74 protein-coding genes, 2 tRNA genes, 1 rRNA gene and 1 other RNA gene are annotated in these 105,727 nt (G+C 30.7%); 31 read left to right on the top strand and 47 right to left on the bottom strand.

Annotated features, from left to right (window positions below; all coding sequences use genetic code 11):
• The first annotated feature begins 149 nt into the window (after positions 1–149).
• The 8 genes from J3S90_RS15125 (at position 150) to J3S90_RS15090 (ending at position 7,144) form a co-directional block, all read left to right on the top strand.
• Entirely contained in the window at positions 150–761 is a 612-nt protein-coding gene (locus J3S90_RS15125; RefSeq protein ID WP_188051624.1) for a hypothetical protein, read from the top strand.
• A 174-nt stretch (positions 762–935) separates the two neighbouring features.
• Positions 936–1,475: a helix-turn-helix domain-containing protein gene (locus J3S90_RS15120; RefSeq protein WP_210646880.1), complete on the top strand. Its 540-nt coding sequence runs from the start codon at positions 936–938 to the stop codon at positions 1,473–1,475.
• A gap of 88 nt (positions 1,476–1,563) precedes the next feature.
• Complete coding sequence (locus J3S90_RS15115) at positions 1,564–2,478, top strand: hypothetical protein (protein ID WP_210646879.1); 915 nt, start codon at positions 1,564–1,566, stop codon at positions 2,476–2,478.
• A gap of 155 nt (positions 2,479–2,633) precedes the next feature.
• A complete protein-coding gene (locus J3S90_RS15110; RefSeq protein WP_210646878.1) occupies positions 2,634–3,425 on the top strand; it encodes a hypothetical protein in 792 nt (263 codons plus the stop codon).
• A 198-nt stretch (positions 3,426–3,623) separates the two neighbouring features.
• Positions 3,624–4,640, top strand: coding sequence for a serine hydrolase domain-containing protein (locus J3S90_RS15105; RefSeq protein ID WP_210646877.1), 1,017 nt, complete (start codon positions 3,624–3,626; stop codon positions 4,638–4,640).
• Positions 4,641–4,784: 144 nt separating this feature from the next.
• Positions 4,785–5,303: a GNAT family N-acetyltransferase gene (locus tag J3S90_RS15100; RefSeq protein WP_210646876.1), complete on the top strand. Its 519-nt coding sequence runs from the start codon at positions 4,785–4,787 to the stop codon at positions 5,301–5,303.
• Between the two features lie 159 nt (positions 5,304–5,462).
• Positions 5,463–6,116, top strand: coding sequence for a hypothetical protein (locus J3S90_RS15095; protein ID WP_210646875.1), 654 nt, complete (start codon positions 5,463–5,465; stop codon positions 6,114–6,116).
• A 155-nt stretch (positions 6,117–6,271) separates the two neighbouring features.
• The gene (locus tag J3S90_RS15090) at positions 6,272–7,144 is read left to right on the top strand and encodes a clan AA aspartic protease (protein ID WP_210646874.1); all 873 of its coding nucleotides are present in this window, start codon (positions 6,272–6,274) and stop codon (positions 7,142–7,144) included.
• A 179-nt stretch (positions 7,145–7,323) separates the two neighbouring features.
• Here J3S90_RS15090 and bcp read toward each other — a convergent pair whose 3' ends face one another.
• Positions 7,324–7,776 (bottom strand): thioredoxin-dependent thiol peroxidase, encoded by a 453-nt coding sequence (bcp, locus tag J3S90_RS15085; protein WP_210646873.1) that lies wholly within the window; start codon positions 7,774–7,776, stop codon positions 7,324–7,326.
• A 232-nt stretch (positions 7,777–8,008) separates the two neighbouring features.
• Between bcp and J3S90_RS15080 the strand changes: the two genes are divergently transcribed.
• Entirely contained in the window at positions 8,009–8,665 is a 657-nt protein-coding gene (locus J3S90_RS15080; RefSeq protein ID WP_210646872.1) for an endonuclease III domain-containing protein, read from the top strand.
• A gap of 66 nt (positions 8,666–8,731) precedes the next feature.
• On the opposite strand, the gene J3S90_RS15075 is transcribed toward J3S90_RS15080, so the two are convergent.
• Together J3S90_RS15075 and J3S90_RS15070 are read right to left on the bottom strand one after the other, a co-directional pair.
• Positions 8,732–8,875 (bottom strand): hypothetical protein, encoded by a 144-nt coding sequence (locus tag J3S90_RS15075; RefSeq protein WP_188051614.1) that lies wholly within the window; start codon positions 8,873–8,875, stop codon positions 8,732–8,734.
• A gap of 53 nt (positions 8,876–8,928) precedes the next feature.
• Positions 8,929–9,513, bottom strand: coding sequence for an RNA polymerase sigma factor (locus J3S90_RS15070; RefSeq protein WP_188051613.1), 585 nt, complete (start codon positions 9,511–9,513; stop codon positions 8,929–8,931).
• Positions 9,514–10,083: 570 nt separating this feature from the next.
• Here J3S90_RS15070 and uvrA point away from each other — a divergent pair.
• Positions 10,084–12,873: an excinuclease ABC subunit UvrA gene (uvrA, locus tag J3S90_RS15065; RefSeq protein ID WP_210646871.1), complete on the top strand. Its 2,790-nt coding sequence runs from the start codon at positions 10,084–10,086 to the stop codon at positions 12,871–12,873.
• Positions 12,874–12,928: 55 nt separating this feature from the next.
• Here uvrA and J3S90_RS15060 read toward each other — a convergent pair whose 3' ends face one another.
• The 8 genes from J3S90_RS15060 to J3S90_RS15025 form a co-directional block, all read right to left on the bottom strand.
• Entirely contained in the window at positions 12,929–13,726 is a 798-nt protein-coding gene (locus J3S90_RS15060) for a DUF3575 domain-containing protein (protein ID WP_210646870.1), read from the bottom strand.
• A 38-nt stretch (positions 13,727–13,764) separates the two neighbouring features.
• Positions 13,765–14,058 (bottom strand): hypothetical protein, encoded by a 294-nt coding sequence (locus tag J3S90_RS15055; protein WP_210646869.1) that lies wholly within the window; start codon positions 14,056–14,058, stop codon positions 13,765–13,767.
• A 129-nt stretch (positions 14,059–14,187) separates the two neighbouring features.
• The gene (locus J3S90_RS15050) at positions 14,188–15,648 is read right to left on the bottom strand and encodes a lipopolysaccharide biosynthesis protein (protein ID WP_188051609.1); all 1,461 of its coding nucleotides are present in this window, start codon (positions 15,646–15,648) and stop codon (positions 14,188–14,190) included.
• Between the two features lie 27 nt (positions 15,649–15,675).
• Entirely contained in the window at positions 15,676–16,968 is a 1,293-nt protein-coding gene (locus tag J3S90_RS15045; RefSeq protein ID WP_210646868.1) for a glycosyltransferase family 4 protein, read from the bottom strand.
• Between the two features lie 65 nt (positions 16,969–17,033).
• Complete coding sequence (locus J3S90_RS15040; RefSeq protein ID WP_210646867.1) at positions 17,034–17,492, bottom strand: hypothetical protein; 459 nt, start codon at positions 17,490–17,492, stop codon at positions 17,034–17,036.
• The gene (locus J3S90_RS15035) at positions 17,492–17,656 is read right to left on the bottom strand and encodes a hypothetical protein (protein ID WP_210646866.1); all 165 of its coding nucleotides are present in this window, start codon (positions 17,654–17,656) and stop codon (positions 17,492–17,494) included. The genes J3S90_RS15040 and J3S90_RS15035 overlap by 1 nt, the downstream gene beginning before the upstream one ends.
• Before the next feature lie 123 nt (positions 17,657–17,779).
• The gene (locus J3S90_RS15030) at positions 17,780–20,191 is read right to left on the bottom strand and encodes a YfhO family protein (protein ID WP_210646865.1); all 2,412 of its coding nucleotides are present in this window, start codon (positions 20,189–20,191) and stop codon (positions 17,780–17,782) included.
• A gap of 48 nt (positions 20,192–20,239) precedes the next feature.
• Positions 20,240–20,509, bottom strand: a complete 270-nt coding sequence (locus J3S90_RS15025; protein WP_188051606.1) for a DUF4834 family protein — start codon at positions 20,507–20,509, stop codon at positions 20,240–20,242.
• Positions 20,510–20,631: 122 nt separating this feature from the next.
• Between J3S90_RS15025 and J3S90_RS15020 the strand changes: the two genes are divergently transcribed.
• Entirely contained in the window at positions 20,632–21,588 is a 957-nt protein-coding gene (locus tag J3S90_RS15020) for a transporter (protein WP_236023982.1), read from the top strand.
• A gap of 19 nt (positions 21,589–21,607) precedes the next feature.
• A complete protein-coding gene (locus J3S90_RS15015) occupies positions 21,608–22,729 on the top strand; it encodes a GTP cyclohydrolase (protein WP_210646864.1) in 1,122 nt (373 codons plus the stop codon).
• Between the two features lie 72 nt (positions 22,730–22,801).
• Here the strand turns inward: J3S90_RS15015 and J3S90_RS15010 are convergent, their stop codons facing one another.
• Entirely contained in the window at positions 22,802–23,263 is a 462-nt protein-coding gene (locus tag J3S90_RS15010; protein WP_210646863.1) for a hypothetical protein, read from the bottom strand.
• Between the two features lie 151 nt (positions 23,264–23,414).
• A complete protein-coding gene (locus tag J3S90_RS15005; RefSeq protein ID WP_188051603.1) occupies positions 23,415–24,677 on the bottom strand; it encodes an aminotransferase class I/II-fold pyridoxal phosphate-dependent enzyme in 1,263 nt (420 codons plus the stop codon).
• A 495-nt stretch (positions 24,678–25,172) separates the two neighbouring features.
• Between J3S90_RS15005 and J3S90_RS15000 the strand changes: the two genes are divergently transcribed.
• The 7 genes from J3S90_RS15000 to J3S90_RS14970 all read left to right on the top strand — a co-directional run bounded on the left by J3S90_RS15000 (position 25,173) and on the right by J3S90_RS14970 (position 37,333).
• Entirely contained in the window at positions 25,173–25,958 is a 786-nt protein-coding gene (locus J3S90_RS15000) for an NYN domain-containing protein (protein ID WP_188051602.1), read from the top strand.
• 150 nt (positions 25,959–26,108) lie between these two features.
• The gene (locus J3S90_RS14995) at positions 26,109–27,617 is read left to right on the top strand and encodes an FMN-binding glutamate synthase family protein (RefSeq protein ID WP_210646862.1); all 1,509 of its coding nucleotides are present in this window, start codon (positions 26,109–26,111) and stop codon (positions 27,615–27,617) included.
• 100 nt (positions 27,618–27,717) lie between these two features.
• Complete coding sequence (locus J3S90_RS14990; RefSeq protein WP_210646861.1) at positions 27,718–29,046, top strand: aldehyde dehydrogenase; 1,329 nt, start codon at positions 27,718–27,720, stop codon at positions 29,044–29,046.
• A gap of 864 nt (positions 29,047–29,910) precedes the next feature.
• Complete coding sequence (locus J3S90_RS14985; protein ID WP_210646860.1) at positions 29,911–30,693, top strand: DUF2189 domain-containing protein; 783 nt, start codon at positions 29,911–29,913, stop codon at positions 30,691–30,693.
• 128 nt (positions 30,694–30,821) lie between these two features.
• Positions 30,822–34,832: a PAS domain S-box protein gene (locus J3S90_RS14980; protein WP_210646859.1), complete on the top strand. Its 4,011-nt coding sequence runs from the start codon at positions 30,822–30,824 to the stop codon at positions 34,830–34,832.
• A gap of 79 nt (positions 34,833–34,911) precedes the next feature.
• A complete protein-coding gene (gene ypfJ, locus J3S90_RS14975) occupies positions 34,912–35,775 on the top strand; it encodes a KPN_02809 family neutral zinc metallopeptidase (protein ID WP_210646858.1) in 864 nt (287 codons plus the stop codon).
• Positions 35,776–36,019: 244 nt separating this feature from the next.
• Positions 36,020–37,333 carry a DEAD/DEAH box helicase gene (locus J3S90_RS14970; protein ID WP_188051596.1) on the top strand — a complete coding sequence of 438 codons (1,314 nt, stop codon included), beginning with the start codon at positions 36,020–36,022 and terminating at the stop codon, positions 37,331–37,333.
• A 59-nt stretch (positions 37,334–37,392) separates the two neighbouring features.
• Here the strand turns inward: J3S90_RS14970 and J3S90_RS14965 are convergent, their stop codons facing one another.
• Positions 37,393–38,928, bottom strand: coding sequence for a YifB family Mg chelatase-like AAA ATPase (locus J3S90_RS14965; protein WP_210646857.1), 1,536 nt, complete (start codon positions 38,926–38,928; stop codon positions 37,393–37,395).
• A 272-nt stretch (positions 38,929–39,200) separates the two neighbouring features.
• On the opposite strand from J3S90_RS14965, the gene J3S90_RS14960 reads away from it, so the two are divergent.
• From J3S90_RS14960 to J3S90_RS14950, 3 genes are all read left to right on the top strand, one after another.
• Positions 39,201–42,191: an amidohydrolase family protein gene (locus J3S90_RS14960; RefSeq protein WP_210646856.1), complete on the top strand. Its 2,991-nt coding sequence runs from the start codon at positions 39,201–39,203 to the stop codon at positions 42,189–42,191.
• Between the two features lie 101 nt (positions 42,192–42,292).
• A complete protein-coding gene (locus tag J3S90_RS14955; protein WP_210646855.1) occupies positions 42,293–43,600 on the top strand; it encodes an amidohydrolase family protein in 1,308 nt (435 codons plus the stop codon).
• A 9-nt stretch (positions 43,601–43,609) separates the two neighbouring features.
• Entirely contained in the window at positions 43,610–43,987 is a 378-nt protein-coding gene (locus tag J3S90_RS14950; protein ID WP_210646854.1) for a PH domain-containing protein, read from the top strand.
• Between the two features lie 80 nt (positions 43,988–44,067).
• Here J3S90_RS14950 and J3S90_RS14945 read toward each other — a convergent pair whose 3' ends face one another.
• Positions 44,068–45,915: a CocE/NonD family hydrolase gene (locus J3S90_RS14945; protein ID WP_210646853.1), complete on the bottom strand. Its 1,848-nt coding sequence runs from the start codon at positions 45,913–45,915 to the stop codon at positions 44,068–44,070.
• A gap of 669 nt (positions 45,916–46,584) precedes the next feature.
• Here J3S90_RS14945 and J3S90_RS14940 point away from each other — a divergent pair.
• The 4 genes from J3S90_RS14940 to J3S90_RS14925 are packed head-to-tail and all read left to right on the top strand — an operon-like array spanning position 46,585 to position 50,382.
• The gene (locus tag J3S90_RS14940; protein WP_210646852.1) at positions 46,585–47,019 is read left to right on the top strand and encodes a GNAT family N-acetyltransferase; all 435 of its coding nucleotides are present in this window, start codon (positions 46,585–46,587) and stop codon (positions 47,017–47,019) included.
• A gap of 6 nt (positions 47,020–47,025) precedes the next feature.
• Complete coding sequence (locus J3S90_RS14935; protein ID WP_210646851.1) at positions 47,026–48,168, top strand: amidohydrolase; 1,143 nt, start codon at positions 47,026–47,028, stop codon at positions 48,166–48,168.
• A complete protein-coding gene (alr, locus tag J3S90_RS14930; RefSeq protein WP_210646850.1) occupies positions 48,158–49,309 on the top strand; it encodes an alanine racemase in 1,152 nt (383 codons plus the stop codon). Before J3S90_RS14935 ends, alr begins: the two co-directional genes overlap by 11 nt.
• Complete coding sequence (locus J3S90_RS14925) at positions 49,309–50,382, top strand: alanine/ornithine racemase family PLP-dependent enzyme (protein WP_188051587.1); 1,074 nt, start codon at positions 49,309–49,311, stop codon at positions 50,380–50,382. The genes alr and J3S90_RS14925 overlap by 1 nt, the downstream gene beginning before the upstream one ends.
• A 111-nt stretch (positions 50,383–50,493) precedes the next feature.
• Here J3S90_RS14925 and J3S90_RS14920 read toward each other — a convergent pair whose 3' ends face one another.
• The 5 genes from J3S90_RS14920 to J3S90_RS14900 all read right to left on the bottom strand — a co-directional run bounded on the left by J3S90_RS14920 (position 50,494) and on the right by J3S90_RS14900 (position 57,741).
• The gene (locus J3S90_RS14920; RefSeq protein ID WP_210646849.1) at positions 50,494–52,530 is read right to left on the bottom strand and encodes a protein-disulfide reductase DsbD family protein; all 2,037 of its coding nucleotides are present in this window, start codon (positions 52,528–52,530) and stop codon (positions 50,494–50,496) included.
• Positions 52,530–53,840, bottom strand: a complete 1,311-nt coding sequence (tilS, locus tag J3S90_RS14915) for a tRNA lysidine(34) synthetase TilS (protein ID WP_210646848.1) — start codon at positions 53,838–53,840, stop codon at positions 52,530–52,532. Before tilS ends, J3S90_RS14920 begins: the two co-directional genes overlap by 1 nt.
• A gap of 11 nt (positions 53,841–53,851) precedes the next feature.
• On the bottom strand, positions 53,852–55,153 hold the full coding sequence (locus J3S90_RS14910) for an anthranilate synthase component I family protein (protein WP_210646847.1): 1,302 nt from the start codon (positions 55,151–55,153) through the stop codon (positions 53,852–53,854).
• A 133-nt stretch (positions 55,154–55,286) separates the two neighbouring features.
• Entirely contained in the window at positions 55,287–56,285 is a 999-nt protein-coding gene (locus J3S90_RS14905) for an LLM class flavin-dependent oxidoreductase (protein ID WP_210646846.1), read from the bottom strand.
• A 253-nt stretch (positions 56,286–56,538) separates the two neighbouring features.
• Complete coding sequence (locus J3S90_RS14900) at positions 56,539–57,741, bottom strand: NAD(P)-dependent oxidoreductase (RefSeq protein WP_210646845.1); 1,203 nt, start codon at positions 57,739–57,741, stop codon at positions 56,539–56,541.
• 198 nt (positions 57,742–57,939) lie between these two features.
• On the opposite strand from J3S90_RS14900, the gene J3S90_RS14895 reads away from it, so the two are divergent.
• Entirely contained in the window at positions 57,940–59,190 is a 1,251-nt protein-coding gene (locus tag J3S90_RS14895; RefSeq protein ID WP_236023981.1) for a serine hydrolase domain-containing protein, read from the top strand.
• Between the two features lie 109 nt (positions 59,191–59,299).
• Positions 59,300–59,696: a transfer-messenger RNA gene (gene ssrA / locus J3S90_RS14890) on the top strand.
• Between the two features lie 1,269 nt (positions 59,697–60,965).
• Here the strand turns inward: ssrA and J3S90_RS14885 are convergent.
• From J3S90_RS14885 to J3S90_RS14820, 13 genes are all read right to left on the bottom strand, one after another.
• On the bottom strand, positions 60,966–65,657 hold the full coding sequence (locus tag J3S90_RS14885) for a hypothetical protein (protein WP_236023980.1): 4,692 nt from the start codon (positions 65,655–65,657) through the stop codon (positions 60,966–60,968).
• Between the two features lie 106 nt (positions 65,658–65,763).
• A complete protein-coding gene (locus J3S90_RS14880; RefSeq protein WP_210646844.1) occupies positions 65,764–68,223 on the bottom strand; it encodes a TonB-dependent receptor in 2,460 nt (819 codons plus the stop codon).
• Between the two features lie 14 nt (positions 68,224–68,237).
• Positions 68,238–69,581: a PKD domain-containing protein gene (locus J3S90_RS14875; RefSeq protein ID WP_210646843.1), complete on the bottom strand. Its 1,344-nt coding sequence runs from the start codon at positions 69,579–69,581 to the stop codon at positions 68,238–68,240.
• Positions 69,582–69,634: 53 nt separating this feature from the next.
• Positions 69,635–70,438 (bottom strand): hypothetical protein, encoded by an 804-nt coding sequence (locus J3S90_RS14870; protein ID WP_210646842.1) that lies wholly within the window; start codon positions 70,436–70,438, stop codon positions 69,635–69,637.
• 476 nt (positions 70,439–70,914) lie between these two features.
• Positions 70,915–71,361 (bottom strand): hypothetical protein, encoded by a 447-nt coding sequence (locus J3S90_RS14860; protein WP_210646841.1) that lies wholly within the window; start codon positions 71,359–71,361, stop codon positions 70,915–70,917.
• A 2-nt stretch (positions 71,362–71,363) separates the two neighbouring features.
• Positions 71,364–76,343: a DNA/RNA non-specific endonuclease gene (locus J3S90_RS14855; protein ID WP_210646840.1), complete on the bottom strand. Its 4,980-nt coding sequence runs from the start codon at positions 76,341–76,343 to the stop codon at positions 71,364–71,366.
• A gap of 1 nt (position 76,344) precedes the next feature.
• Positions 76,345–81,579, bottom strand: coding sequence for a T9SS type A sorting domain-containing protein (locus tag J3S90_RS14850; RefSeq protein WP_210646839.1), 5,235 nt, complete (start codon positions 81,577–81,579; stop codon positions 76,345–76,347).
• 4 nt (positions 81,580–81,583) lie between these two features.
• Complete coding sequence (locus J3S90_RS14845) at positions 81,584–83,626, bottom strand: fibronectin type III domain-containing protein (protein ID WP_210646838.1); 2,043 nt, start codon at positions 83,624–83,626, stop codon at positions 81,584–81,586.
• Between the two features lie 903 nt (positions 83,627–84,529).
• Positions 84,530–84,832: a thioredoxin gene (gene trxA, locus J3S90_RS14840; RefSeq protein ID WP_188051581.1), complete on the bottom strand. Its 303-nt coding sequence runs from the start codon at positions 84,830–84,832 to the stop codon at positions 84,530–84,532.
• Between the two features lie 232 nt (positions 84,833–85,064).
• Complete coding sequence (locus J3S90_RS14835; RefSeq protein ID WP_210646837.1) at positions 85,065–85,892, bottom strand: methyltransferase domain-containing protein; 828 nt, start codon at positions 85,890–85,892, stop codon at positions 85,065–85,067.
• A 216-nt stretch (positions 85,893–86,108) separates the two neighbouring features.
• On the bottom strand, positions 86,109–87,524 hold the full coding sequence (locus J3S90_RS14830; protein WP_210646836.1) for an MBL fold metallo-hydrolase: 1,416 nt from the start codon (positions 87,522–87,524) through the stop codon (positions 86,109–86,111).
• Between the two features lie 80 nt (positions 87,525–87,604).
• Entirely contained in the window at positions 87,605–88,393 is a 789-nt protein-coding gene (locus J3S90_RS14825) for a sulfite exporter TauE/SafE family protein (RefSeq protein ID WP_188051578.1), read from the bottom strand.
• A 49-nt stretch (positions 88,394–88,442) separates the two neighbouring features.
• On the bottom strand, positions 88,443–89,075 hold the full coding sequence (locus tag J3S90_RS14820; protein WP_188051577.1) for a Crp/Fnr family transcriptional regulator: 633 nt from the start codon (positions 89,073–89,075) through the stop codon (positions 88,443–88,445).
• 282 nt (positions 89,076–89,357) lie between these two features.
• Here J3S90_RS14820 and J3S90_RS14815 point away from each other — a divergent pair, with 282 nt between their 5' ends.
• A complete protein-coding gene (locus J3S90_RS14815; RefSeq protein ID WP_188051576.1) occupies positions 89,358–89,669 on the top strand; it encodes a rhodanese-like domain-containing protein in 312 nt (103 codons plus the stop codon).
• Positions 89,670–89,729: 60 nt separating this feature from the next.
• Entirely contained in the window at positions 89,730–91,310 is a 1,581-nt protein-coding gene (locus J3S90_RS14810; protein WP_210646835.1) for an NADP-dependent glyceraldehyde-3-phosphate dehydrogenase, read from the top strand.
• 373 nt (positions 91,311–91,683) lie between these two features.
• Here J3S90_RS14810 and J3S90_RS14805 read toward each other — a convergent pair whose 3' ends face one another.
• The 11 genes from J3S90_RS14805 to J3S90_RS14755 form a co-directional block, all read right to left on the bottom strand.
• Positions 91,684–92,247, bottom strand: coding sequence for a TlpA family protein disulfide reductase (locus J3S90_RS14805; RefSeq protein WP_236023979.1), 564 nt, complete (start codon positions 92,245–92,247; stop codon positions 91,684–91,686).
• A 391-nt stretch (positions 92,248–92,638) separates the two neighbouring features.
• Positions 92,639–93,022, bottom strand: a complete 384-nt coding sequence (locus J3S90_RS14800) for a hypothetical protein (protein ID WP_210646834.1) — start codon at positions 93,020–93,022, stop codon at positions 92,639–92,641.
• Between the two features lie 256 nt (positions 93,023–93,278).
• Positions 93,279–94,400: an ABC transporter permease gene (locus J3S90_RS14795; protein ID WP_210646833.1), complete on the bottom strand. Its 1,122-nt coding sequence runs from the start codon at positions 94,398–94,400 to the stop codon at positions 93,279–93,281.
• A 22-nt stretch (positions 94,401–94,422) separates the two neighbouring features.
• Entirely contained in the window at positions 94,423–95,526 is a 1,104-nt protein-coding gene (locus tag J3S90_RS14790; protein ID WP_210646832.1) for an ABC transporter permease, read from the bottom strand.
• Between the two features lie 152 nt (positions 95,527–95,678).
• Positions 95,679–96,413, bottom strand: coding sequence for an ABC transporter ATP-binding protein (locus J3S90_RS14785; protein ID WP_210646831.1), 735 nt, complete (start codon positions 96,411–96,413; stop codon positions 95,679–95,681).
• A 20-nt stretch (positions 96,414–96,433) separates the two neighbouring features.
• Positions 96,434–97,330, bottom strand: coding sequence for an ABC transporter ATP-binding protein (locus tag J3S90_RS14780; protein WP_210646830.1), 897 nt, complete (start codon positions 97,328–97,330; stop codon positions 96,434–96,436).
• Positions 97,330–97,695: a cupin domain-containing protein gene (locus J3S90_RS14775; protein ID WP_236023978.1), complete on the bottom strand. Its 366-nt coding sequence runs from the start codon at positions 97,693–97,695 to the stop codon at positions 97,330–97,332. Before J3S90_RS14775 ends, J3S90_RS14780 begins: the two co-directional genes overlap by 1 nt.
• A 25-nt stretch (positions 97,696–97,720) precedes the next feature.
• Positions 97,721–98,599: an HlyD family secretion protein gene (locus J3S90_RS14770; RefSeq protein ID WP_210646829.1), complete on the bottom strand. Its 879-nt coding sequence runs from the start codon at positions 98,597–98,599 to the stop codon at positions 97,721–97,723.
• Between the two features lie 26 nt (positions 98,600–98,625).
• Positions 98,626–99,876 carry a TolC family protein gene (locus J3S90_RS14765; RefSeq protein ID WP_210646828.1) on the bottom strand — a complete coding sequence of 417 codons (1,251 nt, stop codon included), beginning with the start codon at positions 99,874–99,876 and terminating at the stop codon, positions 98,626–98,628.
• Positions 99,877–99,879: 3 nt separating this feature from the next.
• Entirely contained in the window at positions 99,880–100,491 is a 612-nt protein-coding gene (locus J3S90_RS14760) for a TetR/AcrR family transcriptional regulator (RefSeq protein WP_210646827.1), read from the bottom strand.
• A gap of 227 nt (positions 100,492–100,718) precedes the next feature.
• Positions 100,719–102,185, bottom strand: a complete 1,467-nt coding sequence (locus tag J3S90_RS14755) for a glycoside hydrolase family 130 protein (RefSeq protein WP_210646826.1) — start codon at positions 102,183–102,185, stop codon at positions 100,719–100,721.
• A gap of 708 nt (positions 102,186–102,893) precedes the next feature.
• Here J3S90_RS14755 and J3S90_RS14750 point away from each other — a divergent pair.
• Positions 102,894–105,239: a glycosyltransferase gene (locus J3S90_RS14750; protein ID WP_210646825.1), complete on the top strand. Its 2,346-nt coding sequence runs from the start codon at positions 102,894–102,896 to the stop codon at positions 105,237–105,239.
• 142 nt (positions 105,240–105,381) lie between these two features.
• Here the strand turns inward: J3S90_RS14750 and J3S90_RS14745 are convergent.
• The 3 genes from J3S90_RS14745 to rrf form a co-directional block, all read right to left on the bottom strand.
• A tRNA-Leu gene (locus J3S90_RS14745) sits at positions 105,382–105,467 on the bottom strand.
• Positions 105,468–105,476: 9 nt separating this feature from the next.
• Positions 105,477–105,549 (bottom strand) — tRNA-Phe (locus J3S90_RS14740).
• Positions 105,550–105,612: 63 nt separating this feature from the next.
• Positions 105,613–105,722: ribosomal RNA gene (gene rrf, locus J3S90_RS14735) — 5S ribosomal RNA — on the bottom strand.
• Positions 105,723–105,727: the final 5 nt, after the last annotated feature.

Here is a 105,727-nt window from a genome sequence, read left to right as displayed (position 1 = left end):
CTCCTGTTAGTGTTCATATAAAGGCTAACATTCCATACAAATCCTATCGTAGGAATAAAGAAATTATTTATCTAAATTTGAATTGAAAACACAGTAAAAATGTGTCAACCTATTTCAGGACTTTACAAAAAAACAGAGAAATATTAAAAATGAAAAAATATATTTTAACAATATTCTTATTTAGCTTTTGCCTAATTTGGTCTCAAAAATCAAAATCTCTAAAAAATCAGAAAGTATATCTAAAAGAAGCACAAGAATCTCTTAATAAATCAGATAATGCGAGTGCAATAGGATTTTACATATATGTTTATGAACTAAATCCAAATAATGATTTAGGGAAAATTGCCAAAATAAAAACAGATTCTTTAAAATCGGTACCAAGAAAAAAGTATATAGAAAGTATTATTGGTAAATGGAATCTAAATAGAACTGGTTCAAATTGGGGGTTCGAAAACTATAAAGATTCATTAAATAATCAAATATTAATTATTGAAAAAAACAAACTTATCTTTTTCAATCAAAACAAATCTACAAAGGAATTAAAACTAGTAAAATCTGAAGATTTAATTTTTTTCACATCAGTAAATGAAGATAATTACTCAAATGAGTTATTATTTTCAGACAATGAAATTTGGAGTTTTAGCATAAATAAAAATAATTCTGAATTAAGACAATTTTATTCAGGACAAAAAACTGAAAACGGAAGAACTGAAATGGTTTGTGGAAATTCTGAATTATATTATACAAGATTAGAAGACTAATAAATGCATCGCCCAACAGCCGTTACAAGATATTTGGGCATTAGACTAAATTTAAAGATGGTTTTGTACTTGGAAAACTTGTGCATAATGGAAAAATCTCGCATCTTTAATCCCATATAACTTGTAGCGCCAAGACGTTAGCAGAAAGTTTACAAAATCGCAACAAATCGACAAATGAAGACAATTGTTCAACAATTAAGAAAAGAAAAAAACTTAACGCAAACTGAACTTGCTGAAAAAAGTGGGCTTTCGTTGCGAACAATCCAGCGAATTGAAGCTGGAAATATTCCAAAAGGATTTACATTAAAAACACTTGTAAAAACTTTTGAAATCGAGCCTGAAAAATTAATTTCTGCCAAAGAAATCACAAAAATAGACAGAGCAAAATTAATTAATCTTTCCTCTTTAATGGGACTTATAATACCATTTGGTGGTGTTATTTTTCCACTAATATTAACAAACAAAACCAGCGACCAAAAAAATAAAGAGCTTGGCAAAAACATCGTAAGTGTGCAAATTATATTAACCGTTTTGCTTTCGTTTTCGCTTATCATAAGTCCATTTATTCAAAAGGAATTATCGCTTAGTTTTCCACTTTTTTTAATCCCATTACTTACAATTATTTCTTTAAAATTAATGATCAACATCATAAATGGCATTAGTTTAAATAAAAACGAAGATTTAAATAAGATTTTGAAAATCAATTATTTATAAATTTTGTCGTGTAATTGACATAAAATTGGCATATCGTTTTTTCAAAAAATATGGTTTTATAAATAGACTTTTGTAGAAAAGTAATCTTATGAAAATTTTAAAGAAAATCGTGCTCGTTTTTTTGGTTGTTTTGGTTTTAGGTTTGCTCGGTGCCTATATTTATTTTGACCAAAAATTCACACCCGAAAAAAATTACCTAACTGTAGAAAACGAAAGTGGAAATATCCCTTTTACTTGGCTGGGTAATTATAAAAATGTGCTGTTACTTCCAATTCATTTCCCAAATGACACAGCAACTTATTATTTGCAATTTGACACAGGTTCACCATCAACTATTTTTTATTCAAAAGCAATTGATAAGCTAACGCAAATTAATGTAAATCAGGAACGAGCAAAAACAATATTTTACATTGGAAAATCCAAAATAATATCGGACAAGTTCCAAATTTTGAATATTGGTAATGATGATGATAAAAATGACACTTTAAAAATTATTGGAACAATTGGAGCAGATATTTTAGAAAATCGCAAAACCGTAATAAATTTCAAGGAAAATTACATTGCATTAAATCTATCAAATGAACCAACTCAATTTCAAGGAAAATTGTTTAATTTTAAATTCAAAAAAAGAAAAATTATATTTCGTGGTTTGTTAAATGGAACTGAAGAAAAATTTTTGTTTGACTCGGGAACAAGTGCATACGAATTGCTAACAAACAAAGAAATTTGGGAAAAGCTGAAACTTCCAAATTCAAAAATTAACATCGAAAAATCAAAATCTTGGGATAAAGTCTTGACAACTTACACCGCAAATTGCAACCAAAATATTCAATTTTGCGACAAAAAGATAAAATTAACCAATGTTACCTATGTAGAAGGATTTTCACAAACTCAATATTCGATGATGAAATTTTCGGGAATGACAGGAATGTTGGGCAACAAAATATTTTTAAATAATTGTTTGTATATTGACTGCATCGAAAACAAAATTGGAATAGAATAAAAAACCTCAGCTTACAGCAGTTTCAAGAGATTTGGGCATTTGGCTGAATTTAAAGATGTTTTTGTACTTGGAAAATTTGTGCATAATGGAAAAATCTCGAATCTTTAATCCCACTACTTCTTGTAGCGCCAAAACGTTGGCAAAAATTATAAAAGATGATCCAAGATAGAAAACATTTCAGAGGAATATTTATAATTTCAATTATTATTTTAATTGTAAATGATATATTTCTAAAAAGTTATTATTCTAATTTTTTTACTGGAAAATTATCAGATGTCGCAGGGCTTTTTGCATTTCCATACTTTTTGAGTTTATTGTTTCCCGAAAAAGTAAAACTTAACTATTTAGGAACTGCAATATTATTCATTTTGTGGAAATCCGAAATAATACAACCAATTCTTGTTTTTTTTCAATCTATCGGGATTGGGTTGAATAGAACAATTGATTATTCAGATTTAGTAACATTATTAATTTTACCAATTTCATATTTATATTGGAATTCCAATTTATATGATTACTTGACAAGTAAAATCAATTTTAAACCTATTATTCTTTCCGTATGTTCTTTTGCATTTATTGCAACATCATTGCCTAAAGCACACGGAGAAATAAAATTAAAATCAAATTTAGAAATTACCTTAAAATTAGAAAAACAAGAAGTAATAAATAAATTAAAATTGGAAAAAGTTTATGGCAGTGCTCAAGATTATAATTATGTTTTTGAACTTGAAAAATCAAAAAGTGAAATAACTTCTACAATAAAATTAAAAAAACTAGATAATGGATTGATTAGTATAAAATTGGATAGTATTTTAGAATCAGAAACAAGAGGAAGTCTTTTTTTTGGAGTAAGTAAAGATGATATAGAATATTTAGACAAACTTACAATAAGAGATTATGAAAAGATTTTTTTAGAAAAAGAAATTACAAAATTATATGAAAAATAACTTCTACCAACGGGCGTTTGGCGAGATTGGAGTTTTAGGCTTAATTTGAAGATGGTTTTGTAGTTGGAAAATTTGTGTTTAACGGAAAAATCTCGGATCTTTATTCACAAACCGCTTGTAGCTCAAAGATGTATTCAAGTTTTTAGAATGTATTCATATCAAATCCTCAAAATTCAAATAAAAAATATTTATAAAACTATGAAAAACAATAAAGGTTCCTTTTTAATTGTAATTCTCATTGTGCTGTTGATAAATAATTTATCGGCACAAAATAACAAAGTAAATCAAATTGATTCGATAATGAATAAGTATTATCAAAACGGAACTTTTAATGGAAATGTACTTATTTCAAAAAATAACAAATTAATATATAATAATTCATTCGGGTATAGTGATGAAACTAAAACAACAAAATTAACCACTGATTATAGATTTAATATTGGTTCAATAACAAAAGAATTTAGTGCTGTTGCTTTATTAAAGTTGCAGGAACAAGGAAAATTGACTTTGGACGATAAGGTTTCAAAATTTATTCCAGAATTACCAAAATGGTCAAATGAGGTTGCCATTAAGGACTTACTAAAATATACAAGTGGCATACCAGACGTAAATTGGAAAAAAATAAAAAACGACAAAGATCTTTTTGAAGATTTAAAAATAATCGACAGTCTTGACTTTATACCTGGAACAAATTACGATTACAATAACAATAATATCTTTTTACGGCACTTTATTGTGGAAAGAGTAAGTGGAATCTCTTATAAAGAATATGTAGAAAAATTCATATTCAAACCTTGTAAAATGATCTCCTCATTAATGACCCCTTTTGAAAATGAGCAAAATATTGCCAAGGGATTTAATAGTAGTCTAATAAGAGATAAAAAAGATTTACCAATTACAGGTGGAATTTATATAACTACAATTGATTTATTAAAATGGGCAAATTTACTACACTCTGGTAAAATAATAAATAAAAAATCTCTTTATGAAATTGGTCAACGTTTTAATTCAGAAGAAACACAATCAGCTTTAGGTAATGCAACATACAAAAATCAAAATTTAATTTTACATACCCATCACGGAAGAGTTGGAAATTATGAAGCATTATTGATTTCAGATATTGATGAAAAATTCACAATAGTTTTGCTTGACAATAATTATAAAGGCAAAATTTTTGAAATATCAGAAGCAATTATAACAATCTTAAAAAAATAAAAAAATAGCATATTAGAATGACTTTTTTATGAAAAATAAAATTTAACATAATTAAAGCAATTAATAAAGTTATTATTTAATAAGGTAAAAGTCTCTGATTAAACTCAACAATGCCAACATCATATTATAAATCATTCAAAAAAAATGCTTAAACTTTTAACTAAAAGATTAATTCTAATTCCTTTTACGATAGAAATATGTGAAACCATTTTGAAATTAGATTTTAAAAATTTAGACTCCCTAAAATTAAATAGAGCCTTGGGTTGGCCGGATGCAGAAGTTCTTGAAACTTTACCAAAAATCATAGAAAATTTATCAAAAGTAGAAAAACCTACGGGATTTGAATCTTGGATGATTATCAAAAAAGAAAATTATGAAATAATTGGAGATCTAGGATTTAAAGGCTTTAATCCTCACGATAATAATATAGACCTTGGCTATGGTATTATTGAGGAAGAACAAAAAAAAGGATACGCTCTTGAAGCAACAAATGAACTTATTGCTTGGGCTTTTTTAAATCCAATTGTAAAAGAAATTACTGCTAGATGTTTATTGGAAAATGAGGCGTCTATTCATTTACTAAAAAAATTAAATTTTAAAATAATAAAACAAGATAAAGAAATGATTTATTGGTGTTTGCCAAAATTTTCTTTTAACTTTTAAAATTAAATACTATCAACCTCAAAAAAAATAGTAATAACTATTTTAATCATTTTTTATCATAATACTAAATTTTTCTTACAATAATAAATTCCTTTAGATTATATTTGAATGAAAATCTCTGATTTTTAATCTATTAATCATTTTTTAAAAAGTAATAAAATGAAAAAAAATATTGGAATATTCATTGTTTCATTTCTTATTTTTTCCTGTAACAATTCTGCCAAAAAAGAGCAATCTGAGGGAAAGGTAATTGATAGCTTACCCAAAATAGAAAATAAATCAGATGCTAAAATTAAAACAAATGTTGATTTTAAAATTGATGACATTGCTGAATCTACTGCTGAACTTGGTGTTTTTCCCTATATAAATCCACCAGAAAATTATACTTATGGTTACGACAAAAATATTAATAAAAAAGACATACGAGATTTTGATAGAGAATATTTTGCAGTTGCGGGCAAATTAATTCCTGTTGATGGAAAAACTTTTAAATCGACTATAGAGAAAGATAGAAGTGATGGAAAAAGATTTAATAGTTTACTAGTTGGAAAAAACTTTGAAGAAGCAATTTTAGATTTAGGTGGTGTTAATGTTAATAACGTAACGGTTCCAAAATCAGAAATTGAAAGAATTGGCAACACAGAATTAATAGACAAACATTATGGTTTTTCTATAGATTATAACTTATTAGACGCAATCAAGACATATATAATTAAAACCAAAGACAAAGAAATTTGGATTCAATATTATCTATTAAATGATGAAAGTGGTGCTATTACAATTTTAGAAAAAAATACCAATAAAAAAACTTAAAATTTAAAAACAACACTTTTAGAAGATTGATAAATAAGAGAATAAATGTTTAGAATATTAAATATAAATTAGACAAATCACTAGATCTTTTTGATGGCGAAATAGCAGTATAATTACTTACAGCTGATAAAGAAATAAGACAAATAAATAAAAAGATGAAAACTACATTGTTTGTTATTCCACTACTGATATGTAACAGCATTTTTGGACAAAATTTACACACAAGTGATACCATTGCAATGGGTCTTAATGAGTATAACACCATTTTTATAAAAGCTATTTTTAACCATAAAGACACTTTAAATTTAAATTTTGATACTGGAACAACAGAACTCGTTTTAACAAATGATGTTCTGAATAATAAAGTGAAGACAAAACCAGCACTTTATAACACATTGTACGATTTACAAATAGGAAATACTACTTACAAAACTAAAGTTTATGATGCCGAATTAGCAGGACATGGAACTGAAGGAAGATTTGGCTGGGATTTTTTTAAAGGAAAAGTTGTTGAAATTAATTACGACAAAAAGTATTTGATTATACACTCTTTGATGCCATCTTATGCATTGTTGGATTCTAACTTCACTCAACTAAAAATGGAGTTTTACAAAACTTTATTTTTTGTGTCAAGTGAAATAAAGCAGAGTAAAAAAATGGTAAAAGACCTTTTTCTATTCGATACTGGATTTGAAAGAACGCTTATGTTAGACCATAATCTCTTGCAAGCAGCTCACTTTCCTAATACAAAAATGAGATTTATAAAAGAAATAGTAATGAAAGGCGCACAAGGAAACGAAATATCGGTAACTACTTCAAACCTGAATCGTTTTAAAATAGGAAAATACGAACTCAAAGATATTCCTGTTCAGATCACAACTGCACAAAAACCAGTCTGGGACAAAAATGTACACGTTTTAGGAAATGAAATTTTAAAACGGTTCACGATTTTACTTGATTTTCAAAATAACCTCGTATTGATGAAACCTAATGCTTTATTCAATGATCTGTATATTGACCAAAAATAAATCAAGTTGTATGATAAAGGAATTTGACCTTTTGTATTAATAGTGGTTTTAGAGTTTAATGAAAGTACTATTTTTAAGTTTTTAATTGTAATTAAAATACGTTTTAAATCTTAAAAAGTATTCAATTAATACAAACCTCGCTTGTTTTTTTTAAACGAGGTTTTACTAATTTCAGTTAATTAATCTAAAATTTGTGCTGCATGTTCTTTTGTCTTAACTTTTTCTATGACAGAATCAATAATTCCATTTTCATCAATAACAAAAGTGGTTCTGTGAATACCATCATATTCTTTGCCCATAAATTTTTTAGGACCCCAAACACCAAATGCTTCAATCAAAGACTTATCTTCGTCTGCTAAAAGAGGGAAAGGAAATTCATACTTCTCTTTAAATTTTAATTGCGCTTTTGAAGAATCGGCACTAACACCTAGTAATTCATAATTGTTTGCTTGAAAACGTTCGAAATTATCTCTTAAATCACATGCTTCGGCTGTACATCCTGGTGTGCTTGCTTTAGGATAAAAGAAAACTACTAATTTTTTTCCCGCATAATCCGATAATTTATGCAATTGACCATCTTGATCTAATCCGGAGAAATTAGGCGCTTTATCTCCTTTTTTTAATGTTGTCATATATTTTATTTTAAATTATTTATAAATTCTTTCTGTATTGAGTACTTGCCCCAGATGGCACTGAAAAGCCCGGATTGAAAAAAACTATTTTTTCTTGTTTATAAAGAGCGACCGGTAGGAAGCTCCTTTATAAATTTAGAAAAAAAGTTTTATGAAGGAGGACTTGTAAGGAACAGCTGGATTAGGCACATCGTAAAAATTACAGTATTTTTACAGTGCTAAAAATACAAAAATGAACAAACAGGAACGGGTAACTTTTGTTATAAATACGTTAAAAGAATTATATCCAACCATTCCGGTGCCACTTGATCATAAGGATCCTTATACGTTGTTGATTGCGGTTTTATTGTCAGCACAATGTACTGATGTTCGCGTCAATCAGATTACTCCATTGCTATTTGAAAAGGCAGATAATCCGTATGATATGATTAAAATGTCTGTAGAGGAAATTAAGGAAATTATTCGGCCTTGCGGTTTATCACCTATGAAATCTAAGGGAATTCATGGTTTATCTCACATTTTGATTGACAAGCATGATGGGAAAGTACCTCAAAGTTTTGAGTTTTTAGAAGAATTGCCAGCTGTTGGTCATAAAACGGCTAGTGTGGTGATGTCTCAAGCTTTTGGAGTACCTGCTTTTCCGGTTGATACACACATTCATCGATTGATGTATCGATGGAATTTGACTAATGGAAAAAATGTGGTTCAAACAGAAAAAGATGCCAAGCGAATCTTTCCAGAAGAAATATGGAATGATTTGCACTTGCAGATTATTTGGTATGGAAGAGAATATTCGCCCGCGCGTGGCTGGGATTTAGAGAAAGATATTATTACTAAAACCATTGGAAGAAAAACAGTTTTAGACCAATATTATAAAAAAAATAAATAAAAAAATCCCAATATTTAAACTTGAAAATATTGGGATTTTTTATCTAATTAATACGTAATTAAGTATTTAATTAGAAATAATTTCGAAACTTTTATTATCAATTTTTACTATGCTTAATGCTTTAGAATAGCTTAATAAAAAAGAAACTGTTTCTTCACTAGGTTTCATTACTTTTGAAACTAATGCTTTTTTTGAGTAAATTTTTGCCATATCGTAATCCCTATTTGCTTTTATATAACAACGCAGGTCACTAAAATATATTGTTAATTGGTCAAAATAATTTGGTGTTTATCAATCACTTTTCTCAAATTCATCAGTGCATAACGCATTCTTCCTAATGCAGTATTGATGCTAACTCCCGTAGATTCTGAAATTTCTTTGAAACTCATATCCTGATACATACGCATCACTAAAACCTCTTTCTGGTCAATAGGAAGTTCTTCTATTAGTTTTTTGAGATCAATTTCTACTTGATCGGCAATGATTTTGTTTTCGATATTCATAGCGTCATCAGACATAATAGAGAAAATAGAAAACTCTTCAGTTTCTCTATATAAAGGCATTTTTTTGTTTTTACGAAAATGATCTACTACTAAATTATGAGAAATACGCATTACCCAAGGTAAAAATTTACCTTCCTCATTATACGAGTTTGATTTTAAGGTTTTAATTACTTTGATGAAAGTATCTTGAAAAACATCGTTAGTAATGTCTTTATCTGCTATTTTAGAATAAATGAATCCGTAGATTTTTGACTGGTGCCTTTTTATTAGTGTAGCTAAGGCATCCTCATTACCTGCAACATATTCCTTAACTAATGTCGCGTCTGGAAGTTGTATATTAACCATAATAATACTTTTTAGTTTTTAATTAAAATTGGTAGATTGCTCTAAAAAGTAGTTTTTGATTATAGGCTTTGTTTATTTGGGTTATTGTGTGGTCAAATTTAACTAATTATTATTTGAAGAAGCAAGTAATGTTAAAAAAATTTAACATATTAAAATTATAATTTGTTACAATAGCTCTTACTCCTTTTCGACTGATCTAGGATTTTTTAATTTTTCAATGATACTGTAACTTAAGCTAAATTAGGCACATTAAAAAAAGGGCTAAAATAATTATTGATTATCAGAGAATTAAATTCAACCTTTATCTTAATTCAAGTTTACATTAAAAATATTTTAGCATCAAGAAAAGTAAAAAGCAGTTATCGGAATAAGAAAATGAAAGTTGTGGGTTTTAATGGTTTCTGTCTCGTTATTATTTTGAAAAAAAAATGAATTTATTTTTTTAATGGTAAATACAAATACCTCACACCAAAAAAGAGTATTTCCTCCCTACTTTAATCATTATTTGTGATTTGTTCATTCCTCTTTCTCTGTTTAAAATTGTTTACTTTTGTAAAAATTATCATTTTTATGCAAGTTGACCTTTCTAAATTAGATCCAAAGAAAAATATCATTATAAAAGGAGCACAAGTACATAACTTAAAAAATGTAGATGTTGCGATTCCTAGAAATAAATTAGTTGTTATTACTGGACTTTCAGGTTCGGGAAAATCAAGCTTGGCATTTGATACGCTTTATGCCGAAGGACAACGTCGCTATGTAGAAAGCTTATCTTCTTACGCGCGACAATTCTTGGGAAGATTAGACAAACCAAAGGTAGAATACATAAAAGGAATTGCTCCAGCTATTGCTATCGAACAGAAGGTAAATACAACCAATGCGCGTTCTACTGTAGGAACCTCTACAGAAATCTACGATTATATAAAACTACTTTTTGCTCGAATTGGAAGAACGTATTCCCCTGTTTCTGGTCGGGAAGTCAAAAAAAATACGGTAACAGATGTTGTTTCTGATGTAAAAACTTTTGAATTAGACAGCAAATGGTTACTCCTCGCTCCTATTCATTTAGAAGAAGGAAGAAAATTAGAAGACAAACTAAAAGTACTTTTGCAGCAAGGTTTTGCAAGAATTTTAGTAAATAACGAAATGGTTCGCTTAGATGATTTACCCGAATCATTACATAAAAAAGAAATACTTTTAATCATTGACAGAATTGTAGTTAAGGAAGAAGAAGAGTTTTATAATCGTCTTGCCGATGCCGTACAAACTGCTTTTTTTGAAGGCAAAGGAATTTGTTATTTACAGGAATTAAACGCTGATAAAAAATACTCCTATTCTAACAATTTTGAAATGGATGGCATTACTTTCTTGGAGCCAAATGTTCATTTATTCAGTTTTAATAATCCGTATGGAGCTTGTCCGGTTTGCGAAGGCTACGGAAATATTATAGGAATTGATGCCGAATTAGTAGTTCCTAATACTACTTTATCGGTTTTTGAAAATGCCATTTTTCCATGGCGTGGTGAAAGCATGAGTTGGTTTAGAGATGAATTGGTAAATAACGCTTATAAATTTGATTTTCCGATTCACAAACCTTTCTTTCAGTTATCTGAAGATCAAAAAGAATTAATTTGGACTGGAAATGAATATTTTCAAGGATTAAATGGCTTTTTTAAGGAATTAGAAGAAAAAAATTACAAAATACAAAATAGGGTAATGCTCTCTCGTTATCGCGGTAAAACCAGATGTTATTCTTGTAAAGGAAAGCGCTTGAGAGTGGAAGCATCCTATGTAAAAATCAATTCAAAAACAGTTTCAGATTTGGTAGACTTACCAATCAAGCATTTGGTTCGCTTTTTTGAAAGTATCGATTTAGATGTTTATGAAAAACAAATTGCCAAACGTTTATTGCTAGAAATAAACAATAGATTATCGTTTCTAACCGAAGTAGGATTGGATTATCTAACACTAAATAGAAATTCTGCAACGCTTTCTGGTGGAGAATCACAACGTATTAATCTAGCCACTTCATTAGGAAGTAGTTTGGTGGGTTCGATGTATATTCTAGACGAACCTAGCATTGGTTTACACCCAAAAGACACAGAGCGATTGATAAAAGTATTGCTTTCATTAAGAGACCTAGGAAATACTGTTATTGTGGTAGAACACGATGAAGACATTATGAAAGCAGCCGACATGATTATCGATATTGGTCCAGAAGCAGGAACTTTAGGAGGTAATCTTGTCGCTCAAGGCACATTTGAAGAAATTCTAAAATCGACTTCATTAACCGCAAAATATTTAAATGGAGACTTAGAAATTTCAGTTCCTAAAAAACGAAGATTATTTAAAAACTACATTGAAATAAAAGGAGCAAGAGAAAATAATCTTCAAAATATAGATGTAACTTTCCCTTTAGATGTTTTAACAGTAATTACTGGAGTTTCTGGAAGTGGAAAAAGTACCTTGATTAAGAAAATTTTGTTTCCAGCCATGCAGAAAAAGTTGGATAATATAGGCGAAAAGGCGGGCCAATTTACTGAAATAACTGGTTCTTTTTCTCAAATTAAACATATTGAATATGTAGATCAAAATCCTATTGGTCGCAGTTCACGCTCTAATCCGGTTACGTATATCAAAGCCTATGATGACATTAGAGAATTGTATGCAAGAGAAAAACTATCAAAAATAAGAGGATATCAGGCCAAACACTTTTCCTTTAATGTAGATGGTGGGCGTTGTGAAACTTGCAAAGGAGAAGGTTCTATAAACGTAGAAATGGTCTTTATGGCCGATGTACAATTGCCTTGTGAAACTTGCAACGGAAAAAGATTTAAAAAAGAAGTACTAGAAGTTAACTTTGAAGGCAAAAATATACACGATATTCTTACGATGACTGTTGATGATGCAATTGCTTTCTTTATCGCTAACAAGCAAGCTAAAATCATTCAGAAATTACAACCGCTGCAAGATGTTGGATTGGGATATGTACAATTAGGACAATCTTCCTCAACACTTTCTGGTGGTGAAGCACAGCGTATTAAACTAGCCTCTTTCTTAGTAAAAGGAGCCACCAAAGACAAAGCACTTTTTGTTTTTGATGAGCCTACAACTGGATTGCATTTTCATGACATCAAGAAATTACTAACCTCTTTTGATGCTTTACTAGAGAAAGGACATTCTATTATTGTTATTGAACATAACCTTGATCTTATAAAATGTGCCGACTGGCTGATTGATCTAGGACCTGAAGGAGGAGAAAATGGAGGTCAATTATTAGCAGTTGGAACTCCTGAAGAAGTTGCAAAAAATAAGAAGTCTGTTACTGGAGCCTACTTAAAAACAGTATTAAAGAAATAAAAAAAAGCCGATAAATACAAAATGATTTATCGGCTTTTTTTATGTTATGAATTAATTAGAATCTGTAACCTAAGCTTAAACCGCTTCGAACTCCGCCCCATGGTCCACTGATGTTAATTGTAGCCCCGTTTGCATTAGCTTTAGCTTTAATATCTCCTAAAGGAAGATCAATATCGTCAAGTTCTCTTTGAAGTTCTGATTGCTCATAAGGTGTCAATAATCTATCTGTTTTTCCAACAAAATCACCTTTTGAAGTACCGTAATGTGGTCCTACGATCCACCAGTCAAGAATAATGTGTTTTCCTAAATTAAATTGAGCTCCAAACTGCAATCCAAAAGTATTTGCAGTAAGTTTACCACCCATATCAATATCTTCTTTTTGAGTACTAAGATCACTATTATATTCAAAATTAATTCCTGAAATGTCATATTTTAAGTGTCTGTAAAAAGGAGCAATGTAAAATCCTTTTCCGTATCCTTGTCCTAGATAAAAACGAATTTCTGGTGTAATTGCTGAATATCCTAACTCTGTATTGTTAAGCATTCCTTGACCTTCACTGTTATTAGAAACTAGCTCGTTTAATTGTGATTTGAATGGTACAGCACCTTTATTTATAAAGCTATATCCAATTACAACTCCAATACGTTTAGTTAAACTTCTTTCGTACTGTAATTGAAAATTTTTGAATGCAAGACTAGTTAAACTAATTTTTACATTATTTTTTTTAGGCCCATCAATATCATCCTTAACAGATATTAAAGAAGTTGAAACAGCAGTTATTGAAGTAGTCTGCGAAAAAGCGATTGCAAAATTAAATAAAATTGCAATAATTGTAAGTAAAGTTTTTTTCATAAGTAAATGTTAAAAATATATAATTCGGCAAATATATATTAAAAACACTTCTCTTCAAAAGGATTTCCATCTTCATCAATTGCGATCAGAATTTTCTTGGCTTTAGAGGAAACTTGACTAATGTAAATCCAAGCAATAGACCATAATCCGAGCGTTGCACAGAACATAAAAAAATTAGAAATATGATCTACTTTTTTCTTATTCTTCATTAAAATTGCATACGGTAATTTATCATTCCTTTCTAATACTACAAATCCACTGTTCATTTTGTTTGTTAGAATAGATGAAAACTTTCTTAAATCTTCATCAATTTTACTTTTAGTCCTTTTCATATTCTAGCAGATATTTTTTGTCTTTTTTTCTTATTAAAGCTATTTCTAGCTCTTACAAATTTAAAGGCAAATTTAAAATCCTACAATACCCACTTTTAGTGATATTTGAGTTTTAAAAGGGATCAAAAACTATTTTATTTTTTTTAGAACGGAGTCAATAGCGTTATTAATTTCTTTAGAAACAACAAATTTATAATTAATGTAGACATAAAAAATAGTTACTAAAATTGATTTTAAACCTATTGAAATTATCGGATTAAAGGGAAATTCCCAGAAGTAAAACAATAAAAATAACAAAAAAGTAATTCCAAGAGAATGTAACGTTTGAACTGTAAAAGGAAACAAATGCAGTCGTTTAACCACAAAGAGCAACTTGGCTAAACTGTATAAAGTTATAGATAATAAAGTTGCAAAAGCACAACCCATAATACCATACATAGGAATAAATAACATATTTAAGCCAATTGCCACTGCCACTAAAAGAACTCCTAAAAATAATACTGCTCTGTAATATTTAGTATTAAAAATAATAGCATTATTATTTCCTAGAATCAGATCAAAGTATTTTGAAATACCAATCATAAATACTACTAAAATTCCACCACTATATTCCTTAGGAACCATTTCGTACAATTGATTTATATTGACAAATATCCCTAACATCACATAACCACCAACTACTTGCAGATTAATAGAGGTTTTTTTATACAGAACATTTAGCTCTTTAAACTTATTATCGTGCATTAATTTGGCTGTAATAGGATATACAATTTGATGCATCGCTCGACTCGGGACTGAAATTACTAACGCGATAAAAGTAGCGATTGAATAAAAAGCAATATTATCGATAATCATATATTGGTTGAGCATTATTTTGTCTCCATCCAATAACAAATTAGCGACACTTCCTGACAAAATAATATAAAAAGTATACGTCAATATATCTTTAGTATTTTTGGGGAGTGCCAATTGAAAAGTTGGTTTTTGAATTCGAAAAGCATATAACATAGTGACTACAAATGCCAAGAAATACAATCCAGCAGTTGCATAAACAAAACCTTCAACGCTCATCCAATCGAAATAAACGCCAATTAATAGAACTAAAGAAAATAGTCTTAAACCTACTTCTTTTATAAAATTACCAAAAACAGAGTGCATGTGAACTCTTGCCCAAGCATAAAATATTTCGAAATAGGCCATACATAAGCCAATAAAAGGAATCAACCAAACATAATTTTTGACAATTTCATTCTTTTTTGAAAGAAAGAACAATATTTCGTCATAAAAATAAAGTGCTGTTAAAACCATTGGTACTATCACCACTAATGGAAATAATACCGTAAAAGATAAAAACCTAGATTTTTCAGCATCGGTTTCATACTGAGAATAAAATTTAACTAAAGTATTTTGCATACCAATGGCAAACAAAGGCATGATCACATTAGCGCAAGAAGTAATATAATTTGTTAACCCATAAAATGTAGCACCCAAAAGTACCGGATATAAATAAAGCGTATTTATGGCTCCAATCCCAAAACCCAAATAAGTAATTATTGTATTCTTTAAAGATTGATTTAGTACGATTCCCATGAAAGGTTAAGGGTGTTAGGTTTGATATTAAAAAGGGGACTGAATCAAATGAGCCAGTTCTTTGGTTAAACTTTTTCTAGAATACTTTTGAAGTCCTACTCCATTTGATTGTAATTTCCCTTCTAAAAATTGATTATAAAAGTCTAAAATTACACTTTTTAACTTCATTTTTTCGGAATATTTCAAGAACACTCCTGTATTCGTATTGGTTATAATTTCTGCAAAATCAGAACCTTCAGGTCCAATAGCAATAATAGGTCTGTTAGAAACCATATATTCGAATAATTTGCCTGGAATAATACTTTTTGTATCCTCAGAGTCAATTTCTATCAACAATAAAACTTGCGATTTTCTTTGATGCGCTATGGCTTCTTTATGTGAAACGTATCCTAAATTATTTAAATAAAAATTTAAACCAAACTGAGTTATCGTTTCTAAAACCTCTTGGCTAACTGCACCAATTAATTTAATTTCTAAATGCGATTTGAAATCAGGTATTTCATGGACTAATTCTACTAAACTCTCCCATAAAATCAACGGATTTCGTTCCGATAGAAACGAACCAATATGAGCCAAACTGAATTTAGAATCTAAATTCTGTTTCTCCACTTGTTCGGCATCATAACCATTTGTAATCACTGTAATTGGTTTTGCGGTAATTGCCTCAAATTCGGTTTTAGTAGTCTTACTGGTTACTATAATCATATCGGCTGAATTCAGAACCTGGTGTTCTAAAAATTTATGCTTTTTTGCAGCAAAACTTGATAAACGCAACGATTTATGATAGCCAATAGTAGTCCATGGATCACGGAAATCAGCAAACCATTTTAGATCTAATTTCTGTTTTAATTCTAAACCAATAAGATGCAAACTATGCGGTGGCCCAGAAGTAATAATGGTATCAATATTATTTTGTACAATATATTTTTCTAAATAGGAAACAGAAGGTTTAACCCAAAACACACGGGCGTCTGGTATAAAAAGATTTCCTCGAATCCAAAGAAAGGTTTTGTCTAAAAAAGACTGTTTCTTTTGATTTGGAATAATGCCAGAGCTTATTTTTTTAGTTTTATTTTTGGAAAGAAATGAAGCCAGTTGATACGGTTCGAATATTTTATTTCTTAGAATAATTGCTTTATCTGAAACTTCCTTTACCAAATTTTCGTCCACAATAGGATAAGTTGGATTTTCTGGAATATAAACAATAGGCTGAATTCCAAAATCTGGTAAATATTTCACAAATTTCAACCAACGTTGTACGCCAGGTCCTCCCGCAGGTGGCCAATAATAGGTTATTATAAGGATTTTTTTATTTTCCAATTTAAATTTTAGTGCTCAAATTATGATTAATATTTTTTGATTGCAGGTTTTAAAATATTAATCTTTTAATTGCTATTTAATTTATCTAATTCTTCAATATCTAAAATGTCTTTCGGTCTATTTGATGCTTTTTTAGCAATAATTAAATTATCATAATCAATAAAAAAAACTGGTGTTTCTCCAATCAACACAACAGTTGCATTATCTAAAAGTGAATTAAATGATTTATCTTCCAAACCCTTTACAGCTGTCATAATATCTAATCTTAATCCATAATTCAAAGTAAAATCAGTCCATCCAGGAATGAATTGCATTGTTTCAATAGATTCAAAATCCCCTAAATTTATTGATTTTAAAGCATTTCTTAAATTAATACGATTTTCGATAGTGTCTTCTAAATAAATATCAATATCCCCTGTATTCCTATTATACCCATAGATGTTTACAGCAAAACCTCCAATAGTTATGTACTTAACTTTGTTTTTAAAAAAACTCTCCCAAATGGCAATTATTTGCTCATTCATTATTTTTTAGATTGTATTTTTTTTGCTGTTTTAAACATATATGAAACTTCAATTATTGCCATCAATCTTTCTAATCTTTCAAAATAAGAAAGTGCTTTCAATTCAGCTATTCTTTTAGCTTCTAACTCTTCTGGGACACCATAATTAAGTATTGCCGTTTTCATTATTGCTATTTTTTATTACAACAAATATACTAAATGATTGCTGATTGAAGATTAACGTCTCGAAGTTTCGGTATTGAATGCAGATTTAAAAAATCTTAAATCTGCAATCTTAAATCAAAAATCTTAAATCTGAACTCTTTTCTTTCTTTCAAAATAAACTCCTCCCACTAAAAGCAATAAGATTCCAAAACCACTAACTAAAGTAATTGTACTTCCTGTTTGTATGACTTGAGGTTCAAATTTGAATTCTATTGTATGTTTTCCTGCTGGAATTTGCAATCCTCTTAGAACGTAATCTACTCGAATATGTTCTGTTTTCTTTCCATCGATATACGCATTCCATCCTTTTTTATAATACATTTCAGAAAAAACAGCTAAACCTTCGTTCGAATTATCTGACTTATATATTAAATGGTTGGGCTTGTAAGAATTCAAAGTAATTCTTGCTAGGCTATCTTTGGCGAAAGCCTTACCATTAATTTTAAAATCTTTATCATTGATAACGGCCACATTCTTAGAATCTAAACTGTCCAACGCTTTCATCTCTTGATCTGGAGAAGAAACGATTTTTACTTGACTCACAAACCAAGCATTCCCATTTGCATCTGGATTTACTGTTGGAAATTCATTTCCTTCTTTATCTCTTTGGATAACATACTTAACGTTAAGCATGCTTAGAATTTCGATATTGTTTTTAGCGATTTGATAATCTACTAATTGTTGCATTCTTCGAGGTCTAACAGCACTATAACCACCGATAGATTTATGAAAATAGGAAGCTCTTGCGCCTAACAAATCAGCAACTTCAAAAACTCTGTAATTAGAAGTATCTTTCAAAATCTGTGCATCTGCTGGGGTTTCAGTAAATGGCATTGTTACTTCACTACCTCTAACAAAATCTTTTGCAGAGACGTATTTTTTGTCCACAAAAAACAAATCAGAAACCATAATTAAACCAATAATTATAATAGCGGTTTTTTGAGCCAGTTTGTCTTTCATTGCAAACCACAAAATTCCTCCTGTCAATACCATGAAGAATCCTGAACGCAATAAATCGGCACTGTATAAACTCATACGATCTAACTTAAGTGCCGCTACAAAATCAGGTCCGTAACTTTCTCTGTAAGCAGCATCACTGCCTCCAGAAAAACTAAACATACTTTTACTCAGGAATAGAATTATTATAATTCCTAAACCAAGAATTGCAGTTTCATATAGAGCTTTCCATTGTAGTTTTTTATCCAATTGAAAGTAGGATTGTAAACCCATGATAGCCAATACTGGAAAACACAACTCTAAAACAACTTGTATAGAAGAAACAGCCCTAAACTTATCATATAAAGGAATGTAATCTATAAAAAAGTTAGTCACAACAGGGAAGTTTTTCCCCCAAGAAAGAATTAATGCTACAATAGCTCCTGAAAGGAATACATATTTTATTTTACGTTGATCTATAAACAAAGCCAAAATCGCTAGAAAGAAAACTACAGCCCCAATATATGCGGGAGCTGCTACGATAGGCTGATCTCCCCAATAGGTTGGCATTCCCGATACAAAATCAGTTGCTTGCGCTTCAGGAACTCCTTGGCCAATCATAAATTCGTACATATGACTGTCCTTGCCTACCGCTTCATTATTAGAACCTCCAAATAATCGTGGGGCAATCAAATTGAAACTTTCCATAATCCCATAACTATACTCCGTAATATAGTCTCTACTCATTGAACTTGTTGTTTCGTTCTTTGAACCATTAGGATTAAAAGTCAATTCGCTTTTACCACGAATACTAAAATCGGTATATTCTGTTGTTGCTAATAAATTTGTAGCATTGGCGCCAATGGCAAAAATTCCAGCAATTGCTAATGTCCCCAAAGAATAAAGCATCGCTTTGTACTCTTTATCTTTTATTTGCTGATAGATGAAATAAGCGCAAAGTATCAATAAGAAAATTAGAAGGTAATACGTCATTTGAAAGTGATTCGCACTAATTTCTAATGCTGTCGCAAAAAGGGTAAGAAGACCTCCGAGAATATACTTTTTTTGAAAAACTAAAATAAAACCCGCAATAACAAGAGGCATGTAAGCAATAGCATGTGCCTTTGCATTATGCCCTACTCCGAGAATAATAATCATATAAGTGGATAATCCGAACGCTAAGGCTCCAAAAAAAGCTTTCAAAGGATCTACTTTAAGGACTAACATTAGTCCATAAAAACCTAAAAAATATAAAAATAAATAATCGGCAGGACGCGGCAAAAAACGCAATGCATCATCAATAGCACCTATGTAATCATGAGGATATTTAGCCCCCAATTGGTAGGTTGGCATACCGCCAAAAGCAGAGTTTGTCCAATAAGGTTCCGCATTATCAGTAGCTCTAAAGTCGTTTTGTTCTTTAGCCATTCCAGTATATTGCACAATATCTGATTGAGAAATTTGCTTTCCTTGCAATACAGGATAAAAATAGATTAAAGAAACCAATACAAAACCAAAAATGGCAAGTGCGTGCGGATAGAACTTATTTATTATTTTCAATTTAAAAAAAGTTTGAATTAAAGTATAGTAGGTATTAAAACGGCAAACTTAATCTATTTCTTCGTAATCAACATAATCTCCAACTTTTTTGGTCTCGCGTGGATTTTTACTAGAGTTGCTATTGTATAAGATTTCCTCCTTAGTTTGAGTTTTTTGCCAAGTATCTTGTTGTTGCTGTTGCATATTTTGTCCTGCTTTTTCTACCACTTTTTTAACTAATAAAGGCAAAAACAACTTTGCCAAAAAGCGGAAAATATAGTAGAAAGCGATCATATAAAAAATTGCTTTTATAAAACCAGTAAAAGAAGCTGTTTGCATAAATATATATTTTTTTTCAAAATTAATAAATCAAACGTTCAAAAGTAAGATATCATTCTTAAATAAATAATAAAATATAGTACATTTGAAAAGCATTGTTACTTTCTAATCTAAAAAACAATATGTCTAGAATTAAAATCACACTTTTGACTGCCTTTTTAATGTTTCCAATCCTACATTACGGGCAACATACGGATCAAATAAACTCTAATAGACCAGGTGAAACTATGTCTGCTTTTGCTGTTGGAAAATCAGTCATTCAAATAGAAACTGGAATTTACGGTATAAAACAAAATCATAGTCTTTTAAATTATGACGCCAATGGTTTCGGTTTAGACGCAACTTTAAGATGGGGTTTGTTCTTGGAAAATCTTGAATTGATTGCCGACATTCAATATCAAAATGAGAAATATACTTCTCTGTTTAAAAACACCAAGGTAGCCGATTTTAAACAAACTGTTCTGGGAGCCAAATATTTGATTTACGATCCTTTTAAGAATTATGAAAAAAAGGTTAATCTATACAGCTGGAAAGCAAATCACGGTTTCAACTGGCGCCAATTTGTGCCTGCATTCTCTATTTTTGCTGGTGCAAATGTAATCATGAAAGACAATCCTTACTCGTTTTCTCCCCAATCTAGTGTATCTCCAAAAATTATGTTAATTACTCAAAATCATTTTGGCGATGGTAAATGGGTTTTTGTAACCAATATTATTGGCGATTATATTACAACTGATTTTCCGAGTTATGGTTATGTGCTAACCCTTACTAGAGGATTTAATGACAACTGGTCTGGATTTATAGAAAATCAAGGTTTTAAGAGTGATTTTTATAGTGACGCAATCGTAAGAGGTGGCGCTGCTTATTTACTCAATAAAAACATGCAAATTGACGCATCAATTAGCTCGAGTCTAAAAAACACACCTTCTATACTTTATGGAGGCATTGGTCTTTCTTGGCGTTATGATGCAAAATACAAAGAAGTAAGAATGAAAATTGATACAGGAAATGCAGCCAATCCTGACATCAAAGGAGATAAAAAAGCAAAAAAAACACAAAAAAAAATAAAAAAAGGATAATCGAATTTTAAAAAATAGCATGATTACAATTGAAGAAGCAAAAACGAAGAAGGAATTAAAAGAATTCATAAAATTTCCCTTTACATTATATAAGAACAATAAAAATTTTGTTCCACCATTGATATTAGATGAGCTCGAGAGTTTTGATAAAATAACAAATCCCGCTTTTGAAACGGCAGAAGCCTATTTTTACGTTGCTAAAAAAAATAATGAAATAGTAGGAAGAATTACCGCCATCATTAACTGGAGTGAAGTAAATGATCAACAAAAAAAGAAGGTTCGTTTTGGTTGGTTTGATGTAATTGACGATATAGAAGTTACAAAAGCACTTTTAGAGAAGGTCTATGAACTAGGTCGAAAACACAAGTTGGATTACGTAGAAGGCCCAATGGGTTTTTCCAACCTTGACAAAGTAGGCGTATTAACAGAAGGATTTGATGAAGTAGGAACAATGATTACATGGTATAACAGTCCTTACTATGCTACACATTTTGAACAGTTGGGTTACGTTAAAGAAAAAGAATATATTGAAAGCAAGTTTCCTTTTGAAAACGTAAAACCTGAGTTTTTTGAAAAAGCGAATGATTTAGTAAAAAGAAGGTATCAGTTAAGACCTCTTAATTTTAAAACTACCAAAGAAGTAATGCCACTTGTGGACCAAATGTTCGATCTATTTAATAAATCTTACGCTTCTTTATCTACTTTTGTAGCTATTTCTGACACACAAAAAGAATATTTCAAGAAAAAATACATTAGCTTCATCAATCCTGAATTTATAAAATTTGTAATTGATAAAGACGATAACATTGTAGCATTCAGCATCGTTATGCCCTCTTTTACAGAAGCATTGCAAAAAGCAAATGGAAAGTTATTTCCATTTGGCTTTTTACATTTGTTAAGAGCGAAAAAACAAAGTAAAGATGTGCTTTTTTATCTTATAGGAGTACTTCCAGAATATCAAAATAAAGCAGTTACGGCTGTTATATTTAAAGAATACTACGAGACTTTTAAAGAAAAGGGAATCATTAATTGCTTTAGAACGCCTGAGTTAGCGGATAACGCTGCTAGTATTAATTTATGGAAACACTTTAACACAGTGGTACACAAAAGAAGATGTACCTACAAAAAAAGTTTAAACTAGATGATATAAAAAATCCCATTCACAAATAGTCAATGGGATTTTTTAATTATAAACTTTAAATTAAAAAAAAGACTACTTACACGCTGTTTTTGCCAATACTAATTTTCCATCAAACATTAATTTTTTCTTATCTTTAAATTTAACTTTTCCTTTATTATCATCAACGGTTTCACCAAAACCTTCAATATAATTATTACCTTCCTTTAAAAAAACAACTTCACGCACAGATAAAACACCTTCTGAGGTAAAAGTATAGTCTGCAAAAAGTGTATCTCCTTTTAACTGTCCAACAATCGAACCTTCATTTTTATCTTTTTCATAAAAATTATAAATTAAATTACCAGAAATCAGTTGATTGCCTTCAAAATTCAAATGCATTAAAACACTATCTTTTTTAATAACACCCAAGTAACATTCGGGAGTATTTACTTTTTTAATAGTATTTTTTTCTAGTTGGAGTTGATGGTCTTTACTTTCCTTTTTACACGAAATAAAGAAACTCATCAGTAGGGCGCTAAAGATTATTTTTTTCATATTTTTTATTTAGAGTTTAATAAAGATAGATAATTCAATATGGATTTTAACAAAAAAAATCCATTCTTTGAAGAATGGATTTTTTTTAAAATCTACAGCTTTAAAAATTTATTTTATAAAATTAATCTGCTTGGTATTTTACTAATAAAATTTAAGCGTCTAAATCTACTTTGGTTTTAGAAGCAATTTCTTTGTAAGTTCCGTTTTCTAATTTTTCACGAATGGCTTCAAAAGCAGTTAAAGTTTGATCAATATCTGCTAATGTATGCGGTGCAGTAGGAATTACTCTTAGTAAAATCATTCCTTTTGGAATTACAGGATAAATTACAATAGACAAGAAAATACCGTAGTTTTCTCTTAAATCATTTACCATAACCATCGCTTCGGGTACACTTCCTTCTAAATAAACAGGTGTTACACAAGTATTTGTATCTCCAATATTAAATCCTTTACTTCTTAATCCGCTTTGTAATGCATTAACATTTTCCCATAATTTATCTTTCAATCCTGGGTTATCACGCAACAATTGTAAACGTTTTAATGATCCAATAGTTTGAATCATTGGCAATGATTTTGCAAACATTTGAGAGCGCATGTTGTATTTTAAATAATCGATAATATCTTTATCAGCAGCTACAAACGCACCAATATTTGCCATCGATTTAGCAAAAGTAGAAAAATAAACATCGATATCATCCTGAACTCCTTGCTCCTCACCTGCTCCAGCACCAGTTTTACCTAAAGTACCAAAACCATGTGCATCATCAACTAGTAAACGGAAATTATATTTTTGCTTCATAGCAACAACTTCTTTCAATTTTCCTTGCTGACCACGCATTCCAAAAACACCTTCTGTGATGAATAAAATTCCTCCACCAGTTTCTTCAGCTAATTTTGTTGCGCGTTGCAGGTTTTTCTCCATACTTTCCACATCGTTGTGGCGGTACGTAAAACGTTTTCCCATGTGCAAACGAACTCCATCTATAATACAAGCATGAGCATCAACATCATAAACGATCACATCGTTTTTAGTAACTAAAGCATCAATTATTGACACCATTCCTTGGTATCCAAAATTCAATAAATAAGCGGATTCTTTCATTACGAAATCTGCCAATTCATTTTCTAACTGCTCGTGGTATTTAGTTTGTCCGCTCATCATACGAGCTCCCATTGGGTAAGCTGCACCATATTTAGCCGCTGCTTCAGTATCAACCTGACGCACTTCTGGGTGATTAGCAAGTCCTAAATAATCATTCAAACTCCAGTTCAAAATATCCTTTCCACCAAACTGCATTCTTGGACCTAGTTCTCCTTCTAATTTAGGAAAAACAAAATAACCTTCTGCTTGAGAAGCCCATTTTCCTAAAGGTCCTTTATTGTTTTGAATCCTTTCGAATAAATCTTTTACCATAATATATTAAGTAATAATTTTAATTTTAAGAAGTTGCAAAATTAATTATTTAAATCGTATAAAGGACTTGAAAATAAATTTATTTTTCGATGCTAAATTTAATCCTAAGCAACAGTAATATTCATGTAAACTATATCTTATAATCAAAATAAAAAATACTGCAAACGCTTTGATAATGGCATAAAATTAAATGGAATTTCTTTCTTTAATTTTAAAAAAAAATCCTGCAGTTTGTAAATTTAGAAGAAACAGAACATAAAAATGCACTTTAAATTTAAATTTTATCAAATTAATTTTTCTAAAAGAGCGCTAATCAGCAAAGTTTTATAAATTGTTAAATATCAAAAATCTTACTATTAAATTAAAAAAGAAAGTCAATTCAATCGAAAAATGTTTTAATAATTTGGTTAATAGAATTACTACTTAAAAAATAAAAATACCAATTAAAATATTTATTTTTACCCTAAATCTGAGAGTAAACCAACACGAATATAAATGTCACAAGATACAAAAGAATTAAAATTAGCTGTTTTGATTGATGCCGATAACGTTCCTTACAGCAATGTAAAAGGAATGATGGAAGAAATAGCTAAATTTGGAACACCAACTACTAAGCGTATTTATGCGGATTGGACTAAACCTAATGCAGGAGGGTGGAAAAGTGTTTTATTAGAACACGCTATTACTCCAATACAACAATATAGCTATACTGTAGGTAAAAATTCTTCTGATTCGGCAATGATTATTGATGCCATGGATTTATTATACTCTGATAAAGTAGATGGTTTTTGTATCGTATCAAGTGATTCTGACTTTACCAGATTAGCCATTCGTTTGAGAGAATCAGGAATGAAAGTAATTGGTATAGGAGAGCAAAAAACTCCGAATTCTTTTATTGTTGCTTGCGATCGATTTATTTACATCGAAGTTTTAGATGGAGCTATTAAGAAAAAAGCTAAAAAACCTACTGCAGATACTAAAAAACCAATTGGTAAACCAGTTGAAAAACCAGTCGAAAAATCATTAAATAAAGTAGACGTACACACTATAGAACTTATAGAAACTACAATCGAGGATATTTGTGATGATGATGGTTGGGCGTTTCTAGGAGATGTTGGAAACCTAATCGTAAAAAGAAAACCAGAATTTGACCCTAGAAATTATGGCTTTGCAAAATTAACTCCTATGTTGAAATCATTAACCGAAATCCTAGAAATAGATGAAAGAGATTCTGATAAAAAAGGAATTAAACATGTTTATGTTCGCCTGCGTTTCAGTTAATCTATTTTTTAAAACAGCATTATAAAAAGCTTCTTTCTAAACAGTAAGAGCTTTTTTTTTATAAAAGAATTAAATATTTATAAATAAAGTCTTTAAAATAAAAAAAGATTTAATTTTCTTAGTATTTTAGAGGATTAAACAAAAAATGAAATGAGAAATAAATTTTTTATTATAGGAATATCTATTTTAGTGCTAACTACATTTGTCTATATTTTATATGATGTTGGATTCGTTTTTATGGTTATTCTAACCTTAATATTGCTGGTAGGATACGCCAATACAATACAACAAAAACATGCTATTCTTAGAAATTTTCCGGTATTAGGTTATTTTAGATATTTATTTGAAATGATAGCTCCAGAAATTCAGCAGTATTTTATAGAACGTACTACTGATGGAAAACCTTTCTCTAGAAACCAACGTACAATTGTATATCAAAGAGCAAAAAACATTGACGCAACCACTCCTTTTGGAACACAATTAGACATTAACCAATCAAATTATGAAGGCATAAAACATTCTATATTTCCAACTGTTGTAAATGAAGAATTGCCTCGTGTTTTAGTTGGAGGTCCCGACTGTAAACAACCTTATTCTGCCTCTTTGTTGAATATTTCAGCAATGAGCTTTGGTTCATTGAGTGAAAATGCAATTGTTGCACTAAACAAAGGAGCTCGTAAAGGAAATTTTTATCACAATACAGGAGAAGGCGGATTAACTCAATTTCATCAGCAAGGTGGCGATGTTACATGGCAAATTGGTACAGGATATTTTGGATGCCGTAACGCAAACGGAGGTTTTGATAAAGATAAATTTACCGAAAAAGCTAATTTGCCTGAAGTAAAAATGATAGAAATAAAACTTTCTCAAGGTGCAAAACCTGGTCATGGAGGAGTTTTACCTGCATCAAAAAACACAGAGGAAATAGCAAAAATAAGAGGGGTAGAACCGCATACAACGATTCTTTCTCCACCAGGACATTCCGCATTTTCAGATACGAAAGGATTAATAGAATTTGTTGCTCAACTTCGCTTATTATCCAATGGAAAACCCATAGGTTTTAAATTATGCATTGGTAAAACGTCTGAATTTGAAGCCATTTGTCAAGAAATGATTACCCAAAACTGTTATCCTGATTTCATTACTGTTGATGGTGCCGAAGGAGGTACAGGTGCTGCTCCGCTTGAGTTTAGTGATGGCGTTGGAATGCCATTTGAACCGGCATTAATATTCGTTAATAAAACTTTAGTCTTTTTTGACATCAGAGATAAAATTAGGGTGATCTGTAGCGGAAAAATAATTTCAGGTTATTCCATACTTAGAGCTGTAGCTTTAGGAGCAGATATTTGCAATAGCGCCCGTGGTTTTATGTTTTCATTGGGATGTATACAGGCCTTGCGATGTAACACTAACACTTGTCCTACCGGAGTAGCAACACAAGATAGAATGCTTATGAAAGGATTGGTAGTAGCCGATAAATACGAGCGTGTTTACCATTTTCATAAAAACACCTTGCATGCAGCCAACGAACTTCTAGCGGCCGCTGGAAAAAATAGTTTTGCAGAAGTAGATATTAATATTTTTATGCGCGGTGATGAGTTTTCACACCTTTCTGACTTATATTTTCCTGACAATTTAAAAAGTGTAACTCGGTATTAAATTATTTAAATAGTTAATATAACTTATAAAAATATAATTTTAAAAATAGCTTGACTCACTAATTAGGAGTTCTTCTATTTAATTTAAACAAAATCTTGAAATGAATCATAAAACAGAAATAAACAACAGAAAAGAATCTTTAAAAAAATTATTGCACATCATAATAGAACAGGAAGATGCTATTATCAAAGCTTTGTATGATGATTTTAAAAAGCCCGCTTTTGAAGCGGTCTTAACCGAAACAAATTATGTAATTAGTGATTTAAAAGAGACTATTAAGAATATTGATTCATGGGCAAAACCCAAAAGAGTTTGGGGTTCTTTGCTGAACTTCCCTTCATCGGATTATATCTATAGTGAACCTTATGGAAATGTATTGATACTTTCTCCATGGAATTATCCTTTTCAATTGGCTCTATGTCCATTGGTGGCTGCAGTAGCTGCGGGAAACAAAGTGACACTAAAACCTTCTGAACTTACACCCAATACATCGGCAATTATATCTAAAATTATACGAGAAACATTTCCGGTACAAGAGGTAGTTGTAATAACTGGAGACGCAACGATTGCAGCAGAATTATTAAAAAAGCGTTGGGATTATATATTTTTTACGGGAAGTGTTGGTGTTGGCAAAATTGTTGCAAAAGCTGCTGCTGAAAACTTAACGCCAGTTACCTTAGAATTAGGAGGAAAAAGCCCTTGTATTATTGATGAAACTGCCAATTTAGAACTGAGCGCTAGAAGAATTGTTTGGGGAAAAATCATCAATGCAGGACAAACTTGTGTGGCTCCAGATTATATTTTAGTACATAAAAAAGTAAAGCAACCTTTTACAAAATTTTTAATTGAGGAGATTGAGAAAGCACTGGGCAAAAATCCAGAAGAATCTGCAGATTTTGCTAGAATAATTAATTTAAAGAACTGGCAGCGTCAATTAAATCTGATTGAAAATCAAAATATTATTTATGGAGGTCAATCAAATAAAGAGTCTCTTTACTTGGCTCCTACCCTTCTTGATCAACCGTCAATGGATAGTTTAGTAATGAAAGAAGAAATTTTTGGACCTGTGCTTCCTATTCTTTCCTACGAAACTAAAGAGGATATTGATAAAATTATAACTCAATTTGACAAACCGTTGTCTTTATATTTATTTTCTCAAAATAAATCTTTTACCGACGAAATTTTAAAAAAATACTCTTTTGGCGGTGGCTGTATCAATGACACAGTTATTCACTTGGTAAATCATAGACTCCCTTTTGGAGGTGTAGGAAATTCAGGTATGGGTGCATATCACGGAAAACTAAGTTTTGATATTTTTTCACATAAAAAAAGTGTTGTAAAACGAGGGACTTGGCTTGATGTGCCTTTGCGTTATGCTCCTTATAATGATAAGTTAAAAACCATTCGAAAAGTATTAAAATGGATTTAGACAAATTGATAAAAGCTATTTAAAGGACAAAATTAACTATTTCTGGCTAAATCAAATGTTTAATATTAAGACTTGGGTTTAAACAGTTTTATGTTGCTCAGTAATGCTAAATCAAAATTATATAACCAAAAAAAAGAATTGAAAAACACCCTCTTTTTTACTTTAAGCATACTGTCATTATTAATCATAATTGTAACATCTACAATTATGATTAATAGTAACGGCATGAACGATAGGCTGCAAGGTTGGGTAAATTTACTTTGGTTAACATTACCTATTTTGATACTAATAATTGACAGAATTTTTATAAAAAAATATGAAACAAAAAGAGTAAATAAGTTCCAATTCTTGGTGTTATTGTTCTTGATGCTAGTTTTTCTTATTAATTACGTCAGACTACAATTACAATCTTAAGTAGCAATATAAAACATAAATAAAATTGACGTTTTAAATTTGATTAAATTTTTAAAAATTAAAAATAGCTCATAAACTTCCTTGATTAAATAGCGATTATTTAAAAAAAACTTGGAATTAAACAGTAAAAATTCTCGATCTAAAGGTTCAAAAAACAAGAACTTTAAGTTTGGATGAATAAAAGGAATTTGATTTGTACTTTCATCTCTCTGGATTCTTTTTTAAATAAAATAGAGTGGTATAAATTAAAATACTATTTATAATAGGAGGAGAAATCTTAGTTTATGTGGAATGTTTTGATTCAATGAGAATTAAAAAAATATTACATTTGCCGATTACAACAAAAATGAATGTAATTTTAATTCCATAGAGAATTAAAATTATTTAAAATTAACGGAAGAAATTTCAGTATTATTATTAAAAAAACTAAAAACCAATAACAGAACCTTTATGAAAACCAACGTACAAAATCGCTTAGAACAAATTAGAAAGAATGGATACGAATTAGATTTTAGTAAAGTCTTTGAGCATACATTTGAGAATTATAAAAAAATTGCGTTGTATGGAGGTTTGATAATTTTTGTGGGTGTTATTTTATTTAGCATCATTACTTTTGCTACTCTTATAGGATTTTTTGGTGCTCCAGCAATTACAGAATATCTAAAACCTGAAAATTTAAATCTTGAAAATCTTAGCTTAAACACGCTACTCATTATATCAGGAATTAGCGTTTTAATTTCGGCTTTATTGAGTCCGCTTATTGCAGGTTTAATAAAAATGGCTTATTGTGCAGAGAATGATGAGGAATTTCATGTTTCAACGATGTTTGGATTCTATAAAGCTCCCTATTTTTCAGAATTGTTTATCGCTACATTTTTATTTTCATTAGTAAGCAATGCTATTGGAATAGTTACTATGTACTTCAAAATACCTTTTTTGAGTTCGATAATTTCAATACTTATTGCATTATTAACCATCATGATGATACCGCTTATTATTTTCGGAAAATTAAAAGCCATAGAAGCCATAAATGCTAGTTTTGTAATCGTATCCAAACAACCTTGGGTTTTACTTGGACTTCTGGTAGTGTGTTCTATTGGTGTACTGGTAGGATTTATAGGTTGCTGTGTTGGTATTTTCTTTACTTATCCAGTATTATCTTCTTTGTATTATGCAATTTACAGTGAAATAATAGGGTTTGAAACCGAAACTGAATTGCAAGAAAAAAGCTAAAAACAAATTTTAAAAAAGAATAAAGGTTGAAATACACCTTAACCTTTGTTCTTTTTTAAAATAATTTCTTAAATTGAAGGCTAAACTTATTTCAAAATTTAATTTTCACAACTCAGTAAATAAAATTTATGGTAATTAACTTTAGTCCTTTATACAGTACTACCAAAGAATTAATTTTATTTTTAATAGTAAACTCTGTTGTTATTACTACCTTATTCATGGTTTTAATTCCAATTTTAATTGTTTTTTTAATTTATAGAATAATTAAAATTAAAACAGGATTAAAAAGTAGTTTAATAGAAAAAAGTACCAAAACTATTACTGAGAAAAAAGAATATCAAGTTTATATCTTATTTTTGGGAGTTATTCTTCCAATTCTAGAAATTACTCTAGAATTTTTAAAAATCAGACCTCAAAGTTTATTAATTATTAATTGCAGTTTGGGAATCATACTACTCCTAATCTATTATGCTAGCACTAAATCTAACTACATATTTAGAAATATTAAAAATATATTTACAGTACTATTTTTAATTTATTTTGTTTCAATTGGCCGAAATATTATCAATTCTACATCTGATATAGTTCCAATTACCGCTTTTATTGCTACGTTCTACTTTTCTTATACCGTTTTAAAATCTGTAAAATTATATAGGGGTTTTGTAATTGCCGTTTTTATTTATTTTTGGATTCTGTTCGTTTTTGAATTAGTCCCATTAAAAACTGTTTTAGTTTTATTTATTGATTGTTTTGTAATTTTAATCATCAATTATGTTCAATATATATTGTGGTTAAACACCACTGTTAAATCAAATTTTAATGATTTAATCATAAACAAAGGCAATTCACTGATACTCGCAACCAATAAAAAAGGAGAAGTTGTATTTTGTAGTGAAAATGTAAAAACAATTTTGGGTTACGACGTGAATGATATGCTAGGATTAGGATATTGGGAAAAAGCAGAAAATACTAATTTTTACGACAAAAATTATAATATAAAATTTACAGAAGACAGAGTATTTATTAGAACAGTAAAATGTAGCAATGGCGATTATAAATACTTTCAATGGGATGAAAAAAAATTTTCTAATGATTTATTGATCGGTATTGGCCAAGATGTAACGAGTGAAATTCATATAAAAAATCAGTATAAAGATTTAATTGAGAATGCGATTGACATCATTTTTGAAGTAGATAAGAATGGCTATTTTACTTTTGTAAATGAATTTACGATCAAATCCTTAGGATACCAAAATGATGAAATCATAAACAAAAATTACACCTCTTTTATAAGACCTGATTATATTGTCGTTATCACCAACTTTTATCTTAAACCATTAGAAAGTGATCATTATTTTCCTATAATTGAGTTTCCAATATTAAAGAAAGATGGAACTGAACTGTGGATCTCTCAAAAAGTTATTATTCGAAAAAATGAATTTGGAAAAATAATTGCCTATTCTGGTATTTCTCGTGATGTTACCAAATTTAAAGACATTGATCGTGAAAATAGAATTCGCCAACAAAAGACCGAAGAATATAATGAAACAATAAAAAAACTAACAACCACAAATTTCAGTAATTATAAAAACCTAGACGTTAGTGTTATGGAAATTATTGAATCTGCTGCTAAAGTTACTCAGTGTAACCAAGTTAGTTATTGGAAACATACTAAAGAAACATTAACATGCGAAAATCAGTATAATTTAGAGACCGATAGCTATACAAAAGGATATGTTATAACAAAGGAAAATTATCCTATTTATTTTGAAGCAATTCAAAACAACACGCATATCAGTGCGTATGATGTTTCAGAAAAATTAGAGTTTTCTGAATTTAAAGAAAGCTATTTTGAACAATTTAACATTAAATCACAACTTGATATTCCAATTTTTATAAATGGAGAATTATCTGGAGTCATTTGCTTTGAAACCTCAGAAAATTATAAAAACTGGGACAATGATGATATTATTTTTGCTAGAACCATATCCGATTTAATCTCGTTAACCGTTATTTCTCAAAGTCGTTACGATGCCGAAAAGAAACTGGAATATAAAAGTGAACTTTTATCGGCAATGACACTCTGTACCGAGAAATTCTTGAATAGCAATGATATAAGTGCAATTTTTTCAGATGTTCTCATCATCATGGGAAAAGCAACCAAGTCACACAGAGCCTATTATTATGAAGATGATAATAACCAAAAGACAATAAGTCAAAAATACAGATGGATTATTCACAATAAAAAATTAACGGAAAATAATATTAATCTTCAACATATTCCTCACGCTTTTTTTGAGGAATTGCTTACTCCACTTTTAAATAATAAACCCTTTGAATCTAGGATTTCAGAAATTAAAAACGTTTCGTTAAGAAGTAAACTTGAAAGTTTAGATGTGGTGTCTGTAATATTATTTCCAATTATCATTAAAAATAAATTTCATGGCTTTTTAGGATTTGATAATACACAAGAAGAAAAACATTGGAACGAAGATGAAGTGAACATCTTGCAAACATTGGCTCGAAATATTGCCTCCTCTATTGAACGCATCACTAATGAAACAGCAATATATGAAAGTGAAGAGAAATTTAGACTTTTAGCGAATAATATACCTGGAACTGTTTATCTATCTAATTACGATGAAAACAATACCAAGATTTACATAAACGATAAAATTGAAAAATTGACCGGTTATCCTAAATCAAGTTTTATTGATAATGAATTATCATTCATTGATTTAATTCATCCTGAAGATAAATTAAACACAATAGCGGCTCAAAAAAGAGCGATTGACAGTAAAAGTCCTATTCACTTAACTTATCGAATTGTACATAAAGACAAACACATCATTTGGGTAGAGGAATTTGGGGATACTATTTATAAAGATGGTAAAATTGCTTTCTTAGAAGGTATATTTATCGACATTACGGAGCGAAAAAAAGCAGAAACAGTTGTTCAAGAAAAAGAATTAGCAGAAGCAGCCAATAAATCGAAATCAGAATTTCTAGCCAATATGAGCCATGAAATAAGAACTCCGTTAAACGGAATTATTGGTTTTACCGATTTGTTGATGAAAACGAATCTTGGAAAAATTCAAGAAAAATACATGACTACCATCAACCAATCTGCACATTCTTTACTGGATATTATCAATGACATTCTTGATTTTTCTAAAATTGAAGCTGGTAAATTAGAGTTATACATTGAGAAAAATGATATTCATGAACTATTAACCCAAGTAATAGATCTTATTTTATATGAATCAAGCCAGAAAAAACTGAATTTAGAACTTATAATTGCTCCTAACATTCCTAAATATTTTTGGTTAGATAGTGTGCGCTTAAAACAAATTTTAATTAATCTTTTAGCAAATGCTGTAAAATTTACCGAAAAAGGATCTATAAAATTAGAGGTAACTCTACTTAAAAAAATAGATGAGAATAAAGACAGAATTCGATTTTCGGTAATTGATACTGGGATAGGAATATTGGAAGAAAATAAAAAGAAAATATTTAAGGCCTTCTCACAAGAAGATAGCTCGACTACACGAAAGTTTGGAGGAACAGGTTTGGGATTAACAATTTCTAACCAACTTTTAGGTTTAATGAGTAGCCAGTTAGAACTAGATAGTTCAGTAGGTACCGGAAGTATTTTCTATTTTGATTTAGAGATACAAACCAATAATGACTTGTCGGAAAGTATCATTGCAACTGAATCTGATAAAAATACTATAGAAAATGAAATTAGTATTGTACGAAGTATAACTAAAAATATTACCGTATTAATTGTCGAGGATAATAAAGTAAACATGTTGCTTTTAAAAACGATTATTAAAAATTTACCTTTAAAAACCACTGTATTTGAAGCCATAAATGGAAAAGATGCTGTAGAGCAAATTGAAAACATTAATCCTGATATTGTCTTTATGGATATTCAAATGCCAGTGATGAACGGTTATGAAGCAACAAAAATAATTCGTCAATCTAAAACTAAAGCAAATGTTCCTATTATTGCAATAACTGCAGGCACAGAGAGAGAAGAAAAAGATAAATGTATTGAAGCGGGAATGAATGATTACATTCCGAAACCAATTATTAAGGGTATTATTGAAGAAACCATCCAAAAATGGGTTCTGTAACCAAAAAAAATATTTTTATTCTTTAAAATTATGTAGTTTTATAAACACAAAGCTTATTAACAAACAAAAAAATTAATTTATGAAATGGAGCGGCAGACGTCAAAGTGATAACGTAGAAGACAGAAGAGGAATGTCGTCAGGAGGAAAGACAATTGTAGGCGGTGGAATCATCGGTATTGTTATTTTGTTATTAAATGTTTTTGGAGGAGAAAATGGTCAAATGCTTACTCCCATTTTAGAACAAATGAATCAGGGACAACAAGGTACTCCTAGGGAACAAAGAGATTTAACCGCCAAAGAACTTGAAGATCAAGCATTCATAAAAACATTGGTGGCCGATAATGAAGATGTTTGGTCAAAAATATTTCAAGAAAACAACTTACAATATAAAAACCCTAAATTAGTTCTATTTCAAAATGCAGTAGAAACAGCTTGTGGAAATGCTACTTCTGATTCGGGACCTTTTTATTGTCCTGGTGACCAGATAGTCTATATGGATTTAGCGTTTTTTGAAGAACTAAAAACAAAGTTTGGTGCTCAAGGAGGAGATTTTGCAACAGCTTACGTGATTGCACACGAAATAGGCCATCACGTTCAAACCTTATTAGGAACCTCTGATAAAATGAGACGAATGCAACAAGGCAAAAGTCAAGCTGAAGCCAATAAATTATCTGTAGCATTAGAATTACAAGCTGATTTTTATGCTGGAGTATGGACGCATTATAATCAACAAATGAATAATTTCCTAGAAGAAGGAGATATAGATGAAGCTCTAAGCGCTGCTCAAGCTGTAGGAGACGATGCCATTCAGGCTAAAATTCAAGGACATATTGTTCCAGAATCATTCACCCATGGAACATCTGCTCAACGCAAAGCTTGGTTTATGAAAGGTTATAAAACAGGAGATATCAAGCAAGGAGACACATTTGCAGAAATAAGATAAATGGTTTAGCAGACAAATAATTATAAAATCGGGCATTATTACCCGGTTTTTTTTTGGTTTTAACCAAAGCAAATATTGCATTAATAAAGTATTGTAATTCAAATTCACAAGGAGAGGAGAACTTCTATTGGCATTATAAACAAACAAATAATAGCAAAAAAAAAACATCGGAAAATTAGCACTACCTTTGCGCCAAATTAAAGAAGTAAACCAACTAATTGTGTTTGCTTCATAAACACCATTTATGTCATTTAGCTCATTAGGATTATCTGATGCTTTACTTAAAGCAATCAGCAAAAAAGGATACACAACACCTTCCCCAATACAACAAAAAGCAATTCCACCCGTATTAGAAGGAAAAGATGTTTTAGCATCTGCCCAAACAGGAACAGGTAAAACAGCCGGTTTTACATTACCTATTTTACAATTATTATCGCAAGGTCAACAGTTAAGACATAGACCTATTCGTGCTTTGATCCTAACGCCCACAAGAGAATTAGCAGCACAGATACTTGCTAATATCAAAGAATATAGTGAGTTTTTAGACCTGAAAAGTACTGTTATCTTCGGAGGTGTCAACCAAAACCCACAAGTAACACAACTACGTCAAGGTGTAGATATTTTAGTCGCCACTCCAGGTCGTTTAATCGATTTGCAAAATCAAGGTTTAATATCTCTTGCAAAAGTTGAAATCTTAGTTTTGGATGAAGCGGACAGAATGCTGGATATGGGATTCTTAAGAGATATTGAGCGCATATTGAAAGTATTGCCTTCAAAAAGACAAAATTTACTATTCTCGGCTACATTTTCTAGAGACATCAAGAAATTAGCAATGGGTATTTTACACAATCCCGTTCAAGTGGAAGCAACTCCAGAAAACACTACTGTTGATGCTATCATTCAAAAAGTATATCCGGTTGCCAAAGAGAAAAAAACAGAACTAATAATTAAATTGATTACAGAAGGAAACTGGAAGCAAATTTTAGTTTTTACACGTACAAAGCAAGGCGCAAATAAACTTTGTGAAAGTATGATTGAATCCGGAATCAAAGCAGCTGCTATACATGGTAATAAAGGCCAAGGTGCGCGTACCAAGGCATTAGCTGGTTTTAAAGATGGAAGTTTAACTGCTTTAGTAGCAACTGATATTGCTGCTCGTGGTTTAGATATTCCTTTATTACCCCATGTTGTCAATTTTGAATTACCTAATATTCCAGAAGATTACGTTCACCGAATTGGTAGAACCGGAAGAGCTGGAGCAAGTGGAGAAGCTGTTTCTTTATTCAGTCCAGATGAAACTGTTTTTTTAAGAGATATTGAAAAATTGATTGGAATTAGATTGCCAATGGAACAAATCGCAGGATTTGAACCAGATCCTAATGCCTCAAAAGAACCGATAAAACAAGGACAAGGAAGACAACAACGAAATTCTACTCCAAGAACTCCAAAGTCTACCAATACAACTAAAACAGAAAATACCACTAGAAGTAATAATAGTTTTGGTCCGAGACGCCCAAGTGCGGGTAACGATAGACGTTCTAACGAACGAAGAAGTTAATAAAGAATATTGTCAAAAAAAAAAGTCCACGTTTTAAACCGTGGACTTTTTTTTTATAATTAACCCAACCAACCATCACGATCTAAGCTTCTATACTGTATCGCTTCAGCTATATGACTCGAAATAACTGTTGGTGCTGCATCAAGATCAGCTATCGTTCTAGCTACTTTCAAAATACGATCATAGGCACGAGCTGAAAGATTGAGTCGCTCCATCGCTGTTTTTAGTAATTGTTTAGAAACATCATCAAGCGCACAATATTCACGAATGTGTTTGGTATTCATTTGAGCATTATAATGAATGTGTTCCATTTGTTCAAATCGTGCGGTTTGAATTTCACGCGCTGCCGTTACTCTTTCACGAATCGCTACACTACTTTCTGCTTTTTGATCATCTGATAATTTTTCGAAAGGAACTGGAGTCACTTCTATATGAATATCAATTCTATCCAATAAAGGTCCTGAAATCTTACTTAAATACCGTTGCATTTCATGTGGAGAAGAGGTTTGTGGTGCATCTGGATCATTAAAAAAGCCACTTGGACTAGGATTCATACTTGCCACCAACATAAATGACGATGGATAAGTAACAGTAAACTTAGCTCTCGAAATCGTTACTTCGCGATCTTCTAATGGTTGGCGCATTACTTCAAGAACATCGCGTTTAAACTCTGGCAATTCATCCAGAAATAAAACCCCATTGTGCGCCATCGAAATTTCTCCTGGCTGCGGATAACTTCCTCCCCCGACAAGAGCAACATTTGAAATAGTATGATGCGGACTGCGGAACGGACGTTGATTCATTAAGCCTACTTCTTTCAGTTTTCCAGCTACACTATGAATCTTTGTAGTTTCTAAGGCTTCACGCAAAGTCATTGGTGGCAAAATACTAGGTAATCTTTTGGCTAACATTGTTTTTCCTGCACCAGGCGGGCCTATTAAAATGATATTATGACCTCCGGCTGCCGCAATTTCCATACACCGTTTGATACTTTCTTGTCCTTTTACATCAGAAAAATCGAATTCAGGAAAGTCTAAAGTCTTATAAAATTCGGCACGCGTATCAATCGTTGTGGGTTCCAGAGTGCCTTTTCCTTCAAGGAAATCAATGACTTCTTGCACATTCTCAACGCCATAAACATCAATACCAGCCACAATCGCTGCTTCTTTTACATTTTGTTTTGGAAGAAAAAAACCTTTGAAGCCCTCTTCTTTAGCTTTAATTGCAATTGGTAAAGCACCACGAATGGGTTGCAAACTCCCAGCAAGCGAAAGCTCGCCCATAATAATATATTTATCTACTTCATCTGCTTTTATTTGACCTGATGCTACTAATATTCCTATCGTTAAAGTCAAATCATAAGCAGAGCCTTCTTTACGTAAGTCGGCAGGAGCCATATTTATAGTGATTTTTTTTCCTGGCATAGCATAGCCGTTATTTTTCAATGCGGCTGCAATTCGATAGCTACTTTCTTTAATCGCATTATCTGGCAAACCAACTAAATGATATCCAATGCCTTTGTCTATATTTACTTCAACGGTTATTGTTGTGGCTTCAACCCCAAAAACAGCACTTCCAAAAACTTTAATTAGCATAGTTTCTTATTTTGAATCTAAAAATAACTAAAATTTTTAATTATTAGTACAAATCTTTCAAAATATAAAATTGATTAAATTGATCTTTTTTAAAATTTAAACTATGGTATAAATTTAGTATTTTATTATAATTACTGTATAAATAAAGGTGTTTTAAAGTAAATAAATACAATATGTGCATTTTTAAATAAAATTTTACAGTAATTATTAAAAAATAATTGGTTAAACATTAACATTTTAATACTTTTAGGAATTAATTACAAAACTATATTATGAAAAAAACCCTACTTCTACTCATTTTCAGTTTTTTACTGCCAAAAATTTACGCACAGGAATATTTTCCTAATAATGAAGGCGTACCAAACAAAAACACAAATTTTACCGCCTTTACCAACGCAAAAATTTATGTTTCACCGACTCAAGTTATTGAAAAAGGAACACTAATAGTACAAAATGGTAAAGTAATTGCAACAGGAACAAATATTGAAATCCCTAAAAATTGCACAACTGTAAACCTTGAAGGAAAATCAATTTATCCCTCCTTTATAGATATGTATTCCAGTTTTGGAATTGAAAAACCGAAAAGAAATACAGAAAGAAATCCGTTATACGATACTAAAAGAACTGGTTTCTATTGGAATGAAAGTATTCGTTCTGAAGTGAATGCGTATGAAAATTTCACCTATGATGAAAAGAAAGCAGAAGAACTATTAAAAGCAGGTTTTGGAGTTGTAGGTTCTCACGTTCCAAACGGAATTGCCCGCGGAACGGGTACATTGATAGCGTTAAATAACTTTGATAAAAGCAGTCAATTGTTATCGGACAAAATAACCAATCATTTTGCCTTTACCAAAAGTCCTACTACAAACCAAGCCTATCCTAGTTCCTTAATGGGAATGATGGCCTTATTACGTCAAATGTATTTTGATTTAGACTGGTACAAAAAAGGAAATGCGACAAATAAAGATTTATCATTAGAAGCATTGTCTAATAATGAAAAATTAATACAAATATTTGCTTCAGAAGATAAATTGAATAGTCTAAGAGCTTCTAAAATAGCAAAAGAATTTGGTTTAAATTACGTTCTGAAAGGAAACGGAAATGAATTTGAAAGAATTCAAGAAATCAAAAAAACGAATGCTAAATTTATCATTCCAATCGATTTCCCTGCAGCTTATGATGTTTCAGATCCAAATCAAGCCGATCAAATGGAATTGAAAGATTTGCGTTTCTGGAATCAAGCACCAACTAACCTAAAAATACTTTCGGATAATGGTATTGTATTCGCTTTAACTACGGATAAGTTAAAGAAAATAGAAGATTTTAGAACCAATCTTTTGAAAGCCATTAAATATGGTTTTGACAAAACAAAAGCACTTGAAGCCTTAACTACAATCCCTGCCGCTATTTTGGGGAAAAGTAACGAAATAGGAACTTTAAAAACAGGTAGTTTAGCGAATTTTGTAATTACATCTGGCGAAATTTTCGATGAGAAAACCACGCTATACGAAAACTGGGTTCAAGGAAATAAATTCGTAGTTAATGACATGACTACTAAAGATATTCGTGGTAATTATGATTTAACTATTGATAATGAGAAATTTAAATGGAAAATAGATGGAGAAATTGCTGCACCAAAATCAGAAATCACCACTACAGATTCTAAAAAAATTAAATCAAAACTTACGATGTCTAATAATTGGCTTTCAACGGTTGTAAAACCTAATGACACGTTAAAAACCAATTTTACAAGACTTATTGGATATGTTGAAAACACACAAGATCTTTCTGGGAAAGCAGTTTTATTTAACGGTTCAGAAGTAAAATGGACTGCCACAAAAACAGCTCCTTTTGTAAAAACAGCAGATTCAACCAAAGTAGAAAAGAACAATAGACTTATGCCTATTACTTTTCCTAATGTTGCCTATGGTAATTTAGAGAAACCACAAGCTCAGACTTTACTTTTTAAAAACGCTACTGTTTGGACGAATGAAAAAGAAGGTATTCTAGAAGAAACAGATGTGTTAATTAAAAACGGAAAAATTGCCTTTATCGGAAAAAACATTTCGGATGCTTCTGCAACTATTATAGATGCAAAAGGAAAGCATTTAACAAGTGGAATTATTGACGAACATTCTCACATTGCTATTTCTAATGGAGTAAATGAAGGCGGACACAACTCAAGTGCGGAAGTAACTATTCAAGACGTTGTAAACTCAGAAGATATTAATATTTACAGAGATCTAGCAGGAGGAGTAACCATTTCTCACTTATTACACGGTTCAGCAAATCCTATTGGTGGACGCTCAGCAATTGTAAAATGGAAATGGGGCGCATCGGCAGAAGAAATGCTTTATAAAGACCAACCCGGATTTATCAAATTTGCTTTAGGAGAAAATGTAAAACAAGCCAATTGGGGAATTACAAATCCAACTCGTTTCCCTCAAACCAGAATGGGAGTCGAACAAGTTTTTACAGATTATTTTCAACGTGCAAAAGAATATGATTTAGCTTGGAAAAAATACAATTCAAGCGGTAAAAAAGGAAAAGAAAAAGCACCAAGAGTAGATTTAGAATTACAAACCTTAGCCGAAATATTAAATAAGGAGCGTTTTATTACTTGTCACTCTTATGTACAATCAGAAATCTTGATGTTAATGAATGTAGCAGATAAATTTAACTTTAAAGTAAACACTTTTACGCACATTCTAGAAGGTTACAAAGTTGCCGATAAAATGAAAGAACACGGCGTGGGAGCTTCGACCTTCTCGGATTGGTGGGCTTATAAGTTTGAAGTAAACGATGCAATTCCTTTTAACGGACCTATAATGCACAATGCTGGAATTGTAGTAGCTTACAACTCTGACGATGCTGAGATGTCAAGAAGGTTGAACCAAGAAGCTGCCAAAGCAGTTAAATATGGTAATATTTCTGAAGAAGATGCTTGGAAATTTGTAACATTAAATCCAGCAAAATTATTGCACATCGACAATAAAGTAGGAAGTATAAAAGTAGGTAAAGATGCCGATGTTGTATTATGGAATAATAATCCGCTATCTATTTATGCAAAAGCTGAAAAAACCTTAATTGAAGGTGTTGTTTATTATGATAGTAAGAAAGATGAAGAAAATAGAATTGCTATTGCAAAAGAACGAAACGAATTAATTGGTCAGTTGCTACAAGAAAAGAACAAAGGAATGACTACTCAACAACCTAAAAAAACAGAAAAAGTAGCCTATCATTGTGATACTATGGAAGAGTAAATACTGAATTAAAATTTTAGTTTTTCTCTTTACACCAGATGCAACTGAATTGAAATCTTACTAAAGCTTTAAAATTATTGAAGCAATAATAAAAAACAAATATGATGAATAAAAAAATATATCTTTTACTATTGGTATTTAGCATATCAATACTGACAAAAGCGCAACAAACTCCTGCTGCAGCACAATCAAAATCAGTTTTGATTATGAATGCTACAGCCCATTTAGGAAATGGCAAAGTTATAGAAAATAGCGCTATAGGATTTGTGGATGGAAAAATAAACTTAGTTGCCGATGCTACCTTAATTCGTTTAGCTAAAGATGCTTACGACATTACAATTGATGCGGGTGGAAAACACATTTATCCAGGATTTATCGCACCAAATTCTACATTAGGTTTGGTTGAAATTGATGCCGTAAAATCATCTGATGACGAAGGAGAAATTGGTGAAATGAAGCCACACATTAGAAGTATTATTGCTTATACAGCAGATTCTAAAGTAATAGAGACAGTAAGACCAAACGGCATTTTGATGGCACAAATAACACCTCGTGAAGGAAGAATTTCTGGTACCTCATCAATAGTTCAATTGGATGCCTGGAACTGGAAAGATGCTTTGATAAAAGAAAATGATGGGATTCACTTGAATTTCCCTGCTACTTTTAAAAGAAGTGGCTCTTGGTTTGAACCTGGGGGGATTGAAGCAAATAAAGATTATAGTAAGCAAATTGCTGAATTAGCCTCTTTTCTGGCTGATGCTAAAGCGTATTTAGGGGCTAGTTCTAAAGAAAGAAATTTAGTCCTTGAAGCTACCAAAGGATTATTCGACGGAAGTCAAACACTATTCATTAATGCAAATGATGAAAAGCAAATTACAGATGCGGTTCAATTTTCTAAAGAAAACGGCATTAAAAAAATGGTTATAGTTGGAGGTTATGAAGCCTACAAGGTTGGTGAGCTATTACAAAAAAACAATGTAGGTGTTTTTCTTAGACGAGTACATGAAATGCCAGAAAATGATGATGATGATATTGATTTGCCTTATAAAGCTGCTAAATTATTGACCGATAAAGGCGTTGTAGTAGGTTTAGAAAATAGTGGATCTCACGAAAGAATGAATACAAGAAACTTACCTTTCTTAGCCGGAACTTGCGCAGCTTATGGACTTGATAAAGAGGAAGCATTAAAATTAATTACTTCAAATACGGCTAAATTACTTGGAATTGATGCGCAATGTGGTACCTTAGAGCAAGGAAAAGATGCAACATTATTCATTTCTGAAGGAGACGCATTAGATATGAGAACTAACAAATTGACTAATGCCTTTATTCAAGGTAGAATGATTAGTTTAGAAACGCATCAAACAAAGTTGAACGACAGGTACAAAAAAAAATACAATCAAAAATAAACGAAAATAATGGGACTATTTAATGCCATAATGGGCAATGCTTCTGAGGTTACTATTGATAATGTTGCTAAAGAATTTGAACCACTTTTAATAGATGGTGAAGCAATAGAAAAGGCTTACAAGCTTATAAGAGACATGTTCATTTTTACTAATAAAAGATTAATTCTTGCTGAGAAACAATTAGTTGGAACTAAAGTAGAATACATGACAATTCCGTATTCGAGTATAAAGAAATTTTCAAAAGAAAGTGCTGGAATATTAGACATGGATGCCGAACTGAAAATTTGGTTAAATCATGATAATGCTCCAATTATCAAACAGTTCGGAAAAAGCGGAAATAATATTAATGAAGTTTATAAAATATTAAGTCAACACACTTTAAAATAAAATTACAAACTAATATTAAAAAAGCACCAATTGTACTCTTTTACAATTGGTGCTTTTTTTGATTTCAACTCAACTAAAATTTATTTTAAAACAGTAAACTCAATTTTTGAATCATTATAAATTCTATGCGTTTGCTTTTGGAAATCTTCTGGCTTAGCGTAAAAAATATTATCAACAAAAGTCTGCGGATTCAAATCGATCAAAGGAAACCAAGTGCTTTGAATTTGAATCTGTATTTTATGCCCTTTTTTGAAAGTATGAAAAACATCTTGTAATTTGATATTTACTGCCGTTTTCTCATTGGCTACAAAAGGCTCCGGTTTTGAAAAACTATTTCTAAATCGGCCTCTCATTACTTCACTTCTAACCATCATATGGTAATTACTCATTTTTAAATAAGGTGCAATTTCCTTTGTTTCTGGTTCATCATTAGGAAAAACATCAATTACCTTAACGATCCAATCTGCATCTGTTCCTGTCGTAGCTACTTGAAGTTTCGCTAAAATGGCACCAGCCAAAGTAGTATCATCAGTTAGCACTTCGGTTTCAAACACCACTACATCCGGTCGTCTAGCAGCAAAACGTTGATCATCCGTCATATATTTTCTTGGTGTCATGCCTTGTTGTTTGATATCCTCAGAGTAAGGAACTGGCTTTTTAGGATCACTAACAAACTCTTCAAAAGCTATATTTCTTTTGGCCATAATTGTCAACTTATTTTCTTGCAAAAAGAAATCCTGTTTCACTGTATTTTTTGGAGGCCAAGCATCAAATGTTTTCCAATCTTTTATACCTGAATCAAAAACATAAGCTTCAGGCAATTTGTTTTCTCCTTTACCATTATTTTTTAAGAAGTGACGGAAGAAATTAGCTTCAATATTTTTCTGATAAAATCCAGAAATACTATCTCCAAAATTAATATTACCAATCACTTGTTTTGGAGAGTTTCTAGCCCAATCACCATGACTCCAAGGTCCCATAACGATTGTATTGTAGTTTTTACTATTCTTTTCAATTGTAGAATAAGTATTTAATGGTCCGTACAAATCTTCTGCATCAAACCAACCTCCTACAGTCATTACAGCTGGCTTTATATCTTTTAAATGTTGTAAAATACCGCGTTTTTGCCAGAAATCATCATAACTTGAATGCTCTTTTAATTGCTGCCAAAATTCGTTATCTTTTCCATAAAATTTGTCTAGATTAGATAATGGACCCGCATCTAAAAAAAACTGATAATCATCATTAGTTCCTATTTCAGGAAATTTAAACCATGAATCTGCAGTACGCTTTGTTTTTTGCGGACCAAATAATGGCGTTACTTTCCAATAACTCAAAAGATAAGCACCATTATGATGAAAATCATCAAAAAAGAAATCTGAAATACAAGCTTGTGGAGAAACTGCTTTTAAAGCGGGGTGATTACTTAACAATGAATAAGTAGCATAAAATCCTGGATATGAAATTCCCCAAGTTCCAACATTTCCGTTATTGTTAGACACATTTTTTACCAACCAATCGATGGTGTCATACGTATCTGATGCTTCATCAATAGCCGTTTTTCCTTTTTTATTGGGAACAAAAGCGCGCATATTATCATATAAACCATCACTCATATACCTTCCGCGAACATCTTGATATACTACAATGTAGCCCTCTTTCATCATGGTTTCGCTTGGAGAAATACTTCTCTTTAGCTGACCTTCGCCATAAGGACCCGAATTATAAGGCGTTCTTTGCATAATAATTGGATACTTTTTAGTAACGTCTTTTGGCGAGTATATTGCAGTAAATAATTCTACGCCATCACGCATTTTGATGTGTACTTCTTTTTTAGTGTAATTATCAGCAACATACGTGCTGGCATTACTTTGAGCGAAAATAAACACACTAAAAAAAAGTACGCTTATAGTTAATAGTTTTTTCATAAATTTTTTTGAATTTAAATAGTTTTTAAAGATAAATAAACTGTTTCAATATTCTGTGATCACTTTAGATTTTTTAAAATTATGAATTACAATTTCACACAAAAAAAGCACTATACAAATTTATTAAGACTTCGTTTTAGAATAAAGCACTACTCGGTTAAAGACTAATTTTAAGCTAAATATCCATTTTTATTACCAAATTGAAATAATTCATTAATTTTTTCATAAATGAATAACATTATCAAATTAAAAACAATAAAAAAACACGTAAACAACTAACTATAAATACTTTAAAACCTTTAATAATTTTTAATTTTTATATCAAATTAAACAAATAAAACATTTGTTCAGATTCAGAAAAACACACTAAAGCCATTTTATAGCTCATAAAGCGGATTTTTATCTTATCTTTGTGAAATACCTAATTATGTTTTGTAGTTTATTTAAGTTCTTTTTTAAAACTTTCAACTCAAAACTAAGATTTTATTTTTCAGACAAAACACTGAATAAATCTTAACTATTTTTTGCAGATTTTCTGCATCTTTTGCCTTTAGAAAAATTCTAATTACAGGCTAATAAATAATCAAAATTAAGTTTTACTAAATGGCTTTCATTTACTGAAAGTCAGCAAATAAGTATTGCTTATAATTTAATATTAAATTATATAAAATGGAATTCAAGCAAATTAATAATACCACTGGAGAAAATACAATCTATTCGAATAAAACCATTGCTCAGTTTCTATGCACCCATTTAGAACAGTACGGAGATACTATTGAGGATATTACAAAATGTTTAGATTATGTAATGAACCCTAATAAAGGGGGAAATATTGTGGTTGGAATTGATGATCAAAAAATTGTAGGTGTTGTGATCCTAAACAATACTGGAATGAAGGATTTTATTCCTGAAAATATTTTAGTTTATATCGCTGTAGATAATTCACAGCGTGGAAAAGGATACGGAAAGCAATTAATACAAAAAGCCATATCTATTGCTGAAGGGAATATTGCTCTTCATGTAGAACCTGATAATCCCGCTAAAAAATTATACGAAAGTTTAGGATTTACTAATAAATACCTAGAAATGAGATTGATTAAATAAATCAAAATGGAAAATTTAAGCGCACTTACAATTTTACGTAAAGAACTACATCAAAATCCAGAGGTATCAGGAAACGAATTTAATACAGCCAAACGTATTGTTTCTTTTTTACAAAAGTATCCTCCGGATGAGATTATTACAGGAGTTGGAAAAACGGGCATTATTGCAACCTATAATGGTAAGAAAAAAGGTAAAACGGTGCTTTTTAGAGCGGAACTAGATGCTTTACCCATAGAGGAAACCAATGTGTTTGAACATAAATCTTTAAATAAAGGAGTTTCTCATAAATGCGGACATGATGGCCATAGTGCAATTTTATGTGGTTTAGCTCAAAAATTACATACTGAAAAGCCTGAATTTGGAACTGTTATTCTAGTATTTCAACCAGCGGAAGAAGATGGTAGTGGTGCAAAAAAAGTGGTAGAAGATAATCGTTTTCAAAATATAAAACCAGATTATGCTTTTGCTCTTCATAATTTACCAAGTTTTAAAATGCACCAAATCATCGTTAAAGATCATATATTCTCTTGCGCAGTCAATAGTATAATTATAAAGTTAAAAGGAAAAACAGCTCATGCAGGTGAACCTGAAAAAGGGTACAATCCAGCTATGGCTATTGCAACTATTATTACTGAATTTAATGCTTTAATTCAAAGTGACATTGCTAATAACAATTACTGTTTGATTACCCCAATTTATAGTAAATTAGGTAAAAAAGCATATGGCGTTTCTGCAGGTATTGGAGAAATTCATTTTACAATACGAAGTGACAGTAATTTAGAAATGACAAACATTGAAACTACCTTAGAAAATTTAGCCAAATCAATTGCTAAAAAAAATAATTTAAAATGTAAAGTCAAATGGACTCAAAGTTTTAAGGCGAATAGAAATAACATAGAGGCTGTAGAATTAATTAGAAGAGCTGCTAAATACAATTCATTAGACATACTAGAAAAAGAATATCCTTTTACATGGGGAGAAGATTTTGGTTTGTTCACAGAACACTATTCTGGTGCCATGTTTGGAATTGGATCTGGAATTAATACTCCTGCCCTACACAACCCTGATTATGATTTTCCAGATGAAATTATACAAACTGGAGTCAATATGTTTCATCAAATAAGCAAACAAATTACTGATGCATACTAATTCAATTATAGAACTTAGTGAAACGGCGTATCAAAAAAACGTCGATTTTTTAAAAACCACTTTTGGTAAAAAAGTAATCGTTTCCTCTGTGGTAAAAGGAAACGCTTATGGCCATGGTATAGCAGAGTTTACAAGTATGGCTTATAACTGTGGAATTAATCACTTTTCAGTTTTTGATGTGCAAGAAGCAAAAGCAGTCAAAGAAGTATTGGAAGACAAGGTTACCGTAATGGTTATGGGTTTAGTGAATGATGAAGACATGCAATGGGTTATTGAAAATAATGTTGAATTCTTTGTTTTTGATAAAAGCAGACTCAATCAAGCAATAAAAATTTCAAAAAAAATCAATAAAAAAGCAATATTACATATTGAAGTCGAAACAGGAATGAATCGTACTGGTTTTGATAAAAAAGATCTAAATGCAGTAATTTCGATAGTAAAAAAAGAAATACAACATCTTTATTTAAAAGGACTTTGTACGCACTACGCTGGTGCCGAAAGCGTCGCTAACTATTACAGAGTTGATAATCAAATTAAGAAATTTGAAGAGATATATGAGTTGTTTTGTAAAAATGACTTAAAGCCAGAGATGAGACATTCTGCTTGTTCTGCTGCTTCAATTATGTTTCCTCAAACTAGAATGGATTTAGTTAGAATTGGAATAATGCAATACGGTATGTGGCCGAGTCCAGAAGTATTTGTAACCTATTTGCAAGCTAAAAAAAATAAAATTGATCCTTTGCAACGAGTAATCAGTTGGAAAAGTAAAATTATGAGTGTAAAAAATGTAAAAACAGGTGATTTTATAGGATATGGAACCAGCTTCATGGCCAAACGAAACATGAAAATTGCAGTAGTACCCATTGGCTATTGTCACGGATATAGTCGATCTTTAAGTAATCAAGGTCGTGTGCTTATACACGGACAGCGGTGTACTGTTGTAGGATCTGTGAATATGAATATGATGACAGTAGATGTAACCGATGTTGATATTGCTAAAAAAGAAGATGAAGTAGTATTGATTGGCACTCAAAAAACACTGGCAGTCTCAGTTGCTTCATTCAGTGATTTTAGCAACCAACTTAACTATGAATTATTAACACGGATTTCAACAGCAATCCCACGAAAAATTAAACAATAATGGCCTTTATAAAATTATATAGAAAAAAACTCGAAGAAAACTACGCTTTTCTTGACAACACTTTTAAATCCAGAAACATAGAATGGGGTGTCGTTTCAAAACTGTTATGTGGTAATAAAATTTACTTAAAGGAAATCATCGCTTTAGGAGTACGAGAGATCCATGACTCTAGAGTTAGCAATTTAAGAAAAATTAAAGCACTTGATCCTGAAATTCAAACGGTTTACATCAAACCTCCCGCAAAGAGAAGCATAGAAAGTATTGTGCGTTATGCAGACATTAGTTTTAATACTGAAATATACACCATACAATTACTTTCTGATGAAGCTGTGAGACAAAATAAGATTCACAAGATCATCATAATGATAGAGATGGGCGATTTGCGTGAAGGCGTTATGGGCGAAGAATTAATTGCTTTTTATGGTACAATTTTGAAGATGCCTAGTATCGAAATTTCAGGAATTGGAACTAATTTAAATTGCCTAAGTGGAGTTATGCCAACACAAGACAAACTAATTCAGTTGAGTTTATACAAACAATTAATTGAAGCTAAATTTGATATTAGCATTCCGTTTGTCTCTGGTGGAACTTCAGTTGCCATTCCGTTAATACTTAAAAATGCAAATCCGATGGCTGTAAATCATTTCCGAATAGGAGAAGCACTCTTTTTTGGTAAAGATTTATTTACTGGTGACACAATTGAAGGAATGCATAATGATGTTTTCAAATTATTTGCAGAGATCATAGAAATTACGGAAAAACCCAATACGCCAACAGGAGAATTAGGCGAAAACGTAGCAGGAAATTCCTTTTCTATGAATGATGTAGAAGATTTGGGAATAACTTCTTTACGAGCCATTTTAGACATTGGATTATTAGATATGCAACCCCAATATATAGAATCTGATGACGCTGATATTACTATTGTAGATGCGAGTTCGGATATGTTAGTAATAGATATTTCTAATTCTAAAAAGAACTATAAAATTGGAGACCTTGTAGCTTTTAAAATAAGATATATGGGTGCATTATATCTTTTGAATTCGGATTATATAGAAAAAACAATAGAATAGAAAAGTTCGATATTGATTTCCTTTATTACCTCAAAAAAAATGCGCTAAATTCCATCATAAATATATGGAGCTTAGCGCAATTCTTTTATAAAATAAAATCTAGAAGTTTTTTTATTTGGTCTTTTTATAACGATCAATTCCTTCTCTTAACCATCCTTTGTATGCGTTGATATCCGAATTATAACTTTCTGGCTTATCAGAAAGCATATTGCCGTCATTGTCTAAAATAATATAATACGGTTGTGCATTTGCTTTGAATTTTGTGATTTGAAAATCACTCCATTTATTCCCTACACTTGTAATTTCTTTACCCGTTTCTTTAGATACATATTGCTCGTTTTGAGGCAATTCTTTTTTATCATCAACATACAAAGAAATCAATACCACTTCACCTTGTAATATTTTAAGAATATTAGTATCCGACCAAACGTAGTCTTCCATTTTTCTACAGTTTACACAAGCATAACCTGTAAAATCTAATAAAATAGGTTTGTTTACCGATTTTGCATAAGCGACTCCTTTGTCGTAATCATCAAAAGCGATTAAATCATGTGGTCCTAAATGTGCTCCATCAGGTAAAACTTGTGTTGATGCATTTGACCCTCCTTTTGAACCAGAAACGCCATAAGGGCTTTCGCTATAGGTCATTGGTGGTGGAAAACCAGAAATCACTTTTAACGGTGCTCCCCAAAGACCCGGAATTAAATAGATTGTAAAAGCAAGAACTACTAAACCAAATGATAATCTACCCACCGAAATGTGTGTCATTGGACTATCATGAGGTAATGTAATTTTTCCGAATAAATAAAATGCTAAAGTTCCAAATATTGCAATCCAAATGGCTAGAAAAACTTCTCTTTCTAAGAAATGCATTTGTAATACTAAATCCGCATTAGATAAAAATTTGAATGCCAAAGCCAATTCTAAAAATCCTAATACAACTTTAACGGTATTCAACCAACCACCCGATTTTGGCAATGAGTTTAACCAACCTGGGAACATCGCAAATAACATAAACGGTAAAGCTAAAGCTAATGAAAATCCAAACATACCAACAATTGGTGCAATTCCGCCTTTAGAAGCAGCTTCTACTAAAAGTGTTCCTACGATAGGGCCAGTACAAGAGAAAGATACAATTGCTAGCGCTAAAGCCATGAATAAAATACCAATCATTCCTCCTCTATCGGCTTGACTATCTACTTTATTTGCCCAAGAATTTGGCAACATTATTTCGAAAGCTCCCAAAAAGGAAGCCGCAAAAGTTACTAATATGATAAAGAAAATGATGTTAAACCAAACATTAGTAGACAGAGCATTTAGCGCATCAGCACCAAAAATACCAGTTACTACCAATCCTAATATTAAATATATCGCTATAATCGAAATTCCGTAAATAATAGCATTGCGAATTCCTTTTGCTTTTGTTTTACTTTGTTTTGTAAAAAAACTAACGGTCATCGGAATCATCGGAAATACACAAGGAGTAAGCAATGCAGCAAATCCAGATAGAAAAGCAATAAAGAAAATAGACCACAATCCTCTTTTCTCTGCGGGTTTATTATCATGCGGAACTACTTTTTCTGGTGCAACAGTATTCGTAGTTACTTCAGGCGAAGCTGATGTAGCATCTGTAGTTGTTGTATCTACTTTTGCAGCTTCAATATCAACTGGAAGCACAGTCTCTGAAGTCGCAATTGCTGAAGCTGGGATTTTGAACGTGAAGTTTTTTTCTATATTAATACAAACCTCTTTACAAACTTGGTAATTAAAATCGACTTTAACTTCAGTTAGTTTTGGGTTTGTAATTGAAATTTCTTGTCGCACTTGACCTTTCTTTTCAAAAAAGGTTTCATTAACTTCAAATATATCATTATAAGCAGTTCTCGTTTTGCTTTCTATTGCTTTACCTACTAAATTAAAATTTCCTTTTTGATTTTTAAAAGTAATCTCTAAAGGAAGTGGTCCACCGTCTGGAGTGGTTTGTGAATACAAATGCCAATCGTTTTCTATAACGGCATCAAATATTAAAATATAATTCGTTTCTGATTTTTTTTCAATTTTAGTAGTCCATTTGGCTGGATCTAAAATCTGAGAATTTCCTTCGGCAAAAGCCAAAAAAGCGATAAGTATAAATAATAATTTCTTCATTAGTCTAATTGTATTTTAAGTATATTCTTTGTTGTATTATCAATTTTAAAGCGTTCATCTTGACGAAGACCTATTATCCAAACGATAGTATTATTGGAACATAAAAGCCAAGTATTTTCTTTTTCTAACAATGATAATTTTTCATCTTTAAAAAACTTACTTATCTTTTTTGATTTTCCATTCATACCTAAAGGTTGAAATTGATCTCCTTCGTTCCAACGACGTAAAACCAATGGATACTCTAATTTATCAGAATCGACAAATATAGTTGTATTTGAAGCGATACTAATATCGGTTGCTACCGAAAAGGAAATATTTAAGGGAATATTAACTTCTTTTTGATCTTGATTGATAAAATATTCTTGTTTTTCATTTGAAAAATCCAAAGGACTCAAGATTAAACTTTCTCTATCTTTTAGCAATCGATAATTAGCCGATAGCACAAATTTACCGGACTGACTTTCTACTAAATCATAAATATCATTCCATGCTGTAAATCCAAATTCATTTAACCATTGGTACAAATACGATTTGTAATTGGGTAATTTCATTAATTGTTTTAAATCAAAACTAATATTTTCATCTTCTTGAACTGCCACTTGTTGGTAAATCATAATAGCAGCATCATCTACCATATCTTGGGCTTCTTGCAAATAACTTTGTGTTTTATGAAAGGACAATAAAAAATTAGGATTTAATTCCTTTAACAGCGGAACAAGATGGTGTCGAATTTTATTTCGAACATATTTATCAGAAGCGTTGCTGCTATCCTCTCTCCATTTAATAGCATTTAGTCGCGCATATTCTTCTATATCGTGTTGACTAAAGGCCAAAAGCGGACGAACTACATTTTCATTTTGTTCTGGAATACCCGTTAATCCATCTAAACCCGTACCGCGAGATAAATTAATCAGAAAGGTTTCTAGATTATCATCCGCGTGATGTGCTGTTACAATATAATCGTACTGTTCTGTTTCCAGTAATTCATAAAACCAATTGTATCGCAATTCTCGAGCAGCCACTTGTGTAGAAAGTTTATAATCGGCTGCAAAAGCTTTCGTGTCAAATTGAGTAATATATACCGGAATACCATTTGCATCAGCGTAATCCTGAATGAATTTTTGATCCTCAAAACTCTCTACGCCACGCAATTGAAAATTACAGTGTGCAATACCTATTTTATAATCCAATTGCTCCAATAAATGCAACATAACCATGCTATCTATTCCGCCACTTGTAGCAAGAAGCAACTTTTTATTACTTAAAAACTTAAATCTATCTAGCAGATGATTTTGGAACTTTTGTAGCATTTCAAATTTAATTAATTTGTATTTATAGACTCCATTACCTCACGCATTGCTTTTGCTTTAAGCAAACATTCCTCATATTCTTTTTCAGGAAAAGACTGCGAAGTAATCGCACTACCTACTGAAAAAGACACATATTTTTTTTCTTGATTGTACAAAATACTGCGAATAACCACATTAAAATCGAAGTCGCCACTTGGCGTGAAATAACCTACCGCTCCACTGTACAAACCTCGTTTTGTTTCTTCGAGTTCTTCAATAATTTTCATGGCTTCTATCTTGGGTGCTCCTGTCATACTTCCCATTGGAAAACTAGTTTTAATTACATCGATAGCAGCATATTGCGCATCTAATTTTGAAGTAATCGTAGTAATCATTTGGTGTACTTGCAAGAAAGAATAAATACCACACAACTCTTTTACCTCAACGCTTCCTTTTTGTGCCGTTTTAGATAAATCATTCCGTACAAGATCAGTAATCATGATATTTTCTGAGCGTTCTTTAGGATCTAAAGCCAAATCACTTTTTGATTTCTCATCGGCTATTGGATCTAAAAAACGTTTTGAGGTTCCTTTTATAGGTTGCGAAATTATATTTTCGCCCTCTTTTCTTAAATAACGTTCTGGTGTTGCAGAAAGTAAAAAATGCTTGTTATTTTTAAAAAAAACAGCCAATGGTGGTTGTGATATGGCATTTAGTGTACTAAACTTTTCAAACGGATTAATTATGGCATTATCGGCAAAGAATTCCATGCAAAAATTAGCTTCGTAAATATCTCCACGATGAATGTGCTCAAGCACTTTTGTAACTTTTTCGAGATAATTCTCTTTAGAAATTCGTTGTTGAATACTTATTTTTGATGCTAATTCTTCTCGAGCAATTTCAGTTTCTATTATTTCTTTAAAATCTGTTTCTACCTCATCATCACAGCAATTTAGGTATTGTATTTCTAGTTGATTTCCTTTTAGTAAAAACAACTTCTTAGGTTGAAAGAAAAACAAATCAGGAAAATCTAATCCATCAAAGTTTTTGGAAACCAAAGACTCGGTATTATTTTTTAAATCATACGATAAATACCCAAAAAGCCAATCTCTGGTTGTTTGCTGGTATTGTTTTAAATCTTCGAAAGCATTATGATAATCGGTTTTTATAGAAGTAAATGCATCCAAAGCAACCAGACAATCATAACTAGAATAGTCTTGTGGATAATCATTGCTATCCAAATAAATGATTTCTCGAAATTGTTGCGACCAAAATAAAAGCTGTTGCTTGAACAATTTTGGATTTTGGATAGACTTATGGATTAAAGTTCTCAAAAATAGTTGTGTTTAAAATTCAAAAATACAATAAAAAATAACCTTCAATAATAGATTTCGCTATTAGGTTCGTGTATTTTTGATAAATCAATTAAAAAGGTTCTTCTTCAACAGTTTTGAAAATTACTTTTTATTAAATATTATCAATCACTTCTTTCATTAATTGAACACTTTTCAATTTATGATCATGGTTATAAATGGGGCTTGTAATCATTAATTCATCTACTTGAGTGTAATTTATAAATTGTTTCAGCTCTGCCTCCACTTTGTTTTTACTTCCTATAAACGAACAAGCTGTCATTTGGTTGACATGAAAATGCTCTTCCTCAGACATAATTCCATCTAAAGTATTTACTGGTGGTTGCAATGGTTTTCTGTCATTGCGAATTAAATTTAGAAACATTTGAGTTAAACTCGTAGACAAACGCGCAGCCTCTACATCAGTATCCGCAACAACTGCATTAATGCAAGCCATCGTTTTAGGTTGTTCTAAATATTTTGAAGGTTCAAAATTATCACGATAAAACTGGAATGCTTGATGCATTTGTTTAGGAGCAAAATGCCCTGCAAAAGCATACGGCAAACCTTTGGATGCAGCCAAAGCCGCACTATCCATGCTAGAACCTAGAATCCAAATCGGAACATTAGTGCCTTCTGCAGGAAAGGCTCTCACATTAGCGTCAGCATTATTCTCTGAGAAAAATTCCTGAAGCGCTGCAACATTTTGGGGAAAGCGCTGTGATTGCTCATAAAAATCTTTCCTAATGGCTTGTGCAGTTAATCCATCGGTTCCAGGAGCTCTACCTAAACCTAAGTCGATGCGATTAGGATATAATATTTCTAAAGTTCCAAATTGTTCAGCAATAATTAAAGGTGCGTGGTTGGGTAACATAATCCCACCGGAACCCACTCGAATGTTTTTAGTTTGACCGGCAATGTAACCAATAAGAATTACAGTTGCAGTGCTGGCCACATGAGCCATATTGTGGTGCTCTGCCAACCAAAATCTTTTGTATCCGAGTTCATCTGCAAGTTGTGCAAGTGCTCTTGTTTTTTCAAAGGTATCTTTAGCGTTACTATCTTGTGTAATAATGGCTAACTCTAGTATAGAAATTGGTATATTCTTTTTCATAAATTGCTATTTAATGGTTCTGTGCGTAAACTATAATCTATTTACTATTTTAAGTAATAAATCAATACTGAAGTTATGCATTTCTTTCCCATTTTAGAATGGAGTACAAAATTAAGCTTTTCGTTTCAGCCCAAAAATTATCAGATGTTAAGAGATTTGTAATGTTTAGGAATTGAATTATTAACTACATTTAAAACCATAAAAAAACCTGCAGGTTTTAAGTGCAGGTTTGCTATTTTATTTTTATAAAATCTTATTTACCATCTACATAATCTTGTAAATAACTAAATCTTGGTGTTAGTTTTCCTTTTTCGGTAACCTTGGCTCTGCTTAAAATACCATCTTTATCATCATTAAAAAAAGCAGGAATAACGTGTTCTAGAAACATTTCCCCAAATCCTTCACTAGCATCTTTTGGCAATTCACATGGCAAATTATCTACCGCCATCACTACAATTGCCGCTGGATGAAAAACATCAACCTCTTTATTCTCATCTGCAAGATAACCATACAAAGGTTCAGCGATTGTTGATGATCTTAAAGTACAAGCAATTGGACCATTAACATCACAAGAAATATCTGCAACTACTTTTATTTTACAATCAATTGCTTTTAGCATTTCTCGCGTAAGTATCACAGGCGCATCATTGCCATAAAAATGTCCGGTAAGATAGATATCAGATACTTTTGTGAATCTTTCGAAATCTGAAATATATTCTGTGGGATTTTGATAAAAATCTGTAAAGTCTAAAACTTGCCCATCCTTGCGTTTATTATAATCTAAAACATCAATTTGAGTATAAACTGCTTGTGTGTAGTTTTTTGTTAAGTAATTCTCAACAGAAACTTCTTTGATTTTTATAGCGTCTAAAACTTCTTTTGCACCATTTCCGACTTTTCCAGTACCAGTAATTACAAATTTTAAAGGAGGTAGAATTACTCGTTTTAAATGACTAATAAGTGCTTCTTTACCAGCAAGTGTTTCTGCTTTTGGCAATTTAAATAATTCAAATTTTATTCCAAAAGCTCTGATTCCATTATAAGCGCCTACTATTCCTGCATATCTTCCAAAACCGATTAACCTACGATTTTCTGCATCTACTATTGTTTCATAATCATACAAATCGATATTTTTTTCTAAAATAGCTTGCAATAATTTTCTATTGTAAGGCTGTTTCTTAATCGTGTGTGAAAAGAAGAAATACGATTTATTTGGAATTAAATTTTCAACAGGAACTTCCTTTACCCCAAATAAGATATCGCAATCACTAACATCATCAGTCATTTCAATACCTAATTTTTCATACTCAGCATCTTCAAAAATTCTAATATCAGAACGTTCCACTGTTGCAGATAAACTTGGATAGTTTTGCTTTAAAAGCGTTAACTCATTAGGTGAAAATATAACTCTTCTGTCCGGTGGACTTTTTCTTTCTTTTAGAATTCCGAATTTCATAAACATTAAAGGCTTTAAAATTAACTAAATATAACTTTACAGTAAACATTTGTTACAAATATAACAATTTAAAGTAAATTGAATTTATTTTTCAAATAAAATTAGTGGTTTGTAAATTACTATCGACTGATGTACAAAATGATACAAAAATAACGTTTGATATTTACTAATAAAATAGTGTTAAGGTTTAAAAAAACAATGAATCAAAAGACATTGATTCTATATATTTGCCTTTCTAGCACTACAGAAATGAATTTTATAAAAAAAACAAATATACTACATATATCCTTGCTCTTTTTGGTTTTAAGTTCTTGCGCCCAAGAGAAAAAGAAAGTTGAGTTAAGTGATGGCGAACTTCCTAAGAGTACCATGCCTAAAATGAAGCCTTTAACAGAAGCTGAAGATAAACTCACTCCAGAATACATTACTTTAAAAAAACAAGAAATAGACTCTTTTTATAACAAGAATTGGCCAAACAATAGTGCCAATGGAAGTTTTTTAGTAGCTAAAAATGGTCAAATTATTTATGAAAAATATGAAGGTTATGCTAATTTTAGAGACAAAACATTAATTACTAAATCAACACCATTACACCTAGCGTCTGTTAGTAAGGTAATTACTGCAGCTGCAGTTTTAAAATTAATTAATGCAAAAAAAATAGAATTAGATCAAAAAGTAAATACCATATTAAAAGAATTTCCTTATCCAGAAGTAACGATCAAAACACTATTAAATCACAGAAGTGGAATGCGCAATTACGCCTATTTTACAGACAGAGATAAAACGGTTTGGGATAGACACAATATATTGACAAATCAAGATATCTTAACCATTATGGCTACTAAAAATATTGGTCTTGAGTTTAAAACAGATACTCGTTTTAGTTATTGTAATACCAACTATGCCATGTTGGCATTAATTATAGAAAAAATCACCAAGCTATCATATGAAAGGGCTATGAATCAAATAATTTTTGAGCCATTACATATGAAGAATACTTATGTATTTGATTATGCAAGAGACAAAGATTCAGCTGTTACCTCATACAAAGGCAACAAAGTAGAAATAGGGAAAGATTATTTAGATGCTGTTTATGGAGATAAAAACATCTACTCTACACCAAGAGATTTATTAAAGTTTGATAGAGCAAGAAATAGTCCTGGTTTTCTAACTCCTGAATTAACTGCAATGGTTTATAAACCGTACAGTAATGAGCGAAAAGGAACTAAAAACTATGGTCTTGGAATTAGAATGGTTAATTGGGAAACGGGACAAAATTTTTATTTTCACAACGGATGGTGGCACGGAAATACATCCTCTTACATTACCTTACAAAAAGAAGGAGTTACTATTATAGCACTATCAAACAAATTCACTAGAAAAACATATGATGTTCGAAAATTAGCCCCGTTATTTGGCGATTATCCTTTTAAATTAAAAGACGAATAAAATAGGAATGATTTTTGCAAACTAGTTGAAATATTTATACCAGAAATTAGAGTTTAAAATTGTATATTTGCCAACTCAAAATTCAAGTTATAGATTTTGAAAAACAAAAGGGGTCGACTGGTTTTGACAGCAAGTCGAATTGATCAGTAAGCACGTCGAGCATTGAGACCTTGCTCGTAAATATAAGATCTTATCATTTTACACGGCGAAAATAACTACGCTTTAGCTGCATAATCCGAATTATAGTAAGATTAAGCCACGTTCCTATCAGATAGGAAAGCTGGATTCTCCTTGAAAGCCTTGGTTTGTGGCGGTCAATTTAGGGGAACCGTAAAAATAAACCTAGATTTCCATGAGCTTCGGGTGGATTTCGAAATTAAGAAGATAAGTAGCGTGTGGCTGTTTCTGGCCTAGCACACTATCGAAAACTCAATCAGGAAATAAACGTGTAGAAAGCTTTTTAGTTGCTTGTTTGGACCCGAGTTCGATTCTCGGCGACTCCACAAAACCCTTATAAAATTATTTTTTATAGGGGTTTCTAAATAAAAAAAATAATTTATTTATAATACATTTTAAAATTATTTTAGTTGGGATATTAGTAAATAAATATTTTAAAAAAATAGATTAGAAGTTTATGTAAAAATTTATTTTTCATCAATTAACATTATCAATAACTAAATTTAATATTAGCTTAATTAAAAAAAGTAATGTTAAAAAAATTAAATCCATTAGAGTATATTTTCCTGATAAAAAAGAAAATTTGAGGATAAAATAAAATCTTAGTTTTACTCTTATTAACTCTTTTAATAAGATAATTTAAAATAGCAATAAGTAAATTTAATCTTTAATCAATACTAAATCATATGAATATATGTTATTTTAGTGAAAAGTATTGTATTTGATAATGAATTTTAATAGTCATTTTTCTATTCAAGAAAGAAATTCATAATTTTAATTTCTAAATTTTATTGCTTTCTGTCCTAAACATTCATTATAAATTTCATTAAAACTATTATTGTACTTTAAAATTCAAAGACACTTTTTACAATACTCGTGATACCTTAACTTTTTATCTAAATTTGGTTTAAAATCTGTTTAAAGCTTTTCTCTCAAATTTTTAATAATCTTCTTACAATAATTATTTTAAATATATTAATAATATACATGTAATGTATAGTCTAAAAGCAAAAAATCCTATGAACGAGAATAATGAATATTAAAAATTTGATTAAGAAATTTATTAAGATTTATTATAGAAAGAAAGGTTACACATAATAGCCATTTGCCAAGATTGTGGAGTAGCTGTAATTAGTTTTTTTAATTACAGTTACGTAAAGCAGAAAATAGACGACTTCATAATCCCCAACCTTGATAAACACCAGGACGAAATAAGCCCAAAAACCATCTTAAATATTGACTCCTTCAGCATCATTTACCGATAAAAAGGTCAAAAATTTACTTTTAAATATCAATTTTCAAACTTTAAACTTATTATGGGTAATTTAAATGGGATGAAATATTAATATGATAAATGTTGAAACGTCTCCTTAAATCTGTAATAATTTCATAAAACACTCCTTTTCGGCTTAACAAAAATTTTGGAATAAATTTTAAAGTTCTATAACCACATAAATGATTAATAAATATAATATGAAAAATAATTTACAAGCTTATAATAAATTTATTTTTACAAATTTATATGAGTTGTTTGTGAATAAATAAATTTAGCATACTATGTTTTTAAATGATTAAATCTATTTTATGATAATAAAGATTTATCTAAACTTATTATTGTTTCTAAATTTATAATTATAATCGGTTATCTTTTTACCACCCGGTAATTGATACTGCATAGTTATTTCGTAATCACCGTATCTCATAAATAGATAGTTGTTTTTAAGAAAAAATTGAGCTATTTCAAAGCTGTTTTGAATCCCATTAATATAGTCATTTATTATTTGATTGTTTAAATCAATCCAATCTAATTTGTAAACCATAGACATATTATACTTAAAAGGAAAATTACTTTTAGTCCAAGATTGGTTTATTTCATTTTCAATACTTGTCATATAATATGCATTTAGAGGTATTGCTTTTGATGGAATCACTCCTAAATCATCTGTATCTCTATCTTTGATAGAATAAATATTATTTATAGGGTAGTTTTTATATAAATAAGGATAAATATCTTTTAAATAATAATCATCATTTAATTTTGATTTAGCTGTAACAATAGGTTTATTATCACTATGAGTAACTCCTTGAAGTTCAGCCAGATCAAAAGCTTCTTGACTGGAAATGGTATTAGTCAGATAAATTACATCTGAGTATAGTACTCCAAAATTATAACCTTGAGTATTTATAGAATTCATTTTCGATGTAAACGTTTTGTATTTACTCGTGCTAAATGAATACGATAATCGTTCAATGGTTCCGTCTTCTTTTGAAAGAACGTCTGCCTGATTTTCTTTAATTTGAATATCATTTTCGTCATTAGTAATTGTGTTAACTTTTGAAGTTATTGTATTATTTTTATTTTCTGCTAATTGTTTTAAACTACTAAAAATACTAAGGCCATATTTTTTTTCTTGACTGATATTTGGTAATTCATAATAAACTTCGTTTGAAATTTTATCATAGTTAAACGCAGTCTTTTTTGAATTAGTAGAACCTTCTTCAATTAACTTAACATTAGTTTCCCAATTTTTATCATCAAATAAATAATCTTGACCACGAGTTAACTGAATATATCCTTTTGGATATTCTTCCTCTAAAAAGTATTTCTGATCCACAACAGGATAAGAATATTGAATGTTACTAAGAGGAATATAGCTAGGTGCACCTCCAGTAGTAAAAGATCTTTCTTCTAATTCTTTAGCAATTTGACCATCAACTTTTATAGGTTGAAACACCCCATTTACCATTTTTTGAAAACTAACTTCAACCTGCACTTTAAATTGTTTATTAGGAGGTAATATATCTGATGAGACAAAATTCACTTTATCTTTAGTTGAATTCCATTTTAAAATACCAGGAATTTCAACTGTTCCGTCTAAAACTTTAAAACGTTCTAAAATCACTTTGTAAGTAACATCGCCTTGATCCTCAGGAATTACAAATGCTTCATTTACTTTCGTAGAAAACACTGCTTGCGGTATTAGAAAAACATCAGCATCAATTGCATTTTGTTTAGGAGTTAAATCTGTGATTAATTTAATTCCTCCCAATGGTGATGAATTTTCAAAAATACATTCCTCACCAATTTCAAATCTAAAGCGAAATTTTCCCTTTATTAAACCTCCTAAAACATTCATATTACCTCCTACGTAACCACGCATCCATACTGGGTTTGGTAATTTAGCTTGCAATAAAACGGCTGCTGCACCAGATATAATTGGAATTTTAAATTTCAAAAAAGATAATTTTACTCTGATACCTAATTCTCCTTGTAAATAGGCATATGCTTGTCCGTTAGCATACCAACCATTTAAACCTACTTTATCTCCTGTATTTGAACATCTAGCTTCTTGATAGTCTTTTAGCATAATGTCAAATCCCATTCCTGCTTGAAAACGTGCATAAAAAAGTAAAAAACTTAAATCACCTGTATTAAAATCCAAAGAAGACCCAAATGCAAAACCTCCTCCATTTGCTAATTGATTCTCATCTCGCATATAATTTAATTCTTTAGCATCAACTCCTAAAATATTTGCTACTACTGCTGGAGGAGGTGGGCTTCCAGGTAATAGCGTACCAACCATAAAATAAGAAGATGTTTCTCTATACATTCCAGCAATTCCTATTTTTAAACCACATCTATCATCGGGTGTTCCCATGTACATATACCAATCTTTAGGATCTTTATGAAAAACTCCCCAAACTGCTCTTCCACCTGGTCCTGTTCCTGATAAGAAATTGCCTGGCGTATTAATATAAACATCTGTAGTTGCATGTATCGAATTGTTCTGAAAATCAAATTCTATGGCCGCTGCTAATCTAATACCTACTGCGGCTGATAAATCTCCAGGAATACCTTCTTTAGCTTTGGGTATGTACTTACTAGCAAAAGACCCTTCTAAATCACTATCTTTCACATCCATAAAACTTTTTTTAGCAGTTACATCAGAAACTACCTTTTGCATTAAACCCCCAATATTCTTTACTCCTGCTATTGAAGCCATCACATTAGCTTTACCAAAGATGGCTAATCTATTTACTCCACCTTTTGAATTAAAAGCTATTTCAAATCCAGCCTCACCATCACAGATTGCTTCAGAGCCAATATTGAAAAAAACTAAAGCTTTTAATCCTAAACTAGATTTTTCATCAGGTCTGTAACTCAAACCTGATGGGGAAAAATCTCCAATTGCAATATCTGGATTTCTCTGCATTTTGTAATAGGCACCACCCCCAAAACCAGTGATCATAAATGGTGCACCAGCAGGAGGACTAAGCTTTAAAGACGCATCAAAATACCAATATCTAAAAGTAGTTCGACCAAAGATGGCTTTTGATGAAACTTTTACTGCTGCAGAAATTTCTACTTCCAAATCAGCATTAAAACCATCACCGTAAATGGGATCTTTTTCCATCAAGATTAAGTTCCCTTTCATCTTCATCCCACTAAAATCAGAGTTAATAGCAATAGCTGATAAATCTAAACCATCATATTTACTCCTTTGCCTAAAACCATCATCAAACATTTTCCCTTTTATACCGATACGAGCTGTTGCTCCTGCTCCTACCGAGGTATCCATTAAGTTAATCCCTAAATCAAAATCAATACGAGAATCTTCTCCAGAAACTGCCACATTAATATTACCTATCGAAACTGGAAAATTCCCAAAGGCGACCGTACCTTTGTAACCCATGTTTCGAACAGAAATAATAGGAGAAACTGTTTGTAACTGTAAATTTTCAAAAGAAATTCCCTTAAAATCAATAGTTTGTTTCCCTTCTACTACTTTATCATCTGTAGCTCCCTTATTGGTTCCAAAGGAAATTGTACCATTTAAATTTGCTTTAGGTAAGAATTTCCCATTTGCCAATGTTAATTGAATGGAACTATTGGGTAGTAATAATGCTTTTGCTTTCCATATATCAAATGAAATAGAATCTTTTGTCACAACAACTAATTGTTGCTCCTTCATAGAGATAAAACCATTGTAATATAGACCAGCTCTATTTGTTTCTGGGGTTTTGACTACAGTTGATGATGCTAATGGAGTTAATGTCGATGTTGCTGCTGCTGGAGTTGATGTATTTCCCTTTTTTTCTGGAGCTACTTTATTTATAGGTAATAGTATTTGTCCCCTTAAATTAGCCTTTATAAAAGTATTTGCCGCAATAGTTACGTCAATATGATCTAATGAATAAGCCCAAGCTTTCTCTTTACTAGTAATACCTTTATCTAATGGAAAAACATTGTCCGCATAAAAAGTTCCTGATACACCAAATTTATCGATAACAAGATTTTTAGCTCCCACGTGAATTCTTTCATTTTTTGAAGCAGTATCTGCAGTTTGAAATTCCTTAGGTAAGCCAACATCAAATGCCTTTACGAAGACTCCTTTCCAAGACTCTTCAACAGGTACTAAAAGTGAATTTTCAGTATAATATTCAGGAAAAATTACCGAAGGATCATTCTTTAAATCACTTAAATCGAGTACTGCATCACTTACTAAAAACTGAAAATTGCCTTCAAAATCTTTGCCATTACGTTTATCCTTTAAAACAAAAGGCTGTAAACTTACATTCACTAAAATATCATTCCAACTACTTGCAGTAAAAACAAACTCTCCTCTTACTCTATTAGGAATTTGCTTTGTTTTACCATTATAAAATGTCTTAGTTATATTGGTTTGTCCTTCGTTTACTGTTTTACTTATAGGGTCAATTGGTAGGATTAAATCTCTAGAAAACTCAACTGCACCAGAGATTTTCATTTCTTTAAAACCATCACAGTCAATTTTCACATAAGTCAAATCATCAATATTACCGGTTGCCATATCAAAACCACCATATAAAGATAATTGCCATTTATTATCGCTAAAAGGAACGTCAACATTACCTAATAATACTAATTTCGCTTCACCAATAATACCTCCTGAATGTGATAATTTAATGTTATCAGCTCCAAAAAATAATTGCATTGGCTGACCCTTTTTATTTTTTTGCGGAATATCTACCCTGCAAAAAACAGTCAAAATAGTATACTCAGCTGAAAAAATAGCTTTTGTAATTCCAATAGAATACTGAACATTATTTACTGTATTACGAACTCCAATAGGCAACTCTACTAAATCTTGATTTGAAAACTTATCTATCCATCTATCAGCAGCTTGTATCTTTTCAATGGCACTAGAGGCGGCTCCAACTTCTTTTGGAATATCCTCTTGTCCATAAAAGAAAGCAATATTAAAAAGGATAAATAATATTGATAAATGTATTCTAGAAAATTTTTTCATAAGCATGAGCTTTATTGTTTGTGAAGTTTAGTATCTGCTATACTTCTCTAAATATATTATTGAATGCAATATTCTAAGTGATAATTCAAGAATTTACCGTTTTTTTTTAATTATATCTCAAAAATTTAAATTCAACTTCATCATCTTTAACATTCTGAGTTGCTAGAGTATGATAAAAGGGAATTAATTTAATTTTTAATTCTTCAATTATTTCGATCTCTGTCTTCTTCTCTTTTATTAATTTAAAGAATGTGCTCAGTTCTAATTCATTAAAATTAGAAAGATTTTCATTTAAATGAATTTCGTCAACACTTGTTACTACAAGCCCTGATAGCTCCTTTAACATCCATCTATGTACTAATAGAGGAGCTAACTTTTTATTTTTTCTATCCACTAATTTTAAATAGGAGTTATAGCTCACTTTATTCGTTACATCATTTTCAGCCACACCATGCATTTTATGTTTATTAACAGCACCTAAAGCAATGACATACCCGTTTTCAAAAATTTCATCTTTACGTATCATTTCTTTTTGCAAGCTTTTTAAAGTTTTAAAAATGTATTCATTATAGCTATCTAAAATGCTATTATTTGCATCATACTCTTTTAAATAAATAATTGCTTTATCTTTGAAACTTTTATCATCAGGTGTTAAAGATGTTAATAATAGCAAATGAGCTAGCACTTCAAAATCCTCTTTAGGCATAGGTCGCAACGCTTCTTGCAACGTTGTTAATTGTTTTAAAATATCATTACGAGTACCCTCATAAGTATGTTCTTGATAACTGATTTTCATAATAGGATCTGCTACTATCTTGTCTTTTTTATCTCTTTGCCTTATCTCGGGTAACTTTAACTTATCGATAGTGTAAGCATAATTAAAATTAGCCGTTAGATCATTACTTTTTGCAGCAGTTGAACTACTTCTGAATAAAGAAATAACACTCATATTAAAACTATGTTTCTTGAATAGTAAATAACTACTATTCGCTTTTAGGCCGAAAACTGAACTGTAATTACCGTCTCCTTGAGAATTATTATATAGTAAGCCTAAGTTTACATTAAGTTGGTCTTTTAATAACTTTTTTGAAGCACCCACTGATGCCCCAGCCGAAGAGTTATTAGCAATGCCTACTTGGTTATTGGTATAATTTAAGGAGCTATTTAAACTAATTTTAACAACCATGAAATTTATAGAATGAGCTAAATTATAATTTTGTATTGTACTAGCTTGGCCCCTTCTTATAATTCCACCTTGCTCATTTACTTGTCCTGCAATACTATAGTTTAAATTTAAGTTTTGATTCTTTCTTTGTCCAAATATATAAGAAACATTCATATTTGCATTTTGAGATAATTGCCTGTAATTTAAAGTATCAGCAGGCACAACATTAGGATTATTAATTAAGTCAAACTGATTTAACTTTTTATTAGTATAAGTAGAAAAATTAGAGTAGCTACCAGTAAAATTGATTTTATCATTAACCGCATAATTCATATTAATCGACCCTACAACACGTTTTGTCATTTGCTTTTTAGTATTAGATAAATCATCTTTTTGAAAACCTAAACTACTAGAAACATTAATTTTATTTTGATAAAAAGGTCGTGAGAAACGCAACGAAATATTTTCTAAATCATTATTAAAATATAATGCTCCTAAAGTGTTGTAATTAGGATCAACTCTTTCGTACGTTAAACCTACTTTACTTTTTTGTATACTATAATCAAAATTTAAATTTAAAGCATTTAAAAAACTGGTACTCTCTTTAGCTCCAAATATTTTATCTTTAAAGCCTCCTCCCGAAATTTTTGTAGCTCTAGTATCATCTGTAAGAACGGATAGCGCATATTCAACATTAAAATTCAAATTTTTCACTAAAGAACTGCTAAAAATAAAACTATTTACAAAATTCTCTTTTGGTGTAACTCCTTTATCTTTATTCAAAAAGCCAAGAGAATTGTTATTATCCTTGGCATAAAAGCCTATCCATCCTACTTTATATTTTTCTTTTTCAAACCCTATTTTAGCTCCATAACCATAACGCTGGTAAACTGGCACACCGCCTAATGCTTCGTCCTCAGAAACTGCTTTTAAGAATTGCCCTCCCATTAAACTTATTTTAAAAGGACTTTGAGGGGTAAGCTCTAACCCCAATCCCTTAAATGGAAAACCACTTAAAGTATAGGGTGAAAAAGTCATACTTGCATTTCCAATATAAGCTTTTACCCATTTGTATTTTGGCATGATGCTTAACCTATTAAAATCAAATGGCGCTGCATAACCCAATTTATCTCCTTGATTTGTTACACTATAAAATAGCGGAATATTAAAACTAAAAGCACTAATATTAATATTTCCTGAAAGTAAATAAGTAAAAGGGTCACGTGAATTTTGTTCACTAGAGTGATAATACATTCCATTTGCATTTACCGTACCTGTAACTTTAAACTTTGGCTTGTAAAAATGTTCTAAATCTATAGCTTGAGCATAAATTTTATTAACCTTACTACAAAATACAATAACAAACAACCAAAACAGACTTTTCAAACTAACTCCTTTCATGTATTGTTAGTAAATTATTGCTTTTGTATTTTTATATCAATCAAAATGTAAGAACTAGTTCCGTTTTTCACCATATCTTTTATTTTAATAGCCCCTTTTTTACCTTCTTGTGTTTTAAACAAAATAATTCTTGGATAGATTAAACCAAATTCTTGATAACCACCCGCAGTATATTCTATATTTAAAGATTTTAAAGGAGTATCATTTACCATTGCATCAAATTGACTTTCAGTAAAGTTTAAACCGCAATTACAACGACTTTGATAATTAACAAAAATTGTATTTTGAGCATTTTTAAGAGTCAAAAACCCATTGCTACTTACTTGATCTGGTGAAATAAATTTGTTATAAGTAAAATTGCTATTTAAACCCTGAAATACAATATCAATCAAATTACTATTGTCATTTGTGATCTCATTAGCCTTATAAACCGTTCTAGTAATTGTAGAAAACATAGCACCAATAGTATTGTTATTATGTGCTGCATTTGTACCTAACTTAATATTTGTAAAAACACGAAGGTTAGTATTTGCCTTTACATCTATAATGCGGTTGAAAACTTGGCTTGTTTTATCATTGAACGCTTCTAGACTTATTTCATGGCTTCCAGGAGTTGTAAAAACTACTGTAGGATTTTCATCTATAGAGGTCGCTGGTAATCCGTTTTGAAAGCTCCATTTATAATGTGTAGCACTAATTGATGAATTAGTCAAAATTATCTTTACCGGAGCTTCATAATCATCATCCTCAGTTGCTGGTTCGTATGTAAACATACTCACCAAATAGGGGCTTACCTTGATAGTTTGAATCTGGGTTTCGTTCTCAAAACCATTAGATACTGTTAAACTAATCTTGTGATCACCCGGACTAGTAAAAATAACATTAGGAGGTGTTTTACCTATAAATTTTGCAGGTGTTCCTCCTTGAAAATCCCAGCTGTAAAGGAATCCTTCACCAACGGTGTTATTTGTTACTACAACTTCAACCGGTGAATAATTACTTTTTAGCACTTCATTAGAAAATTGAATTTTGATACCGTCTTTAACAACAATTGTTTTTGTAAATACTTTCGTTTCGCCATCAACATTCGTCGCTGTTAATTTTATAAAATAAGTACCCACTTTTTCATATAAAATTTCTCCAGGATCTTTAGAAGATGATGTGCTAGGACTACCTCCTTCAAAGGTCCATTCATAGGTATCTGCTCCAGTAATTTTATTAATGATCAATAGGTTTACAGGAACTGATTCATCGCCTCGAACAAATGAGGCTATAAAATCACCTTCAATAACTATTGCCGTTTCTTGATAACAAGCCGTAAAAACAATTAATACTAATACAAGTAAAGTTTTTTTCATTCTAATTTATTTAAAACATTGCAAATTAAAACTTGCAATGTTTTTATAGCTTCTTAATTATTTTTATGGTGCCCTAAAGTATAACCATTACCTACTAATACCCTTACAATATTCATAGGGGTAATATCCTTACTCATTTGATATCCTGTAGGGTTGCCTCTATTATCAAATTCAGCTTTAAATACTTTATTGTCATAAGTAATAAGCTCTTGATTTAGCAACTTATCATAACCCGACACCATGGCTCCTCTTGCAAACCATCTTGCAATTACATAATTATCTAAATCCAATATTTCATACATTAAACTACCATTGGTTGCAGGAGAAGTCATCTTTACAAACCCAATCCTTTTATCATTTGGGTCTTGATTTTGTGCTTTGACACTGTAGATCACGCCACTGTCATCAATTCGTATTTGATAAGCAGCAACTACAGCTTTTAATTGATCATCTGCGGCTTTATTGCCCAACAGCATTGCTGAAACACCTGATGGTTCTCCATTAATAAAGTTTTCAATATTACTTTGATTGAGCCCATCTACACTTAATAAGTTATGCTCTATCAATGCGGCAATTAAACTTTTTTCATTGTTAAATGGATTAAACTTACCTAAGGTAAAAGCAATTTCATTGAACTTAGCTGTAGATTCATTTCTTAATTCAATCCATGGAATGGCTGCAGGATCAGCTACTTTTTTAAATTCTGCAATGATGGTATAGCTTCTATCGAGAGTGGTGTACTTAAAAACAGGTTTTTTGCCCTCTGCATACGCAACCGTTTTACCATCGAGGGTAACGGCTCCTTTATCAATTTTAATTTTTTGTGCAAAAGCACTTAAACTCATTACTACAGCCACTGCTGTTACTATTACTTTTTTCATGTTTTATTTATTTGTAAAATTTTTATTGTGTTTTTATTGTGTTTTTATTTCTTGTCAATTTGCTAAAGACTGCTTTTTTACTATTTAAAAAAACCAGTAAAAACATCAACCCAATCTACAACTGTTGCAGTTATAAAATGTGCCTTCTTTTGATCTCGTATTACATAGCCTTCTTTGGTCATATTTTATTTTAATTATTTTAGTTATACAATTAAATCTTGATTTTCGCAATGGCTGATAGCAGTGGGCGCAAAGTCGGAGACATTTGCGCAGCGAGCAGACTATTAATTAAGTCTTTGCGGAGCTGGAGAACCTCACAAAGTAAGCTCCTTTTTTTTCTCCAAATTTATATTTTGTACTCATTTAATTAATATTGTGTTTACTTTGTGGGCACGAGCAAGACGCTCGCGCTAGCATACGCCTAGCATACGCTCAAGCCAGCAAGGGTTAATTTATAACTTTATACCCAAAGTCTTCATCCAAGATAAATAACCATCATCAATAGAACTATTTTTATTGACGAAAGGGTTTTCATAATTAAAATTTAACTCCATTTTTTTTGTCTTAAGCGAATAAATAATTTTTATTTCAAAAGGCATATCTCTGTTATATTCATTAAATAAATTTTCTATTTTCTCAATCTCAGTTATAGTTTCATTGTTTAATAATTCCTGCCTATCATCTACGACTACAAACTGGGATTTTATGTCTGAAATTTTATGTTTTTCAAAAGGTATTTCATTATATAGGAATACATGTTCTGAAGTTTTTATTCTGCCCAGCAATATATATATATATATTGCATCAAGTTCATCAAAATTATAAATGTAGTCCCATGCAATTTCAATTACATTTTTTATACATTTTTGTAACTTTATATCAAATTCGCTTTGATTCATAATTATTTTACATTAGATATTTTTACAGTACTTAATTTCCCATCTATTTTATATTTTACTTCAAATTCACTAGGTCGAATACCATCTGCTTTATAAATTACTTTTATATTTACTTCTACTTTTGACGGAGGGACTTCACTTAATGCCTTAGCCCATTTATTTTCGATAATTTTAAAATCACTTAGATTTACACTACTAAGCTGCGATACAATATTATCAAGTTCTTTTGAACCACCAAATCTGTCACCGATTAAATGACCTGCATGATCCCCAAATTCTTTTCCTGCAGTTTTATTTTGATGTATTAATCTTTTTTCTCTATCTGTTATTTGTAGATTATCCGTTGTCATTGATTCTAAACGCCCCAGTTCATCTGTTTCTCCCCAATATTCAAATTCTCCTGATTTGTATCTTACATTTTTTTTAAGCTTTCCTGCATCGTCAAACGCATTAGTAACTTCAAGTTTATTAGGTTTTACATTATCTATATTTGATTTGATTTTATCTAGGTTTTCATCGCCACCTATAATAACTGGTGTTTTTTCTCCATTTATATCAATCTCTAATATTCTATTGCCACTTTCGTCTAATGGTAACTTTTCAATTCCTCCTTCAACATTTATTGCTTCATCAACTTTAGATTTTAAAGATTTTATTTCATCTTCTGTAAATTCTGCACCTTTACGAATTAATTTAATATCTAATATTGGGAAACCGCAATATAAATTCGATGATGGCTTTATTATAAGTCTAGTATCTCTTATGAATTCTGCACCCTCACGTAAAATAAATTTAAATGCTTTACCCGAAGTATTCAAAACAGGTTTAATAACCTTTCCTGCTAACTTAGACACTTTACTTATAACTGCTCCAACAGCATCAAGTTTATCAAGAGTTTGAAAAAAAGTAGCTAATCCCTTTGCTTCTCCAGCTCCATAAAAACAGGATACAACTATAAAACCTACTTCTCCCGTGCCATAAGAAACCATACATGGGTTGGCTGTGTATTTATTCCATTGTTCATCTGCAAGGGTTTCAATAGTTTTCCATTCCAGTTTCGAAAATGCTTCAAATAGTTTTGTTCTGGTTTTATCTTCATTGGTGATTAACTTAATCACCATAGATCCACCTTCTGGAATACCTCCAACAGCACCTACAAATCCGTTCCAAATACCGCAAGTAAAAGCAAAACTTGCTCTACTAGAAGAGTACTTCTCAGTGTAAGGGTCTTTGTTAGTAGCTATACTAGTTAATTTATCATTGAGTACAGTCAATGTAGCATAAGAGAATACTTCAGCTGGAAACGAGTTATAATCCTTTTCATCAGGATTATAAAAACGTGCTGGTATTTTGGCCTTACCTATAAGCCCAGCTAAACCGTCTAACATTGCTGTTAAAGGGTTAAAAGCGGTGTACTTCCCTTCAAATTTAGGTAATACTTCTGCCATAAGTGACAGGTACTTATTCATCTCGGAACTAACTTTTCCTCCTATTTTATCTCCTAAAACAGTTTTTATGGTAGCTTTACCATTGGCGTCAAAATCTATCCATAATGCAGTTTCTACACCTTTTAAATTTGCTAAATAATCCGTTATTTCTTTACGTTTAACATCAGGTGTTTTGGTATCAGTAAAAAATATTTTAGTAATAATTCCTGAATCTGTTTTGATACCAGACATTTCAGAAAGAATTTTATTTTTTTCTTTCTCTGTAATAATAGCTGAATAGTCGTAAACGTGACTCTCAGATGTGTTTACATCTACTGGATCATTTTTATAACCTTTATTTGCAAGTTTTCCTAAACCATCCAAATAATTACTATAGCTAATATCTGTTCCATTACCAGCTCCTTCATAATTACATCCATTGCAGGCTACAAATCCCCAATAAGTAGTTCTATCTTCTTTTTCACGTCTGAAGTTGTCTTTAGTAGCATATTTATCTATGAAAGCACTTAGTTTTTCTGACACCTTACTATCAAGTACTATCTTTAGTTCCTCATTGTAAATGGTTCTAAGGTATTTATGCCTGGTAATCGATTTATCATTATCGAAAAACAAATAAATTCTACTCTCTTTTAAGGTTGGTTTGGAAGTTGGTAATTTAAAAACATCCGTTGTGTCTGCATCATTAACATACACTTTGTTTGTCGCATCCCATTTATATGTTTTTTTACCGTTTTTAAATCCGCCCACGAATCCTTTTTCAGCAACTTCAAGGTAAGCTACAGTTGTTTCTTCGCCATTATTAACAAAACTCCAATTTGGCGCAATACCAAATCCACCTGCCAACTCTCCACTCGACTGACTCTGAAACCCATAAAATTTAAATGCAGGATCATTAATCTGTTTCCAATCTTGGTGGTTTAAAACGGTACCTTGACTGTAATCCATCAATAAATCAGTGCTTGATTCTGAGGTATTATACTGTTCAAAAGGGTGCTCCAATTTAAAAATCCCATGGCCTAATTCGTGTGCTGGTGTACTACTATTTGCTGAGTTAAATACGTAACCATATTGTCCGTTCAAGCGCATATAGCCTTGCTGTCCTGTACTTGAAGTTTTATCAGTAATAAATAATACATAGCTTTCACTTTTATATAAAGCATTGATTTTCTGTTGATCTGTACTATAAGTAGAAGTAATGGTGTTTTTTTCAGTTGTAATTGTATTACCTGATACGACTGAATTAATATTAAGTATTCCTTCTTTCTTAAAATTTATTTTAATACCTACTTTATTGTAGGTCTTTTGAGTTTCTGCAATGATAGCATCCAGCTTATCCTCAGAAACTTTATCAGTAGGAACTAATGCTACATTTACCTCTTTTGGCGAAATATGAACTAACATAAATGCCCCAATTACTTTCCATTTGCCCCCTTGTTTTACAGTGGCCAACACTTGCTGTTCGGCATATGATAGGTTTCCTTTTACGGTAAGTTCAAATGTTTTATCGTTTCGTGTAGCGTTTATAAGTGCTCCGTTTTGTGTCTTGAAAACAATATTTTCAGGTTTTACAATTGTATCTGTAAGCGTTAAAGTTGCTATAAGAGTATCGCTAAAACCATTGACCACCGCTTTGTAAGGTAGTGCCAAACCGTTTACTTTTTTATACAATTTTTGTAAAGCAGTTGTGGCATTTTTTGGCATAACCTCAAAGGCATACTTACTACTGTTTACCGTAAATGCTATACTTGCTCCTTGGGCTGTAAAGGCTGTCGCTTGGCCGCTTGCATCTACGCCGTCAGTATTTGCGGGGGTTGGTTTACCATCAGGAGCAGCGGCAATTCCTTCGTTACTTCCATTCCCTTTACTGTCTACCGTGTACACTTTTCCTGGTACACTATTTCCTTTTGCATCTTTTAAATCTTCGGTAATAACAGTGTCTTTACCCCCAGGAATTATAATTTGTTCCCCTTCTGTACCGTTAACTACAATATCACCATTGGCATTAATTACAATATCTTGTATTTTAAATGCAACGGTTTCTTCAATTTGTCCTCCCTGACCTTCGCCAGTAAAATCTTCGACATCAGTAACATTTTTCCACTCTGGATTGTAGCTTGTCTCGACAACACCACTTATTAATTGGTAATCCGTATTGATAACGATGCTATTGAACTCTACTGCTATTTTTGTATCGGCCAAATAAGGAACTATGATATATCCTCGTCCTGAATAAGGACTGTTTTCACCTTTAAGTTCTAAAATAGTTACCGGAAAATCTCCTGCAGTGAAGGTTTCGCTTTGTATTAAGTTTGTAAGCGGTTTTTGATTGTTGATACTTATTTCTGGAACAATACCACAATTGTAAGCTACCTCTTTATTATCTATAGTTGTGGTAAAGGTATTTATCCCTGAATACGTAAATGATTGTACTCCGTCATTTCCTGATTCGCAACTAGACCCTACTCTAAACTCATAGGTAACACCTGGCTCTAAGTCAGTTAGTAAGCTTTGAGTATTTTGGCTGTAATTAGAAAACCATTGGGCATTACGCACGCCTTGTTTTCTATACTGAATTTGGTAGCGCGTTTGTTCAGGAACACCTTGCCAGGTTATTTTAACGCTTTTTGTGCTTTGCGATTCACTCAATACAAAACTAGGCGCTAAACATGCGGCGGTATAGTTGAAGGAATAAATTTCGCTATAACCCTCATTTTTAAACATCGCATTCTCTGAAAGTCCTGTTGTAGAGATGGCTTTTACACGCCAGGCATAGCGCATTCCTGGAACTAATACAGGTTTGCTTAAGTTATAAAGTAATGCCGTACCAAAGAGTGTTTCCTGATGTAAAATAGGAGCCATTTGAAAACCAATTTGAGGATCTAGAGTAGCATCAAAAAGTTTCTTAAGTTCAAATTGATACGATACATTAGTAGCATTAATTTGTCTTGGTGTCCAGGTGAACAAAATATTAGGAAACTCTGTATACGCTATTAACTCCTTATTTTGTGGCGTATTTAATAATGGTGGATCATTTAATATAAGGTATAAATTGGCGCAACTTTTTCTAGAAATTTTTTGATTGGTAACATAGTCATACATTTCAAAGCAGAAACTGTACATGCCTTCTGGTAAAGGGTTTGAATACTGATTTGCCGAAATTTCTTGTAGGTTTTCTAATCTAAATAAAGCCGATATATCAGTATTGGTTATCGTTTTTAATTCGCCTCCATTAATATATATTGGTGGTAATCCCTGAACATAATCACTACTTTGTATGTTAATACCATTTCCTTGAATAAATAACTTAAGTCGTACTTGCCTATTGTTTATCGAAATATCATTAGGATTGATAAGCAACTGCATTTTAGTATCCATGCTAGTGGCATAGTCAGATATTTTTACACTATACGGACTATTAAAAATAGGCGTCAGCTGCACCGGGTATAATTGAGCGTACCCCGAAATACCAAAATCGACTATTCCTGAAAGAGAGAACAATACAAATAAGATTATATTTTTGAAATGAGTCTTCATTTTAATAGATGATGATTTTTTTAACAAGCGTTTGTTGCTCTGTTTCTAATACTAGAATATACAATCCTGCTGCTAAAGTGGTGCTAAAGTCAACTTCATACTTTTTCTTTCCTGAGGCTTTCTTTTGTATCGTAGTAAATTGACCACTTCCAGTAAACAATCTTAAATTGAAAGCATTAACTTCTTCAAAATTTATAAAGGCCTTGAAATTCCCATCATTTGGATTAGGAGCGACAATAAAATCAGTAATGAATTTTGAGTTTGAACTTGGAACAGCTATTGAATTCCTTTCTTCAACTACAATATTTTTAGTATACGTAGCAAAACAATCTCCTTGAGTTTGTTGCAACCCTAAGGCATAGGTACCCACGGTATCAAATTTTAAGGTAATATACTTTTCTTTTTGCTCTACTATAGTTACTCCACTTGGAATTTTCCATTTACTACTTTCTCCAAAAGGGTCACTGATATTAACCAAAATGACCTCTTCGTCTAAATAAGCTTGTGAACTCAATAAAAACTCAGAACTAATAGCGTTTTGACTTGTTTTAATCGTAATTTCATCTTCTCCGATACATCCTAAAACCGAAGTAACTTTTATATGATAGGTACCTGCTTTGGATAAAGTAACTTTAGCTTCATTTGATGTAAATCCATTTGTTGAAGTCCAGCTGTATTTTGCTTTTTCATTAGCATTAGTGGCATCTACATCTAAAGTTTGCCCATCACATAAGGTTCTGTCTTCACCTACGTTAACAATTATAGGGTCTGGATTTTTAAGGACAAATTTCTTTTTATAAACACAGCAATCAGGACATAAAATTTCTACCTCATAATTTCCTGCAGAAAGATTTTGAACATTTTTAGTAGTAGCTCCTGTACTCCATTTGTAATTATAGGGTAAATTTCCTCCATTAACGTCTAAATTGATGGATCCATCATTTCCTTGAAAACAAGTTGGATTTTTAATTGTTTCTGTTGCTATAACTCCGTCAGAATCACCTACAAAAATACTGCCTTGAATACTACAGCCTTTTGCATCAGTGACAAGAACAAAATAATTATTAGCTGTTAAATAATCAATTCTTGGAGTAGTAGACTCGTTTGTCCACTGGAAACTATAGGGAGCTGTTCCTCCTGTTACATGAGCCTCTGCCCATCCATCATCAGCAGCAGTACATCCTACATCCAGTTTAGTAAATATTAGGTTTAACTTATCAGGCTGTTTCATGTACTGGGTTACATCAACTTCCTTTACTAAAACATTATTTATATAAGTTCCTAATTTTATACCATTAGCATCTTCAATATTCAAAGCATAATTCCCTTCGGGTAAATTTTGTGCTGTTTCGTCTTGATCGTCCCAGATACTCCAGGAACCATCCCCATTTTGCTTTTTCCAAGTGTAATAATAAGGTAGACCATTGTTTTGATTTGTTTCTAACTTAATTCCCCCTTTTACATGAGCAACTAAAATTCCGTCTTGAGATTCATCTCTTTGACTATCTGCTGGCGCTGTGTCTTTCTCATTACCAAAATCATTATCAACATGACATGAAATAGTATTTACAATTTCAAAAGTAACTTCAAGAGGATCTGGATCTTCAAGAGATACCATAGTATTTAGGACAGTACATCCCATTTTGCTTTTAGCTAAACTATAATTGGAGTCTCTGATAGTTAAATTGTAGGTTTCTTCAGGAAGATCGCTTAATGTGATAGTATATTCACCATCCATAAAAGTAGTTGTTGTTGATTTTTGAACCACCCCTCTACTATTCTTCCACTCAAACCAATAACTATTATCAGGAAATAATGTTCCACCTTTTACAGTAACGGTAATTTTACCATTAGTTGCTTGGTAAAAACTTGGGTTAATAATTTTTTCGACTTTGACAGCAATTGAATCTATAGGTTCTACAATAGTGACTTCATTTTGAGTAGAACAACCTTTAGCATCTGTAATGTTAATTACATATTTACCTGCTTTTAATATGGTGTTTTCAGATACTAAAACCCCATTAGACCAATTATAATTATACGGTGGTGTACCTCCTACTACATTGGCTGTAGCCCAACCGTCATAACCGCCGTTACAAAAAACGTCACCTTTAGTTATTGTTACTGATAATTTAGAAGGTTCTTGTATGAATTGTATTGCATCAATTTCTTTGATAAGCTGATTATTGTAATAAGTTCCTAATACAATGCCATTTCTATCTTTTACATTTAGTGCATAATTCCCAGCAGAAAGATTTGAAGCTGTTTCTCCAGTAATCCCCATAAGGTCGACCCATGATCCATCTTGTTGTTGTTTCTTCCAATAAAAATAATAAGATAAACCGTTATTGGCTGTTGCTGCCAAAGGTGTTCCTCCAGCTACATGAGCGATTAAAATACCGTCTTGAGATTCATCACGCTGTCCATCATTAGGTGAAACATCTGTATTATTTCCGAATTGATTAGCGCTGTTACATGAGATAGTATTTTTAATTTCAAAAACAACTTTTAAAGGTTCTGGTTCATTTAGTGTAACTTTAGATTCTAATACTGAACAATTAATAATTTGATTTTTAAGGGTGTCATAATTTTCATCTTTAACCGTTAAAAAATAATCATCGGCACCTAAATTATCCAATGTAATGGTAAATACACCGTTTATTATTGCTGTTACTGCAGTTTGTTCTATCCCCTTAGCATTTGTCCAAACATAGTTGTATGAAGCATCCTTTTTTGCTGTCCCTCCAGAAACTTCGGCAGTAATTTTTCCGTTAGTTGCACCTGCAAATGTAGGCTTAATAATGTCTTTATAATTGATACTTAGAGAAGAAGGTGGTTCATTTATATCGATAGATGCTTTTGCAAAACAGCCATTGATATCTGCAACTTCTACAGTGTAATTACCCGCAACTAATTGTTTTATTTTATTTTGATTAACAATTCCTTCACCCGTATTAAACCATTTATAGGTATAACTGCCCGCACCACCTTCAACATTGGCTTCAGCAAAACCATTATTTCCTTGGTAACAGGCAACATCACTAGATGTAAAGGTTATAATTATTGGTGAAGGTTCTTTAATTTCAAATTCTGTTGGTTTTGCAAGCTCTAATTTTGTCGTGCTATAAGTTCCTTGCACAGTTCCTTTGGCATCTTCAACATTTAAAGAATATTTACCCTTTGTTAAATTTTCAGCTTTTATTATGTTTCTGTCTGATAAGATTTCCCAAGAGTCCGTTATAACATTATATTTCGACCAAATAAATTTATAAGGCAAACCATTATTGGCAGAACCAGTAAATTCAATACCTCCTGTTACTATAGCTGTTAAAATACCATCAGCTATTTTATTTCCGTTTCCTAATGGATCTAAGCTTACGCTATTACAGGAAATCGCTTGTGTTTGATTTAATATAATTTTAATTGGGTCTGGTTGGATAAGTTTTTGCTCAGATTCAATAATTGAACAGCCTGCTTTATTATTTGCTTCACTATAATTTTTGTCTGTTACTGTTAATTTATAGGTGCCAGCAATAGCAGCATTTAAAGTAATATAGTATGTTTTAACATCCTCATTGTATTGCCCTATTGCTGGAACTGAATTTCCATCTTTATCTTTCCATTCAAAATTATAAGTATGGTCATCTTTTATTGTTCCTCCAGTTATAGCCGCAACAATTTTTCCGTTTGCAGCTCCAAAGAAAGAGGGATCTTGTTTTAGTGTATATTCTAATCTTAATGCAGCTGTTGGTTCTGATATGGTTATCGTTTCTTCTTTTTCCTTATCACTCTCTTTTGCAATACAACCATTTTTATCCTTTACTTTTATTACATAAACGGCTGGTGAATTATTTATAATATATAATCCTTTTAAGACCTGCTTGTTAATTTTATTATCATCAAAAGGTATCCAATTATTTCCGCCATCCAAAGAATATTCATAACCTTCATTTGTACCGCCAGAAGCATTAATTGTTATTGAACCATCCTTACCATCTTTACAAAGTACATTTGTTGAAACTAAACTGAAATCTACTGGAGTGGGTGCTGTAATTTTAAAAGATTTTATTTCTAAATCTGTTTCTGTATTAAAACCATCTTTAAATCCTATTAATTGTAGTATATAATTTCCAGTCTTTAAATCTGAAATAGTAAAAGTTTTATCTGCTTTAATTGCTAAATCACCATTTTGAGTTGGAGTACCTTTTGCATCAACATCCAAAAGTGTGTATCTTAATTGTTCTCCAGGATATAAATTTCTATTAAAAGTAAAATTTACAGATCCATCTTGAGCATCATTACATCGAGGCTTAATTTCTTCAAATGATACTGCTTTAGGAGCGGATTTCAGATAAGTAAAAGAAATTATGTTTGAATTAATACTTTGATGTTTAACTTCTAGATCATGCGTATAAGCAATATTATAATCTCCCTCAAAATTATCTACACATTTACTAACACATTTAGATAATTTAAAAATACTCCCATTTAAACATTCATTTTTACAATTAATAAACTTATTATATGCTTCTAAACGTGCATATCCTTCTGCAAGTTTTTTTCCTTCATTGCAATCCATATTTACCCAAACTGAAATAGATTTACCATAATCAGCCTCTGACAAAAAATCTTCCCCTTTTAAATTCAGAATAGATTTATTATTAAAAGGATTAGGAATAGTTTGTTCAGGACCATTACCAACCTTATATTTCCAATTATAATGATTTGAATTTAAATTATCAGGAAGTGAAATTTTTAGTACTTTTGAATCTCCAAGATATAAAGGAATAGAAGATTCATTAATTTTAACATAGGGTTTTGAAGTAATTGTTAATAGTGATAAGTTACTACCTGCATCAGGTTGATGTAAAGAAAAACAAGGACTGGTTATATCAATTTTATCATAATTATTATTTGGACCTCCATTACATCCTATAGCTGTTTTCCAACGTACAACTTTGTAGAACTCTAAATTTACAATTGGATTAACTTTAGTATGAATCTCCTGATAATCTATATTTTCAAAAACTTTTCTACCTTTAAATATAAAGAAAGTACTTCCATCTTTACGAGTAGCTTTAATGTGTTTTAATCCATCAATATCACCACAACCATCACTATCCCTATCTTGATATCCTATAATATTTAACTTGTAATTTGCATCTCCTGTCAAATCAATTTGAGCAAAACCAACGACTGAAATCATCAAAAAAAATAATAAGTAAAACTTCTTCATAGGCTTAATATATAACTGTTAAGATTTCTACTTTTGCAGGAATAAAATTTTCTAAGTTAGGAACTAAATGATATTCATATTCCTTATTAATTTTTAAATTCTTGTCTTCTAAACTAAAAATAGTTGTATTTAACTCCTTCCATAGTGTAGGAGGACTTCCTTTTTCGTTTTTATAAACACTAACCCCTAGCACTTGATCTTTGTATTTATTATAATTCCAACTTAGCACTATTTTTTTATTCTCTCTATCGGCTACCCCTTGAAGAAAACCAATAACTTTTAATGGTGAAAAATTTAAAACAGTAACTGTTAGAGTTGAATTTTCTAGTGATGACCATAAGTTTGATTTATCTTTAGCTAAAATAGCATATTGATAGGTTTTTTTATTTTCAACCCTATCATCAACAAATTCTTGAATAGAATCATTAATTTGCTTGATTTCTTCCCATTTATCAGTACCTTGCTCTCTCCTTCTTAAACTATATACTACGACATCATCACTATAACTGCGTATCCATTTTAAATATACTTTTCCGTCTTTATTTTCATAATCTTTAAAAATAGGTGCAGCTGGTGGAATTTTATCTGGTTTGTCCAATACTAAAATATCCGAAACTTCAGAGATGTTAAAACGCATATCCTCAGCAGCTATTCGATAATAAACCTTACTGTTTGTCATAGTTAAACTCACATTATCTATATAATTTATACCAATATAAGATTGGTGATAAATATCTACAAACTCTTCATTAATATTGTTGGCTTTCAAAATACGGTAACCTCGCAAATCTTTTTCTTGATTTGGTTTCCATTTTAACCTTACCACCCCTAGAGAATCAATTATGCCTTCAAGCCCTACTGGTTTAAGTGGAGCTATAGAATCAATAGGTTGTACCAACATGCTTTGAGAGGTTAATCTTTGATTATTTTTACCCACCACAGTAACTGTAAAATAATTGGATGGAAATAAACCATCTTTAAAATTTAATTTACGTTGTGAGGGAGGAATATCCTTTAAAACTACGGAGTAAGGTCCGCGATCATTATCAGCTAAATTAATTTCATATCCTTTGATAAAAACTTCAGAGGCTGCAGGAAATTCCCATTCAAGGTTAACTTCACTTGAACTAACTATATGATAATCAGTAAGCCTCGCAACACTTACTACTGCTGAGATGCCAGTGGCTGTAATCGGTTTTGATACTTGTCCTTTTTCTCCAAATGATGTAATACCATACAACCTATAATGATACATTTTATCATTTACATTTAATGTATCTACATAATACATTCTTTTTGAAGGATGATCGTCTTTATCGTTTAAATTAACTAAAGGAGTATTGGAAATTGATTCAAAATTCACTCCATCGCTCGATTTTTCTACTATATAAGAGGTGTAAATATGCTTAAAGGTTTCATAATCCCAAGAAAGCATAACTTGTTTATCGTCAGGAACAGAAATAAAATCAGTCGGTGCAGGTAAAGTAGAATAGTCTCTTAAACCAATCATATAAGAGGACGATTTAACTTTAGGTGTATCATAAACACTTATTTGATAAGCGTAAACTTCATTTTCTTTAACATCTTTATCTACAAATCCCCAGCCCGCTTTTAATGCTGCTTCAAAATTCATGTCAGCGGCATACAAACCAAATGAGTAACGTTGATTTAACTCATCAGCGATATTTACAATTCTAGAGAGGTCTCCTTCTTTTGCTCCACTTACTTCAAAACTTTCCCCATAAATTGATTGTGCAACTATCGCTGCATTATTATCTTTTTGAACATAGTCAATCCAAGAATCTAAATCATCTGGAACTAAAGGTTTAAGTGTTAAAACTACTTTTTCAGGTTTTTTTATAATATTACCATCTTTAATTAAAGTGGTCCTAGTTATTAAATATCCTTTCTTATTTGCTTTTTGCCACTCAATTGGTGAGTTAATAGCCCAACGAAGCAAAACTTTATCTTTTTGAGCTCTACCAGTAATAATTACTCGAACATCATTTTTTTGAGTATACCCAATAGAACTTAATAAAAATAGCAAAAAAAGAAATTTTATTTTCAACATTATGTATGTAATTTTTTTTTTTGTTAAAAAAAACAAAAATAGTCTTTATTAATAAAAAAACAAATATTTTATAATAAAAATCTGATGTATTAATAAAAACTTAACCCCTATTCTATATGGCGAAAGCGGTAACATTAAATAATATATTTATTGATAATATTTTTATCACTTTAACATAAATAACATTTTCCTTTTCAAGAAATTTTAAACTGATTACTAGTTCTATTATACAATTATTGACATTTAATTCTTTACAAATTTTTAATTGTGATCTTATTTTTTTTTAAAAATTTAATTTTAAAAGTATTTTTCAAACTATTACAAAATAATTATTTAAAAATTTTTATTTATAGTTTAATGTAATATAGAAAGTATCTTAAAAGCTATCTACCAAAGACAAAATAGGTATAATTTGTCCAATTTAAACTCCATACATTCCACAAAAAAAACCTCTTAATCAACTGATTAAGAGGTTTTTTATTGAACATCATATTTTTATTCTATTTTAAAACCTTAAAGTTCAATCAATACTTTGTTTATTGCTCAGTACTATTATGTTTTTATTTTATCGTATTTTTATTTTACTATTGATATCCTGTTTTAATGTTTTGTATGTGGGATCAATTTTTAACTGTACAGCGTTAAGAAAAAATCATTAATAATTAGTTCCTATTTACATCCATATTGAAAGTTATTTTTACTATCAAAACACTTTAATTGTATGAATAGGAAAATCTTGAGTGATCATCTAAATAAAGAAGCCTTTTGAATTTAATTTAAAAGGCCTAATTTCTTTAGGAATAGAATTGATTTCTGAAAGTATATAACCAAACCTTCAACTTTTTTGGTAAGAAGTCAATTCAAAATATTTAACAATGCTTATTTGTTGCTTTTATCTATAATAATTTTGATTATTTCCTCTTTAGATAATGCTCCAGATTGTCTCCATAATTGTTTTCCCTGCTGATATAATATCATCGTGGGTACACCGCGAACTTGATATTTTGAAGCTAATTGTTGGTTTTTATCTACATCAATTTTTATGATTGAAATTCGATCTCCAAGGCTATCTTTTACTTCTTTTAAAACAGGTGTAAGCATTTTGCAAGGTCCGCACCAAGTAGCAAAAAAATCTATTAAAACTGGTTTTTCTGAATTTATAATTTTTTCAAAATTACTCATCTCTTACTGTATTTATTATTAGGGATTGCACAACCGTTTGGACCACATCCTAAGTTAAAAATTACTTGAATTAAAAAAAACAAACCGATTCCAACAAAAATCCAATCTTTCATGAGGTAGGCTTGACTAAATAAAAATAAAACTATTGCTAGTCTTACAAATCTCATAAGATGCCAATTTGTAAATAATAAATTTTTCATTTTTTAAAGTTTTAAATTTAAATAATTATTGTTTACTTTTCAATTCTATATTTTTCATCATAAGATATTAATTCCCTTAACGTATCAATAGTAACCTCATTTCGGCTACAAATTAGCACTGATGTAAAACTGCTATTCATACTTAAATTAAGAATTTTTCTTATTGTTAAAAATTTTTCTGTAATAGTGTTTGCACAATCACTGCAAGTAATACCGCTCATAGTATACAAGTTGACATTTACTTGATTATTTTTTTTAAACTCAATGAATAATTCAGAATTTGATCTAGGAGCAGCTGAATCTAAACAAATATCCATTTGTAAAAAATCAAAAGAAGCTTTAAAAAGCATTTCATATTCAGTTTTATCACCTCCAAAAGGTGGATTTATTTCAAATCTTCTATTGAATAATAAACCCGACAAAATTCCTTTATCGGCTAAAAGTTGATGCATTTTCCAAACATATTTTTGACGCATAGTTGGAGGCAGAGCGCAAAAAAATGTTTGTTCAATAATCAAATCATATTTTCCTTGATGTTCAAAAAAATCTCCTAATACTATAGTAATATTTGAGTTATTACTGAATTTCTTTATCAAATCAGCAACAAGTGTAGGAGCTACATCTATAACCGTAATATTGGTAAATCCTTTCTTTAAAAGATATTCTGCTTCGTATGTATTTCCACATCCCGGTATTAGAATAGCGGTTTCTTTATTCTCTAAAGTATCTATATATTTCTTTATAGGAGGGGAAATATCTCCTAAATCCCATCCAGTACTTTTAGATTGATACTGTGCTTCCCAATAGGAAGCATCTAAAGGTTTTTCACAAGAAACAACACAACATTTTATATCTTCCATTTTATATTTTTGGGTGTTAAAATTCCAAATGGGTCTTACAATGCATAAAAAAAGATCAATCTAGTAGAATAAAAAGATGTACTAACACACCTAAGTATAATAAAATTAATCAATTATTAATATTTGTACAGTATCGCTATTAATACTAATAGCGATACTTTTAATTTTTTCTATTTAATCACTATTTTTTATTAGAAAGCTCTTTATTAATAATTGTTATTTCAAGATTTTACTTTGACAAATGAAATCTGTTTTGGGTAAACTTGTTTTTGCAATAGCATTAAATCCACCTTCAATTTCTGTGAAATTTCTGAAACCACGAGCCTCTAGAATTGATGCAGCAATCATACTTCGGTATCCTCCGGCACAATGCAAATAAAAATGTTCGTTTGTATCGACATCTTTAATCCAATCATTAATAAGCGCTAAAGGCTTGTTGTAGGCATCTTCAACATGTTCCGCACTATATTCAGTTTCTTTACGAATGTCAATTACTTTGCTTTGACCAATTTTTACTTCTGTAGCAAATTGTTCAGCTGTAATCCTGTTTACGACATCAATTTCTTTTCCGGCTTTTTGCCACGAATCATAACCACCTGCTAAATGACCAATTAAGTTGTCAAAACCTACTCTACTCAATCTTGTAACGGTTTCTTCTTCTTTTCCAACTTCACAAATAATAAGTATTGGTTGTTGTACATCAGCAATTAAAGCACCAACCCAAGGAGCAAAGTCTCCATCGATACCAATATTTATGGACTGTGGAATAAACCCTTTGGCAAACTCCCCGTTTTTTCGAGTATCTAACAATAAAGCTCCTGTTTCTTCTGCAGCTGTTTCAAATTCAATAACAGATAAAGCACGCATTCCTAGATCTAAAACATGCTCGAAACTATCATAACCTTTTTTATTCATGGCTACGTTCATTCCAAAATAAGCAGGAGGAGGTAATAAACCATCTGTAACTTCCTGTATAAATTCGGTTTCAGTCATATCAGCTCTTAATGCATAATTTTTTATTTTTTGTTCTCCAATTGTAGAAACAGTTTCTTTACTCATGTTTTTACCACATGCACTTCCTGCACCATGAGCAGGATAAACGATAACATCATCAGCTAAAGTCATGATTTTGTTTCTAAGCGACTGGAATAATATTCCAGCTAATTGCTCCTGAGTCATCGAAGCCGCTTTTTGTGCTAAATCTGGTCTTCCAACATCACCAATAAACAAAGTATCTCCCGAGAAAATAGCATGATCTTTTCCGTTCTCATCAATTAAAAGATAAGTGCTACTTTCCATTGTGTGTCCTGGAGTGTGTAGCACTTTTATTTTTATATTTCCAATTTCAAATTCCTGACCATCTTTAGCAGATATGCATTCAAATTCACATGTTGCGTTTGGACCATAAACAATTGGAGCACCTGTTTCTTTACTCAAATCAACGTGTCCTGATACAAAATCAGCATGAAAGTGGGTTTCAAAAATATATTTCAACTTCACACCGTCTCTTTCTAGACGGTCTAAATAAGGTTTCGTTTCACGCAATGGATCAATAATTAATGCTTCTCCATTTGAAGTTATATAGTAAGCGCCTTGTGCTAGACATCCTGTATAGATTTGCTCTATTTGCATGATTGTTTTTTTTTAATTTTATAATACAAATTTACTGCTGTTTTTTTATATAAACAGTGATAATTGTTACATTCACTTTTTTATTTTAAGAAAAACTCCTTTATGATAATGTAAACTCCCATTACTAATACAAACCAACCAAAGGCCGGTTTTAATTTTGCTCCATCAATTTTTTTTGATAAATAGGTTCCGATAAACATTCCTACAAGCGCTATCGATGTAATAGTAAAAAGAAGTTTGTAATTGATATCGATTCCATTTAAAACATCTCCGCCAAAACCAATTAATGAATTGATAAAGATAATTAGCAAGGAAGTTCCAATCGCTTGTTTAATAGGTAAATTTGCAAAGAATAATAATGCTGGAATTATTAAAAAACCACCACCTGCACCTAAGAAACCAGTAATAAAACCGACAAAAAGACCGATAATTGCTATCCTGATATGATCATCTCTTTTTTCTGTTTTCTCAGGTGTCGAAGTTCTTATCATTGATAAAGATGCCGCAATCATAAGAAAAGCAAATACGGTCATTATCACCAAGTTTTTTGATATTTCAAAGGAATTAATGGTAAGGATAATGGCAGGGATTTTGGGTAAAATTACGTCTCTTACAAACAGCAAAGAGAGCACAGAAGGTACTGCAAAAACTAGTGCGGCTTTAATTTTTAAATTCCCTAGTCGATATTGACTATAACTCCCAAACATAGCTGTTATTCCAACGATAAATAACGAATAACTTGTGGCTTGTTCTGGATGAATCTTAAAAAGATAGACTAAGATAGGTACAGCTAAAATAGAACCTCCACCACCAATTAAGCCTAATGAAATCCCAATAATTACAGAAAGAAAATAACCTAAATATTCCATTATTAATTTTTTGAAGTATAGCTTCTTATGATTTATTTAAAGTAAGATTTTAATTTAATTTTAAAATCTCAATGTTATTGCGATATAAGGTAATTAAGCCACGCTGTTCCATTTTTTTGAGTAATCGAGAAATTACTTCTCTAGAAGTATTTAATTCGGATGCAATTTCTTGATGTGATAGTTTTAATTCTTTGCACCCACAAACTTCTGCATGACGTTTTAAGTAAAACTCTAATCGCTCATCCATGGCTCTAAAAGCAATATTGTCTACCACTTCTAATACTTCTTCAAAACGACTGCGATAAGTATCTATTACAAATTCATACCAGCTTCTATGTTGCATCATCCATTTGTCCATTAAGGGCAATGGTACCATGATGAGTTCAACATCTTCAACCACTTTGGCCATGATTTGGCTCTTTTCATTTTTCGTGGCACAGATCATAGAAATGGCGCAGGCTTGACCAGGTTGCAAATGATACATAAAAAATTCGCTTCCGCTTTCATCCTCTCGGTACACTTTAATTTTACCGCTTATTACTAATACTGTGTTTTTTATATATTGTCCAGTTCGTATAATAATTGTATCGGTTGGAAAGGATTGTATTACTGCACTATCTTCAATTTCTTGAATCAATTCAGTCGAAAAAGAAGGAAATATTTTTTTTGTAGGAACAAGCATTTTAATCTTTTTTCTGTAGTTTGTTTTGTAAAAGTAGTTTAAATAAGTTAGATAAGAATGCTAATTTTAAGACAAATAAGAGATTTTACAGGTCTTTAAAAAAAATAGGTTTTCAAATTTCCTATAGGTTTTATAGGCTATTTTCATAAAAATTACTCGGTAATTTGTACTTTATTGATCGTTACTGTTTTTCGAAAACGATTTCTTAAAAATATCTTTCAATTAACATTTAGCCATTCCTTTTTTGTTAAAATCTTTGTATTTTTACAAAAAAAGAGACTTATGAATTTATCACAAGAAAATTGGGTTTCACAATTTGAAGCTGACGAAAATGCAATTATACTCGATGTAAGAACGAAAGACGAGTGTGATGATGGAATTATACCTAACGCAATAAATATTGACATTCATACGGGTCAAGATTTCATAAATGCTATAGAGAAATTAGATAAAAATAAGAACTATTATGTTTATTGCCGTTCCGGTATGCGTAGTGCCAAGGCTTGTGAAATTATGAATCAGCTGGGTTTCGAAAATGCTTATAATCTAACTGGAGGCATTATAGAATGGGAAGGTGAAGTAGTACAACCCTAAAAGCGAAAGAGGCAGTAGCCTCTTTTTTTATTTAAATTATTAACAATATAACCTTTAGACATGACTTTAATACCAGAAGAATATCAAATTAAAACACTATTAAATCAAGACACCTATTTAGTTGATGGTGAGTTAAAAAATTGGGAAGGTCAAACTACTCCTGTTTTTTCGACTATATCATCAACTGATGATTATGCTCCAACCATATTAGGATCCATACCTAATATGGGTGAAAAAGAAGGTCTTGAAGCAGTTGCTGCAGCTAGTGCAGCTTACAATAACGGTCAGGGTTTATGGCCTACTATGAAAGTAGCAGACCGTATTAAATGCATGTCTAACTTTGTTGCGCAAATGAAAATTACTCGCAATGAAGTGGTCAAGTATCTAATGTGGGAAATTGGGAAGTCATTAGGTGATTCACAAAAAGAATTTGACCGTACGGTAGAATATATTTATGATACTATCGAAGATTACAAATTATTAGACAGTAACAGTTCTCGTTTCACTAAGAGTCAAGGTGTAAATGCATTGGTACGTCGTGGTCCTCTTGGTGTTGTATTGTGTTTAGGCCCTTATAATTATCCATTGAACGAAACTTTTTCATTGCTTATTCCGGCTTTGATCATGGGAAATACAGTCATATTCAAACCTGCCAAACATGGTGTTTTATTAATTTCACCTTTATTAGAAGCTTTTAGAAGTAGTTTTCCTAAAGGAACAATCAATATTGTTTATGGGCGCGGTCGCGAAGTTGCTTCTCCGATTATGAAATCAGGGAAAGTTGATATATTGGCTTTAATAGGAAATAGTAAATCAGCTATTGCTTTACAAGATCAACATCCAAATAAAAACAGGTTGCGTTTGATCTTAGGTTTAGAAGCAAAAAATCCTGCTATTATTTTACCCGACGCCGATTTAGATTTAGCTATTCAGGAATGTATAACAGGAAGTTTGTCATTCAATGGTCAGCGTTGTACAGCATTGAAAATTTTATATGTTCATGAAACAATAGCTGATGAATTCAACAGGCGTTTTGCTGCAAAAGTAGATGCATTAGTTTTTGGAAATCCCTGGGATTCATCAGTAATATTAACCCCATTACCTGAAAAAGACAAGCCCACTTATCTTCAAGGATTAATTGATGATGCAGTACATAAAGGAGCTAAAATAATCAATGATAATGGAGGAAAACATACTGATAACTATATTTTTCCAGCCGTTTTATTTCCTGTAAATAAAGAAATGCGTGTGTATCATGAAGAACAATTTGGTCCAGTGGTTCCAATTATGACTTTCAAGGACATTCAGGAACCATTGAATGATATGGCGGAATCAAATTATGGCCAACAAGTGAGTTTGTTTGGAAAAGATATTAAAACTATTGCACCGCTAATAGATACATTAGTCAACTTAGTATGCAGAGTCAACTTAAATAGTTCTTGTCAAAGAGGCCCAGATGTTTATCCATTTACAGGTCGTAAAGACTCTGCTGTTGGGACTTTGAGCATTCATGATGCTTTGCGATCTTTTTCTATAAGAACTTTTGTAGCATCAAAAGACAATGATTATAATAACGGAATTTTACAAGCTTTACTAGATAGTAAGGATTCAAATTTTATTAATACTGATTATACCTTGTAAAATCATCAAAAAATTTAAAAACCGACTTTTATGAGTCGGTTTTTTTAATTTTTAGCTTATATTCTAAAATAATATGTAATTTAGATTATTAAATATTATTACTCTTCAATCCGTAGTTTTAAAATCGCAACGCAATCAAAAATAAAATTATAAATATAAAGGAGAATATTCATCAAAGACTGCGAAGAGAACCTATTCTCTCGCACCGTCATTTAAAATTTATTCCGAATGTAATTCTGAATTTAATTAGTTGTTTTGTTGCATTTTTAGTGATAGGAATTTTAATATATCTTTTATTACGTTATTTGATATTGACCTATTATCATCTAAACTGATCCATTTCTTACTAAATAATCTTTTTCAAAATCACTATTTATTCTAGAAGATAATTATCTAATTTTTTTCGGAAAGAATCACTGTTCCAATCAGCAGCACCTATTTTTGCCACCACTACATTTCCTTCCTTATCAATAAGATAGGTAGCCGGTATTGTTTGTGATTGCATTTCTAATGGAGGATTTGAAGCAGATTGGTATATAGGCAAACTTAATTCTTCCTTGATCAAAAACTGATTTGCCTTTTGGAAGGAATCAGTGGTGACAAACAGAAAAACGGCTTTATTTTCATAATCATCATATAGTTTTTGCATACTAGGCATTTCAGCAATACATGGAGGACACCAAGTAGCCCAAAAATTGATGAAAATAACTTTTCCTTTATGTTGTTGTAATGAAATAATTTCTCCTTTAGCATCAACTAGCTTCCACTGGTATGATGAGAGTTCTTTTTGATCTTGAACCGCAATAGTTTTGGGCGAAAAAACAATAAGTCTATTGAGTTGAATTTTCACAAAAGTGCCTAAAGGTGTGAATAGAAATAAAACAATAAATAAGATAAAGGCAACGTTTTGCAGTATTTTTTTTGAAGGTGTTTTCAATTTTATTTATTTTTTTTTGTTTATATGAATTAATTCGTTTCACAGTTTTGAAATAATAGGAGTCAAAAAGTTGCAAATATTGATAATTCTAAAAAATAGGATACTATAAACTAAATATTTATCGCAATTTACCCTTTTGCATTTTACATAAATATTCCATTAATTTTTTAGAAATATTAATAATTTAAAAAAACAGAATCAACTCTAATTATTTTATAAATATAGAATGTAAATTTTACACTAAATGTGACTTTGGTTACAATCTTTATTTAAAATTTGAGTAGTCTATAATTACAATAAAAAAAGCAGTACAAACTAGATTTTGTACTGCTTTTTGATTTGATTGAATGAATTGAAACCAAGAAAAAATATATTGCTTAACTGTTTTAAATTACATCCATTTGGATAAAAAATCTATTAATTCTTCTCTAAGTTCTTTGAATAGTTTTTCAAAAATGGCAATACTTTCTCTATGTTTTTTATGATCTTGTAGTTTTTCATCTTCAAGATTAACATGTTTTTTGCTAAGAGCAATGTTGAGAAAAGCTTCATGACTATTTATATCATGTTTTATAATATCAATTTCTTCTCTTTGTATTGTAATTTCATTGTAAAAATGATCAACTAAGGAACGTACTTCTACTGATGTGTTTTTTTCGGCTATTTCAGTAATTCTTTTTTCCATTATAACAAGCTCATCTTTATAAAAAAGAAGCTTATTTAACCATGTTTTATGTTCTTCATGAAGGTTGTCTATTGTTTTTTTATTTTCCATAGTGCTATTTTTTTATAAAAGTTGATTGCCTAATGATAGCATCTTTTTATATCGTAAAGAATTTATAAAAAGGAATCATTGAATAACAAAAATATTTGCACTACCAATTTAAGAATATTTTCAATAGTATTAAAATTATAATCTCCTTATTTTGAGTAAATTATAAATAAAAAAAACTTCTTTCAAAAAAAGCGAGAACTTTAAAGGTTTACTTTTGAAATACTTTTATTAAAATAATGAGGATAAAAAATTAAGATTAGTTTGATTTTTTGTAGCTCCATACTGCCAATGCATTCATCACAAAGGCATAGCTACTGATGATTATGAATTGTGGTAGAATATCCAAAAAACCGGAACCTTTTAGCATTACCATACGCATTACTTCAACAAAATAACGTATTGGATTTATTAGTGTACTATTTTGTGCCCATTTGGGCATACTTTCTATAGGTGTAAATAAACCACTCATTAAGATAAAAATTACCATGATAAACCAAGCGATAAACATAGCTTGTTGTTGCGTATCAGAATGATTAGAAATAAACAGTCCGATTCCTAAAATTAAAAGTAAGTATACAGAAGTAAATAGATAAATTAAAGCCATATTACCTAACATAGGTACATCAAAAATTACTTTCGAAATTATTAAACCCACCGTCAAAATAACCAATCCTAAAATCCAAAACGGAAAGAGTTTTCCAATAATAAATTGGTATTTCTTAATTGGTGTAACATTTATTTGCTCTAATGTTCCCAATTCTTTTTCTTTAACGATATTCATAGATGATAAAAAGAGTGTTAGCATTGTTACCAATAATACTAAGATACCAGGTACCATAAAAATTTTGTAATTAAGATTTTTGTTATACCAAAAAGATGGGATTACCAAAATGTTTTGAGCAATCTCTTTATTTTCAGTAAAGTATTTTGATTGGGCTAAGATATTTTTATTGTAGGTGTTTAAAATCTGATTTATATATACATTTTCAATACCTGCCGTAGCTGCATCGATAGCATTTATAGTGACTGCAATACTTATTTTATCCTCTTTTTGTAGGTCTCGATCAAAATGATTTGGTATATTTATTATTACATCTGTATTTCCTTTTTGCATTTCTTCAACAGCTAGTTTTTCTGAGAAAAAGGAAGATCTGACATTGAAATAGTTGGAAGATTTAAAGGATTGCTCTAATTCTCTAGAAGCTTTACTTTGATCATTATCAACAAAAATTATATCAATATTTTTAACGTCAAATGTAGCTGCATTGGATAAAATTAACAATTGTATAATGGGCAAAATAAATATAAGTTTAAGCATGTTCTTATCTCTAAAAATCTGCTTAAATTCCTTTTGTATGATGAATCCTATTGTTTTCATTTATATGATTTATTTTTCAATTTTACTCTAGTCTAATTTTATATTTTTTTATACTTAGAGTTATAAAAAAGACAGTCATTCCAATTAATATTAGGGTTTCTTTCCAGATATATTGAATGCTTACTCCTTTAAGCATAATCGCTTTTATTATTATTATAAACCATTTGGCAGGAATGATATTGCTAATAAGTTGCATAGGAATTGGCATACTTTTTATAGGAAATATAAATCCAGATAGTAGAATAACGGGCAACATCAATCCCATCAAGGAAAGCATCATGGCTGTTTGTTGTGAATCAGAAATAGTCGAAATTAAAATTCCTAATGACAATGCTGAGATGATAAAAAGAATACTTTCAAATAACAGCAGAAAAAGACTGCCGTTTATTGGCATTCCGAAAACAAAAAAACCTAAGATCAAAATTATAATGGCATTAATGATAGAGAGAAATATATAAGGAAAAACTTTTCCAATAATTACTTGAAAAGGTTTTATGGGCGAAACTAAGAGAATTTCCATAGTACCTAATTCTTTTTCGCGAGTAATAGAAATTGAAGTCATCATTGCAGAAACCAGCATCAAAATTATGGTCATAACACCTGGAACAAAATTAAAAACACTTTTGAGTTCAGGATTATAAAACATTCTTGACTGTACTTGTACTTTTATTTGGTTATTGTATTGTTTTTTTTGTAATTGATAATTTTGAATCAAAGCTGTTGTGTAATTGGCGATGGTGCTGGCTACATTGGGTTCAGTAGCATCGGTAACGGTTTGTAAAGTAGCTACTTTCTTGGTGACTAAATTTTTACTAAAGTTCGGTTCAAAGATAAGTACAGCTTTAATTTTCCCTTTTTTAAACTCTGCTTCTATATCTTTTTCATTATGAATTTGATTCTCTATTTTAAAATAGGGAGAGGATTTTATTTTATTAATAATTTTTTGTGTCTCTACATCATTTGAATGGTCTAATATGGCTATATCAACATTGTTTATTTCATTTGTAATAGCAAAACCAAAGAGTAATATTTGAGCAATCGGCATACCGAAAAGGATAAACAAAGAACGTTTGTCCCGAAAAATGTGATAAAATTCTTTTCTTATAAAACCAATAAATCTTTTCATATTATATTTTTAAACAGGAAGGCTAAAAGTCTTTCTTTAGCCATGAATGCAATCACTTTCATAAATTCAGATTCTTGAATTGTAGTTTTTAATAACGGTAAATTCAGTGATTTTAGATCTTTTTATTTATTCAATCTTTTTATGCTAGAGCCTTATTCCACATTTCTTGCTAATTTTAAAAATACCTCATTCATAGAATCAACTTTAAAATGCTTTTTTAGGTTTTTTGGAGTATCTAATGCTTCAATTTTACCATCAACCATTATCGAAACTCGATCACAATATTCTGCTTCATCCATATAATGAGTTGTAACAAAAATCGTAGTTCCTTTATAAGCTTGGCTGTATATCATTTCCCAAAATTGCCGTCTAGTTATAGGATCTACCCCTCCTGTTGGCTCATCGAGAAAGACGATTTTTGGTTCGTGTAATAAAGCTACAGAAAAAGAAAGTTTCTGTTTCCAGCCCAAAGGCAAGGAACCTACTAAACTGTTTATGATGGTTTCCAGTTGTAATTCTTTAACAAGCGATTCGGTTTTTGATTTTATTTCAGTTCTTGATAAACCATAAATTCCACCAAAAAACTGAATGTTTTCTTTAATGGTTAAATCGTCGTAAAGAGAGAATTTTTGACTCATATATCCGATATTTTTCTTCACCATTTCTGCTTTTTCTTTTACATCAAAACCTGCAACAGTTGCTTTGCCCGATGTAGGATTAGAAATTCCGATTAGCATTTTCATCGCCGTAGTTTTTCCAGCTCCGTTGGCTCCCAAAAAACCAAATATTTCACCTTTGTAAACATCAAAAGAAATGTTTTTAACAGCAGTGAAATCTCCAAATTTTTTTGTCAAATTTTGTACAGCAATTATTTTCTCTTTTTCCATTTTTTGGTTTAACCATTAAATTATAAATCCATAAAAACATCTTCAATAGTAACAATAGCTGTTTTTATTTCTATTTCAGTATGATTTTTATCCTTTAAATATTGAAGTAATTCCTCTAAATTAAACTTCATTTGCTTGTCGATATAATGAATGTATTCTCCAAAAGTATACACACTATATTGGCTTGGATAATTTTTTAAATCATGAATTAGTTTATGCCTGTTTTTTGTGGAAACATCATAAATTACTTTGTCATAATTTTTAGTGATGTTTTCTGGAGAATCAATTTTTAAAAGCAAACCATTCTGAATCAATGCAATTCGATCACATAAAGAAGCTTCATCCATATAAGGTGTTGAAACTAAAATAGTAATTCCTTTTTGTTGCAATCTTTTTAGCATTTCCCAAAATTCCTTTCTAGAAATGGGATCAACACCGGTAGTAGGTTCATCTAAAAAAAGGACTTTAGGCGCATGGATTAAAGCACAACACAAGGCTAATTTTTGTTTCATTCCGCCCGATAAAGCACCCGCTCTACGTTTTTTAAACGGTTCTATTTGAATATAAATTTCTTTTATGAGATCGTAATTTTCTTCGATAGAAGTTCCAAATAGGGTTGCAAAAAAGGTAAGGTTTTCTTCGACAGTTAAATCTTGATACAAAGAGAATTTACCAGGCATATAGCCCACGGAACTCCTTATAGATTTATAGTCTTTTATCACATCAAACCCCAATACAGAAGCATTTCCCTCATTTGCTTTTAATAGTGTGGTTAGAATTCGGAAGAGCGTTGTTTTTCCTGCACCATCTGGACCAATTAATCCAAATATTTCCCCTTTCTTAACTTCAAAAGAAACGTTTTCTACTGCTTTTTTAGTTTTGTAGGACTTTGATATGTTTTGGACTATGATGCTCATTATTTTACCAATAGAAAGTTGCTGTTTTCATAAGCGTCAACCCAATGTTTTATATTTGGCTCTATTTTTACATAATCACCTGGTTTTAAACTAATTTTTCTACCACTTTCATCTCCATAACTGCCACTTCCGGTAACACAAATTAGCAGAGCAGGGACTTTTGTAATGTGTTCTGATAGTTGTTTGTCTTTATTAATTTGTAAAGACATCACTTTATTCTCAGAGGGAGTAAATAAAAGTGCTGTTTGAACATCTTTTTGTTCGGTATGTAAATCTTTTAAATTCATCGTTTTTAATGGTACTACGGGAACCGATTTACAGCTGACCAAAACAAAAAGTGTGAGGATTATAATTGAATTTTTCATTTTTTTTTATTTAAATATTTAGGCTTTATTTTATCCACATTTCTGCCGGCATTCCAATTTTTAAACTGCCGTCATTTTTTACTTTTACTTTTACAGCATAAACTAGATTCACTCTTTCTTCTTTAGTTTGTATAATTTTTGGAGTAAATTCTGCTTGTGAAGCAATCCAGGAAATAGTTCCTTCATAAGATTTCATTTCGTTCAAACCATCAATTTTCACGAAAACTTCTTGTCCTATTTTGATTTGAGGTAATTGTTTTTCGCTTACAAATACACGTAAAGTCATTTCCGAAATATTCGCAATTTTATATAAAGGTTTTCCAAAAGCAGTTATTTCTCCAGCTTCTGCATACTTTGTTAAAACGGTTCCCTGTATTGGATTTATAATTTTGCATTTTTGAAGTTGATCATCTATTTTTTGAATTTGTACATCAATAGATTTTAAATCGCTAATGATAGGAGCATTTTGTGTACCAACACTTTTTATTTGCTCTTCAATTACCTTTACTTTTCCATCAATTTCATCTACTTGGCGCTTTGTTGCTGCATTTTCAGAAAACATATTATGTATTCTATTTTTCTCTATTTCTGTGGTTTTCAATTGTGCTATTAAAACATTTTTTTGAGAAAGCACATTCATTGATTTTGAGGAAACTGTAGTTTTAGAAGCAATCAATTGTTGTTTTGATAAATACAATTGTAAGGTATCAACTAAACCAACTTGTTTTTGAAATTCTATTAAATCTCCTTCTTCAAGATTTAAAAATTCAATTTTTCCATTTGCTTCAGAGGAAACAGTAATTTCTGTGGCTTCAAAATTCCCATAACCATCTGCTTTTTCATTATTTGTATTACAGGAAATTACTCCGGTAATAATTAAAATTAAAACGATTATTTTCTTCATTTTACTTTCTGTTTTTAGAGAATTTTTTATTTTCCATTGGTTATTTCGTAGCTTGATTTGGCTGCAGCCAATTGTACTTCGTGAGTTTTTAAACTATTTTTTGCTTCGTACAGATTGCTGAATTCATTTAGATATTCTGATGTGGTAATTACACCATTTTTCATTTGAGCATTGGCAGACGTAACAATTTTTTCACGAACATGAATTATATTGTTATCCAGTTCTAATAATTGTTTTGTTTTTCCTATTTCACTTTCTATCTCCCTCAATTGCATTTTATTATTCAATTCAAATGTTTCCTTTTCAGTTTCAATTATTTCTTTAGCGATATCTAAAGTTTTTAAATCTGTTTTATTTTTCCCCCAATCCAAAATAGTCCAATTTGCTTTTAAACCAGCAATATAAAAAGGTTGAAAAGAATTATCTAGCATATTAAGTCCTGGATTTCCATAACCTGCTTGCGCGAAAGCATTTATCTTAGGCAAGACTGATGTAGCTAAGGTTTTTTTGGAAAATTCTAATTGTTGTTTTTGTAAATTATAAAAAACGATTTCGGGTCTATTATTTCTATTGTTTTCTAAATTAGAATTAGGAACCAGAAGTATTGTTTGTGTATCTATTTTGGTGAAAGTTAGATCAGAAAGATTTTGTGTCATTTTTATTTTTTCAAAATCAATCTCTGTCAATTGTTGTTTTATTTTTAATAGTTCCGCTTCTAATATTAATTCTGAAGCAGGAAGTATAGCACCATATTTGACTCCCGATTTAACTTCTTGAACTTTAGATTGCAGCAGTTCCTTTTTAGATTTTAATAATTCACTTTTTTCTTGAAGTAATAAAATAGAGAAGTAATATTGATGGATGCGAGTTTTTAACTGATATAAACTCACTTCAATTTGTTGCTGTTGTGTTTTGGTTTGAGCTTGTTTTAACTCACTATTAGCTTCAATCATTCCGCCGTTATAAAGTAGCTGATTTATATCTAATGTCGCTCGATATTGATCTTTGTTTATAGGATTTACACCGGGCATTTTACTGGGAAATCCTATAACATCAGATTGGTACGTTGCTTGCGCATTGAGATCTATTTTGGGTAATTTTCCTTTAGTAATTGCATCAATTTCATAATTTGATTTTTGTTGCAATAATTCCTTTTGTTTTGCTAAAGGATAATTTTTTGTTGCTAAAGCATAACAATCCTCTAATGTCAATGTTTCTTGTGCATTTGAAATTATTGAAATCACGAATAGCAATATTAGTAGTATCCTTTTTTTCATGATTTATATTTTTATTGCATTAATAATAAAATTAGCTACATCAATTTTGCGATTTTGAATGATCTCATTGTATTTTTTTTTATCTACATTAATCAAAGCGGTTAGTAACGGTTCAGCAATAAATGGAAATACATTCAGTGACATGATATTAATAAATAATTGTTCCGCTTGAATTGGTATTATTATTTTTTTTTCGATTGCGTCGCTAACTTGTAATTTAAAAGTAGTTATTGAAGGAAAATTTTCTTGTAATCTTAATTTTTGAATGAATTCTGGATTTTTATTTAATTCTTGTATTACAAAATTGGGTAAGTAAGGATGTTTAATTACAAATGAGATATAGCTGTCTGTAAATTTTCTTATTTTATCAAATAAATCACTATCATCATTCAATACTTTATTTAATTGAGGAGCTAATAATGCAAAGGCACTTTTGAAAACAGCTTCAAAAAGCAATTGTTTGCTTCTGTAATAATAGTGCAATAAGGCTTTATTTATTTTTGCCTTATCTGCAATTTCTTGCATTCTTGCACCATCCATTCCTTTTTGCTGAAAAATCTCTTTGGCAGCATTTAATATTTCTATTTCCGTATTATCTGATTTCTCCTTAGCCATTATTCTTAATTATATGGTTTAACCATTCGGTTAACAAATATATAAAAAAATTGACTTAAAATGGAACTAAGTTTTTTTATTAATTACTTATTGTTATCAGTTAACAATTCTGTAAAAAACATTATTGCTTTGTTTTAAATTTTTGCAGTTTATTAATAGCCTCCAGAAATTCTATAAATTTATAAAGAATAGTAAATCCTATTTTTTAGAATGAATACTTATTATATTTACTTACTGTTTTTTAAAGCAAATAGTAAATCCGCTAAATTTACAACACCATAAGTAGACGAATAATCGGAAACTGCATAAGGTAAAATAAGACTATTGTTATGTATTATTGATCCACAAGAATAAACCACATTGGGCACATATCCTTCGCGTTCGTCCTCTAATGGTGATAATAAAGGTTCCTTAAGACGACCAATTTCTTTTGACGGATCCTCTAAATCAAACAAAGAAGCTCCAATACAATATCTTCTCATAGCGCCAACACCATGAGTAATGACCAACCATCCTTCGGTGGTCCAAAGTGGTGAACCACAATTTCCTATTTGTGTAAATTCCCAGGTATATTTAGGCTCTTGTATAATTACAGGATTGTTCCATTGAGTAGGTCTATCAGAAAACATTAAATAATTATTAACTCCGTCAATTCTAGAAAGCATCGCATATTTTCCTTTTATCTTTCTAGGAAACAAGGCTAAATTTTTATTTTGGGCTCCGGTCCCGTATAAAGGCATCACTCTAAAGGAATAAAAATCTTCAGTCGAAATTAGTTTTGGCAATATTACATGGCCATTATAAGCGGTATAAGTGGCCATAATACGTTCTGAATTATCATCATCTATGAATCGTACAAATCGAGCATCTTCAATTCCACGACTTTCGGATTCTGATATGGGAAAAATAACGCGTTCTGTAATATCAGAGTCATGTTTGAATTGTATATCGTAAAAAGAATCAGATAACCAAACTATCTCTTCGAGAGCAGTTTTTCTACTATGGCTTATTGATGGATCGTTTAAAGCGTCATTGAGTAAGTTTTGTAATATAGCATATTCAAATTCCTGAGGTAATTCCTGCATGATAGAATGTGAATACTTATCACTTATATTCATTTCTCGCAGTTTCATTAAGAAACGTTGTTTGTTATACAATGTTTTATGTTCTATTTCTGCTTTATCAATATGATTACCAATTTTCATTACTCTTAGTTCATTATTTTTATCGAGAATTCCTCTTCTAAAAACAATAGATGAAATATGACCTTCTCCGGTAGCTCGAAACGATATAATTACTCTTTTTTCTCCTTCTTCAAGATCGGATTGATCCAAATCTTCAATGATTGATGGATTAAAGAAAGCAGCAGATTCTAACGAGTATTCCATTGTACAATAGGACCCAATAAGCATTTTTCTTTCTTGTGTTAAAGTACTATAATCAATTTGCATAGCTTCTATAATACTTCTTATCTTTTCACAGTGAGAAAAAAATATTTTAGAAATATTTCGGTGTCTTCTCGCAAACTCTCGCAAGGTATGTTCTAAAGTATCAATAACTTGTTTTTCTGTGAGTAACATAATACGAGCTACCATATTTTGTGTACGCTCATCACCATTCATAAAATACCTTGCTACAACTCGTTTCGCATCAGGAGCGAAAATTATATCTTTTCGTATTACTGGAATTCGCATAAAATTATTTTTAGTGTATAATTTACTTTATTAAAATAAACAAGCTTTGCTAAATTAAAACAGCTCGTTTTTTAAAAGGAAAGAAGAAGAACCTATTGGCTGAATTAAATAATTTACTCTAACTTATTAATCGCTTTTATTAAATCCGTTAAAAGAAATAATTATTATAAAGATGATTTTTTTGCAGTCAAGCTAAAGTTTTAAACAAAAAGGTCTTATTTCAAATTTACAAAAAAAAATATAGGATTTATACTTTACATTCAATTTTACAAATTTTAAAATTTCACATTTCTAAAATTTAAATAGTATAAAATACACTAATAATTATGTAACAATCAAATTAGTAGTAATTTATAAATTTACAAAACAGATTTTTTTGTTATCTTTAGTATTCCTTTTTATACTAAACTTAAAATGAGTAAATAAGAATTTGTTGTTTTTGACAAAGAAAAGCTCATTAAAAATCAAAATAGTTTTTAAAAATTGTATTTGAATTTGACAAAATCAAAATCTTTTATAAAGACATTAATAAACTCTAAATTAATTAATATTTCATAAGCTTAAATAGAAATTAAGCATTATGTACAACATTATTTTTAAAGTTAACTAATTCAAGATTTATATAAATACTACTAATATAAAAATTAAGATTTTAATTCTTTATAGTATTTTCAAAATGAAGCATTAATAAAATATAAAAACATAAAGATGAAAACTTTATCTACAAAATCAAAAATTGTTTTTCTTTCGACATATCCTCCAACTCATTGTGGTATTGCAACTTTTACAGAAGATACCGTTCATGCCATTGATAAAATTTACGGCAAGAGTATTAGTTGTGAAATTTGCGAAATAACATTCAAAGGAGATGCTAATATAAACTCGGCTTATCATCTGCCCTCTCAAAATAAAGAAGCTTACAAAAAAGTGGCAGCAGAAATTAATAATGATCCAGATGTAAAATTGGTTCATATTCAGCATGAATTCGGATTATTCGGAGGTCAATATGGAGATTATCTTTTAGATTTTCTAGATGAAATTAATAAACCAATTGCATTCACATTCCATAGTGTTATTCCAAACCCTAACGAAACTTTGAAGTCAATTGTCCAATTGCTAATCAGCTACTCCGAAGCTATTTTTGTGATGACAAACAAATCCAAACAGATCTTAATGGAAGATTATGGTTTAGCTGAAACTAGTATTGCTTTTGTACCACACGGAACGCACTTAGTAGATTATGAAACTACTCTTGAAGCTAAGAAAAAATTTGATTTTGAAGACAGAATTATTCTATCCACTTTTGGGCTTTTAGGAGAAGGAAAAAGTATAGAAACGGGACTAAAAGCGCTTCCTGAAATAGTTAAACAATTTCCAAATGTTCTTTATTTAATTTTAGGGAGAACACATCCTAATACAATTGAAAATAATATAGATAAATATCGAAATTCGCTAGAGCAAATTGTAAAAGAACTGCATTTAGAAAATAATGTTCGATTTGTAAATGAATATTTAGAAGTAAATCAACTTTTAGATTATCTCAAAGCTACTGATGTCTATTTATTTACATCTAAAGATCCTAATCAAGCAGTTAGTGGTACATTTTCATATGCTATGAGTTGCTCTTGCCCTATTGTAGCAAGTAAAATTCCGCATACCATGGAGAGTTTAACCAGTGATGTCGGTATTTTAGTTGATATACAAAATGTAGAACAATTTGCAGCCGCTACTATCAAATTATTGGCAAATGAAAATTTAAGAAATCAAATGGCTCTGAATGCTTATGCAAAAACTACCAAGACTTCTTGGGAAAATACAGCATTAAAACATATCGAAGTATACCAAAGGATTTCAAAAGGGTTAAACCAAATTAAAATATCTTATCCTAAAATTAAAATGGATCATTTGAAGAAAATGACAACAGATATTGGAATGATACAGTTTTGTAAAATTTCAGATCCAGATTTAGATTCTGGATATACAGTAGATGATAATGCAAGGGCGTTAATTGCTATTTGCAAACACTATCAACTTACAGCAGAAAAAGACGATATAGCATACATGAAAATCTATATAAATTTCATACAAAAATGCCAAATGTCAAATGGGAATTTCATTAATTATGTAGATAAAAACAATAAAATTGAGGCTAGAAATAGTGATGAAAATTTAGAAGATGCAAATGGTAGAGCTATATGGGCTCTTGGTTATTTTCTTACTCTGGCACCATCAAAAGATCTTGAATTTCTAACTGAGAAAGCTACTGAATGCTTGAAAAAAGTAAAAGACAATTCAGAAAAATATAATTCTCCTAGAGCTATTGCTTTCGCCATTAAAGGGTTTTATTATTGGTATAGTGTTTTTCCTTCGTTACCATTAAAAAATACAATTGAAATTTTGGCTCAAAAGATACAAGCGATGTATAGCTCTGTTAGTTCACCAGATTGGAATTGGTTTGAACATAAGTTAACCTATGCGAATAGTATTCTTCCTGAAGCGCTATTATTGTCATATTTGATCACAGCAGAAGAAAAAACTAAAGAAATTGCAATAGAATCTATGAATTTTTTAATTGATAAAATGTTCCTAGATGGTCAATTCAAAATCATTAGTAATGATGGATGGCATGAGAAAGGAGTTGTTCCTAATAGCTATGGCGAACAACCTATAGAAGCATGTTATATGATGCATGCATTGAATTTGTTTTATAAAACTATTGGCAATACAGAATACAAAGTATATATGAAGATAGCTTTTGATTGGTTTTTAGGAAAGAATCACTTAGGTCATATAATGTATAATCCTATTACTGGCGGATGTTATGATGGTTTAGAAGAGAATAATGTAAATTTAAATCAAGGAGCTGAATCAACCGTTTGCTATCTATCCGCACGATTATTAATAGAAAGTTATACTTCTAAAGGAAGGAATTCTGGATTATCAAATACCTTAAAAATGGATAAATATAAATATCCTTTGGATAAATTTCAAGAAAAATTGAATGCTAAAAATAGAGATATTAATAATAAAACAAAAAATAAAATACAATTTTAATAGCAGTGAGAAGTAATTAAACCAATAATTGAACTTTAGAGTTTCCACCACTTTTTAAGTTGACCGCAAAATCTTACAAGTAAATTTTAATAAATTAAAAATAAAAAAAAACTTCAATTAGCAAAGCCAATTGAAGTTTTAGTACTCAGAGCGGGACTTGAACCCGCACGAACATTGCTGTTCACTGGATTTTAAGTCCAGCGTGTCTACCAATTTCACCATCCGAGCAATTAGTAGTGGTACCTCCAGGGATCGAACCAGGGACACATGGATTTTCAGTCCATTGCTCTACCATCTGAGCTAAGGTACCTTAATTTATAAAATTATAATAAGGAATAAAAAACCCTGATTATTTACAATCAGGGTTTTTAAAGAAAGGCGACGACATACTCTCCCACATAACTGCAGTACCATCTGCGCAGGCGGGCTTAACTACTCTGTTCGGGATGGGAAGAGGTGAGCCCCGCCGCAATAACCACCTTAAGGTC

Origin of the sequence: Flavobacterium flabelliforme, assembly GCF_017948675.1 — a bacterium.
In the GTDB taxonomy this organism is placed as follows: domain Bacteria; phylum Bacteroidota; class Bacteroidia; order Flavobacteriales; family Flavobacteriaceae; genus Flavobacterium; species Flavobacterium pygoscelis.
This window is presented reverse-complemented; position numbering and strand designations above follow the sequence as displayed.

Bases quoted from the DNA above. Each gene is read 5' to 3' on its own strand.
- J3S90_RS15125 (WP_188051624.1), top strand. From the start codon at position 150: ATGAAAAAATATATTTTAACAATATTCTTATTTAGCTTTTGCCTAATT.
- J3S90_RS15120 (WP_210646880.1), top strand. From the start codon at position 936: ATGAAGACAATTGTTCAACAATTAAGAAAAGAAAAAAACTTAACGCAA.
- J3S90_RS15115 (WP_210646879.1), top strand. From the start codon at position 1,564: ATGAAAATTTTAAAGAAAATCGTGCTCGTTTTTTTGGTTGTTTTGGTT.
- J3S90_RS15110 (WP_210646878.1), top strand. From the start codon at position 2,634: ATGATCCAAGATAGAAAACATTTCAGAGGAATATTTATAATTTCAATT.
- J3S90_RS15105 (WP_210646877.1), top strand. From the start codon at position 3,624: ATGAAAAACAATAAAGGTTCCTTTTTAATTGTAATTCTCATTGTGCTG.
- J3S90_RS15100 (WP_210646876.1), top strand. From the start codon at position 4,785: ATGCTTAAACTTTTAACTAAAAGATTAATTCTAATTCCTTTTACGATA.
- J3S90_RS15095 (WP_210646875.1), top strand. From the start codon at position 5,463: ATGAAAAAAAATATTGGAATATTCATTGTTTCATTTCTTATTTTTTCC.
- J3S90_RS15090 (WP_210646874.1), top strand. From the start codon at position 6,272: ATGAAAACTACATTGTTTGTTATTCCACTACTGATATGTAACAGCATT.
- bcp (WP_210646873.1), bottom strand. From the start codon at position 7,776: ATGACAACATTAAAAAAAGGAGATAAAGCGCCTAATTTCTCCGGATTA.
- J3S90_RS15080 (WP_210646872.1), top strand. From the start codon at position 8,009: ATGAACAAACAGGAACGGGTAACTTTTGTTATAAATACGTTAAAAGAA.
- J3S90_RS15075 (WP_188051614.1), bottom strand. From the start codon at position 8,875: ATGGCAAAAATTTACTCAAAAAAAGCATTAGTTTCAAAAGTAATGAAA.
- J3S90_RS15070 (WP_188051613.1), bottom strand. From the start codon at position 9,513: ATGGTTAATATACAACTTCCAGACGCGACATTAGTTAAGGAATATGTT.
- uvrA (WP_210646871.1), top strand. From the start codon at position 10,084: ATGCAAGTTGACCTTTCTAAATTAGATCCAAAGAAAAATATCATTATA.
- J3S90_RS15060 (WP_210646870.1), bottom strand. From the start codon at position 13,726: ATGAAAAAAACTTTACTTACAATTATTGCAATTTTATTTAATTTTGCA.
- J3S90_RS15055 (WP_210646869.1), bottom strand. From the start codon at position 14,058: ATGAAAAGGACTAAAAGTAAAATTGATGAAGATTTAAGAAAGTTTTCA.
- J3S90_RS15050 (WP_188051609.1), bottom strand. From the start codon at position 15,648: ATGGGAATCGTACTAAATCAATCTTTAAAGAATACAATAATTACTTAT.
- J3S90_RS15040 (WP_210646867.1), bottom strand. From the start codon at position 17,492: ATGAATGAGCAAATAATTGCCATTTGGGAGAGTTTTTTTAAAAACAAA.
- J3S90_RS15035 (WP_210646866.1), bottom strand. From the start codon at position 17,656: ATGAAAACGGCAATACTTAATTATGGTGTCCCAGAAGAGTTAGAAGCT.
- J3S90_RS15025 (WP_188051606.1), bottom strand. From the start codon at position 20,509: ATGCAAACAGCTTCTTTTACTGGTTTTATAAAAGCAATTTTTTATATG.
- J3S90_RS15020 (WP_236023982.1), top strand. From the start codon at position 20,632: ATGTCTAGAATTAAAATCACACTTTTGACTGCCTTTTTAATGTTTCCA.
- J3S90_RS15015 (WP_210646864.1), top strand. From the start codon at position 21,608: ATGATTACAATTGAAGAAGCAAAAACGAAGAAGGAATTAAAAGAATTC.
- J3S90_RS15010 (WP_210646863.1), bottom strand. From the start codon at position 23,263: ATGAAAAAAATAATCTTTAGCGCCCTACTGATGAGTTTCTTTATTTCG.
- J3S90_RS15005 (WP_188051603.1), bottom strand. From the start codon at position 24,677: ATGGTAAAAGATTTATTCGAAAGGATTCAAAACAATAAAGGACCTTTA.
- J3S90_RS15000 (WP_188051602.1), top strand. From the start codon at position 25,173: ATGTCACAAGATACAAAAGAATTAAAATTAGCTGTTTTGATTGATGCC.
- J3S90_RS14995 (WP_210646862.1), top strand. From the start codon at position 26,109: ATGAGAAATAAATTTTTTATTATAGGAATATCTATTTTAGTGCTAACT.
- J3S90_RS14990 (WP_210646861.1), top strand. From the start codon at position 27,718: ATGAATCATAAAACAGAAATAAACAACAGAAAAGAATCTTTAAAAAAA.
- J3S90_RS14985 (WP_210646860.1), top strand. From the start codon at position 29,911: ATGAAAACCAACGTACAAAATCGCTTAGAACAAATTAGAAAGAATGGA.
- J3S90_RS14980 (WP_210646859.1), top strand. From the start codon at position 30,822: ATGGTAATTAACTTTAGTCCTTTATACAGTACTACCAAAGAATTAATT.
- ypfJ (WP_210646858.1), top strand. From the start codon at position 34,912: ATGAAATGGAGCGGCAGACGTCAAAGTGATAACGTAGAAGACAGAAGA.
- J3S90_RS14970 (WP_188051596.1), top strand. From the start codon at position 36,020: ATGTCATTTAGCTCATTAGGATTATCTGATGCTTTACTTAAAGCAATC.
- J3S90_RS14965 (WP_210646857.1), bottom strand. From the start codon at position 38,928: ATGCTAATTAAAGTTTTTGGAAGTGCTGTTTTTGGGGTTGAAGCCACA.
- J3S90_RS14960 (WP_210646856.1), top strand. From the start codon at position 39,201: ATGAAAAAAACCCTACTTCTACTCATTTTCAGTTTTTTACTGCCAAAA.
- J3S90_RS14955 (WP_210646855.1), top strand. From the start codon at position 42,293: ATGATGAATAAAAAAATATATCTTTTACTATTGGTATTTAGCATATCA.
- J3S90_RS14950 (WP_210646854.1), top strand. From the start codon at position 43,610: ATGGGACTATTTAATGCCATAATGGGCAATGCTTCTGAGGTTACTATT.
- J3S90_RS14945 (WP_210646853.1), bottom strand. From the start codon at position 45,915: ATGAAAAAACTATTAACTATAAGCGTACTTTTTTTTAGTGTGTTTATT.
- J3S90_RS14940 (WP_210646852.1), top strand. From the start codon at position 46,585: ATGGAATTCAAGCAAATTAATAATACCACTGGAGAAAATACAATCTAT.
- J3S90_RS14935 (WP_210646851.1), top strand. From the start codon at position 47,026: ATGGAAAATTTAAGCGCACTTACAATTTTACGTAAAGAACTACATCAA.
- alr (WP_210646850.1), top strand. From the start codon at position 48,158: ATGCATACTAATTCAATTATAGAACTTAGTGAAACGGCGTATCAAAAA.
- J3S90_RS14925 (WP_188051587.1), top strand. From the start codon at position 49,309: ATGGCCTTTATAAAATTATATAGAAAAAAACTCGAAGAAAACTACGCT.
- J3S90_RS14920 (WP_210646849.1), bottom strand. From the start codon at position 52,530: ATGAAGAAATTATTATTTATACTTATCGCTTTTTTGGCTTTTGCCGAA.
- tilS (WP_210646848.1), bottom strand. From the start codon at position 53,840: ATGCTACAAAAGTTCCAAAATCATCTGCTAGATAGATTTAAGTTTTTA.
- J3S90_RS14905 (WP_210646846.1), bottom strand. From the start codon at position 56,285: ATGAAAAAGAATATACCAATTTCTATACTAGAGTTAGCCATTATTACA.
- J3S90_RS14900 (WP_210646845.1), bottom strand. From the start codon at position 57,741: ATGAAATTCGGAATTCTAAAAGAAAGAAAAAGTCCACCGGACAGAAGA.
- J3S90_RS14895 (WP_236023981.1), top strand. From the start codon at position 57,940: ATGAATCAAAAGACATTGATTCTATATATTTGCCTTTCTAGCACTACA.
- J3S90_RS14885 (WP_236023980.1), bottom strand. From the start codon at position 65,657: ATGAAAAAATTTTCTAGAATACATTTATCAATATTATTTATCCTTTTT.
- J3S90_RS14880 (WP_210646844.1), bottom strand. From the start codon at position 68,223: ATGAAAGGAGTTAGTTTGAAAAGTCTGTTTTGGTTGTTTGTTATTGTA.
- J3S90_RS14875 (WP_210646843.1), bottom strand. From the start codon at position 69,581: ATGAAAAAAACTTTACTTGTATTAGTATTAATTGTTTTTACGGCTTGT.
- J3S90_RS14860 (WP_210646841.1), bottom strand. From the start codon at position 71,361: ATGAATCAAAGCGAATTTGATATAAAGTTACAAAAATGTATAAAAAAT.
- J3S90_RS14855 (WP_210646840.1), bottom strand. From the start codon at position 76,343: ATGAAGACTCATTTCAAAAATATAATCTTATTTGTATTGTTCTCTCTT.
- J3S90_RS14850 (WP_210646839.1), bottom strand. From the start codon at position 81,579: ATGAAGAAGTTTTACTTATTATTTTTTTTGATGATTTCAGTCGTTGGT.
- trxA (WP_188051581.1), bottom strand. From the start codon at position 84,832: ATGAGTAATTTTGAAAAAATTATAAATTCAGAAAAACCAGTTTTAATA.
- J3S90_RS14835 (WP_210646837.1), bottom strand. From the start codon at position 85,892: ATGGAAGATATAAAATGTTGTGTTGTTTCTTGTGAAAAACCTTTAGAT.
- J3S90_RS14830 (WP_210646836.1), bottom strand. From the start codon at position 87,524: ATGCAAATAGAGCAAATCTATACAGGATGTCTAGCACAAGGCGCTTAC.
- J3S90_RS14825 (WP_188051578.1), bottom strand. From the start codon at position 88,393: ATGGAATATTTAGGTTATTTTCTTTCTGTAATTATTGGGATTTCATTA.
- J3S90_RS14820 (WP_188051577.1), bottom strand. From the start codon at position 89,075: ATGCTTGTTCCTACAAAAAAAATATTTCCTTCTTTTTCGACTGAATTG.
- J3S90_RS14815 (WP_188051576.1), top strand. From the start codon at position 89,358: ATGAATTTATCACAAGAAAATTGGGTTTCACAATTTGAAGCTGACGAA.
- J3S90_RS14810 (WP_210646835.1), top strand. From the start codon at position 89,730: ATGACTTTAATACCAGAAGAATATCAAATTAAAACACTATTAAATCAA.
- J3S90_RS14800 (WP_210646834.1), bottom strand. From the start codon at position 93,022: ATGGAAAATAAAAAAACAATAGACAACCTTCATGAAGAACATAAAACA.
- J3S90_RS14795 (WP_210646833.1), bottom strand. From the start codon at position 94,400: ATGAAAACAATAGGATTCATCATACAAAAGGAATTTAAGCAGATTTTT.
- J3S90_RS14790 (WP_210646832.1), bottom strand. From the start codon at position 95,526: ATGAAAAGATTTATTGGTTTTATAAGAAAAGAATTTTATCACATTTTT.
- J3S90_RS14785 (WP_210646831.1), bottom strand. From the start codon at position 96,413: ATGGAAAAAGAGAAAATAATTGCTGTACAAAATTTGACAAAAAAATTT.
- J3S90_RS14780 (WP_210646830.1), bottom strand. From the start codon at position 97,330: ATGAGCATCATAGTCCAAAACATATCAAAGTCCTACAAAACTAAAAAA.
- J3S90_RS14775 (WP_236023978.1), bottom strand. From the start codon at position 97,695: ATGAAAAATTCAATTATAATCCTCACACTTTTTGTTTTGGTCAGCTGT.
- J3S90_RS14770 (WP_210646829.1), bottom strand. From the start codon at position 98,599: ATGAAGAAAATAATCGTTTTAATTTTAATTATTACCGGAGTAATTTCC.
- J3S90_RS14765 (WP_210646828.1), bottom strand. From the start codon at position 99,876: ATGAAAAAAAGGATACTACTAATATTGCTATTCGTGATTTCAATAATT.
- J3S90_RS14760 (WP_210646827.1), bottom strand. From the start codon at position 100,491: ATGGCTAAGGAGAAATCAGATAATACGGAAATAGAAATATTAAATGCT.
- J3S90_RS14755 (WP_210646826.1), bottom strand. From the start codon at position 102,185: ATGCGAATTCCAGTAATACGAAAAGATATAATTTTCGCTCCTGATGCG.
- J3S90_RS14750 (WP_210646825.1), top strand. From the start codon at position 102,894: ATGAAAACTTTATCTACAAAATCAAAAATTGTTTTTCTTTCGACATAT.